The organism is Paenibacillus taichungensis (assembly GCF_050994985.1).
Taxonomy (GTDB): Bacteria; Bacillota; Bacilli; order Paenibacillales; family Paenibacillaceae; genus Paenibacillus; species Paenibacillus taichungensis.
The window spans coordinates 980,418-1,095,760 of record NZ_CP194720.1 but is presented as its reverse complement, the minus strand read 5'-3'; the positions used below and the strand labels follow the sequence as shown (position 1 = coordinate 1,095,760).

Below are 115,343 nucleotides of genomic sequence, written 5' to 3'. Positions count from 1 at the left end.
TGCGTCCACAACATCATAACGAACCGTTTCCGACAACAGTTTTTTAACTCGAAGACCGAAGAAGTCCTGTAAATCTTTACGCACTTCTTCATCCGCACGTTTCAACAGGTTCATCTGAGCATGCACTTGAAGGGCAACGCCGAATACATCGGACAATGTCAGCGGAAGATTGTGATCCAGCAAAATTTGAACGATACCTGCTGCCTGACGGCGCAGTGCGTATGGATCTTGAGATCCTGTAGGAATGATATTGATCGAGAAACAACCTACAATCGTATCCATTTTATCCGCAGCACTCACAATAGCACCAACGAGGGAAGCAGGAGATTGATCTCCGGCGAAGCGTGGCTGATAGTGTTCAAATACCGCTTTGGCTACTTCTTCTTTTTCACCAGCTTTACGGGCATAATCTTCACCCATCACACCTTGCAGCTCAGGGAATTCTCCCACCATAAGTGTTACAAGGTCGAATTTGCAGATATCTGCAGAGCGATTCACCGCTTCGGCTACATCAGCTGGTACTTGCAGCTTGCTAGCCAGACCATCCGCAATTTTGCGAATACGACGAACTTTATCTCCAACCGTTCCCAGCTCTTCCTGGAAGACGATACTTTCCAATTTCGATAATGCATCCTTGATCTCCAGCTTCTGGTCTTCCTCGTAGAAGAACTTGGCATCAGACAGACGTGCACGAAGTACCTTTTCATTTCCTTTTGCAATGACATCCAGTGAATCGCTGCCGCCGTTACGAACCGTAACGAAGTATGGCAACAATTGTCCATCATGATCAAGCACAGGGAAATAACGTTGATGCTCGCGCATCGAAGTAATCAGTACCTCTTGTGGAATATTCAAAAATGAAGATTCAAATGTTCCGAACAGCACCGTTGGTGTCTCAACCAGGAACAGAACCTCTTCCAGCAAATCTTCCTTGATGGCAATATCCCATTTTTTCTCGGCAGCCAGTGCCTGGATCTGGGATACAATCATCTGCTCACGTTCTTTGATATCCGCAATAACGTGCTCGGAACGAAGCACTTCCACATACGAAGCGGGATCCGAAATAACCGCCTCTTTTCCGAGGAAACGATGTCCACGCGTTACATTGCCAGACTTTACGCCTGCAACCTCCAACTCAATAACATCGCTGCCCAGCAGAGCGACAATCCAACGAATCGGACGTACAAATTTGAAATCATACGAAGCCCAACGCATGAATTTCGGGAACGTCATGGCATGTAGTATAGCCAGCAAACCCTGACCGATTACAGAGGACGTTTCCACGCCTTTGCTGCTCTTGGTAGCATAGATATATTCGACGCCGCTCAGTTCCTTGAATGTGAACTGATCCGGTTCAACACCCTGACTACGGGCGAATCCGAGTGCAGCTTTACTCCAGTTACCACTATCATCCAATGCTATTTTACGGGAAGGTCCTTTAACTTCTTCCTCCACGTCTTCCTGTTTCTCGGCAACATCCTTGATCAAAACAGCCAGTCGGCGCGGTGTGGCATAGGCATTCACTTCACCGTAAGCAATGCGGGATGCATCCAGCCATTTCACGACACGATCCTGCAGCTGTTCAATGGCTGCTCGCATGAAGCGTGCAGGCACTTCTTCCAGACCAATTTCAAACAACAGATCCTTAGACATGCTCAGCTCCCCCTTTCTTGATCAGCGGGAAGCCGAGCTTCTCACGCTCTTCCACATATGTTGCAGCCACTTGACGAGCCAGGTTACGGACACGAGTAATGTACCCCGTACGCTCCGTTACACTGATTGCCCCGCGCGCATCCAGCAGGTTGAACGTATGTGAACATTTCAACACATAGTCGTATGCCGGGAAAACCAGATTCTGTGCCATAGCCTTGTTCGCTTCCTCTTCATGCATGTTGAAGAGCGTAAACAACATTTTGACATCAGATACTTCAAACGTATATTTGGAGTGTTCGAATTCAGGCTGACGGAACACATCACCATATGTAATGCCGTCGACCCATTCCAGTTCAAACACATTTTCTTTTTCCTGAATGTACGAAGCAAGACGCTCCATACCATACGTAATTTCAACTGCTACCGGATTCGTCTCGATTCCACCAACTTGTTGGAAATACGTAAATTGGGTGATTTCCATACCGTCCAGCCATACTTCCCAGCCAAGACCAGCACAGCCAAGGGAAGGATTCTCCCAGTTGTCTTCAACAAACCGAATATCATGTTTGAGCGGATCAATACCCAACTGTTTCAGACTTTCCAGGTAAATCTCCTGAATATTGTCTGGAGAAGGCTTGATAATAACCTGGAATTGATGATGCTGATAGAGACGGTTTGGATTTTCTCCATAACGACCATCCGAAGGACGGCGGGACGGCTCTACATAAGCTACTTTCCAAGGCTCGGGTCCAAGCGATCGCAAAAAGGTCATCGGGTTCATCGTACCTGCCCCTTTTTCCGTATCATATGGTTGAACAATAATACAGTTGTGCTCGGCCCAGAATTGTTGCAGCGTGAGGATCATCTGCTGAAAATTCATAATCATGCTCCTTTTCGATGGTTTGTGATGAACAAGCCTAGAACGGTACAGACAATAAAAAGCCCTCGTCCTACGCCTGTTATACAGACATAGGGACGAGAGCTATTCCCGCGGTTCCACCCTACTTGGCTTAGATATAAACAGAGATCCTGTTCATTCAAGCCCACTTTTCCGTGTCATTCATGCTCCCGAGTGCCATTTCACAGACCGATTCAACCCGGCTCCCACCATCCCCGGCTCGCTCACACAAGATCAGTAAGGTCAATCGACCTCTGCTCTTGAATGTAATAAATCAAGTCTCCTACTTTCTCGTTCAATGCATGTCTCCAAAAGAGAAATTATAGTTTATAATATATAAAAATAAGTACGAAGTCAAGATATATTACTTATTTCACATGAAGACGACTCAAATCCCGTACTTTTCCATTTGATCAAGAAAAGAACGGGATTTAAGATTCAAGCCAAGCTGATGATCCATAAAGGCCCGCATGATCTTTTTAATCTCATCCCGGGTGCCTTCGCTCACCGATATATTACCAAGCCTTTGCAGATCCAGCTGTGCAAACAGACGTAAGAGTTTCAACGCCTTCGGACTCACTGACATTGCCGGAGGATCAAAGTGTTTGCAAGCACGGCACAGAACGCCTCCAAGTCTTGGACTAACAAATAATTGTTCATCCGGACGCTCGTGACCACAAGAAATGCAATCATCAAGCTGAGGTCCATACCCGGCTGCCTGTAATATTTTCATTTCATACAGGCTTGTGATCACAACCGGATCCTTCTCTTCTTTCAACGCCTGAAGACAGGCTTTCAACTGTTTGAACCAGAACGTACCTGTCTCTTCATCCTGCAACACGCGATCCAGCAGTTCACAAGCATAAGAAGCATAGGATGCCTTTATCAGATCTTCACGCAGCTCATGATAAGATTCAATAATCTCACCTGCGTTTAGTGTTCCAAGACCGGTGTTACGAAAATATACATATTGACCGTACGTAAATGGCTGCACCAGTGCAGCATGTCGGCTTTTGGGCTTTTTAGCACCGCGGACGAGTACCCCTACTTTCCCGCCGCTTTCGGTGCAAAGCGTAATGATTTTGTTTCCCTCGCCGTAGTCCATGCTGCGGATGACAATCCCTTCCACCCTGTATAGCATGCCTCGTCACCTAACCATTCCCGAATTAGCCAATTAACCTTCGGCTTCTTCATCTTCAATCACTTCCCTTGCAGGTTCCGACTCCTGTCCCACCGAGCATGCCTCGGAATACAACAAATAGGATTCCACATCCCCCGTCATCGCAAAAACCTTCCACGAAAAATCTCGCATCGGAATTTCATCCTCTCTTCGGAAATGACGTCTGCTTCTACCAGATAGGATGGAGTCTTGCAAGGTAAACTATGTGTTGCAATTACTGGATACAATTCCGACGATTAGTCGCGGCCAAAGCCAAGGTCACGCAGAACTCGATCCTGGTTTCTCCAGTCTTTCTTCACTTTAACCCACAGGTCCATGAAGATTTTGGAACCTAACAGGTTTTGAATATCCTGGCGGGCACGTTTCCCCACTTCTTTGAGCAAGGCACCCTGTTTACCGATAATGATCCCTTTTTGCGAATCACGCTCCACAAAGATGACAGCCGAAATATAAACGACGCCATTGTCCTGTACTTTCATATCCTCAATCGTTACGGCAATGGAGTGAGGCACTTCTTCGCGTGTCATTTGTAAAATCTTCTCCCGAATCAACTCGGCACAAACGAACTGCTCCGGATGGTCTGTAACCTGGTCATCTGGGTAGTACTGTGGACCTTCCGGCAAATACTTGCCGAGCTGCTCCAGCAATGTGCTTACATTGCTGCCGAGCATGGCAGAAACAGGTACGATTTCAGCGAAATTGTGCAGCTTGCGATATTCCTCAATCAGCGGAAGCAGTGCTTCCGGCTCAATTTTATCAATTTTGTTCATGACAAGAATGACAGGCGTCCGTACATTTTTCAATTGTTCGGCAATATAACGGTCACCACCGCCCATGCCTTCAGAAGCATCGATCAGGAACAGAGCAGCTTCAACTTCTCCGAGCGTGTTCAAAGCGGTCTGGTTCATGTAATCGCCCAGCTTGGATTGACGTTTGTGAATCCCTGGCGTATCCAGGAAAACGATTTGTTGTTGTTCCGATGTATATACACCATGAATCTTATTACGCGTCGTTTGTGGCTTGTCCGACATGATCGCAATTTTCTGTCCAATGACTTGGTTCATCAGTGTGGATTTACCTACATTGGGACGTCCAATAATGGCTACAAAACCGGATTTGAATGCTTGTTTTTTCATATGTTCCTCCTCAGGCGCCTAGGCCTGGAATGTATTGGTTTTTACTTTTTAGCAGAGTTCAGATCAGATGGTCCAAAAGCCCATGGCAATAATTCGGCAACTGTAGTCTCCTGCAGATCACCTTTCAAGTTACCCAGAATGACCTTCATGTCCGGATCACACAGTTCGTACATCACTTGACGACATACACCGCAAGGAGCAATCGGTCCGTCTGTATCTCCTACAATCGCCATAGCCTTGAAACTGCGTGGTTGCTTACCTCCTGCAATCGCGCTGAACATAGCTGTGCGCTCAGCACAGTTACCTGGGGTGTAAGCAGCATTCTCAATATTACAACCATGATGCACATGTCCTTCACTGTCAAGCAAAGCTGCACCTACACCAAAATGAGAATAAGGCGTATACGCTTTTGTACGTGCCTTAATTGCTTCTTGCATCAACAAACCATTATCCATAATTAATCTCTCCCTTAGGGGTGTACTATAAAGTTAACTAGTGCATTTACACTGGACACTCCGCTGCCAGAACAACCTTCCGAGCGCTGTTATCCCCAGATTTTTATGATTCACTTTTTCAAAGTGAAAATCCGGGGATAAAGGCGCACACTTCGTTTCTTCAGGTTTCTTCTGACCTCTCCGTTATCGTGTTTGCATCAAGTAACTATACAATTGTGTGTAATTTAAAAACAAAATCAGAACAAACCCAGCCAGCTCATCACCGGCTTAATGAAAACGACACACCCGATGATGACGGCGAACACCGCAGCCAGCAAAACTGCACCGGCCGCGGTGTCCTTCGCCGCTTTTGCCAGCGGATGTATATGCGGATGCGCCAGATCTACAGCAGCTTCCACAGCTGTATTCATCATCTCCGTCACAAGCACCAGAAAAACGGCTGTCAGTACAAACATCCAGTCCGTTCTGGAAATCCCGAAAAAAAAGCCGGCTGCACACATCAAAATGGCGACTCCTGTATGAACTCTTACATTCCGCTGAGTCTGCAGCCCGTATACGATTCCTTCCGCAGCATTGCGGAATACCATCCCCCAGGAGCGCCTTTTCATTATCGTGTCAACCCGGCTTGGGCAAGTACCGCTTCCTGTTTGCCCATCATTTCAGCTTCGCTGGCTTCATCCTGATGATCGTATCCAAGCAGGTGCAAGAAGCCATGAACAAACAGGAACCCGAGCTCACGTTCAAATGAATGGCCATACTCTTCACTCTGCAGAATGGTCCGTGGAACAGAAATAATAATATCCCCCAGAACATCAGGCATTTCTTCCATTTCTTCATCCTCGTCCAGTTCGTAGATGATATCCAGTTCCTCATCTACAGTCTCATTCATCGCAAAAGACAAAACATCTGTTGGACGATCAATGCCGCGATAGTCACGATTCAGCTCATGAATCTGCTCATCATCTACAAAAGTCAGGGCCACTTCCCCTTCCGCAACGCCCTCTGCTTCCCCTGCAAGGTTCAGCAGCTGCTCCAGCATTGCGATCATCGGTTCGGTGATTTCTTTATCCTGTTGTTCATTATTCCATGCAAGGTTAAGACTCATTCTTTCATACTCCTGTCTTGTCATAATTAGCGAATCAACCCGCTTCAGGCGAGGTTGGCTTCGGTTTCTTCATTTCTTCCGGATATTCAATCCTGGAGTGGAATATACCCATGACGGTTTCCTTAAGAGTCTTGGCGACAATATCCAGCTCCCGCATTGTCAGATCACAGTCGTTAAACTGATGATCGTCCAGTCGACCTTTAATAATCTTTTCGATCATGGACTCCACTTGTTCCACTGTAGGCTTCCGCAAGGAACGGACCGCAGCTTCCACACTGTCAGCAATGCCAACAATCGCCGACTCTTTGGACTGAGCCTTGGGACCCGGATAACGGAAATCATCTTCCGTGAAATCAGGTTCCACTCCTGCTTCCTCAGCCTGACGCAGTGCTTTGTGATAGAAGTAATGCAGGAAGGTTGTTCCATGATGCTGCTCAGCAATGTCCCGAATAGGCCTTGGCAGCTTATAGTCCTTCTGCATTTCCACACCATCGCGTGCGTGAGCAACGATAATGGATTTACTTAATTTTGGATCAATCGAATCATGCGGATTTTCCATATTGTTTTGATTTTCAATAAAATAAATTGGTCGCTTGGTCTTGCCGATATCATGATAATACGAGCCGACCCGGCATAACAACCCGTTGGCACCGATCGCCTCCGCGGCGGCTTCTGACAGGTTACCTACCATCACACTGTGGTGATAGGTGCCCGGTGTTTCTGTTAGCAATTTGCGCAATAGCGGGTGATTGGGATTAGACAGTTCCACCAGTTTCAGCGCAGACAAAATGCCAAATGAGGTTTCGAAAAACGGCATCAGCCCAATTACCAGTATGGCGGTCAGTACGCCTCCGGCAAACGCAAATCCAATGCCATAGAGTGTTGTCGTCCGGTTCCAGTCACTTGAGTCAATCAACGCCAGCGTGAAGACTGCGATCGATCCAAACAGACAAACCATAATGGCGCCTTTCAGGATCGTAGACCGCTGACTTGCCCGATGGGTGGCGAAGATCGCAACAAACGATACCAACACCGCGAAGAATCCAAGTTCAAAGTCAAAAATCTGACCCTGATGTGTATTCAAAATAATGCTCGATAACATGCCGATAATAATCGAGCAGACAAAGGCAAGCGATATATCCAGCAGCAATGCTATTAACATGGCTCCTACGGCAACTGGGGCAAGAAAGCCTACGTATGAGTTCTCACTGGTCTGGAGGATCGCAGTAACATGCATAACCACAATCGTAATAATAAATATGAGAACAAGCATCAGCAGCTGAGCATTGTTATATTTGAAATGCGTTCCGCTGAATTGCTGAATATACATGAGAATCGCTGCCGACAACAGACAGGACAGCATAAGCAGTCCAAGCTGAGGCCAATAGTTTACTTCGTTTTTCAGCAAATCGTTCTCGCCCAGAAGAGTGTACATCTCCGGGGTGATCATCTCACCCTTGGCAACAAGCGTATCTCCTTGCTTGATAAAGACCGTTTGAGTGTTCTCACGAGCCTGTACTTTAGCTTCTTTTGTACCCTCTTCATCGTAGAAGCGGTTCGACGTTACTACAAGACGAGCAAGCTCCTGCACAACCTCACGCTGCGTACGCTTGCTTAGGGAGCTCACACTCACCATCTCAGCCACTTTGGCACGAGCTGTTGTAGCCTCACTAATCTGGTCGGTCATTAATCTGGAGACGATATCCCGAGCAACGGCCTTCATTTCCTGAATATCATCCGAAGTCAGACGTGAAATTTTGATATATGTCTCTTCCGGGATACGGTAGCTTTGCTCCTGTACCACATTTCTGATCTCTTCCAAAAGAGTTTCGGAGTATGTACCCGCTTTCCGGTTGTTGTTAATAAAATTGGAAACAAAATCTTTTTGACGCTGCGGTATTTCATCACGATAGATGTCAATCTTGTCCTGACTGGAAATCTGATCATCCTGATTCAGTCGATCAATACGATCAAGCAGAGTCGTCATCAGATTTTCGTTCCGCATCTGCACGATCTGAAACATCGGCTGTACACGTTCAGCGGCTTCTTCTTGCGCTTTCAGCGTGGCCTTGGTATTCGGAATCTGCATGGGCGCAGCAATATTCACTTCACTTCGTGTGCCTTCCTGAATATCATACCGCTCTGGAAGCAGCTTGGAAGCAAGACTCACGTAGAAGAGAATCACCAGAAACAAAAACAGAAGATAGCGTGCCCACACGCTATACTTCCATCCTGTAGCTCTATTTTGAAAAGATTTGCCTTTTGACAGTTCCTTCGAGGTCATCGAGACAATCCCTTTCTATTCTTGATTTTCTGCGGCGTGGTTATAAGCGACGATGATTTTCTGGACGAGGGAGTGCCGTACAACGTCTTGCTCGGCAAAGTAGACAAATCCAATCTCTTCCACTTGGCCCAGTATTGCATTTGCTTCCACAAGCCCTGACTTTTTGCCGCGTGGTAAATCAATTTGTGTCACGTCACCGGTAATGACCATTTTGGAGCCAAAACCGAGACGGGTCAGAAACATTTTCATCTGCTCCGGTGTCGTATTCTGGGCTTCATCCAGGATAATAAACGAATCGTCCAGTGTACGTCCCCGCATATAGGCTAGAGGCGCAATTTCGATTAAACCTCGCTCCAGTGCCTTCGCAGTCTGCTCTTGTCCCATAACATCGTACAAGGCGTCATACAGCGGCCGTAAATAAGGATCCACTTTTTCCTGAAGATCGCCAGGCAAGAAACCAAGACTCTCTCCCGCTTCTACAGCAGGTCTTGTGAGCACGATCCGCTTGACGCTTCCTTCCTTAAGTGCTGCCACAGCCAGCACAACAGCAAGATACGTTTTACCTGTACCGGCAGGACCGATACCAAATACAACATCACGTTTTTTAATTGTAGTTACATAGTGTTTCTGTCCAATCGTTTTAACCCGGATCGGCTTACCACGGTAAGTCGTTGTAATCTCGCCTTTGAACAGATCCAGAAGCTGGTCTGCACGCAGTTCCTTTGCCAGCTCAATGGCATACTTAACGTCCCTTTCGGTTAACACGTATCCGTTACGTACCAATTGCAACAACACATCAAATAATTGTTCAAGCGATTCCACATTCTGAATGTTGCCATGGATCACAATCTCCGCTTCACGGGATGCGATCTGTGCGGGAATCTCGGATTCAATCAGTTTCAGAAAAATATCTTGGGGTCCAAAAAGAGATTGACCCTCTCCCGCACTTTGGAGGGAGATTCGTATGCTGCGTGTTTGCTCTGACAAATAGCCTCATTCTCCTTGACTATGGACTAACGGAAGTTCTTCCGCAATGCTTTCTTCCACTTCAAATAATACTTTCATATAAACTTTACCATTCTCTTTCTTCTCATGCAAAATTTTTTCGCTTAAAATTTTCGTTCCTTTGCCGTTTTTGGCGATAATATCGTTTCTTGCTCCTTCCAATCCTTTCGTTCTAGCCCATTCAATCGTATGCTGCTCCTCTTGTTCCCGAGTTTCCAAATCTTTCTCGGTCAGCCACCCCATGGGAAGTGTGAAGGATCGCCAGGTCAGCGGTTTATGATCACTTTCGGTATCAAATGTGGTAAAAGGCGTATTCCCGTATCCCCAAAGTTGTATCGCCCATTTTCCCAGCACAATGTAAAAACGTTCCTTGCTATCTCCAGTCATCGTATTATGTTTCTGCACAAGGGGGACTTCGACCTGATATTCTCGCCACACCAGTCCGCGCACTTCCCCTTTGGCTACAATGGTCTTTGTATTCTCTTCATCTCCCAATATACCGGATATTAGTACCTGCCCCTTCTTGACACGCATGTCCTTCTGCACGACAGGGCGCCCCTGCTCCGCGTAAATTTGAGTGATTACAGCGTCTGTTTTACTGATCAGATGTCTCGGGTTCAGCAGCGGTTCGCGCTTAGGCTGTGCTGACTCTACAACCTGGATGGTGATGGTTGTCCCTTCTTTGCTTACCCCAATCCAGGTTACATCTGGTAGAGCCAGCGCGAGCTGCCTGGAGAGCTTGTCCTGGCTTTGCAGCCGAAATCCCCACTGAAAGGGATAGATGCCTTCTTTCTTCGCTGCTGCGAGCACTTCATCCGTGGGAATCGTCACATTACCTTTGACTTCTACATTCCAAACCATCGATGACAACGCAAACAGAGCTGCTACAAAAAACAGCATGCCACCCAGAAAGAACTTTCTTCTTAACAAACGGGCTGCAAAAAAAGGAAATCCACTGCGGTGTGTCACCTTTACACGGCAGCCTGTCCGTTTCAGCAAAGGACGCAGCTTGAAAAAATGCGGCAGCAGAATATTCATTTCTGCCTTGCGTCCGTCGTGGGCACGCAGGTCCCATACTTCCAGTCCCTGCTCTGCCACCGTATTGATTAATGCTTCAATATCCCCCCCAGTGACCGTGATGCGGACTGCTCCGCGCAGTTTGTACAGACTGGGCTGCTTCATCCGTTCCCCTCCGCTCCATTCATATGAATATCCAGAATTGTTCCTTCAACAGCCACTTCATCCGGCAAAATATTGCGAATCATCAGTTCAGTTCCTTTGATCTCCAGCTGACCCTGAGAGAGAGCCAGAACGATGCGATCCGGTGTAAAATGAATGACACCACGATGATTCTCTATATACAATTGCTTTGTGCCGATCAGGGTTAACCGTGGCATATCGTAAAGCACGTCCTGCGGCAGATCCAGAACTTCACTGGTCCATCTGCGCAGCTTGCGGCTGATCCGGGTCATTCGAAGGTCTTCCCCCTTCCTCTACAGTTCAACTTATGCGCAGATTCCTGAAATTATGAAAACTACGGAGCGTGTTAGAAGTGAAAATAAAAAGAGGCCAGACAGAAAAAAGCCGTCGTCTGGGATTATGCTTACCAGAGACGGCTTTTCACTTATTAAAACAATATAAAGTTATAGTTTTCCTCGTGTTCCAAAAGGTTGTTTAGAGCGCGGAGAACCGAGAACTTCTGCCCACAACACACCAGTACGAATGTCTTCCCGGCGAAGCTGAGGCGATCCAGACTCGCTGGATGAAACTTCATCCCAGCTGGAATCAGACACAACAGGTGTATTTGCAGTAGAAATACGATCTAGTCGCTCACGAATCTCACGTTGTCGTTGCTCCATCACTTTCATTTGTTCTTCGAGGGAGTTTTCCATTCCACCCAGAGAACTCCGTCCTCCCAAATCGTCATTCACGGGACGAGCAGATGTCTTCGCAGGCTCCGAAAAGGGTGGGTCATAACGTTCATCGTACTGATCGTCATCATACCGTTCGTCGTACTGCTCATCATAGCGTGGATCTGAAGGACCCGATGACTGCTGCGGTGCGGTATTGCCCCGCGAGCGATCATTCCGGTCTGAATCACCACTTCCTCCAAACGTAGGCATCCCGTTATTTGGACGCTTTTTGTTCGGATCAGCCGACTTGGCTGCTTTTCCAAGGAAGGAAAAGAGCGCAAATGCGATGACCGCTACAATATACAGATTGTTAAAAATCCATTCAAATAGGCCCATATGCACTCACCGCCTATCTTCCGTTTTTGGAATCACCCTGATCGTTGGAATTCGAACCTTCACCAGGTTTTCCCAATGTATTACGCATTTGAGTATCCGCTTCAATGTTCTTCAGGTTCATGTAATCCATAACACCGATCTTACCACTACGCAGTGCTTCGGACATTGCCAAAGGTACTTGGGATTCAGACTCAACCACACGCGCTCTCATTTCCACTACGCGCGCTTTCATCTCTTGCTCTTGAGCAACGGCCATAGCGCGACGTTCTTCCGCTTTTGCCTGTGCAATACGTTTGTCGGCCTCTGCCTGCTCCGTTTGTAGGAATGCACCAATGTTTTTACCTACATCCACGTCCGCGATATCAATAGACAGAATTTCAAAAGCGGTACCTGCATCCAGACCTTTGGACAATACGGTACGGGAGATCAGATCCGGATTTTCCAGGACGTCTTTATGGGAATTCGAGGAACCGTTTGTACTTACGATACCTTCGCCGACACGGGCAATAATCGTCTCTTCACCCGCACCCCCGACGAGGCGGTCAATATTGGCACGAACCGTAACCCGCGCTCTTACCTTAACTTCAATACCATCTTTGGCTACCGCAGAAACAATCGGCGTTTCAATAACACGTGGGTTTACACTCATCTGTACAGCTTGCAATACGTCACGACCTGCAAGGTCGATCGCAGCAGCACGTTCAAATTCGAGTGGAATGTTCGCACGTTGTGCAGCAATCAGGGCGTTGACAACTCGGTCTACGTTACCACCGGCTAGGAAGTGACTCTCCAGTTGATTCATTGTCAATTGAAGTCCAGCTTTGGTTGCTTTAATCAGTGGATTTACGATCCGGCTAGGTGTTACACGTCTTAGTCTCATCGCTACCAGCGTGATAATTCCCACGCGTACGCCCGATGCAAGGGCTGAAATCCAGAGCATAACCGGGAAAAAGCTGAAGAATACGCTCAATACGATAATCGCAACTACCGCAATGAGCAAAACCGTAATCAAGGTTGGTTCCATAGTCGAAATTCCTCCATTTGCATTTTGATTTTTGTAAAAAACATGATAAAAACGTTGTGGAACTTTGCTGCTGTGCATTGATTCACACCACTCCACTAGCAGCCTCCGTAGAATGGTTATGTACATTGCCGAAGCTATAATCAACTCCGGCAACAGAGCGGGTTACACCGGTAACGCTTGTTGAACCACAATCCGGGTACCTTCCGCTTTGATCACAATAATTGGTGTATCAATCGGAATGAAATCTCCATCCGACACCACATCGACGCGTTCTCCGTTAAATATCGCTGTTCCCGAAGGACGAAGTGGAGTCAGACTGATGCCCTGCAAACCGATCAACTCTTTGCGTTCTGTTGCCGAAGAGTATCCTTGATCAGCAGAGAGCCTATCACTTAATATGAATCGATTCCATATGCCTCGATCCTTAAACAGAATAACAACGATTGCAATGACTACCAGCGCGGCTCCAAAAGCAATACCTAACGATATAAATGCATCACTTGTATCATAGGCGGCTCGCACGACACCAGCGACAAGCGCAATCGATCCCAAAATACCCAGAATACCGAAGCTTGGGATAAACATCTCCAGAATCATCATGATGAGTCCGACAGTGAATAACACCCATGTCTCCGCTCCAGCAAAACCGGCAATGTAGTTCCCTGAGAAATAAAGCACAAAGCACACGATACCAACAATACCAGGCACTCCGAACCCAGGTACAATCAACTCAATGATCACACCGGCTATTCCGAGGAATAGCAATACCGTCATGACGACAGGATTTGTGAGAAATGTGGATATGTTCTCTGCGGCTGTTCTCTGAACGGTGAACACATCATCTTGACTGTAACCAAGCCAGGCTGCAGCCTCTTCCGGCGTGTTGCTGATATGGTCCGCATAACCCACTTTCAGCGCTTCTTCAGCCGAGAGAGCAATAATTTCACCTTTTTCTTTGGTTTTATTAATCTCAGGCATTTCCACGACCATGTTAACATCCGTCATTCCGGCTGCAATTTTACCGTCACGGCCACTTTTCTCAGCCGCGCCCTGCATCTTGCTCTTCCAGAATGCAACCAACTTCGGATCATCGACATGTTTACCTGTGCTGTCCACCATCGCTGCCGCACCAATCATACTGCCTGGCGACATTACGATCTTATCTGCATTCAAAGCCAGAAAACTTCCGGCCGAAGCAGCATCTCCACGGACAAATGCAACGGTTTCAACTGGGCTTTCCTTAATTAATGTACCCAGTTCTTCTGCCGTGTCGACACGCCCTCCCGGCGTATTGATATCCAGAACGATCAGGCCAGCATTCATCTCTTCTGCTTCCTTGAACCCGCGTTCCATAAACTTGCCAAGTCCCTGCTCAATTGGTTTATCCACCGGAATAATATATACGGCGCCACTTTTCTCAGCTGCATGCGCTGACGGTGATCCAATCCAGACAGGAAGCAGCAGCGTCAGTAGCATCATGAGCATCAATGGCCCCGTAAGCTTCTTCCGGCGCTTTCCCTTCACAAATAGTCCCCCCTTTTCCATTAATGTTATACTGTCCAGCTTATGGTATTTATTACGTACAATGCAACATTTCGTTTCAAAATCTTAAAATTATATTTGAAACCGGAAGCAATTGCAACATTTTAAAACCATAATCATATATATTATCCATTTAAAAGCAATATTTGTGAATTTCCTCGAACAAATGAACGATTTCTAATCACACTTCGAATTCCTTTTGGGAACGGAGTAACGTATCAAAGATCTAAAACGGAAAAAACACCCCCTGACAAGTCAGGAGGTGTTTATTGATTTGCTTTATTGCAGAAATTGTTGAACTGCTTGATTTACCAGTTTGCCATCCGCTTTGCCTTTGACTTTCGGCATAAGGGCAGACATGACTTTCCCCATCTCGGCTTTCGAAGAAGCACCGGTTTCCTGGATGGTCTGCTGTACAATAACTTTAATTTCTTCTTCGGTAAGCTGTGCGGGAAGGTACTGACTGAGTAATTCAATTTCCGCTTTTGCATTTGCCGCGAGGTCATCACGGCCCGCTTTGTCAAATTCTTGGAGGGCATCTTTGCGCTGTTTGATTTCACGACTCAGAATATCAAGCACTTCGTTATCATCCAAATCTCTTTTCAAATCTATTTCAAGATTCTTGATCGTCGAACGAATCAACCGAATGTTGGAGAGCTTGAACTTGTCCTTACTCTTCATCGCTTGCTTCATATCTTCGTTCAATCGTTCGCTAAGATTCATGTAGTTAAAATCCTCCTAAAACTTTCTCTTACGAGCAGCCTCGGACTTTTTCTTGCGCTTTACGCTTGGCTTCTCATAATGCTTACGTTTCTTCACCTCAGCCAATACGCCATCTTTTGCGATGGAACGTTTAAAGCGACGAAGTGCAGCATCAATAGTCTCGTTTTTGCGAACTTTAGTTTCAGACACCAGTTTTCCCTCCCTCCGACCAGACCGTCCAAGAGCAATAACACGGTTCATCACCTTTCATTATAGGCGAAAGGTAATAAAGGTGTCAACCTTAACGTAATGATCATTTATTTTATGTGAACTTCAGCTTCATATTCATGCCTTTTATGCATATATGAATCAGTCCTGATTTAGAGTAACTTGGATCGTTTATTTGTGTGAGTCTGACAAACTTGTCAACACGCCAAGTCGGGTCCCACCAAGTAAATGATAATGCAGATGATGAACGGTTTGTTCTCCATCCTTACCGCAGTTATTAATCAGTCGGTAACCTGTTTCTTCCACGCCAAGACGCTTGGCCGCTTCCTGCGCAGCCAAATGAATCTCCCCAATCAACGGCAAGTCTTCCGCCGTTACTTCATTCATGGAAGAAATATGTTTCTTGGGAATAACGAGTACATGGGTCGGTGCAGCGGGCTGGATGTCATGAAAGACGATGACATGGTCATTCTCCAGTACCTTATTGGAGGGAATGCTGCCCTCTACAATTTTGCAAAATAAGCAATCCATTGTTCATACCCTCCTTTGAATTAAAAATTATGTATACCCTTCTATCATACCGGAACTGAAAACTCACGTCCAATTTAACCTGTTTTAATTCAATAATAAAAGTAACAGGAAAAACCTTTCACATCTCAGTAAAGAAGTGCAAAAATACACCGAAGATGTGAAAGGTTCGATTTTCATCTAAAAGTACTGTTTTCACCGTTTTATTAATAATAAGGCAATAGAGTTAAGGCAGTGAGGCCAATCAGAGGTAGTACCAACCTATTGAACCGTCTGCGACCATAACCATAATAAGGATACGGGTAACCATAGCCCGGGAAAAATCCCCGTGCATGCGCGGGATAAGTAACCGGCATCATATTGGGTCCCCAGTTTGCATTTGCATGGTTAACCATGGCTTCATGCCCCACGGGAACAGCCAAATAAATCATATCATCATCCACATTTTCCACAATGCCATCGTAATGGGCACCGTCATGCATCTGTATACATACATAGCGATGCATGTGTTCCTTACACAGTTTCTTCGCTTCTACTTTTTCCACGTTTAATCGCCTCCCGAATCTGTTCTGCTCTTCATCACCCTTTCATCGTATTCAGATCTGGGCGAAATGACACTGTGCATGACAAGAGTTTCAAGATAAGTGCCTATTAAAAAAAAGAAGCACCCCGTTGCAGTTTCCATACGGAAGTCTGCTGTCGCGGACGTCTAATCAGGATTTATTCCTGATCAGACGTCCGCCGGGGTGCTTACATAAGTTTGTCGGCTTAACTGTAGTATAACAACAGGATGAACCTGTATCTGTGAGCTATCTCACTCAACTCTCACAACGAGTGTATAAATGAGTCTCAAACCACCAAACCTCAATCCATCAGGAGATTCCCCTTAGGATCAAACTTTAGTAATTGGTTTATGAGGAGAGGAGATTAATCTCAATTTGTAATCATTCAATCGTATGTGTTCTGTTTCAAATCCCTATAATGTTTCCAATACTACGCGAGAGCCAGCTCCGGCTTCGCCCGCTGGAATAACTACAAGTTTGCGTGGCAAGCGTGCTCGCAGCTCCGGAACGTGACTGATAATGCCGACGGCAAGACGGTCATCATGCAGTTTTTCTAATGATGTAATGACGGTATCCAGCAATTCAGGGTCCAATGTGCCAAACCCTTCATCCAGGAAGAAGAATTGCAGCGGGTACTGACCGCGCAGCTGAATCTGGGCAGACAGAGCCAGGGCCAGTGACAACGAAGTCAGGAACGTCTCTCCGCCGGACAAGGTGGATACCGGACGTTTAACCCCACCGTTTGCATCATCACAGATGACAAAGCCCCCACCTGAATCCACCTCAAGTGAATAACGTTGTTTGGTCAGGAAGCGCAGACGCTGTGAAGCAGCCTGACTAACCTGCATCAGTTGTTCTTCTGCAATATACTCGACAAACGCATTACCTCTGAAAGCTGCTTGCAGTTTGCTAAGCATCTCACCTTGTCGGCTCACTTCTACCCGTTTGTTCTCCAACTCGGTCCAGCGAACGTGTCGCTGCTGCACATCTTCCAGATCCCGTTCTGCACGCGCCTTGGCTCTAAGAGCCGCTTCATCCTCTGCACGAGACTGCTGGAGTCGCACTGTGCATGCCAACCATTGTTCCTCGGATACAACAACTCCGCCCAGTTTTTGTTCCAGCTCACGTAATTGAGAAACAAGTTCACGATCACGCTCCCGATGCTGCTGAATTTCCGCCGCCAGCCGCTCTGCTTCTTGGGAAGGAAGGGCTGCTTCCACAACGGCATTCTCGGAGTCAAATGGCGATTGATCCAGCAATTGCTTCCAGCGTTCCTGTGCCTGCTGTAAATGCTCTGCTGCCGAGGCTGCTGCTTGTTGAGCCATGACATCCTTCTTGGCCGATTCCTGTTTTAAGGCATCCGCTTCCTTGAAACGCTGTGCTGAATCGGCAGCAATTTTCCGCAACCCATCCAGTCGAGTCTGGGCCGCAGCAATCAAATCCTCGACCCGTTGCTCACCAACCCATTGGCGCAAACGTTCTTCCTTCTCGACGAGCTGTTTGCTGTTTCCTTGCCATTCCGTTTGCCACTGAATCAGCTGTTTGTCCAAATCAACCAGCTTCTGCTGGAGGGACTGTACCAGCTGTTCCTTTTCCTCAAGGAACGTCACGCTCTTGTTCAGCCGTTCCTTGATATCTTCTGCGAGCGCGTCTCGCTCCTGCATCGCCTGGTGAAGGGCCATGGCCTGCTCTTGAGCGATGCCTGGCAGTTCCGCGGCCCAGCGGCCGTGCAATGCGGCTGCGGCGGCCTCACTCTCGGCCAACCGGCGCTCCGCCTGGGCGAGTCCGGCTTGGCCGGCCTCCTGCGCAGCAGCCGCTTCCATGCGGCGCTGCTGCGCGCCTACAGCCGCCTGCTGCAACGCGGCGGCTTCCGCTTGCAGCGGCGCTGCGGCTGCAGCCAGCGCCCGCGCGGCTTCGCGCAGTGCGGCGGCACGCTCCGCCCAGTCCGCCGGGGAGCGCCCGTGTACGGGCGAACCGGCGGGCTCCGGCTCCGCAGCCGCAGGCGCGGCCTCGGCTGTGGCCGGGGCTTCGCCGGCCGCAGCACCAAGCTGCGTCAGCAGGCTGCGACGTTCGTGCAGCTGCTGGCGCAGCCCAAAGCGCAGCTCCTGCAGCTCCGCGTGCAGGCTGCGCAGCAGTTCCAGGTCCGCATCGCCTGCAAGCGGACCTTCTCCCGGCGGCTCAGCCGGGAGCGGGTGGTGTGCGGAGCCGCACACCGGGCATGGTTCGCCGTCGCGCAGCTCGGCGCGCAAGGCGGAGGAGAGCCGATTCAGCTCCTGCTCACGCATGGTTCCGCGCAGCTGCTCCTCCGCCCTGGCCAGCAGGCTCTGTTCACGGCCTATGTCCTGCTCACAGGCAAGCAAGGCCTCAAGACCCGTTGCCGCCTGTTCAATCAGATGCTGACGCTGTTCACTCAGACGGTTCTCTTCCTGGGCAGCCAGCTTTAGCCGTTCTGCCCCCTGAACAGCCGACTGCTTATTGGCTTCCATCTCAGCCTTGTTCAGGCGCAATTGCTCCGCCGCAGTATCTAGACGATGCTTCAATTCCAGTGCAGCCTGCAGCTGTCTGCGTTCTTCGGACTTCACTTCATTCGGCTTCAGGCTTTCCTGTAATTCTTCCCGCCGTTTGCGGCCACGCTGCTGTAGTTCTTTTTCCTTCTCCAGCTGTTGTCCGATGACACTCTGTTCAGCCTGTCCTTTGTCCAAAAGCTGCTTAAGACGGGTACGATCCTCTCGTAGTCCGTCCCGTTCCCGTTGCAACTCCTTGGCCTGTTCCAGCTGTTCCAATCGAAGCAGCAGCTTGGGTTCTTCCTCAGCCATCTGTACACGTGCCTTCTCGGCCTTCTCGGCTTCCAGTACAGACAGCCGTTCATGTTCCACCGCTTGCTGGTGAGCAATGCCGGCTGCATCCTCACGCAACTTCTGCTGTGCTGCCGCGTCACGCATCGTCTGCAATGAAGGGAGGATCGCGTCTGCCGCTCCGGCCAGTTTCAGCCGTTGTTCCCCAGCTTCGATCTGTGGTGCACGTGCTTTCAGCTTTTCGTGTTCCTCCATACGAGCCTGGCGTTCATGACTTAACTCACGGACTTTGCCGAGCTGCTCGGCTTCCTTCATCGCTTCATCAAGCGTTTTGCGTGACAATTCAGACTGTTTCACAGCAGCTTGAAGAAGAAGCTCCGTTTCCGCCAACGTCTCTTTGCTCGCATTCCCAAGCCCCTGCTGCTCGGCAGCCAGTGACTGATGAACCATATCATTATCCTTCACCCGCCGACTGAGCTTGATGGCAAGCTGATCTCCATACTTCTCCAGATGAAATAAACGTTGCAGCATCTGCCGTCGTTCACTGCCTTTCAGGGACAGAAACTCAGCGAATTTACCTTGTGGAAGCACAACGGCTCGCGTAAAATCATCCATTTTCAACCCAATGACATCTTCAACGCATCGGTTCACGTCTGCCAGTTTATCAGCCAGCACCTGTTCTTCTCCGTTGACGGTCTCAATGAATTTGCTGATGGTGTTGCTCACCGAAACCTCATTGTTTCGTTTGAAACGTCGTTCCACCCGAAATCTTCTTGTGCCTTCTGCCGAGACAAGTTCAAATGTAAAAGCAACGGACAATGAATCTTCAGCGTGATTCATGATTCCCTGGGTACCGTTAACCGCACGTTCCACTTTTCCGTACATCGCCAGCGTAATCGCGTCGAGCAAAGAAGATTTCCCACTGCCTGTAGGACCAAAAATGCCGAACAGTCCCGTTTCTGTCAATACGGTAAAATCAATCTCCTGAGTCTCCCGATAACTTTGCAGACCTGCAACTTTCAATAAAATCGGCTTCAATTTCCCTCGACCTCCTCACGCATACCCGGCTCGTCCTCATCGACGAGTTCCAGGAACAGTTGAACCAGACTGTCTTCAGGTAATGCCCCACCTGTCTGACGCTGATAAAATTTGCGGAAAAGCTCATGTACGGGAAGCTCGGATCGTTGCTCCAAAAGCCCTGCGGCTGCCATCTCGGGGTACACCGGACGGATATGGATGATCCCGTCATGCGACTTACGAAGCTGCTGGATTTCTTTCAGAGACATAGCATCATCCAGCCATACTTCCATATCAATAAAAGCCTGAGGATCACGCCCTTCATCCAGCCAACGATAAACCTCAGCCAGACCGCCACGCGCCTTCCAACGCACAAGTGGACGTCCAGAGGTCAACAGCACTTCTTCCACGTTTGCGGCACCCCCTGGTGCCAGATCAACCATGGTGACGGACTTACTCTGCCCCGCTTCGGAGAAACTGTAGGCCAGTGGAGAGCCACTATACCGAATCACACCGTCCCCTTTAACTGCCTGCGCACGATGAAGATGCCCCAGTGCTGTATATTGCGCCCCTGTTGACAATGCAGAAGGGTCAACCGTATAGGCCCCTCCTACCTGAATGGGACGTTCCGAATCACTTTCCACTCCGCCCAGAACATAAATATGACTCATTGCCAAATTCACCGTATCCGGACGAAAAGAAGCAGCCAGACGCTGCATTAACATGCCAACCCGACGGCTGTATGCCTGGCGAAGCACATTCTCGTCCCCATCCGTTGTCAGCAGTTCATTCAGTCGCGCTTCAGAGGGGTATGGCAATGCAGCAATCTGCGCAGTCTCTCCAGTTCGCTTTGCATGGATCGTAACTGCTTCTGAAGTAGGCATACCTACAAGTGTAATTCCCTGTCTGTTCACAAGCGGGGTCACCGAAGCCACTCGCTCCGGCTGATCATGGTTCCCGGCAATCACCACAAGTGGTCTTCCTTGTTCTGTCAGACGCGCCGCGGCCTCATAAAAAAGCTGTTCCGCCGATGCAGGCGGATTTACAGAATCATACACGTCTCCAGCCATCAATATGGCATCTGCCTGCTGCTCATCCGCGAGTCGAACAAGCTCATCCACAAAATCCTCCTGCTCTCGCAGCCGGCTCCGTCCCTCCAGCGTTTTCCCCAGATGCCAGTCCCCTGTGTGCAAAATACGCATCGTCCTTTCAACCCCTCTCTCATGCAAAATCCGATGATACAAATTCCATCCGGCCGTTTTAAAATTTCACTTTATATTTTCACAGCAAGTCCGCCATCAAAAAAGTACAACCACTTCCGGTCGACTTTCCGACCCAGAATATCCTCAATAGCCCGGCCATACAGCTCCAGCTGAAAGCGATAGTTTTCCGTCAGTTTGTCCAGTCCACCGAGATGTTCCAACACCCGGTCTGTCTTGTAATCTAGCAAAATAAGCTCGCCATCCACCTCATACAGGCAGTCAATAATCCCCTGTACCAGCACCATTTCATTTTCTAGTGATGCCTGCATCTTACCGTCTTCCTCCAAGGTGTGAATCCCTGCATCTGGTGACAGACTTTGAAGCCATTCAGCAGGAGAATGATGTGCCGGAAGTCCATAAATAAAAGGAATCTCCCGTTTCACCCACTCCGCACGCAACAATTCTGTCCCAGGCTCTGTATTGAAGAATTCGGCCAGTTGATCAGACTCAATAACCTCTGCTTGATGGGGGAGCAAAATCTGGAGCTCAACTAACCGCAAAAGTGTCTGCTCAACGATTTGCGAATCAATGGGTGAACCATCTACAGGAAGATGCTGCATCAACGTATGATACACCGTTCCACGCTCGGCTCCAGTCAATTGTTTTTCCTCCATGAATTTGGGACGACGTAGATGCAATTTAAAGGACGATCCTCCATCCTTCACTTCACGGCCCTCATAATCCACAGAAGTCTCAGATTGTTCTTCAACTTCCTCCATCATCTGTAAAGACTGATGGTCTTGCATGGCTAGCAATGTTTTTAGTTCGGTAACCGATGTACTGGCAGCTACTTGCGTTGCTGCTTGATGAGGATACATCCATGAAAGCCGTTTATCAACTTCCCGAAGCAGCTGTAGACCCTCTTGCTCACCTATTGTAAATACAGCTTCCTCACTGATGTCTCGTAGTGTTGCATCTTGTGTATCCTCGATCATCTCTTCTTCAGTGGAGGAAGGAAACAGCTCCACAGGCTGAACTGCTTTTAGGGCAGCAATTCGATGTTTCCGCACTTCTGTCATGCCGTCTTCTTCACCAAGCGTCTGATCCACAAATATTTCCCGGGATACTTGATCAGCAGAAATGACAGAAATAGTCCAGCGTGATTCATCATTCACAAGACAGGCAGCATATGAATCAGCGCCTCCCGCAAGTTCACGCAGCAAAGCTGCGTCTGGATGTCTCATCAGGGATGGACCGATCCAGTCCAGATAACTACGTCCTGCTGCAAGCAGATAGTCAGGCAATACCCGTTCCGGACTGTCTTTAATCTGAGACCATGCCACTGCCTTTTTAACAACATCTTTCACCGTACCGACCAAAATCATTTTCTCTTTTGGGCGGGTCAAAGCCACATAGAGCACCCGCATCTCTTCGGCAAGCAGCTCAAACTGGGCGCGACGACGAATCGCCAGATTCGCCAAGGTTGGATAGGCAACCCGATTCTCACGATCAACAAACCTCGGGCCAAACCCCAGCTCCTTATGCATCAGAAACGGCGAATTCAGATCCTGCTGATTGAACATTTTGGATATGCCCCCGACAAAAACAATAGGGAATTCCAAGCCCTTACTCCGGTGAATCGTCATGATGCGTACCGCATTGTCCTGCTCACCAGAACCACTTGAAACGGTGCCAAGATCTCCCCCGTTCTCACGTAGTCTGGATACATAGGTCAGGAAGCGGAACAACCCACGATTAGCCGTTGCCTCCTCATATTGCCGAGCGCGATCATACAGAGCCTTCAAATTACTTTGACGCTGTATGCCTCCCGGTAGGCCGCCAACCCAGTCCAGATAACCCGTTTCCCGGTACATTCGCCAAATGAGTTCACTCAGGCTGCCTTGTCTGGCTTCAAGCCGCCACTGTTCCAACTGACGCATAAAGCGAATTAACTTTTGTTGCAGCTCTGTGCTGGTACCGTTGTCCCTATCCGCATCGTCGCTTATACGTCCACCCATACTTGCATCTATACCAGCATCCAGAAGCTCATCTGTATCTGCATGTACAGAGGATTCATGTGTACGTTCGATAACTTCTGCTTCGGCGGATACTGCCGACTCCCGCTGCCCCTGTTCCATTTCTGACCAGACTTCGGGCCATTGCAGCTGGATTGCAGATGAATCCGGATTCGAAACTTTCTCACCATGCTGCCCGACAACATTTAACGAACTATTGAATGCTCCTGTAGCCGATACAACAGCATCATAGAAAGACTGTCGCTTGTCCCCAAGGCGAATCTGAGCCAGTTCCTCTTCATCTAGTCCGACAATCGGCGAACGAAGCACGGAAGCAAGCGGAATATCCTGCCTTGGATTATCCACAATCTGCAGCAAGGACAACATCACTTCCACTTCCGTCGCCTGGAAATACCCTTTGCTTTGCTCCCCTCCGGCAGGAATACCCTGCTGTCTGAATTCCTCAATCATGAGTGGAGCCCACATCAGGGCAGAACGAAGCAAAATAACTATGTCTCCGTAACGCGCAGGTCGCATGGATTTGAGGGCTTTATCATAAACGTTAAGGGCTGGTTTATCCGTATCTCCAACCATTTCACGAATACGTCGAGCCATGGCCCGAGCCTCCAGCTGGGCGGTTTCGAGCTCGGCACTCTCCAGCTCGGCAGAAGGCAGAGCATCTCCATTCTCGTCCGTGCTTTCCGTCAGATCAGGTCCTCCGCCTTGACGATCAATCAGCATAAGTTCAGGTGTGTATGCCTCATCCCCAAGCGTCTCTGCCGGGAAAGTAGCCCCATAAGCGAGCTGCGCCCGTTCATCATAGGCAATCTCAGCTACCCCTTCATTCATGAGCTGCTTGAATAACATATTGACCGAGTGGACTACTTCTGCACGACTGCGGAAGTTACGCGCAAGATCAATACGTCTTCCTGCATGCAATGACTCTTTCTCTCCGTCCACTTCCATATCCGAATTCGCTGCGTATTGACGATACTTGTTCAGAAACAGACCGGGTTCAGCCAGACGAAAACGGTAAATACTCTGTTTTACATCACCAACCATGAATCGATTTCCTGGATTTTCTCTGGAAATCAGTCTGACGATATCTTCCTGCACCGTATTAGTATCCTGATATTCATCCAGCAGCACTTCATCGAAACGTGCCCGATATTCCATTGCCGCATCCGAAGGCATCGATAGCTCAGGAGTTGAATCCTCATGGCGCAAAATATGAAGACAGTAATGCTCCAGGTCACTGAAATCAACCTGACCGCGTTCCCTCTTGGCCTGTCGATATCGCTCTCCAAATGCACTGACCAGCTTGGACAATTCCTGCATTAGTGGTGCCGCCTGCTCCAGCTCCTGCCAGAAAGAAAACGCACTTCTTCCAAACAATGACCCTTTCAGATCCGTAACGGCTTTTTTCGCAGCCTCACGCAGTTCCTTGACCTGTTCTTGTAACCCCGGGTCCGTCTGGTCCTTTTTGCAAGGCTTCAGCTTGCCAAAAGATGCTGGCTGAAACACTTCAGGCAATCTTTCCCACGGCATGACCTCAACAGCTGACAGAAGCTCTTCGACCATTGCCAAATCTTCTTTTAATGTATCTGCATAAGGTTTCGGACCCTCCGGCTGCATAGATATGCTGATTCCTTGACGCAGCAGACCAGCCGCACCACTTAGGGCAAGAGCCGCATCACGCAAAATACTCTGAACCCATGCAGAATGCCCAAGTGCCTCGACACTTTCCACCTGAAAAGCAGATGCCATCTCCGCAAGCCAATGATCCGGCCAGGAATGACTGCGTGAGAAATCATACAAACGCTGCACAAGTCGATGCATGGCATCATCGTTTCGTTCCCCACTGAACCAATCCACCAATTCGCGGAATGTACTGCCTTCATCTTCTTCCCCATACTTTTCCTCAAACAACTGCTCCAACAATTCCTGCCGCATAATCTCGGCTTCATTTTCATTCAGAATCCGGAAAGCCGGGTTTAGCGGAATTTGCTGATAATAACGACGAATGACCTCCATACAGAATGAATGCAGTGTCGTAATGGATGCCCGCCCAAGTAGTGAAAGTTGTTTGCGCAAATGTTCTTCGGCAGGCTGCTCTTCAAGTGCACGTTCCAGTGCTTCCCGTATCCGCTGCTTCATCTCCGCCGCAGCAGCTTTCGTAAATGTTGCAACCAGCAAACGATCTACGCTGAATCCGCGGGAAGGGTCTGCAATCTTACGAATAATCCGTTCAACCAATACGGCCGTCTTCCCGGAACCCGCTGCAGCAGCAACCAGAATGTCTTCCCCACTCTGTGAGATGGCACTCCATTGGTCATCACTCCAGAAGCTTCCCTCCGGTTTTGGCATAATCGTCATGATGTTTCCCCTCCTTTGTCATGAGACAGCATGTCCCAGATTTGCTGTTTGCCCGGTTTAGACAACAGATTATATTCATTGCCTTCGATATTTTCATCAAATTGACAGACTGGCTTGTACGGACAGAAGGTGCATGCAACCTCCTGCTGGATACGGTAAGGTTCAATCGCCACATCCCCGTCCGTAATCCGGGTGCCAATCTCACGAATATTACTGCGAACTGAAGCAAGCAAGGTATCCCATTGTTCTGGCGTAGCTACAGCAGCGCTGCTATAAAAACTGCCATCTGCCTTAAGCGCAACCGGAATAATGGCCGAATAGCCTTTGTCCAAGGTATTGTCCATTTGAGCGATCGCATCCCGGTCCGCGAGTAACAAGCCCTTCATTTTAAACCGTTTCAGTAGTTCTTGTCCTGCCTGCTCAGAAGTCATGCCATTCGCCGATTGAAGCAACGGATTATGCACATGGAAATAGAGTGTTCCTCCAGGCATAGCCGATTCTCCAAGCCACTCCTCGGCAGCACTAAGCAGTACCTCCAGGTACGTGAGCATCTGTAATGACAAGCCATAATACACCTCATGCAACTTGAGATCGGTCTGGCTCGATTTGTAATCAATGACCCGCAGCAGCAGGCCATTCTCTCCTTCAGCCACATCCACACGGTCGATCCGACCCACGATCTCCATCACACAGCCATTTTCCAATTCAAAACGAAGGGGTGGCAGGGGTTTACCTGGCCCAAAATCAAGCTCCAACCCAATCGGTTCAAAGCTTCCCCGTCTGGACTGTTCACCCAGAATAACGGACGCCCTGCTAACGATATCCTTCAGCTTCCGGAAGATGTAACCATACCGTTTGGTACTAAGCAAAATCTCTCCCTGCAACTGTGGTGCAATCTGCTCCACGGTGTGCTCCGCTTCCTTCCGACATTCATCTGGAGACAGACTGCCCCAACTACGATTCTGCTCACGCAAACGTATGGCAAGCTGACTCAAGGCTGCATGGAACAATTGTCCAATATCAGGGGCTTGCAAGCGGTACAGCTGGCGCTCTTTCAAGCGTAGCCCGTGGGATGCAAAATGGGAGAACGCACACGCCACAAAACGCTCCATCCTGGAGACACTGGTCCTTACCTCTGTGCCATATAATCTACGGCTAGTAGCCGTACGTAGAGGTAACGCCCGATTGCGATAAAAGACCGATCCAAGCAATTGTTTCAGCTGAGGTCTGCTCGTCTCCCGAGAGACATGCCAGTTATAGATCGCCCACCACATTTCAGGAATATCTTCTCCACGGCGCCATCTGCGCAATTGTCCGATGAGATAAGAGAGGCTCTGACCAGGATGGTTAACATAAGACCAGTGTATCTCTTCAGCATCCGTAACCGGCGGCTGGGCAAGCAATGGCTGCTCATGCAGACCGAACATCTTCCGTACATGTCGTACAATTTCCGAGGGCAGTAATGTTTTCCCTTCATCATCTGCAACAGGATAACTCAGCCATAACTGCTTGCTCGCCGCTGTCAGGGCGGTATAGATCAGAAAGCGTTCATCCAGCATTTGTCTTGTTGCTCCCGGCCCAAGCCCCAGTCCTCTCTCTGTCAATAACAGCCGTTCCTGCTCAGTTAATACACCATCATCCTGAGGCACAGCAGGCAGTTCACCATCTACTGCACCCAGAATAAATACGTACTTGATACCCTGAAGACGTGTACGATCCATCGATCCAACCAACACTTGATCAAGCGCTGGAGGAACAAGTCCCAGCTTCAGTTCGGTTAATCCGGTCTCCATCAGCCCAGCAAATAGATCGATATCCAGCCGTTCGGCCCCCATCATATCAACCATCTGATCTAATAGATCTAGAACGGCACCCCACATTTGACGATGCTCTCTCGAACGTTCCGGATCACCCTGGGCTTTGGCTTCTGCAGACATCTGATCCAGCTTCCAAGGAATCTCAGCATCTTCCAGTAATCTGTAAAGCGCCGCACATTGGTCTTTAGCTGTCTTTGCCTTGCTCATTCGTTTCTCAAAAGCACCCAGTGGATCAACAATCACTGTACGGCATTTTTCCATTAAGGACAGCATCTGCTCCCGGCCCCTGCTGCGGACATCCTGATCGTTGTCTTCCAAGGACAGGCTGGGTACATACTTCCATGGCTTGCCATCTGTCCAGCGGTATCCGTGAATTCCGCAAGCTAATATATAATTTTCGAGCTGGTCCATATCTTCACGTGTAATGGAACCGCCCCGTGGAAGCAGCAGATCCGTTTTCACACAGCGAAATACATCCTCATAACGCCAGCGACGGCGAACGATATCGAGTGCTGAACGAATAAATTCCGCTAATGGATGATGTAGTTCATTTCTTCTCCGATCCAGAAAGACAGGCACGCCATAGTCCCTGAATAGGGGCTCAGCAATGTCGGCATATGTATCCAACTGACGAACAAGCACTGCCATATCTCGATAACGCGCACCTTCATCTTGCGCCAGACGACGCATCTCACGAAGTGCTCCTTCCATCTCAGTCCGGCGGTTCTCAGCGACGTACAGTCGGACACCTGCATCACGCCCCTCGCTCTTCCAGCGAACTCTGCGATCAAAGCCAGCCTCCAAATGCGCCAGTCCAGGACTGCCCTCATATCTCGGCAAAACTTCCGGTTGAAGCACGGTTGTCTCATTAAAAACACCCAGATCCTCAGCCATACCTTTGAGACGTGCATATGCACTCGCTGTGGGATGGAACAGCTCCAGTTCTGCTGGAAGTGCGCCGTGGTCGTAAGCACGATCCAACGTCAATGCAATTGTGACGGAAGAAGCTTGCAGCATCAATCTTCCAATGACACTCATTTCCTGCGGAGTAAATCCCTGAAATCCATCGATCCAGATCTGTGCATCTTGCAGCAACGTGCTCTCCGGCAACCGCTCTGTCAGTTCAGTCAACGTGTCTTCATCATCGATATATAGTTCGGTTAATTCCTTTTCATAATCACGGTATATAAGTAGCAAGTCATGCAGCTTGTCTCCCAGAATCGGTGCAGAAGAGGAAGTATTCCATGCGGAAAGTCCTTCTTCAAGTGAAGTGGGGTCAAGTTCATAACGTTTAAACTCACTGTATAAATCATTTAAGTCTCCTATAAATCCCAGCTGGCTGCCTGATGCTCCAAACAACTTCAATTCTTCCTTTCGACGCTGAAGCACTTTGTAGAGCAGCATTTTTTTGCCTTCAGCCCCAATGGGAATACGTGCAGAACCACCTGCCTCCTGCATTACCCGATAGGCCAATCGGCGAAAACCAAGCACTTCAGCACGCATGGTACCTTTAATAGCCCCTGAAGATACCAGTGACTGTTCAGTTCGAAACGAACTCTGTTCCGGGACCAGAAGAATCAGTGGTTTACCTTGTGGTTCCTTATGAAGCAGGGATGTGATTTCCCGGGTAATCAGCGCACTCTTACCGCTGCCTGCCCGGCCAATAACAAAGCGTACGGACATGTTTAATCCTCCAAACCATCACGAACAAGATTTTAATTCCCAGTATAACATATCTGACTTGGTTCGGAACATACGTTTGCCACTATCCGGCAATTACAGAAAGCTTCTCCACGAGCATAGCAAAGAGCCCACAGCTTATGAAAACAGTGGACTCTTTGCGTAAATGTATATTCGATCTTAAAATGAAATCGCGCTCAATTAATTCTTTTTGCTGCGTACTTCGAAGATGGAAAATTTCAGGTAATGACCTTCGTCTACGCCCAAAATTTGCGGGTGATCCTTACCGGCTGCTTTCCAGTCGATCAGACGCAGTACTTTGCCTGCATCTTCGGCTGCATCCGCAATAGTTTCTAGGAAGAGATCCGGACGCATGTGGTATGAACAGCTTGCCGTTACTAAATACCCACCCTCATTCACCAGCTTCATTCCTTGGAGATTGATATCCTTATATCCACGGCATGCGCCTTTGACTGCTGATTTCGTTTTGGCAAAGGCTGGTGGATCGAGGATAACCACATCAAATGTTTTACCACCGGCTGCAAGCGCTTTGGACGTATCCACTTTCTGTTCACCAGCACGTGCACGTACGTTACGCTCATCTAGGCCTTTCACCTGTTCACGCAAGTATTGGAATGCATCCGCAACGACAAATTCGACCCGATCAGTAAAACCGTTCAGCTCTACGTTGGTACGTGCACTTTCAATCGCATGTTCTGAGATATCAAGACATGTTACTTTTTTTGCTCCATATTTGCAGGCGTTCAATGTGAAGCTGCCTGTGTGGGAGAAACATTCCAGCACAGTGGCCCCATCCCAATAAGGGAACGTCACAACCTTGCCACTTTTATTCACAGGAAGCAACTGCTGCGTACCATCCTGCTCAGTCTGTTGGAGCGTAATACCACTCTTATAACCCCAACCCTTCATAAGTGGTTCAATGGCTGCACGATTCTCGCGTTGGTCGAAGAAGTACCCTGTCTTCTGACCTTCCACGATATCCACCTTAATAAGCAATCCATTCTCCGTTACCGTGACATGACGAGGGCACTCCCCGTACAATGGTCCCTTCGTCTGCTCCAAACCTTCCAGTTCACGAATGGATACATCACTGCGTTCATAGATGCCTTCCGGCTGCATCACTTCAATTAGAGCTTGTACAATCGCTTCGCGGCAACGGTCCATGCCGAGTGTGAGCAATTGAACAACAAGGATGCTGCCAAAACGGTCAACGATCAGTCCTGGCAGGAAATCAGCTTCCCCATAAACGAGACGGTATGCCTCTCCATCCTGGATAAAACGCTCCCGGTGGCGCAAGCAATCGCGGAAACGCGCTGCAAAAAACGCGGTGTCCATCTGTTCAAACTCCAAAGGTTGATACGCCACGACTCGAACTGTGATTTGAGATGCAGGATTATAGTATCCCGTCGCAAGATAGCGACCTTGGTGATTCAATACGTTGACCAGATCTCCCGGTTCGGGGTTTCCTTCAACAGAGGCAATTTCATTGTTATATATCCATGGATGTGCATGTTCAAGCCGCTTTTTGCGGCTGCGTTCCAGTGTAACTGATGGCAAGATAGATCCACTTCTTTCATAGTTAGTTGTTGAAAAGATAGGTTTGGTGCAAAGGTGACCGCTACGGGGATGGATTGGACTTTCGATAACCGTTACGTCGTTGTACAGGTGAATCTCAAATTCCACACTTGCCACTGCGATGACAGAACAACCTTCCGATCGCTGTTATCCCCAGATTTTTTTTGATATCCTTTTCAGAAGGGAAAATCCGGGGATAAAGGCGAGCGCTTCGCTTCTTCAGGTTTTTTCTGCCCTCTCCGTTATCGTGTGAATCTTTAGATCAACCCATATGACCGTAAGCGTTTCGCTTCTACAGTTCCAATTCCATCCTCCTCCGCTACGTTTGCAGAATCTCCGTATCTTTTGATTGGGGGTGCGGTATTTTGGGTGACCATTAAGGAAACTTCTCGGTCTTTCAGACGCTGTTGATTCCAGAATTCCGTTAGCCTGTCATGGTTGTCCTTATTTACTCATAGGATGAGAATAAGGATATGCACGGAAGGAATGATGTTAACTCATGTTCAGAGATGTTGTGCTGCCCCTATTGTATGGGCTTCTTATCTTTTTTGGCGGGATGAAGCTGATGGAAACAGCCTTACAGCGGATGGCCGGGCCCATGCTGGCTGGATGGCTGGGCCGGGCTACCTCTGCTCCCTGGAAAGGCATGGCTTTTAGCGCGGGCGCTACAGCCCTGCTGCAAAGCAGTACTGCCGTCACCGTACTCACCATTGGACTGGCGAACGCCAGATTAATTACCTACGGACGCACACTTGGCATTATTCTTGGCACCAACATCGGGACGTGCCTGACCACCGAGTTGGTCGGATTGCAGATTGGGCGTGTTTCCCTGCCTCTGCTTGCCTTGTCTCTGACAGGCTGGGCCGTCTTTGTTGTGCTTGGTGAACGAAATCAGTTCGCTCCTGAACGCACACGCCGGACACTGTTTACGATGCAATACAGCTTTCTCGCGTCAGCCGGATTTGCCCTCGTCATGACAGGCATTCAAGTGATGCAATCCATTGCCGTACCCCTGCGTAGTATGGGTGTATTCCAGTGGTTCCTGGATCGATCAGCAGACAGCTTGTGGTGGGGCTTTCTGGCAGGTGCCTGTCTGACGGCCCTAATTCATAGCAGCGCAGCTGTCATTAGCATGGCGATTACGCTTGCAGCCACAGGCGTACTGCCTGTGGAGATCGGCATCGCTATTGTGATCGGGTCGAACGTGGGGACCTGTATCACCGCCGTGATTGCTGCCGCTGGCGGAGCATCCGCGGGCAAATTTGTCGCAGCCTCCCATGTCGTATTAAACATAGCGGGGGCGCTGCTATTTATGCCGCTGATCGGCCAGCTGCATGCAGCTTCGGCCTGGCTATCAGCGGATAACGGGGCGCAGATTGCGCACGCCCAGACCCTTTTTAACGTCACCAGTTCACTGCTTGCCTTGCCATTCTGTTACTTGCCGATTTGGCACAAAAAACCACCGGTCTCCACCCCAGTGGCGAAGTCACCCGTGGCCTGATGCTCAAAAAGCTCTTAACAAACAGTAGCGATACGTCACGCAACAGAAAATAGCTATACGTTAATGCCTAATTTGCTTAGTGCCACACGTAAAATGTCATCGTTATTATCGTATCCACTTTGCTGCTGTCTGGACCAAGCTTCTTCCGGAGTGTACCAATCCACACCTTTGATTTCTTCAATCTGAGGCTGCAGGTCGCCGCTTTCCGCTTCAACGAGATAATAATGAACTTCCTTATCCACCGGACCAAGCTCTGCATGCTGATACGTATAGGCGATGATATCGACGGGTTCTACTATTCGGCCAACTATGCCTGTCTCTTCCAGAATCTCACGTAGTGCAGTCTGTTCCACCGTTTCTCCATCTTCCATTTTGCCCTTGGCGAGAGTCGTTTTGCCGTAGCGATCTACAATCAGTTGAATTTGAAGCTTTCCGTCTTCTCCCGTGCGGTAGACGACTCCGCCTGCCGAAATTTCTTTTCTGTTCATGTTGCTCTCCCCCATTACGGAATTGTCTTTATCTTTTTTTGGAAAAAGAAGGACCTCATCTCCACGGGTACGCTCCCCAAGGAAATGAAATCCTTGTTTCTGACGCCTCGATTACATCGCTGCGGACTTGAGATTTTCCTCCAACACTCGAACCAGCGTAGCCTGGCTTTCATTCACACCCGCCTCGGTCACTTTGACACGGCATACTTTGCCTACCATATCCATGGAACCATCAAAGACCAGCTGAATGTAATTGTCACTATAACCGTGCAGTTTACCACTGCCTTCACAGCCCTTGGCTTCACCTTCAGGAATGACATCCAGTACTTGCCCCACAAACTGTTTGGCGTATGCCAGTTGCATTTGCTCGGATAGATCAATTAGTTCATGCACGCGTGCATTTTTAACTTCCTCATCCACCTGATCCTCCATACGCGCTGCCGGTGTTCCGGTCCGCTTGGAATATGGGAATACGTGCATTTCGGAAAAACCGATTTTCTTCATCAGCTCGTAGCCGTTACGGAACATCTCATCCGTCTCACCCGGGAACCCAACAATAACGTCGGTTGTAATCGCTACATCCGGCATCGCTTCCCGAATGCGAAGCATTTTATTGTAAAACTCTTCGGTCGTATATTTACGGCGCATACGTTTCAGTACGGTATCATCACCCGCTTGCAGCGGAATGTGGAAGTGCCGCACAAGTTTGTCTGAACGTTTGATCACATCCAGCATCCGATCATCAATCTGACTGGCTTCAATCGAACTGATCCGAATACGCTCCAGGCCCTCTACCTTATCCAAGTCCCATAGCAGATCTGTCAGATCGTAATTCTCCATGTCATCCCCGTATCCACCAGTATGAATGCCTGTCAGGACAATTTCCTTGTACCCGGCGTGCACCAGTTGATGAGCCTGTTGGATGATGCTATTTGCTTCCCGGCTACGGGAAAGTCCACGTGACCACGGAATAATGCAGAACGTACAGAAGTTATTGCAGCCATCCTGAATTTTCAGAAATGCACGGGTACGATCGGCAAAATCCGGTACGTCCATCTCTTCAAATACCCGCGTTTTCATGATATTGCGCACAGCATTGACGGGCTGACGAGATTCCTGAATTTCATTGACATATGGCAAGATTTTGTCCCGATCCTGTGTACCGATAACAAGATCCACACCAGGGATGTCCAGAATCTCTGCCGGAGAAGTTTGCGCATAACAGCCTGTAACGGCTACAATCGCATCCGGGTTGCGCCGAATGGCACGACGGATAATCTGGCGGCTTTTTTTGTCGCCGGTATTGGTTACTGTACAAGTATTAATCAAGTATACATCCGCTGTCTGTTCGTCAAAGTCTACCTGATCGTATCCTTCGTTTTTGAACAATTGCCAAATCGCCTCTGTATCATAAAAATTAACTTTGCAGCCTAAGGTGTAAAACGCCACGGATGGCATAATTACATTCCCCCCATTTCTCCGGATTCATATAAGACGCAAGTTAGCGCCGCCATTCCAGCTGTCTCGGCCCGCAAGATGCGTTTGCCCAGTCCAACGGATACAGCACCCGCCTGATCGGCTTCAATCGTTTCCCTCTCCGAGAATCCGCCCTCAGGTCCAACAACGATCAACACTTCTGCACTCGCACCAGGTGCAAGCTGCTCCACAAACGGCTTCAAAGCGTCTCTTAACTGCTTGCCATTTTCCTTTTCATAACAATAACATACCAGACTGTAGCCCTCAAAAGAAGATAGCAGCCCTTTCCAGGAAAGTGGCTGCTCGACGGATGGAATGCGGTTCCGATGGCTTTGTTCAGCGGCTTCCTTCGCGATTTTCCGCCACCGCTCCAACCGTTTGCCTTCTTTCTTGGCATCATATTGCACAATCGTACGCTCAGACAGGAAAGGAACAAAGGAAACCGCTCCGATCTCTGTACATCTTTGAATGACCGTCTCCATCTTATCGCCTTTTGGCAAGCTTTGAGCCACGGTTACACGTATACGCGCTTCATGGTCCATTTCGAGAGATTCCACAATATTCGCTGTTACTTGCTGGGCTTCGATGCTTTCAATCTGCACCAAAGCTTCTTTGGAGTTTCCGTCACTGACAATCAGTTTATCTCCAGGTTTACCACGCATCACTTTGCCGATATGGCGTGCATCATCACCCGTGATGACCACGGAATGTTCATTAAACTGTTCTGCAGATACAAAATAACGCTGCATTAGTCTGTCCACCCATTCTATCCTGTTATGACTGGAATTCACCCCGCTGATGGCCGGCGTGAATCCAATCGCCACAGATGATCATACAACTTTTATGTCCTTCTGACCAGTATTTCAGTCCCATACACTATACGTTTCTAACGATATAAACCGATGATTAGCCTTGCCAGATCCAGATACATATTCTGGGCAAATTGATATAAAGGTTGAATCGTCGCATTTTGCAATGGAGGAATAACAAGGATCAACAGGAAAATAAATATGGACCATTGCTCTACCCCTTGTAGTTTGCGGCTGATTGAAGGCGGCAGAATATCCTCCAGAATTCGATATCCGTCCAATGGAGGTAACGGAATAAGATTAAAGAGAAAAAGGAAAAAGTTCGTCAGGTTAAATATGGAGAAAAACATGGAGATTGCCGTAAGCAACCGTTCATTCTCAATGCCACCCAATGCCCCCGAACCAACCAGGGATGCATAGATGATCGTACCGATGATCGCGAGCAGCAAGTTACTCACAGGCCCTGCTACAGATACAATGACACCCATTAATCTCGGTTTGTCAAAGTTGGCCCGATTCACTGGAACAGGGCGTGCCCAACCAAAACCAGCAATAAGGAGCAGTAGCACACCAAACAAGTCAAAATGTACAACTGGATTCAGTGTAACCCTGCCCAGCAGCTTGGCTGTTGGATCGCCGAATTTGTTGGCAAAATAGGCATGAGAGAATTCATGCACCGTAAAAGCAATCAGAATCGCCAACAGGAAAAACGGCAGTTGATCCAGCGGATAACGAAAGAACGAGTTTAAGTCCATCGGTTACCTCTTTCTGGCCACAAACGCGACCCAGTCCTCATCGCGGTGCACCGAACTTATTTCGAAGCCGGAAGCAACGAGCGCATCATGGACAAGCTGCTCTTTATTTTTCCAGATGCCTGAAGTAATATAAACGCCGCCAGACTCAAGCGCATGATAGACATCATCCACAAACAGCATAATAATCTCAGCCAAAATGTTGGCAACGATAACTTTCACCGGAAGCTTCACGCCCAGCGCAGGGTCCTGACTGCCCAGAACAGACAGCAGATCACTCTCTTTCACCGTAATTTGTTGTCCCAGCCCATTCAGTTCCACATTTTCCTTGGCACTTGCTACCGCAACCGGATCAAGGTCCAGCGCGAGCACATGTTTTGCTCCGAGATGGACAGCTCCAATAGCCAAGATGCCAGAGCCTGTACCCACGTCAATGACTTCCTCGCCACCCTGAATGACCGATTCCAGTGTACGCAGACAAAGCGAAGTGGTTGGATGTGTTCCTGTACCAAACGCCATGCCTGGATCAAGCTCAATAATTTTCTCATTTGGGCTTTCCGGTGTATACTCTTCCCATGTCGGTTTAATGGTTAGACGTTCCGAGACACGTACTGGCTTGAAATATTGTTTCCAGGCGTTCGCCCAGTCATTTTCATCCACTGTTCGAGTCTCAAAACGAACCTCCCCCGTTTGGATATCGAATTCGGAAAGTTGCTCAATGCGTGGACTTACTTCAGATTGCAATGCATCCATGTCCGTACCTTCGGAAAAGTATCCTTTAATGACCGCAAAGCCTTCAGGAATATCATTCAATGGAAACTCGTACAACTCGCCATACGTTGTATCCCGCTTTTTATTTAAAGTACCGGACTCTTCAATTGAGACCCCTCCAGCACCCGCTTCATGTAAAAAATTCGAAATCATCTCCACAGCTTCTTCTGTGGTATGTATTGTTAGTTCATGCCATAACATACTTCGTTTTTCCTCCTCATTTTTCAAACATCCCAACCATTGTACTACACAAGCGAGCAGGAGTACAAAACCGCAGCAGTAAAAGAAACAACAAAAACAGGATACCCGCAGCCTGACTGCTCGAATACCCTGTTTTAATTATGACTACACTCGATTAACTTGTTAGCAAAAGCGTCCACCATTCTGGGTAATCATCTCTGCAGCTTGCGGGAGAGAGTCACTGGATACGGATACTGTCAGCAAGATTTCTTGCTTGGGCCTGCCTTCAGAGCCAGCTTCCGGATCGTCATACACTTGTCCACCCGACAATACTTCGGTCTCGTCGCTAATAAGGGAAAGTACATTCAGCTCACCACTGAATCCCCCAATCACGGCCATGGTTGAGTTAACTGTGCTCTCAGCCGCTCCCCGATCCACTGAAGACGATGTGTCATTCAGACTCTCGATACTCAATTGGTTCGGGTGCAGCAATTCCAGAGCTCTGCGTGCAGATTCAGCCTCGGACCAGCTTGTAAACACTGCTTCGATAATCACTGCAGAGCGACCTTCAGTCATGAATCTCCCGACCCTGACGACGATCGGCCGCTTCACTGCGGCGCAAAGCCTCTATATCTTCATGATCCGCAGCTTCGGCACTGAATTCCACATCCTCATTTTTGGCGGACTGCATTCTCTTCATCTTTTCCGTTTTCGTCAAAATCTTGCCTGGACGTTCATGTTCTGCCATCGTTATGCTCCTCCTTCAAAATAGGTATCTATATAAAATGAACTAATACTTGTTACACTGTACCACTCCGACTGTAGTACCATCCTCCGATCGCTGTTATCCCCAGATTTCTTCATCTCCCTTCTTAAAGGGAGAAATCCGGTGATAGCGTATGCTTCCGAAGTAGCTTTCTTGCGAATGCTTTCAGGCGAACGCTTCACTTCTTCAGATTGGTTCTACACTCTCCGTTAAAGTGTAATGCTCTGTCCATCTTATATAGATTTGGTGAAACTAAATCATACCGCCGGCTTGTTCGATAATGGATAGGGCACGGTGATGTACTGCCTCGTCAACAACAACGGTCAGTAGTACATCTCTGCCTGTCGGACCCTCTTGTCCGCCATCGCTCATACCGCTCGCAGAAGGATCTGCTGCCGCCATGATTCCCGCGCTGGCATTTGTGCCTAGAGCACCTGGTACCCAGGAAGAAAAGCTGCCTGATACGCCTGGTGTATAAGATGCTCCGCTTGGCCCGACACCCGCATAACGACTGAATCGATTGATAGACAGGTCTTCCACTCGTAATGCCTCCAGTTTTTTGGCTGCCCCTTCCGCTTGCTCCGGGCTATGGAAATAAGCCAAAATATTTTTTTCGGTCATCCGGTTCACCTGCTTCCCTAGTTTCGGCACATCAGTAAACCACTGAATGCTCATGTCTGGTATCTTTCCGCAAGCGCGCCCATATTATGCAAAAAAGGACACCCTGCGGAAAAACCGCTGTGGTGTCCTTTTTTTAAATTAATGATTAAGACTCAGTCTCCACGGAAAGCTCGTTTCACCCGGTCAAAGAAGGATTGCTCGTGCTCATGAGTTTGTTCTCCATCCAGCGCAGCAATTTGGCGAAGCAGGTCTTTCTGCTCGTCATTCAGCTTGCTAGGCGTAACGACAACGACTTTCACATGCTGATCCCCTTGCCCCATGCCGCGCAGGCGTGGTACGCCTTTGCCTTTGAGACGGAAATACGTTCCTGTCTGTGTACCGGCAGGTACTTTTAGCTTCACTTTCTCAGACAGCGTTGGAATTTCAATCTCATCTCCCAATGCGGCCTGAGCAAAGGTAAGCGGAATTTCGCAATAGATATCATCGCCTTCACGCTCGAAGAAATCATGTGATTTCACACGGATGACAATATACAGATCTCCTGCTGGTCCTCCGCGCAGACCACCTTCACCTTCACCAGTCATACGCAATTGAGCGCCGTCATCTACACCCGCTGGAATGCGAACATGAATTTTGCGTTGTTTGCGCACTTTACCGCTGCCGCTGCATGTTGTACATTTTTCCTTGATAATTTGTCCAGAACCATTACAGTTCGAACAAGCACGACGGTTGACCATACGGCCAAACGGTGTATTTTGAACCACTTCCTGTTGACCACTACCTTGGCAGACGGAACAGGTTTCTGGTTTAGTTCCTGGTTTCGCACCTGAGCCATGACAAGTATCACAGCCTTCGGTACGAGGAATGGTAATGTCAGTTTCCTTACCGAATACCGCTTCCTTGAACTCAATCGTCATGGTGTATTGCAGATCGTTCCCCCGTTGCGGAGCATTTGGATCACGTCGTCCACCGCCGCCGCCACCAAAGAACATATCGAAGATGTCGCCAAAGCCGCCGCCGCCAAAATCGCCACCGCCGCCGAATCCGCCCTGATTTGGATCAATATGACCGTATTGATCATACTGTGCCCGCTTCTGACCGTCACTGACTACATCATAAGCTTCTTTAACTTCCTTAAACTTGGCTTCCGCGTCAGCAGCCTTGTTTACGTCAGGGTGATACTGACGGGCAAGCTTGCGGTATGCCTTTTTGATTTCCTCGTCGCTGGCATTTTTGCCGACGCCGAGTACCTCATAATAATCACGTTTTTCAGCCACTCTTCCACCCCCATATCATTCACCATATCGCACATCGTGACAAAAGGAAAGCCAAAGCACGGGAGCCCCGGCTATGACTTTCCCTTCGATCCGAACGTCACCGATGATTAATTCACAAGAAATCGTGAATTAGTTTTGTTTTTTATCTTCATCTACAACTTCGTAATCAGCGTCTACAACGTTGTCACGTTTTGCAGAACCCTGTTGCTCGTCAGCACCTTGAGCTGCTTGCTCTTGAGCCTGTGCTTGCTCATACAGTTTCACAGACAGTTGTTGAACGATCTCTGTCAGTTCTTCTGTAGCGGCTTTGATGTCTTCCAGATTGTCGGAAGCCAGAACACCTTGCAGTTTTTCTTTTGCAGCATTCGCTTTTTCAACTTCACCTGCGTCAGCTTTTTCGCCAAGATCTTTGATCGTTTTGTCAACAGAGTAGATCAGTTGATCTGCGCTGTTTTTCGCTTCAACGAGTTCTTTGCGTTTTTTATCTTCTTCAGCATGCAACTCAGCATCTTTCATCATTTGCTCAACTTCAGCATCGCTCAAACCGCTGGAAGAAGTGATGGTGATTTTTTGAGTTTTATTTGTACCTTTGTCTGTTGCAGATACGTTAACGATACCGTTGGCATCAATATCGAAGCTAACTTCGATTTGTGGAACGCCACGTGGAGCTGGAGGGATATCTCCCAGCATGAAGCGACCGAGGGATTTGTTACCCGCTGCCATCTCACGCTCCCCTTGCAGAACATGAATCTCAACGCTTGGTTGGTTGTCTGCATAAGTGGAGAACACTTGGGATTTGCTTGTAGGAATCGTTGTGTTGCGCTCGATCATTTTAGTGAATACGCCACCCGCAGTTTCAATACCCAGGGACAATGGAGTTACGTCAAGCAATACAACGTCTTTCACGTCACCTGTCAGTACGCCCGCTTGTACAGCAGCACCCAAAGCTACAACTTCATCCGGGTTAACACCTTTGTGAGGGTCTTTACCTGTCAGTTTTTTGATTGCTTCCTGTACTGCAGGAATACGTGTGGAACCACCAACCAAGACGATTTTGTCGATATCGTTAGCTGTCATTCCAGCATCGCTCAGTGCACGACGAGTTGGTTCAAGCGTACGCTCAACCAGACCAGCAGAGATTTCTTCGAATTTCGCACGGCTAAGGTTCAACTCCAAATGTTGAGGAACGCCATCAGCCACAGTAATAAACGGCAGGGAAATAGTTGTAGTCAATACGCCGGAAAGTTCTTTTTTCGCTTTTTCCGCTGCATCTTTCAAACGTTGAACCGCTGCTTTATCTTTACTCAAGTCAATGCCTTGATCTTTTTTGAACTCACTTACGAGATAATCAATGATTACTTGGTCGAAGTCATCGCCACCCAGTTGGTTATCACCACTAGTTGCTTTAACTTCGAAGAAGCCGTCACCCAGTTCAAGGATGGATACGTCGAATGTACCGCCACCCAAGTCATATACGAGAATCGTTTGATCTTCGGATTTCTCCATACCGTATGCCAAAGCTGCTGCTGTTGGCTCGTTGACGATACGCAGAACTTCCAGACCTGCGATTTTACCTGCATCCTTTGTTGCTTGACGCTGGCTGTCATTGAAGTAGGCTGGTACTGTGATAACCGCTTGAGTTACCGTTTGACCCAGATAAGCTTCAGCATCGGATTTCAGTTTTTGCAAGATGATTGCAGAGATCTCTTGTGGAGAGTAATCTTTGCTATCGATTGTTTCTTTGTGGGATGTACCCATATGACGTTTGATTGAGATGATCGTACGATCCGGATTTGTGATCGCTTGACGTTTAGCCGTTTCACCGACAACGCGTTCTCCATCTTTTTTGAAACCCACTACGGATGGGGTTGTACGTGCGCCTTCCGGATTTGGAATAACGACAGCCTCGCCGCCTTCCATAACCGCTACGCATGAGTTTGTTGTTCCTAAGTCAATACCGATTACTTTGCTCATCGGAAAATTTCCTCCCTCGACAATTTAAATGGATCAGATTGATCCTTATTTGTATTTGTTGTTCCTAATCGTGCTCTATGTGTGTACTAACCTTTATATTAAACTTCGGTGGCATCGTACAATCAAGAGTGAACTCAATTCATTCTGTAATAGAAATTATGAGCTAACTTTGACCATAGCCGGACGAAGTACTTTATCCTTCAGCATATAGCCTTTTTGGACTTCCTCTACAACGGTACCTTCTTCATACTCGTCGCTCTCCACTGACATAATCGCCTGGTGGAATTCAGGGTTAAACGGTTGTCCTACCGTATCCATTGACGTCAGACCTTCATTGTTCAGCACAGTCTCCAGCTGACGGAAGATCATTTCGATGCCTTTGGAGAAGGATTCGACTTCAGTACCTTCCGGTACAGTAGCCATGGCACGCTCGAAGTTATCAATGACCGGCACCAGTTCGGTGACCAGCTTCATCGAAGCGTATTTCGCCAGTTCTTCTTTTTCCTTTTGTGTACGACGACGGAAGTTATCAAAATCAGCTTGCGCACGGACAAAACGCTGTTGATGTTCCTCAGCTTCCGCCTTCAAACGTGCGATCTCATCTTGCTCCTGATCTGTCATCTCTTCCGCCTGTGCTTCTGCAGCTCCGGCTTCGTTGACAGGCTCCTGTTCCGCTGCTGTAGTTGCTTGTTGTTCCTGTTCTTCTGCTGCGAATGATTGCTCCTCTTTCAAGATGTTCACCTCCTTATAAGAATGAAATGCTTCATTCCCTTATTTGAAGCGATGCGTTAGCATGGCCGTCAAATCACGGGATAATGTATTTAAAATATGAATGACACGTGCGTAATCCATTCGCGTAGGTCCCAAAATTCCGATGGATCCCAAAGCCTCTCCATCCAATGAATAGGATGCCGTTATCAGGCTGCAATTGGCGAAGGCTTCATGATCATTCTCGGTACCTATTCGCACCTGAATACCAGATCCACCCTGCACGGGCATCATCAATTTCATGAGTGTTGGTGTCTCATCCAGCAGGTCAAGAATATCTTTTACCTTTTCAATATCTTTAAACTCTGGCTGGGTCAACATATTGGTGGCACCACTAAGGAACAGACGATTGTCATGCTCGTTGTCAAAGGCACTGTTCAGCACCTGCATGACTTCCTCATAACGTGTAATATGCCGTTCCATCTCTTGCCCAAGCTCGGTGTAGAGACGAGACTTTAATTTGTAAATTGGCACGCCAACCAGCTTGCTGTTTAATAAACGAACTACATTCTCCATCTCCGCTACCGAAATTTCGGGTGGAATCTGAACTGTCTTGTTCTCCACCTGACCCGTGTTCGTTACGATAATGGCTACAGCCTCGTTTTCATTAAGCGGAAGCAGTTGAAAATGACGAAGTGACGTGTGAAAAACTTCCGGTCCGAGCAGGATCGAAGTATAATTCGTCATATGTGACAAAATGACTGAGGCATGCTGAATAACTTGTTCCATCACGTTCAGCTTTTCTGCGAAAAATGACTTCAGGTCGTCCAGCTCTTGTGGCTCCACCTGATTCCAGGGAACCAAATGATCGACATAATATCGATAGCCTTTGTGTGAAGGTATGCGTCCTGCCGATGTATGCGGCTGTTCCAGAAAGCCCATATCTTCAAGGTCCGCCATTTCATTACGGATCGTCGCCGGACTGTATCCAACATCTCCCCTTTTGGAAATGCTCCGGGACCCTACGGGCTCAGCTGAACGGATATAGTCATCCACTATAGCGTTCAGAATCATTCGTTGACGCTCTGTTAACATGGTGAGTATTCCCTCCTTCTGACTGTACTGTCCCATGTCGTTAGCACTCCGGTTAGATGAGTGCTAAGCGGTAATACAAAAATACCAAAATGACGTGAGCATTGTCAAGTCAGTTTGATGAGTACGCTCATCTATTTATAGTATAGACCAATGTCTCCAAGACATAACAACTTTACTGTACAGCTCATGAATTAAAAAGAACCGCAGGTGAGATAGAGTATACTCGGCTCAATCCATACGGTTCATTCATTTATCAGGCTGAAATATTCAACTCTTTCAATACAGCAATCTCATCACAGCAATCTTGTTTGCTGCAATGAACACAGTCGGTCCATACTTTTTCCGGGAAAATCTCCTTATTCACCACGGCAAAACCGTTTTTGAGAAAAAAGGACACTTCATACGTCAATGCCATGACTTTGGGAATTTGCTGCTTCTCCGCTTCCTCTACCAGTCGGTCCAGCAATAGTGAGCCAATGCCCATGCCTTTGTGACCTTCGGAGATACCGAGCGATCTGACTTCCACCAGATCATTTCCCAGACGGCAGAGAGATCCACAGCCTACAACCTGACCATTCACTTCTGCTACAACAAAGTGCTCCAGCTGCCGTTGCAGTACTTCCCGTGAACGCGGAAGCATGATCCCACGCTCTGCATAGCCCTTAATCATTTCAAATAATGGTTCAACATCTTCCGGTACGGCTTTTCTGCATATGGCCGACATCCAGCTCTCCTCCTATAAGAAGCTTTCCAGAGGAAAGCCGACTTCGTAGTTGTATAAATTACACGCTCTGTAAAATCAATATGAATAAATATACAACAGAGCGTATAGAATTTCAAGCTACGAATTCAGCGATATAGACCCGATAAACTCGGCAAAAACGTCATTTCCGAACAGGATGCCCTGCTCACTAAGCCGGAAGCCGTCTGGCGTCTTCTCCAGCAGTCCTGCATTCAGCATTTTACCCAAAGGCTTCGCAAACACTTCCTCCATAGGCTCCCCGAACTGATCGCTAAACCGCGAGGATGAAGCACCTTCGAGCATTCTCAACCCAACCATCAGATAATCTTCCATTGCCTCGGCGCGACTGATCTCAAAATGATCGAGACGCGGCAGACCTCCTTTGGAAGCTTCAACATACGGGTTTATACCTTTTATATTCATATGGCGTTCGCGGCCTACATATCCATGCGCACCTGCACCGAGACCGTAATAATCCTCATTGCGCCAGTACGTGATATTGTGACGGCTCTCGAAGCCGGGTTTGGCAAAGTTACTGATCTCGTATTGTCCGTAACCTGCTTCTTTCATACGCTTCATTAATAGAAGATACATTTGCAGCTCGTCGTCTTCATGAGGAAGCGGTAACTGGTTCTTCTGATACAACGTATGGAAAAGAGTATTCTCTTCCACCTTCAGACTGTAAATGGAGTAATGCGGCAAATCCAGCTCCAGCGCTTTATCGATACTCTCGTTCAACATCTCGACGGTCTGGTTTGGCAAACCAAACATCAGGTCAATGGACAAGTTATGCAATCCAGCTGCTCGGGCATTTTCTAAACTGCGGTATACATCATCTGTATTATGAATCCGGCCAATACCTGTCAACAGATCATTTTGAAAAGCCTGTACTCCAAAGCTGACGCGGTTTACTCCGCCTTCTTTCATAACCGCAAGCTTTTCCGCGTCCGTCGTACCCGGGTTAGCTTCCATTGAAAACTCAATATCATCTGCCCAGTTCGGGAAATAGGTCTTAACGGACTTCAGGAATACGGCCATTTCATCCGGTTTCAGTGCAGTCGGCGTGCCGCCGCCCACAAATATGGTTTTGATTTCTCCTGGCGGATTTGCTTTAACCGTATGTTCCATCTCCCGTTCCAGCGCTTCAAGGTACTGCATAACAGGCTGGTCCTTCAATACATAGGAGTTAAAATCGCAGTAAAAACATTTATTTGTGCAAAAGGGAATGTGAAGATACACCGCTTGGGGTGCACCTGTTTTCCGGCTGTGTGCTGCCAATGTCATGGCAAGTCCCCCTCTATTTGAAAAAAGGAAAGCCATCCGGCTTCCCTTTCAGCTTGGTTTATTGGTTATTAATCATCAATTTTCAGCACCGCCATGAATGCTTCCTGCGGCACCTCTACGTTACCAACCTGTTTCATCCGCTTCTTACCTTCCTTCTGCTTCTCGAGCAGTTTCCGTTTCCGCGAGATGTCACCGCCATAACACTTGGCAAGTACGTTTTTACGCATTGCTTTTACCGTTTCACGAGCTACAACTTTGGTACCTACAGATGCCTGAATTGGCACCTCGAACATTTGCCGTGGAATCAGCTCGCGCAGCTTCTCACAAATAATGCGTCCGCGGTTATACGCACGGTCACGGTGAACGATGAAGGACAAGGCATCGACTTGCTCACCATTGAGCAAGATATCCATTTTTGCCAGATTAGACTGACGATAACCGGACAGCTCGTAGTCGAAGGATGCATATCCTTTGGTGCTTGATTTCAACTGATCGAAGAAGTCATATACAATCTCGGACAACGGGATCTCATACGTAATGGTAACCCGAGTTGTGTCCAAATATTCCATATTCACATATTCACCGCGTTTATTCTGACAAAGCTCCATAATGGTACCTACATAATCATTGGGTACGATAATCGAAGCTTTAACATACGGTTCTTCAACGTAATCAATTCTTCCCACCTCAGGATAGTTGGATGGGTTGTCAATCTGCATAACTTCACCATTGGTCAACGTCACGTGGTAAATTACGCTTGGTGCAGTCGTTATCAATGGAATGTTGAACTCACGTTCAATCCGCTCCTGGATAACATCCATGTGAAGCAGTCCAAGGAATCCGCAACGGAATCCAAAACCGAGTGCACTGGAAGTCTCCGGCTCAAAGCTGAGCGATGCATCGTTCAACTGCAATTTCTCCAACGCTTCGCGCAGGTCAACATAATCTGATGTTTCAATCGGATAGAGACCGCAGTATACCATTGGATTAATTTTGCGGTAACCCGGCAAAGGTTCAGGTGTTGGATTTTTGGCATCTGTCACCGTATCCCCGACTTGTGTATCACCCACATGCCGGATACCTGCAACGATAAATCCAACATCACCTACGTTCAGCTCGTCCACGATAGTCATGCGAGGTTTGAACGCTCCAACTTCAATGACTTCAAACGTCTTGCCTGTTGCCATCATTTTGATTTTGGAACCTGATTTGATTTTGCCGTCTACAACACGTACGTAAACAATTACGCCTTTGTATGGGTCATAGTGAGAGTCAAAAATCAGCGCTTTCAAAGGTTGGTCAGGATCACCTTGTGGAGCAGGAACACTTTGCACTACTTGCTCCAGAATCTCTTTGATACCGATACCCGCTTTGGCTGAAGCCAAAACTGCATTGCTTGTATCCAATCCAATGACATCTTCCACTTCCTGTTTAACCCGATCCGGATCAGCACTTGGAAGGTCAATCTTGTTAATTACCGGTAAAATTTCAAGATCATTATCTAATGCCAGGTACACGTTAGCCAGCGTCTGGGCTTCAATACCCTGAGCCGCATCCACAACCAGCAAAGCACCTTCACATGCAGCAAGGCTGCGTGATACTTCATATGTGAAGTCTACGTGTCCAGGCGTATCAATCAGATTCAACAGATACTCTTCGCCGTCATCGGCTTTGTAAGTTAGCGCTACCGCCTGCAGCTTGATCGTAATTCCACGTTCGCGTTCAAGTTCCATTTGGTCCAATACTTGTTCTTGCATTTCACGTGTAGTTAGCGCACCTGTGTACTCCAAGATCCGGTCCGCAAGTGTTGATTTGCCGTGATCTATATGTGCAATAATTGAAAAGTTACGAATTTTACGTTGTCTTGCCCGAATGTCAGTCATTCCTTACCCCCAGAAACAGCCTAGTGTCAATCACTTCATTATAACAGTTGATGCAGGGTGCATCAATCCCGCGTTGCCTCAACTTTATAATTATCGTCACAATTGCGAACTTCCAAGGGTATATTTTGCCTATATTTCATAGCCTTTTATTCAGCGACTCCGCTAAATAAGGATACAACCCACTTCATTCCGTTATGGGACAGATTTTGAAGAAGACCTGCTGTTTTGTCAGCCAGTACGTCGACCGGCGCTTTGCTCTGCTCTGCGCCAAGCACCTGACTCGGTGACAGAACAGGTACTGCTGGAGGTTCTTTAACCTCCTGTTGTACGGACGTGGTCGGAACAGACTCGGCAACCGGTGTCACCGGCTCCGTTTTCACCACTGCAGGGTTGCTAGTCGAATCATCACCCCTATTAAAGCTGCTGCCTGCCAGCTGCATTCCAAACAGAACACCCAGCAACATCAATACACAGATGGAAAACAATCTTTTACCGAATCTGGACACATTCCTCGCCTCCTGTTATATCTTCGATTCTTCTATTCTTCCATATCAGGACTACTAGCCACCTTTTGACGTCTTATCCGCACTCGCTTTGTCCACTTTCTGATCATCCCAGTACACCTCTGCGATCATGTCGGCCAGTACTTTGGATGTCCGCTCCAGTTCAGCAGCTGTATTGTCGATGCCGCCAATCTCAATCAATATGCTGTTGGGAGAAAGGGTCTGGTTATATTCACCATTGTTGGCCCCGCCGCCGTCCTTACCCCAGACGCCCCGAGATACCCCTGGGTATTTCGCTTCCAGTTTCTTATGAATTTTGGCCGCAAAGGCTTCATTCTGCTGCCAGTTTGGATTTTCATGTCCTATAATAAAATATACTTTGGCGTAACCCAGATTATTAATGGTTGTCGTTGTTTTGTTATGACGCTGAGAGTCACGGTGGATATCGATGAGATACGTAAGATCGTCATTTTGAGCAAGTGCAGCTTTCACCGTCTGACGGGAGTATTTATAGGAATAATTCCAGTTATAATCCTTAACCTTGGTTGGATAATCTTCTTGCGCATGTTCCACCCCAATCCCCAGCTTCTCCAAACTGTCGGACAAGTAGGTTCCCACTTGAAAAACATTACCAGTCGATTTACCAGAGGAAGGATTGTCACTCTTCGTGCCCAAGAGAGGATTGTATCCTTCACGTGGATGGGAATGGTAAACAAGAATCGCTTTTTTTCCTGTCGTTGGTTTGCTCGGTTCATCTTTACCACCATTCTTCGGTGGGGGATCACCCTTTACTTCACCATCACCCGGATCCTGCGGATCGGATGGATCGGGATTATCCTGACCTGGTGGGATATGCTGCTCGCCACCTGATTTCCCTCCGCCTGCCGAAGCCGTATCAATTAGTCCAGGACCCGGCTGATAATCTTCTGGAGCTTCAGCTTTTTCATTTCCCGAGCCTGGTCGCAGCAGTACGGGTTGATTGGAACCCATGCCCGGCATTTCTCTAGCGATCAGGCTTTTGGGGTCTTGCGGATTAACATTCGTCAGCAGTTGGAATACAAACGAAGTCAGATTTTCACCAGAAAATGCAGATGCTTGTTCTTTCTGAGTTAGATGTGGCATTTCCATGCCAAGCATGTCCACAAAAAAGCTACTTGAAACAGCTCCCGCAAACCCTTTCATAGAAGAAACAGGTGAGCTATTCAAACGCTTCTCTGCCATGCCCCCCAGACCGAGTACAACAAAAAACAAAGCAGATATGATCATAAGCAACAATAACGTACGGCCCATAGCCAGCACGTGCAAACATCTCTTTTTCCATTTACCAATATTCCAGGCCAATATTTTGTTCATTGCTTCTGTCTCCTTCCCTGCTGGACAATGCTTATACTTCAACTCTATGAGCCTGCCAGATTTGATAGAACAGGAAAAAGAAGATTGCATACAAAAAAAGAAAGTCCGATAGATTCGGACCTTCTTCACAGGAGTCTCAAGCATTTTAAATCTCAAAATGTTAATTAATGGGTGTAGGCAGCTACATTCTCAGCATTTACCGCATCATGGAGCGCGGCATTCAGACCTGTTGCAATAATATTGGCAATATCTTCGACAAATTCATCGATTTCTTTGGGGGTAACGATCAGATCATGACCTAGTGGCTCCAGTACCTCTTTTACCAAACTGAGACGGTCATTTTCGCCGATATCGTCCAGCATGCCCATAATCTGTTTCGTTTGATCAGTCTCTTGCCGGAAATGAGTACGCATCATTTCGATGACGTTATTCACGATGGTCGATGCATAACATACGGTTGGTACACCGATGGCAATGCATGGAACACCCAATATTTCACGTGTCAGTCCACGTCGTTTGTTCCCTATTCCTGAGCCAGGATGAATGCCGATGTCTGCCACTTGAATCGTTGTATTAACACGTTCGAGGGAGCGTGAAGCCAGTGCATCAATCGCAATGATTGCATCCGGTTTCGTTCGATCCACGATCGCTTGTACGATGTCACTGGATTCTATACCCGTTGTACCCAGCACACCTGGCGCAATAGCACTGACTTCCCGATAACCGGGTGCAACCTGATCTGGAACCAGCTCAAAATACTGGCGGGTAACCATCAGATTCTCCACTACCAGCGGTCCAAGTGAGTCAGGCGTGACGTTCAGGTTACCCAAACCTACGATCAGCACCTTAGACGTCTTGTTAATTCCCGCTTTGGCCAAAAAATCTTCCATCTCTCGCGTGAATTCTGCCGCAACCCGCTCCTGAAGATCGGTATCTCCGTTACGAAGCGATGGAACCTCCAAAGTGACATAGTGCCCCTTTACACGCCCAATTGCTGTAGCGGCTGCATCATCAAGCACATCAATACGTGTGATTTTAATACCGTCTTTCTCATCCACATCCTCCCGCAGCCCGGGAATCGTCTGTTTCTGCCCCCCCTGAGCCATCTCCTTGGAGTCAATTGCCAAGTCGGTACGAACTGCATAATTTTGCAAATCCAGTGTCATCTGTCCCTGCCTCCCTTACCGCATTTGAGCATATTGTGTGGGAAAATGGTGTGCTTTATGCAGCACTGTCGAACATCATAGGAAAATCTGTTGCAATTTGCATGCCAGCGTGCTAGAATATTTTAAGTTGTGAAACGTTTGTATTCATGCAAATGCCTTACAGGAGGTGAATGTAATGCCAAACATCAAATCCGCTGTTAAACGCGTAAAAACGAGCGACAAGCGCCGCGCACTCAACGCTTCCCAGAAATCTGCACTCCGTACAGCTGTTAAAGCTGCTGATGCTGCTCTGGTAAGTAACGAAGTTGATACTGCAAAAGCTGCGATTCAAGCTGCTTCCAAAAAGCTGGACAAGGCTGTAACTAAAGGTCTGGTTCATAAAAATGCTGCAGCCCGCAAAAAGTCTCGCTTGGCGAAAAAACTGAACGCTCTTTCCGCACAAGCGTAAGAAGCGTTACTTATACGATCTAATGGAAAAATCCTGAACAGCACGAGCTTTCAGGATTTTTTAGTATCTGATTCTATAAGCACTCTATTGAAACGGAGCGGCCTTTATTCCGATGATCTCACCATCAACGGAATAAAGGCCGCTTTGTGTTACCGTTATATCTAAGTTTAAGCTCCGAGCCTTAACAAGAAAAGCTCCAGTCCGAGCACTTTATCCACTGCCCCGGTCTTCATCTGATAATCCAGTTCACTGAGGTGACTCAAAATCAGCCTCAAACGTTCTGCCTGAAACTTGCGAGCCTGTTCACCAGCAATTTTAACAGCATACGGATGCAGACCAAGCTGGCTGGCAATTTGCTGTTGGGAGTAACTCTGCTGCCCTAACTCTTTTACCTGAATCATAATTCGAAATTGACGGGCAATCAAGGCAGCAATTTTGATCGGTTCTTCACGCTGCTTCAACAACTCATAAAAAAGACCCAAAGCTTTCTCCAGCCTCAAGTTAGCAAGCTCCTCCACCAAAGCGAACACATTCTGCTCGGTACTTCGAGCCACCAGTGATTCGATATCCGCGCGCTTGATCGTGCCTCCGTTACCAGCGAACAAACATAACTTGTCCACTTCCGCAGATAACGTCTGAAGGCCTGTTCCTGCATAGCTCACAAGCGTGTCAGCCGCTCCAGCCTCAAAAGATACATCCCGCTGCTTCGCCAGCTTTACAATCCAACCCAGCAACTCCTCCCCACTTAGTGGAGCAAATGCAAGGACAACAGCTTGTTTCTTCGCTGCCTTCACTAATTTTTTACGTTCGTCCAGTTTATCCCCTTGAGCCAGAAACACAATCGTACTATAATCTGCCGGATTGTCCATATATGTAAGCAGTCGATCAATCTGGTGATCAATTTTGGAATCCTTGCCTGCTGTAAACAAATTAGCATCGCGAACGATAATGAGTTTACGTGGAACAAGAAAAGGAACCGTCTCCGCTTCTTCAATGACAACCTCCACAGGTGTCTCAGAGAGATCATATGGAATGATCGCAAATTCTCGGTGCTCTTCTTCAATCACCTGTTGTTTTAACATATCCGTAAATTGCTGTATCTGATACTTCTCCGTTCCGTACAGCACATATACCGGAGCCGTTTCTCCATTACGTATTGCCTTTGTCGCACTCTTTACATCCATCACGGTGCCCCCTTATCCCTCTTATCCTACCAGAAAACGTGACAGACAACAAAGGGGCCTTACACCCGGTTAACGGATGAAGGCCCCCTGTCCTACATCTATATAAACGCGGACACCAACAATTCTAGAAAAAGCTGGTGCGCGGTCATACGACGTCAGTTATGCCAACTGAGATAGGACGTTGTTGTTACTTTCAATATATTCTTGATACAACAGAAAAGTTCGGCAAGTCTTGAGGCCAAACGTATAATTTACAGCCTATTTGGCAGAGGTTCCGCTTGAGGCAGTGGACACGTTAAACGATTTTTTCACTGTTGTTCCATCTTGATCTGTTTCGTAATTAAATACAGCGCTATCCTGAGACCAGCTCGCAGATTTTAGTGTACCCTCCACATTACGTTGCTCAACCAGATTTAGCACATCCGAGTCAGCGGCAGGTTTAGAGTAAATGCTGATCTGATCGCCGAGCAGCATGACCAGATAGGAGCCATCGGGTGATTTCCATTCTTTTGGAGTCGTGGTGGCAAGTGCACCTGAATCGGTGGCAGCCAATCCTTTATTTCCACCCGCTGCATCCATACCTGTCTCGGAATCAGGACTACTCGTCAGGCCCTCTGTCGGCTCTTCTACCTTAACATCAGGCATATCCTGAGAAGTAGTGAATGATTGTGCATCCCCATTTTCAGGCTCTGTTGCTCCGCTCTCAGTAGAACCTGCCGAAGGTCCAGTACTAGCTCCTGAATCCTGACTTTTTTGCTGATCAACACTCTTGGTACTGTCAGCAGGATTAGAACTGGACGGGGCGTTTTTCGTTGCATCACTCTTGTTCAATTCTGACCCTGTATCCGGCTGTTTAGGAGTTTGTTCTTCCTTCAATTCAGGTTCCTGCACCTTCTCTGAACTGTCTTCTTTAGGACCAATCTCTTGAGCTTGTTTATCTTCAGCGGATGGCTGACTTTCCGAACTATCAACCCAGACACTGTTATCGCTCTGTAAAGAGGAGGAAGAATCTTCATTGTTAATCTCTCTGCTCAGTGGATTTTGATCCTCATTCCCGCCTTCTTGAGTACTTCCAGTGCTCATCATCACTTCCGCATTCTCAATCTTCTCTGGTTGATACCCAAAAATGGTAACGCCCAGTACAACTGCTGCTGCTGCTGCACCCATGGACATACGGCCTGCCATGGAATTCAACCATTTTTGCTTCGGTTTTCGCTCACTTGAACGCTGTAAATTCTCAAACGCAGCAGGGACAGGACTCATTTCCTGTATGGTACTGCTTTGTTCCCTCTTTGCTTCGTCGATTGCATCCAGTTGCGGCATAATGGCATCAACCAGACTGAATCTCGGGGTTACCTGCGGCAAATCTTCCAGTTCTCTGGAGAGAGCTCTGAGCAAACTAAAGTTTTCAGCGCACTCCGGACATTGGGCCACATGCTGTAGCATCTGCGCAGTTTCCGCCTCGCCCAGATCATGATCCAGATACCGGTGCATCCATTCCACCACCTCTTCGCATTTCATCCTGTCACACCACCTTTCTGATACTCCTGTAGTAGATTCTGTAATTGCTGTCTGGCTCTAAATAAATAAGATTTAACCGTATTCAACGGAAGATCGAGGCAATCCGCAATTTCGTTATAGGATAAGTCCTGCAAATATCTTAGAACAATAACGGTACGATGATGCTCAGGCAACTTGTTAATAGCATCCTGAATATCCTTTGCCACATATGTGGACATCACTTCGAATTCCACATCCTGATTGTCCTGAAAAACCATATCATGCTCGTCAATGGAGACGGAGGGCTTGGTTCTTCTGAATTTATCAATACAGATATTCGTGACGATGCGCTGAACCCATGTCTTAAACTGGGCCTTTTCCTCATATGAATTAATCTTGGTGTAAATTCGGATCAACGCTTCCTGAGCAGCATCCAAAGCGTCTTGTTCATTATTTAGAATGTAATATGCGGTCCGATAAACATGCTGTTCAATGTCCCGCAATAGGGTAATTAGAGCGTCGCGATCGCCCGATTGAGCGGCTCTGATGAGTTCCGGCTCTACCACAAAGGATCCCCCTCTCCCTGCAACCTTACAGACGTGACCATCAATAAAATTGTTGCAAAGTTAAGTATTTTTTTTAGATATCATAAAGTAAAACTTCAGAGATACCGCGTCCTGATATCGCAAGAAAAACTTCCACTAAACGCGTTCTGTTCCCCTGGGTACGTAGATAGACGTTTTTCTTATATTGCCATAACAAAATAACGGCTTATGTATTCGGGCCGCTGAAATCTTCTCTTAGAATAACAGAAATTGCATAACGAGTCATCAAGCCAGCTCAAAAGTCATTCCAGTACTTACACGACTCAATTTAATGACAATGGCATACATTATAGCTAACCACACTTATAGCATTGAAAATAAAAAAATTCAAATTTCGTACAAATTTAAGCTCATTTTAATGTAATTTTCATGAAAACAGTGTATTGTAAATTTACATTCATAACACGAGGTGATGAGCATGCCAGCTCTTGCAAAAATTCAAGCGTTAAAAGAACAAATGCCCAAAGAATATCAAAGCATATCCCATTTTGTGGAACATGCGTTGCAATCTATCGATACCCTGGTTGAAGAACATCGGAAATACACCGCTGCACAGGCATTATACGGCGATAAAATCGTCGGATCGGAAGAACGCTTGTACAGAGAAACCGTGCTTGATGTTCGCGCACAGCTCTTGCTTACGCTTGAGAAAACTGTAGAAGATCTGTTGCACAAAGGTGACAAACATTGGAGTAAACACTTTAAAGATGGCGTTGAATAATTCATTGTTATAAGTCATTCCAAAATGAGCCCGCTTTCCGGCATTCTCCCCGAGGAGTATCCGGAAAGCGGGCTTTTGGTATCATTCTTTGAGCATATGAAGTGCTTCATACATAAAATTAATAAATGACAATTAGTTTCCCACCAACAAAACCTAATGCACGTATACCTGCCGAGCTACTATATACCCACACTTCAATCTTACCCTTTGAACTCATCTCCTGGGTTATGCTTGTTGGATCTCCCCATGCCAAACGAGCCTGTGTTGTAGTCATTCCCAAGTCCACTTCCCCAGCGATAATCTTATTCCACGTGGATTGGGACCATTTATATTTCTGATAAGGATCATATGCAAAGAATTGATTGGGATCTGACAGCATTCCCGTCACCTTAGATGCAGTCCCCCCTGCATAAGCAACAATCGTTTTTCCTTTTGCATTACGGAACTCAACAGAGTAGCTCTTATCTCCAGAGTCAGACTTCTCAATCTTAATATCTGTTATGGTCACTTTGCTGAAACGTCTTCCAAGATCCGTATAATCATTAATCCAATAAGACTTACCAATCAATCGACTAAGGCTGCCCAGTTCTTTTTTCTTGATCAGGGCAAGTGTATCCTTCGATTCAACAACGATTGATGACTTTCCAACTAGAACTTTTGCCTGCTTAAACTCTGCATCCCATTGTACTTGAATATCCGCCGTCTGACTTAACAGATGCGCAGGAAATACCGTTTGCCCTCCGATGGTTTGCACTTTCCCTTTCATTTTGATCTCCTTGTTGTTAAAGTGTGCAATTGCACTCCCTTTTTGCAACGTAATTTTTTCATTTCCGAATTGAATTTCAAAAGATGAACCTTTAACATCAACTTTGGCTCCCAGTGTCTTAAAAACGGACTGCACTGGTAAATATACAATTCCGTCCAACAATGTAGCACCTGTCAGCTTCTGCTGTGATTCAACGTTCAGTTGAAGGCTCGAAATCAAATCACCTATCTTCAAAGTTACTTGGGTTGTACCCATACCGCTTACCTTTAGTTTGCCTTCTCCTTGAATTTGTGCAACTTGAGGTTGCTCTATTATAATTTCTTCTGGCAAAGGTATACGCTTGATTTTGAACCCGTTGCTATAGCTCTCCTGAACAGTAAGTGTAATCTCATCTCCAATAACGGCTTCTTTGGAAGATGCAGCCAACGTTACTTTATTTAAAGAAGGAGCTACTAGAGGGGTTATTTTCCCACTGTCATAAACGACCCAAGAACCGTCTTGTAACTGTGCATATAATTCATCCAGATCATACGAATGCACAAGTCGATTTACATTAGTTAATCCTGGCAAATGTTCTGACTTATATTTGGAGGTTCGATCATAACTCCATACAGTTCCATCATTCTTCACCGTGAGTAGCTTATGTGTACTTCCCCACCAGATCATGGATTGCACGTCACTTGCAATAGTCACCTGTTCGTCCTCGTACATGACACTTACAATAACTACAGAGCCATCGTTCTTCAATACCGCTGCATAAGCGCTGTTCAATGCGATAGCTTTACCATCAGGTACATAGCCTGCTTTGCGCACTTTTTTTCCATAGTCGGCGTAATACACGTCTCCAGACGAGGATAATGCACTATAAACATATCCCTCATATGGACCAACATCAATGATGGATTCCAGACCTTTAATCTGTTCCCCTTTAGTATGAAGTGTTCCATCTTGAAGAAGAACCAAACCATGCCCATATACCTTCACTATTCCATTGTATTGATAAACATCTGGCTTATACGCATTGTCCTTATCCCAGCGATATACTTGTCCATTAGCAGTCCATCCAAAGACTGAGTGGGTATCAGATTTTGAGATACCCATCAAATTTCGACTTTGCGTCCATACTCCACTGGTAGTGCCTTTAGACCAAATTGTTCCATTATCAAGCAAATAATCATTACGATCGAGCACTGAAGAGATTGAGCCATTGGAACCGGATGCTGCAGTCACATGGGACTGACTAGTTATCAAGCCGATCGCTAGAAGTCCGATCCACAGTGCTATTGTCCTTTTGATCCATTTAACTCTAAACTTCTGTGTTGCATTGCTGTTGCATTGTGTGAATTCTACAAGTCCCATTTTTGTTGATCCCCTTCTTATTATGTAGTTGCTACTATCACCAGGTATCTCTCTAGCTCCCCTCAAAGCTGAGCCTAACTATTATTCGGTAAAAATAACCATTATCCTGCACTATAAAAGAATTCATTATGAGCTGTTTGGAACCAACTTATAACGCACATCAATCTCTCCATCTTTGATTCTCATCTGAATTTCCCCCATTCGATCAGTTCGATAGATCTCTGTACCCGAATCAACAAGACGTTCAAGCACACCAGGATTGGGATGTCCATATGTATTGTTGGCCCCAGCAGATATCACGGATGCGGATGCATTCCAATACTGTAACCAAGCTTCCGTTGATGATGTTTTGCTACCGTGGTGTGCAACTTTTAATACATCTATGGTGACAGGAACCTCCTTATGATTCTCCCCCGAGTGACGTGTGAACATCTCCTGAACAGTACCATCTGCTAATGCAGCATCTGCATCGTACTGTCCAAACGAGGCTGCAAGCGATCCATCCTGAATCATAAAGAGCAGATCCTGCTCGGCTGCAGCATCCATGTCACCCGTGAACAATAAGGAGGCGCCTGCCATCTCCAGCAAAAAGACAACCGAATCATGATTCTGATGTTCTGAGACAGGCAATCTTTCTCCTGTATCCTTCGCTTTCTCCAGATCCGGATATATAAAATGTAGTCTGGTCTCCCCATCTGGAGCGTAGGACATCCCTTGGCGAATGGCATATAACGGTATCTGCTTGTCTATAGCGGTATCCAGCAATTTCTCAAAATTGGCTGTACCACTGGTTGTCCCATTAAACATGAACCGTTCCACCGGGATCTGTTCGAGCACAGCCTGTAATCCTCCAGCATGATCCTGATCGGCATGGGTTACGATTACGGCGTCCAGCCGATGAATGCCCCGCTTTTTTAATAAAGGAACGACCACCTTGGCCCCTACTTCGTATGGATCACGCCTTGTTTTCCAGGATTGTTCAGACTTCCCGAACTGTACTGTACCTCCACCATCGACCAATATATGTTTACCTTCAGGTGTTGTAATAAGTGTACTGTCCCCTTGTCCTATATCCAAAAACTGCACCACTCCGGTCCCCGCAGGTTGCGGTGTCTGGTACGCCCACCATAATCCCACCACAAAGCTGAGAGCTAGCAGCGCACACATCCATTTGTGGAAGACGTTCATCCGTTCACCAGAATAAAAACCCGCCCCTCGCGCAGCAAATGCACTTGTATACTCCGGCCAGGCAATACTTGCACTTAATGTTGTCATCGAACCAGGACTAGCCTCACGTCCACCTTTGTTTAAACCTTGTGATGATACATTAGACAATCCAGACAGCCCCAGAGCCGCTTTAGGCGCCCCCCCAACATATCGGCGATTCAGTGGAGCCGTATCCTCTTCTGTGCCCTGAACTGCAGGTTGGTCACCTCGGCCGCGATGAAGGACCCTCAAAAGTGCATAGAGAACGGCATAATATGCTGCAATCCACAGTAGCGATGGGGTAGCCCAGATCAGCACAAAACCAGGCAAGCTGTTCATCCACTCCACACTTACAAAGGTCAATTTGTTCAGCATAATAGCAATCCACGCCAATGGTTTGGCTAGAGGCATCCAAATAAACGATAAAATCAGGGCAACCGTTCCAAGAGGAAGTACAATAGCACTGATCAAAGATACAAGCAGGAAGTTAGCGACAAATGAAAGCAGTGAAAACTGGTTGAAATACAGAATCGTGACCGGAAACGAAATGAGCTGTGCTGTTACCGTCACAGAAGCTGTTGCTGCAAGGCCCTTGGGCCAACTGCTAAATATCCGATTAATCAGTGGCATGTAAATCATCAGTCCAGCTGTTACCAGAAAAGATAGCTGAAAGCTCACGCTTAATAAAAAATACGGGTTCCACCACATCATCAACAACGCTGCTGCACTGATCATCTGCAATCCATCCCTCGCAAGCCCGCGCCGCGCCATATACAAACCAATCATGGACATGATACCCGCACGAATGACCGATGGCGAACCGCCAGACAACAGTACATATGCAGGTATTAGCAGTAACACAATGGTGAGCGAGGTTTCTCGGGTTAACCTAAGCCAAGATAAAAGGAGCAGCAGCGATGTCACATACACCGCGACATGTGTTCCGGAGATCGCCAATATATGAGTTAAACCAAGCTGTGAAAACTGTCCATATGTATCCGGATCGATATCATTAGCCATCCCGATAATCAGACCTTTCATATAGCCCGCATGAGGTTCGGGAAATATCCGTTCTACCGCTGCGCCAAGCTTATGCCTAACGATGTCATTCCACCGAAGGATGTTGAGTTTCCCCAGCCCTTCAGGCGGAACGGTGGTTACTGAACTGGCCCCCTTCACTTTAAACAACCAATGGATCTGAAGAGTCCTTAAGTAATTTCGATAGTCAAACCCACCAAAATTTCTGGCTTCGCCGGGAAGCGTAAGCGCACCCGTCAACGTGATCGAATCTCCTCGCTTCCACCCCGCTGCTACTTGCTGTTCTTCTTCCTCAGCCAGGCGAACTTGGACCATTAGACGTTCTCTCAAGTTAGACGCATTTCCCGCTTCCGACACAACTGCTGTTGATGCATCGGATAGTGAAAGCATCGACGTGACCTGCATTTCAAAATCGGCCCGATCCCCATCTATGCGTACATCCGACATAAGGGTTCCTTCGAATGTAGCTGCATAACCGTCTAAATCCTCCGCAGCCGTATGTGTGATATCGGGCAGACTGCTCCAATTCCGCGCATCATTCCATTCCCAGTGCACAGCACCGCCAACGAGTGCTCCGATCAGCAACAAGATGGACCAACCTCGTATATCAATCCATCGTAGTAAAAGAGGCAGACAAACGAATGCCCCGATCAATCCCACGATCAAGGACCAACCCGATAATGCACATGCCATCCCGCTACCGCATAACCAGCAGACGGTAAATACCAGTAAAGGTCTGCCTTTCATTTTCTTCCCCTCCTTTGTGTCACCCGTATGAACGCAGAAAAACCCCCGGCAGCTGATACAGCAACCGGAGGTTCTTCCCCGCAAATTTGAATATTATTTTGGTTCTAATCACTTACCGTCATCATCGTCTCACGTGGAGGCTGGTAATTACCCAGCTGACGAAACGTAATGCCTTTTTGCTTCATCATGTTGGTAACCTTGCCTGTATCCTTGGGATATGGGCGATGAAACACGATTTCTGTAATACCGCTATTCGCGAGCATATTGGAGCAAGTCCAGCAAGGTTCATCCGTGACATATACAGAAGAGCCTTCGCGGTCAATTCGATCGGTGAACAAAAGCAAATTCTGCTCCGCATGAATGGTACGAATGCAACGTTGCTTTTTAACCATTTCCTCCTGACCGTCGGTTACCACCAGCTCGTATTCTTCCGAGATCATGCATCCTGCTTCAGAGCAGTCCGGAACCCCCATGGGCGCACCGTTATAGGCTGTTCCAAGCAGTTTCTTCCCCTGCACAAGTACGGCGCCAACATGGCGGCGTGAACAGCGGGAACGGGTAGAGACCATATATGCGATGTCCATAAAATACGTATCCCAGTCTTTGCGTACGTCTGCTGTGCTCATAACCGTTTCCCTCCCCATCTGATGAAAGTTGAACCCATACCTCTTTCTTATGTCATTTCCAATTCAACTTATATCCTAATATTTAATATTGCGCGATTACCTGATCTGCACATAAGGAGCCATTTTCTCCAGCATCTTCATTCCGATTCCTTTCACTTTGGTCAGATCGCTGACTTTGGTAAAAGGACCATGCGAATTACGATAATCAATAATGGCTTGCGCCTTTTTCTCCCCAATTCCAGGAAGGTCCATAAGCTTCGCTGCCGGAGCTGTATTGACATCAATTTTACCATTGTCGACAGCTTCATTGCTCACCATTGCTTGGTTATTGTCTGTTGAAACAACCGCTGCCTCGGATTTCGTTTGTGTCCCATCAGTAGGAGTATCCGTTTGCTTAACTGCAACTGTCTGATCCACTGCAACTGTCTGATCAACCACTTTCCCTGCTGTGGCATCAACCAGATTAGTCTCTACAGGGGCCTCTGTTGTTAACGGTCTCTGTTCTGCATCGGAAGCTTTCGTTTGTTCCTGAACCAAAGTAGCCGACTGTACAGCAGGGGTTTCCTGCTCTATCGTCGGCTTCTCGGTGGCGAGCTGCATAGGTTCCCAGCCAGAAGGCGGCTGTTCACTTTTGCCCGACCATAATATTAGTATACATCCGACCACCGCAGCAGCAATGGTCATCCCCTTGTTCCATCTCATCTCTTCCACACCTCTCCCTGGATTCAAAATAAATCTATTCTGAACACGGGCGGTGCTTCCGAACCGTTGGACTTGCCTGGTAAACCAAGCTGTACTATTTTCATGTCATGTGAAGCAGGTCTTGACGCATACACTAGAGGGAAAGAACTGCGCCATTACCGTAAAGCATGAAAGGAGGCCTGAACAATGAAGGTTGGATTTATCGGAACCGGCAGCATGGGCAGCCTGCTGATCTATGCCTTGATTCAATCCGGTGCACTTGAGCCACGGCAGATCGCCGCCAGCAATAGAACCCCTTCCAAAGTACGGCAGTTATCCCTCCGTTACCCCGGTCTGCATGAATCACAGAGCAACCGGGAAACCGTCATCCGCAGCAATATCATCTTTTTGTGCGTGAAGCCACTTGAATTCAAACATGTCATTGACGACATCCTGCCTGTCGTGAATCCCAATCATATAATCGTCTCGATCACCAGTCCCGTGCAGCTGCGCCATCTGGAATCTTCACTTCCTTGCAAAGTCTCCAAAGTTATCCCCAGCGTTACGCACCAGGTCGGCAGCGGAGCGTCCCTGTGTATTCACGGTGAGCGAATGACTACCGAAGACCGCGCTGTGCTGGAAGGGCTGCTCAGTCATATCGGCAGACCCTATCAAGTGGATGAAGCCTGTACCCGGATCACATCCGACTTCTCCAGCTGCGGACCTGCATTCATATCGTTCTTTCTGGAGCAATGGATCGAGAGTGCCGTCAAGCTTACAGGCATCAAACGAGCCGACGCCTGCGCTCTTGCCGGCGAGATGCTCCTGGGAACAGGCAAGCTGCTCACCGAAGGAGGATACACCCCGCAAGAACTTCAGGCTCGCGTGGCTGTACCTGGCGGCATCACCGCACAGGCACTTGCCCTGCTAAAGGTAAGTCTGAATGGTGTTTTTGACAGTCTGATCCAGACGACTCACGACAAATATGATGAAGATTTGTTGAAGCTGGATGAACTATTCAAAACCGGTGAGATTAACCGGCAACAATATTAACGAGTTTGCCTGGAACGGCAATGACCTTGCGAATGGTCTTGCCTTCCAGTGCCTGCTTCACAGGTGCCAGTTCCATTGTAAAGTCCTGCATGCCCTGTGCGTCCAGATCCTTCGCGATCGTAGCACGGGTTACAATTTTGCCATTCACTTGAACAACAATCTCCACTTCGGCATCTACCGTCATGGACTCATCATACTCAGGCCAAGCTACATAAGAGATTCCACCATCATGACCGAGACGGCTCCACAGCTCCTCTGCCATATGCGGTGCCAGCGGTGATAACAGCTGTACAAAGTTCTCCATGGCTTCACGCGGCAGCGTATCTGCTTTGTATGCATCGTTGATGAAGATCATCAGCTGGCTGATCGCTGTGTTGAAACGCAGATGTTCCAGATCCTCTGTAACCTTTTTGATTGTCTTGTGTGCAGTGCGCTTGAACTCATCGGTTCCACCATCGGCTGTGATCTTTTCATGGATTGCACCTGTATCTTCGTTGATGAACAGACGCCATACACGTGACAGGAAGCGATGCATGCCCTCAACCCCGTTAGCGTTCCACGGTTTTGTAGCCTCCAGAGGCCCCATGAACATTTCATACAGACGCAATGTATCTGCACCGAATTCATTAACGATCTCATCCGGGTTAATAACATTACCACGGGATTTACTCATCTTCTCATTGTTGGTTCCCAGGATCATGCCTTGGTTGACCAGTTTGTGGAACGGCTCTTTGGTATGCACCACACCCAGATCATACAGCACTTTATGCCAGAAACGAGCGTACAGCAAGTGAAGCACTGCGTGCTCTGCTCCCCCGATGTACAGATCAACCGGCAGCCACTGCTGCTGTTTCTCTTGAGAGATCAATTCCTTGTCATTGTGCGGATCGATAAAGCGCAGGTAATACCAGCAGCTACCGGCCCATTGTGGCATTGTGTTCGTCTCGCGACGTGCTTTCATTCCCGTTTCCGGATCTACGGTGTTAACCCATTCCGTAACATTCGCCAGTGGTGACTCTCCAGTGCCCGAAGGTTTGATCTGGTCAATATCCGGCAGCAGCAAAGGCAATTGATCTTCCGGCACCGTCTTCATCGTTCCGTCTTCCAGATGCAGAATCGGGATTGGCTCACCCCAGTAACGCTGACGGCTGAACAGCCAATCGCGCAGACGATAGGTGACCTTGCCTTGTCCCTTACCGTTCTCTTCCAACCAGGCGATCATCTTCGCAATCGCTTCTTCGTTGTTCAATCCGTTCAGGAAATCGGAGTTCACATGCGGTCCGTCTCCGGAATACGCTTCTTGTGTCACGTCGCCACCCTGTACAACCTCGATGATGTCCAGACCAAACTGTTTCGCAAACTCCCAGTCACGAGCGTCATGTCCCGGAACGGCCATGATCGCCCCTGTGCCGTATCCAGCCAGAACATAATCGGCGATCCAGATTGGCACCTTCGCTCCATTTACCGGATTGATTGCATAAGTTCCTGTGAACACACCCGTTTTGTCTTTAGCCAAATCGGTACGTTCCAGATCGCTTTTGCGAGCAGCCTGTTCCTGATATGACTTGATTGCTTCACGCTGTTCAGCAGTTGTAATGACTTCCACCAGCTCATGCTCAGGTGCCAATACAGCATAACTTGCGCCAAACAAAGTATCTGCACGTGTCGTAAACACTTTGATGACTTCTTCATGACCCTCAATGGCAAAAGTAACTTCCGCCCCGGTCGATTTGCCGATCCAGTTGCGCTGCATATCCTTGATACTTTCCGACCAGTCCAGCTCTTCCAGGTCTTCCAGCAAACGCTCTGCATATTCCGTAATTCTCAATACCCATTGGCGCATCGGTTTACGAACGACCGGATGTCCACCACGCTCACTCTTGCCATCGATAACTTCTTCGTTCGCCAGTACTGTACCCAAAGCTTCGCACCAGTTCACAGGCACTTCATCTACATAAGCCAGGCCTTTATTGTACAACTGGATGAAGATCCATTGCGTCCATTTGTAATAGTCAGGGTCTGTTGTACTGATCTCACGATCCCAGTCATATGAGAAACCCAGTGATTTGATCTGGCGACGGAAATTGTCAATATTGCGGAATGTAATATCCCGTGGATGCTCACCAGTATCCAATGCATGCTGCTCAGCAGGCAGGCCGAAAGCGTCCCAACCCATTGGATGCAATACATTGAAGCCGCGCATACGTTTGAAACGGGATACGATATCCGTTGCCGTGTATCCTTCCGGGTGACCTACGTGCAGGCCTGAGCCGGATGGATATGGAAACATATCCAGGGCATAGAACTTCGGTTTAGCCGGGTCCTCACCCGTTTTAAACGTTTTGTTGTCATCCCAGTATTGCTGCCAACTTTTCTCCATGTCTTGTGGCTTATAGCCGTGTTTCGGCTGTTGATTCTCACTCATCTATTGTTCCTCCTCTGGTTATTCGCTTTTATTGCAACAAAAAAACCTCAGCATCCCGTAGCGTTTGCAGCGCTAGGGACGAGAGGTTGAATTCCCGTGGTACCACCCTAGTTAGCGGACGATCGTGCTTCGTCATCCACTCCCTTTGGACCTGTAACGGCGGTTAACCGATGCGGATTTCCATTCCTGAACCGGAGTGTTAATGAGTCGGTTGCAAGATGGTGTAATCACCGCATTTCTCCAAGGCGAGTTCGTGAAATACTGTCAACCGACTTGCACCAACCGCCGGCTCTCTGTCATGTACAGGACTCACTACTGATCCTTATCATCGAAATATGTATACGATATGATCGGAAACATTATATAAAAAAACAGCATTAAAGTCAATATTACACTGTCTGTTGAGTATAAGCAATGCCATGCATCAGTATACACATTAAGACGACTGGAATCGCTTGATTCCTTCTTCTAGGTTATCAATCGACCACTTAATGTGTTCCTTGTTATCGTATTGACGATATGGACACTCGATTCTCAGCGCCAGATCAAAGTACAGATCATATAAACTTCTTCTTTTTCGTTCACTGTCTGTTGTAACTGCTCTACCATAGCCTTTGAGGAATCCCGGTGTATTATTAAAATGACTGAAGTAGTGCTCCATCAGAGGATCTGCCCAAAGGGAACGTTCGAAATCGATAATGGCCGTGATCTGCCCCGCCTCCACAAATACATTCCCATCCCATAAATCCCAATGCACAAGCACAGGCTCTTTGACATCCTCCAGCACATCCGATTTTTCTTGAATCAAACGCTCCAGTTCCTCATAACGAATCGAAAATTCCACACCCGCTGCTTTGCTATCTCCCAGCATATCATCCATTAAGCAAAGGAAAGCTTCTCTCCACGTCGTATAATGCGGTTTCTTTGAGGAAAAGTAACCAAACTTCTCTCCTTTAATTTCATTGATTCGACGATTGTGGGCACCCAGCTGCTGCTCTATGGATTCCTGCTCTTCTGCACTGTACTGATCTTTGACTTTGTTATACGGCGTTCCTGGCATGTATTCCATAATAAAATATTCTGCCGGAACCAGGGTGAGCGATGGATCGTAGGCCAATACCCGGGGAACGGGTACATCCTGAAGTTCTGCCACAAGTCGTAGTGCCTCAACCTCAGCAACCATAACTTGCTGTTCACAGCGCATCAGCTTAATGCCATTAGAAGGAGCAATTTTGAGTACAACCTTCTGTCCGTCTTTCTTGGTGATAAAGTAAGCGTGGTTTGCCCAGCCGTCGATCATCTCTTTGTATTCTTGGATACCTGTGTTAAAGTGCTGCTGCACAATTCTGTCTAATTGTTCGGAAGTCAGCCTTGTTTTGTATGTACTTTCCATTCTACACCCCACCCGGAATTAAATTTTCAGGATTCTACTAATTAGAAAACGTTTTCCATCCAACTATTATGGCTTCCTTTAACCCTACTGGCAATAACTTTTATTACATATAAAAAAACATTCTTATAGACAAAGAACTGCCCTTATACATCATAAGGACAGTTCTTTATCATACTCCTATTTCACGGCTACATAGAATAGACGCTGTGCGCCTTCTCCCGCCTCTTTCCACTCAAAATCAGCATAAACACGTACATCTCTGAAGCCGGCCTTCGTGAGCTCCAGCTTCATCCAGTCAGGATCATACGCGCGCTGAACATGAACCTCTTCAAACCGTTGGTACATATCCTTGCCGCTCTCAGCCACACGTGAAAATATACTTAGATGATGCTCAATCTCACACCGATCTTGATCCATATCACAGGTCCAAATATACGATACGGAGCGTTCGTCCAACACAAATGGTTGCTCTTCTTCGTATCGAATAAGGGTATTCGGATGATGTACATCGAACAGGAATGTGCCCTCCGGCTTTAGCATCTCGTAAGTACGCTGAAAGGTACGAACGACATCCTCTTTTTCAAGCAGATAATTCACGCAATCACAGAACGATATCACCGAGTCCACAGGCTCCGGAACTCTCCAGTCCCGCATATCCTGCTGCACCCAGCGGACACTGCCTTCCCGATATAAGCGGTGGCCTTGAGGTGTGGCCTCCATTTTACTGCGCGCAACAGACAACATGTCCGCCGACAGGTCAATACCTGTAACTTCAAAGCCAGAGTTCACTAGTGGGATCGTAATTGAGCCGGTTCCACAGCCCAGTTCAGCCACACTTTTCGGCATGCCATGCCGTTCCCAAGCCGTTCTCGCAAACCTTATCCAGTCCGGATAAGGCATATCCTCCATTAATTCATCGTACACATAGGCAAATTTCCGGTAAGACATGTCAGGCACCGCACTTTCAATTTCATTTTCGAATCTCTTTTGAACAAAAGAAAAAGCAGGGGCGTCCGGAGTTCACCCAGCCTTGCCCTGCCTTTACTTGTGGATTCAAGCGCATACTTGATCCATGATACCTGTTTGTCTACTTGTCCTCGTTCTGATCCTGAGGTACAGACTCTGTCAGATAGGTCCAGTTTTCCTTTTGAGTTACCAGACCGTCCTTCATCAGTTTACCCAAGGCCCGTTTGAAAGCGGATTTACTAATACCAAAGCGCTGCTTGATGATGTCCGGCGGGGTTGCATCCGAATACGGCATGCCGCCCGTAGGGCGTTCTTTCATGAAAGCAAGCAGTTTGTCTGCATCTTCGTTGCGACCAACCTCTTTGAGAGGAGACATTGCCAGATTGACACGTCCATCTTCACGGACCATAGTTACCCGGCAGTTTACCTTTTCACCCAGACGCAGCATCCGGTTACGCTCCGAGGAATGGATCATGCCAATGGCTCCAAATCCCAGCACTCCACCTTCAACAAGTACAAACGTACCCATCTGAAGTGTCTTGTACACCGTAGCTTCAACCCATTGATTAACCCATGAGGTTGGCGCATGGAAAGACAATGGTGCAAGCTCACGTTCTCCGGCCAATTTCGCACGCAAACGTCCCTGCTTGTCATGTTCCATAATAACAAAGACTTCATCGCCCACCTGGGGACGCAGCTCTTCCAATTCAGACAGCTCACGAATCGGGAGCAGCAATTGCCGCCCAAGCCCCATCTCGAGGAAACAGCCGAGGCGTGGGTGAATATCAGCCACAACCAGACGTGCCATTTCGCCAAGAGTGAGATATGGTTTTTTCATGGTTGCCGCAAGGCGATCTTCCGTATCAAAGAACAGAAAGACCTCCAGCGTTTCTCCAATTTTCACGTCCCGTGTGAGCTCCGTATAGTGAAGCAGTACATCTTCCGATCCTGTCGTCAAAAAGTAGCCAAATGGAGACACTTCACGTGAAACCGGCAAGTTGACGACTGTTCCTGCGATCAAACTCATACCGTTTCCACCACTTTGGCATCAGACCACAGTCGTTCAATGTTGTAATACTCACGCTCGTCGCGGTGGAAGATATGAACAACCACATCACCCATATCCATCAATACCCAACGTGCCGAATCCATACCTTCGATGCCTTTGATATTCACGCCGGCAGCATGCGCCTGTTTACGAATCTCTGTTGCAATCGCCTGTACCTGAGTATCGGAATTCCCGTGACAGATAACAAAATAGTCCGCTACCAGCGAGATACCAATCAGATCCAGTGCTACAATGTTGGATGCTTTTTTATCGTCAGCGGCCGCAACCGCCATATTCATAAGTTCTTTCGATGATACTGTCATGAACCAACCTCCATAATCTAATCTATAAATGTGCAATCAAATCATTTCGCGACAACATGGTCAAAGGATAAATAACACGGCGCTGCGAGATCAATAAGCTGATTGTCGAGTCGAAACCGGCAATTAAACCTTCTTCCAGACTGTGCTCAGCCTGTTCGCGAATATGATTTACTCCCGGGAAATCTCTTCCCGGTTCAATATAATCCGCAAGACATACCACTTTATCCAGCAGGCTCATGCCCACTCGACCCGAGGTATGCCAACGAATAGCATTAATAATTTCGGCATCATCGATGCCGTAGTCACGTTCAGCAACAAAAGCACCCACTTCGGAATGCCAGAGTTGCTTGTCATGCTGCAAAAGTTCTTCGTTCAAACCATTATCACGGATGACCGCTTCCATCTCAGATACGGGCCAATACTTGGCCACATCATGCAAGATTGCTGCCAGATCCGCTTTTACAGGATCAGCACCATATTTTTCAGCCAATAACACTGCCGACTCCATGACACCCAGCGTATGCTTCCAACGCTTCTCCGGCATTTGACCGGAAACTGCGCGGATCAGTTCGTCACGGCTTAGTCCCATATAAACCGCTCCTTACAATGTATTGGTGCACCTCATCAGGAATCATGAAACGTACCGAATGACCTTTGGCAAGACGTCTGCGTACGGCTGTCGATGATATGTCCACTAGGGGCATCTCAGCCAACAATACCCGATCCTGCAACGCGTCCGGCAGGTCATCCAGATGTAACTGGAATCCCGGTCTTCCCACACCGATGAAGGTTAAACGTTCGGCGAGCTCTTCGATCTGCTCCCATTTGGGAAGATAGTTCACCATATCCGCTCCAACAATGAAGTAAAATTCATGCTGCGGATAGCGACGCCAAAGCTCCTTCATGGTATCAATGGTATAGGACACACCGCCAAGTTCCATCTCGATACCCAGCACCTCATATTGCTGCACACCTTTCACAGCCGCTTCCGTCATATCGAGACGTTGCTGTCCCGAAGCTCCGGCGCCGCGTTTGTGAGGTGGAACATGGGAAGGCATGAACCAGATCTCATCCAGTGCATGCGAATCCCTTGCCGCTTCAGCTGCCAGGAGGTGTCCCATGTGGATCGGATCAAACGTACCACCCATGATACCGATCTTCACCCGCGTCACACTCCCTTATCTAGGTAGTTCGATTTGTTTGTTATCGCGCGATTCTTTGTACAGGATGATTGTGTTACCGATGACTTGTACAAGCTCACTACCCGTTTCACGGGCAACTTCTTCGGCCATCTCTTTTCTGTCCTCGTCATTGTTGTTGAGCACTTGCACTTTCATCAATTCGCGCTTCTCAATCGCATCTTCGATGTGACGGAACAGGTGCTCATTCGTTCCCCCTTTGCCGATTTGAAATACAGGGGTCAGATGATGTGCCTGTGAACGCAAAAAGCGCTTTTGTTTACCGTTTAACATGAATACTCCATACTCCTTATGGTGAGCAAGCCTCAGCAACAGCACAATGACTGTCGGGGCCTGACCGTTCAATTATATTTTTACAATATTAAAAACTGTCTAACACAGCTCGCCGCATCGTCTCCACGGGCGCCGGGATGCCGAGCCAGTGCTCGAATGCTACCGCACCCTGGTATATAAACATACCAAGACCACCATGCACAGTACATCCACGCTGCCTTGACTCGCGAAGCAGGCGTGTTTCCAGCGGATTGTAGATAAGGTCGCTTACTGCTGCACCTGCTCGAATGAGTGCAGGGTCAACAGGCACGTCATCTACATGCGGATGCATGCCTGCGGCTGTCGTGTTAATCACGATATCTGCCGAAGCCAGTACCGCAGCAGCCTCTTCCATTCCACTACCCGTGATGTCGCCCAGTCCATGAGCCCGCAGATCGGAAGCAAGGGCTACGGCTCTGTCGGCAGTACGGTTAAGAATACTAATCTGTTCAGGCTTTTCCAAAGCAAGGGCGTATATCACACCTCTCGCTGCTCCGCCAGCCCCCAGTACAGCGATACGTTTGCCTGCGAGTTCAGGAACAGCTTCTTCCTTCAAGGAACGCACATAACCGATGCCATCCGTATTATACCCGGTCAGCTTGCCTTCTTCATTAACAATGGTGTTCACCGCGCCAATCAGGCGTGCACTTTCATCAATGACATCAAGATACTGCATGACCTGTTCTTTGTGCGGAATGGTTACATTCACACCACGATACCCCAGCGCCACAATGCCTCGAATGGCTGATTCCAGCTGCTCGGGACGAACATGCAGTGGCATATACATTCCATTCACTCCTGCAGCCTGCAGAGCCGCATTATGCATGGCAGGCGATTTGGAATGTGCAATAGGATCACCCATGACGCCAAGCAGGACAGGTAGTGAAGGATTTGTTTTTTTCTGTTCCGACATACTTCCGCCTCCGATCTGATGAAAATGCTACTGTGATTACATTAGATCAAGGATGGGCGGATCAATACACGAATACCTTTTGGAGCATGAACAGCTACAAGGGCCCCATTCTCACCGTTAACCTTAATCCAGCCCAGTCCGGAAATGAATACATCCGACTGACTACCACGTTTGATTCGAAACTCATGTCTGGTCCATTCAGGCATATCTGCTGCATCTTCACGTGTTGGTGGAGACAGCAACTCACCCAGATGGTCACGATACAAGTCGTCTGCACGTTCCAACTTCGTCCGGTGAATATCAAGCGCAGTGCTGATAAAACAAGTGAAGGACTGACGATCTCCTTCTACAAAGTCAAAACGAGCCATACCGCCAAAGAACAGCGTCTGACCAGAATTCAATTGGTAAACGGCCGGTTTAAGCGGTTTTTCCGGCATAATGGCAGCCAGATCCTTACGGGATACAATCTCACTGAAACGCCAAGGGTATACAATTCCCGGTGTATCAATAATAGCTTTTCCATCGTCCAGTGGAATATTAACCATATCCAGCGTCGTCCCTGGATAGCGGGATGTTGTGAGTTCCTGCTCGAGATCACTGTAGTCACGAATCAGACGGTTAATCAGTGTGGATTTACCCACATTAGTACCACCAACCACGTATACGTCACGATCTCCGCGATACGTCCCAACAAGCTCAAGCAGTCGGTCGAAGCCCTGATTTTGCTTCGCACTGCACAGAACGACATCTACCGTACGCAAACCTTGTTCTTTGGCCTGTTTCTGCACCCAATTGCGGACCTTGTTCCAGTTGGTTACTTTTGGTAGCAAGTCCGTTTTGTTTACGGCAAGCAATACCGGATTGTTGCCTACAAAACGCTGCAAACCAGAGATGATACTGCCATCAAAGTCAAACAAATCAACGATATGGATGACAAGTGCATCCTTATCCCCGATTTTGCTCAGCAGGGCCAGGAACTCGTCCTGATCCACTGTAACGGATGATGACTCATTGTAATTTTTGATACGGAAACAACGCTGGCAAATGACGGGTTCACGATCCAACGCTTTTTCGGGGATAAATCCTGGTAATTCCGGGTTTTCCGTTTGCAGATGCACTCCGCATCCGCTGCACCTTACGGCAATATTGCCGTTATGCGGTTCTGTCATTTCTTCTTTTCCTCCTCAAGCCATAAGCCTTTCTTGCGCAAACTCGTTAGAGCAATCCGTTCCACGCGCCGATTGAAGCGGGTCATGAAGCCTTCATCTCCGATGGAGATTGGCAACACCAGAACCGTATAAAGTCCCAGTCGATTACCTCCAAAGACATCTGTAAGCATCTGATCGCCTACGACAATCGTTTTTTCAGGAGTTAACTCCATCATTTTCATTGCTCTACGAAACGGAACATTCGATGGTTTGCGTGCACTATGCACAAACTGGATATCCAGTGGCGTCGCAAACAGGGATACACGATTCAAATTGTTATTGGACACAATCATGAGCTGGAAACCAGCCTCTTTGACACGTGCGAACCACTCGATCAGTTCGGGCGTGGCGTCAGGAGCTTTGGCCCCAACGAGTGTATTGTCCAGATCAGTTATAATTCCACGGTAGCCTTGAGCGTATAGCTCTTCCAGATTAATGTCAAAAACCGTGTCTACACGCAGCTTGGGCATTAACATTTCAAACAAAGAAGTCACCTCAGTTTCATACGACACACTATATCACAAATCCGTCTTTCCTGAAAATGCATACAGCGCCTGATGGCATAGGAAAAAAGGAAAAACGGGACGGGCGACATTACGCCCGTTCCGCTTTAAGTTCCTTACGCAGCTTCGAAGCGGTCTGATAGACGGCCTTCCAGTCGTCCGCAGTTACAGACGCTGGACTATAGCGAGTCTGTTCAAACTTCGCTAGAAGTTCATGCAATGTCGCTGCTGCAGCTGGTTTCGCTTGGCTCCAGCGAGTTACCGATTCACGAAGTGTCTCGTCGCCGCTCCGATTTAACCCTTTGCGCTTCACATATCGAATCCAGCGTTCAGTCTCTGCCACTACCTTTTGTTCAGGCGTTAGCGGTCCACCTGTCCGCAGACGAAGCACGAAGAATCGAAGCGAGAGGCGATTTCGCCAGAACATATAAGCCACCCACAATACGATGATGGCTCCCGCAGCCCAGATTACAAAAGTCGGGATGCTGGATGAAGCCTGTTCAGGCGCAGGAGTCTGCTCTTCCTCTTTTACCGGTTCCTCTTCAGGTTGTTCTTCAGGCTCATCTACAGGCTGTACATCTGGTTGTTCCGTGAGCAGCGGCATGTCAAAGCCTGGCGTCGCTTCAACCGGAATCCAGCCATACTCGCCAAAATAAACTTCAGCCCAAGAATGTGCATCTGCATTCGTTACAGTATAAGTCGTCTCGATCTCGGCCCCAGGTTGGCGAGGGGCCTGCATATCTGAATTCAGCGACAGCTGTCCAGGTGCGTATCCTTTCACCCAACGAGCAGGAATCCCTTCAGAGCGCGCCATCATAACCAGCGCAGTCGAGAAATAATCACAATACCCTTCACGAATGTCAAATAAAAATCCTTCTACAAAATCACTGCTTACTTTTCGGGATAAATCCGGATTGTTTGTGTAATCAAAATTTTGTTGTAAATAGTTTTGCAGTAATGCCACTTTTTCATACGGCGTACTTGCTGATGCTGTAATTTCAGCGGCCAGGTCCGTCACCCGATCAGGGAATCTGGATGGCAGCTGCAGATACATATCGTCTGCCGGGTTGCTCGTATACAGATCATCAAAAGATTTGGTACGGAGTTCATCTTCCACAATAACTGGCGCTTCGGATACAATCGTATACGTCTTCGGATATTGCGGTTGCTGACGGTCTGTTACGACATGAAGTTCTGCCTGCTCCGGATTCCATAACATCCGGTCCGAATTCGCTTCACCATTGACAGATGTGACTTCCGAGATGGAATAGGCTCCAAAGAGGATCGGATACACGTTATCATTCAACATCGTCACTTTCTGAGTGACTTGCTTGGTGGTTACATTTCCGGGTTCATCATTCTCCAGAGCTTGTCCCGCTTCAACATCCTCTGTCGCACCTCGTCCGCGATCATCCCAACCTGTTCCCGTATACTCTGCCCGCGTCTCACCGCGCCAGTAACTGCGCTCATTGGTAGTGACGGACATGACAGGTGTATAGTCGAAGTTGAATCCTCCGCCAAGCTGGTTGTCTTCTCTGCTGTATCCTGACTCGGTAGCTGTCGGAATGTCCAGTGTTCCGTTGCCTGTCTGACTCCCCGAACTTCCGGTGTAGTTACGCCACGCGGTATAAGGATCAGTAAGGGTAGGAGGGACTTCCGGCATATTCACACTGGCTACGATAATCAGAGAGAATATGATTGCAATGTTCGCCAGAATTTTATAGGGATGTCGGATAATTCGCTTCCACCCTTGTGGATATTGCAGTTGGAAATTACGGAAGTGCTGACATACCAGCCATCCCATTCCTGCAAACATAACCCAGGCGATTTCAATCCAGAGTGGAAACTGGGTAAAAGAGTCCAGAATTCCCATCGAGATAATGTTAATGCCCAGAAAAACGAGAATTCGGCGCGTTGTAGTCACCAGACGTAGGGCAGCTTCAAGCATCACCCACGCGCACAGGGAGAACCAGATGTAAGGTGTCAGGTGCAGCACAAATTGCTCTGTACGCTCCATTAACGTGCCGTAAGGTATATAAACCGTGTAATCAATTAATGTCTTATGCAAAATATATACAAGGACAATCGCCTTGATTATGGTTCGAATCATTATTTTGAAAGGCAGAATAACTTCCAGAATACTGACCGCAGCGAGCGTCCACAGTACCAATGAAGTGGTCTCGGTATACCAGGATTCCTGTGTAAATGATATCCACTGCATGCCAATCAGGAAAATCCAGAGCAACGAAGCTGCATGATACCAGGATCTTCTCCCCAATGTCAGCTCTTGGCCTTTAGTACTCATACACTACCTCCCCCCATAACCGTTGGAAGCTCCTGCAAATGGGAAACGGTAAAGGATCTTGTGCCTCTTCCACGAAGCATCGCATTCCACTCGGAACTCCGGCGGGAATCAGTAGGTTCAATCAGAATATGACAAGGAGTCATCCCCCGTGTGTCAGCCCATCTGAGCAGTTCGAGAACTTTTTCATCTTTCTGGGGAGATATCACTACAAAATACGCGCCTTGAGGAAACTGACGTGACATCTTCTCGACACCTGGCAGCAGCCGATTCTCCTGGCCGTTATATTGGATATCTACCAGATGATGAATCATCTTCTGCCGTTCCATCGGACTTTCGCTGGGAGCAAAAAATGATGTCTTCTCCGACAGTGTCAGCAGCCCCATACCCATTCGTTCTCTTGTACCATATTCCAGCAGCGAAGCAGCCGTGGACACAGCCAGTTCAAAGGCCTCACCATGTTCATAGCTGCCTGACAGCGCATCCAGCACCAGAATCGTTTTCGGTACTGACTCATGTTCAAATTCCTTGGACTTCCACGTTCCCGTCTTAGCCGTTGCATTCCAGTGAATGCGGGAAAGGCGATCCCCATAAACGTAGTCACGCACGCCGTTAATCTGGGTCGTTTCCCTGCGTGAGCGAGTCAAGGCTGTCTGTGGACCAGATAACCGTGATTTGCGGTCATACAGCTGCCAGTACGGTATAAATACCGTCCGCGGCAGCACCCGGAATTCGCCTTTAGCTTTGAACGTTCCCCGATGCTCGATCAGACCAAAGATATCCTCGCTGGCACATTCCGTTTCGGAAAAGACATACTTTCCTCGCTCCAGCGGTGGGGTCTGAAATGACAATTCACCATACCCTCGCATGCTGGGAATGAGGCTTTCTTTGAAAGACCAGGATTCGCCGTTATGCCGATGCAACATTTCGCGCACAACCACATATGGAAGGGGTAAAAATCCCGGGATGTTCAGACTTAACTTTACCTGTACCTGATCACCCGCATGCAGCAGCTCTTCATGATCCTGACCAGAAGAGAGCTTGCGCACGCCATGAGTACGCCGTACACCGCTAAAACCAGCAATTGCAAGGTAAATACACAGTAGAGTCACCATCGACAGCAACATCAGGGAGGTCTTCCCTCCCTGGAATAAAACATAAGCCAAACAGCACATCCACACCGCCGCGATGCTCCATACGCGGGGGTGGCGTATTCCCCTTCTGAATGTACTCAAAAGCGGCTTCATCAATTATTGCCCCATGGAGACGGGCACTCGAACCTGCTGAAGTACGGAAGTTAATACAGCCTCAGAGCTCATGCTGTCCAGTCTCGATTCGGGACGCAGCACAATCCGATGGGAGATGACGTAAGGTGCCATCGTTTTCACGTCATCCGGAAGCACGTAGTCACGTTCCTGCAAAAAGGCAAAAGCCTTCACGGCCATCATAAATGAAATGGCTGCCCGCGGGCTTGCGCCCAGCAATACGGATGGGTGGGAGCGAGTTTTGCGAACGACATCAAGCAGATAATCCATGACCGGATCACCGATGAATACTTCCTTGATTTCCTGTTGAATGGCTGATATCTGATCCATATGGGTTACGGATTCAAGCCGATCAACAGGCTGACCCGACTGATGCTGCTTCAGCAGCGTTTTCTCGATATCCTTGTCGGGATAACCCAGACTTATTTTCAACATAAACCGGTCCAGCTGTGCTTCCGGCAATGTGTATGTTCCTTCGAAATCAATTGGATTCTGGGTTGCACAGAGCATAAATGGATGAGGCAGATCATACGTATCGCCATCTACCGTCACACTGCGCTCTTCCATGACTTCCAGCAATGCGGACTGCGTTTTCGTAGTTGCCCGGTTAATTTCGTCTGCCAGCAAAATATTGGTCATGACCGGACCCGGACGGAAGTAAAAACGCTCATCACGTGGATGGAAAACGGATACCCCCGTGATGTCACTTGGTAAAATATCAGGATTACATTGAATGCGGCGGTACTCTCCGCGCATGGATTTCGATAACGCTTTAACCAACTGCGTCTTGCCTGTTCCTGGTACGTCTTCAATCAGAACGTGTCCGCCTGCAAGCAAAGCTGTGAGCAAAAGTTGAATTTCAAAGGATTTCCCCATTATGCATGATTCCAGATTAGAACGAACTGCTGATATGATTTGGATCGACTCTTTGCGCACAGGCATGTGGTCTAACCTCCTAAAAAAGCATATAGATTTCCTTTTATTGTACATGATCCAAGGGCGCGCGTACACTCGAAGGAACTCATAATTTGTTTCCAGGCGTCAGATTCACCGCAGTTATCGCATGATTACGACAAAAAGAGGCTCGGATAGAAGTTATCCGAAGCCTCTGCTGATTTCATATATAATGGCTAGCTCTGCCATGCTCTATTACCCTTTGGGCCGAACCACCAATGCCGCGAGAAAAGAAAAGATTATCGCTGAGGAAATACCCGCCGCGGTCAAATCGAATATCCCCGTAATGACACCGATCCATCCCTCTTTCTCCAGTTCCGTCAATGCCCCGTGCACGAGGGAGTTACCAAAACTGGTAATGGGGATGGAAGCGCCTGCCCCTGCAAATTTGACGAGTGGATCATACAGCCCAAACGCATCCGCAACCGCACCAGCGACAACAAGTGTACTCATCGTATGTGCTGGAGTCAGTTTGACACCATCCATTAGAAGTTGTCCCACGACACATATCAATCCGCCAACAATAAATGCCCATAAAAACTGCATCCTTTATCCCTCCTTTTCTATGGCTACGGCATGCGCAATACAAGGAATGCTCTCGCCCTGCTGATATGAAAGTGGAGACAACAATGCACCGGTAGCGACCACCAATACCTTATTGAGTTCACCCTTTTGCATCCGGTTCAAAATATGACCGTAAGTTACGGTCGCTGAACATCCGCAGCCGCTTCCTCCAGCCACAACCTGAGGCTGCTTTTCCAGGTTATATATCATCAGGCCACAATCATTGAAGACCGTTTGTTCCATTGGAACACCTTCTTTATGCAGAAGCTCTTTAACGATGGGCAGTCCAACCGAAGCAAGATCACCCGTAACGATCAGATCATAATAACCCGGTTCCAAACCTGTATCCCGGAAATGCGAAACAATGGTATCTGCTGCCGCTGGAGCCATCGCAGCTCCCATGTTAAAGGGATCTTTGATGCCCATATCCATAATTCGGCCAATTGTCGCTTTGGTAACTACCGGGCCTTCACCAGTACGTGAGACTACACCACAGCCAGAACCCGTGACCGTATACTGCGCATATGGCGGCTTCTGTGAACCGTACTCTGTCGGATAGCGAAATTGCTTTTCCACCGTACAGTTGTGACTCACCGTACCTGCCAGTACATAATCACCTGCACCCGAATCCACAATGAGTGAGGCTAAAGCCAACGTTTCCATAGAAGTTGAACAAGCACCAAATACCCCCAGATAAGGTACACCCAGCTTACGGGCCGAAAAGGAACTACTGATAATCTGGTTCATCAGATCCCCGCCAACAAAGAACTGCAGCTCTTCCTTCGTGATATTCGCATTGATTAATGCCATTTGAGAAGCCTGTTCGAGAAGCTTGCGTTCTGCCTTTTCCCAAGTCTTCTCCCCAATCTCCAAATTGTCATATACATAATCGAAATCAGATACTAAAGGCCCTTGGCCTTCATCTGGCCCAACAACTGCCGATTTGCCAATAATCCGTGGACGGTTCTCAAATTGCCAGGTTTGTTGGCCCAAGCGTTTCATAAATGTCCACCTCCAAAACCGAGAATGGCGTATACGATTCCCACGATAAAGGCAGCAACAACACCAAACACAATGACCGAGCCTGCAAGTTTAAACATGTTGGCACCAACTCCAAGCACCAGTCCCTCGGCACGATGCTCCAGTGCTGCAGAGCACATCGAGTTGGCAAATCCCGTGACAGGTACAGCCGTCCCTGCACCCGCCCATTGCGCCATTTTATCGTAGACACCGAGACAGGTCAGGATGACTGAAATGAGGATCATGACCGCAACGGTTGGACTTGCAGCTTCCTTTGATGTCATGTCAAACCCCGCCATAAACGCTTCCTGGATAGCCTGTCCAATGACGCAAATCAATCCGCCAACGAGGAATGCCTTAATACAGTTCGCCCAGATTGGACGGGCAGGCTCATGTTTTTTGGCGACTTTTTTATATTCCTGTTCACTGATGGACAGGGATGATGATGATTTTTTACTACTACCCTTAGTTTGAGCTGGCAAGATACAGAACCTCCCTTGTAATGAAAATGAGTCAACAGATGTGACTGCATGTACTGTGTGTAATCCTGTATTCATTGTTTGTTAAGGTTGGGAAAGTTATGTATCCGGCGAAAGACAGCATTTGTTTCCAGCACGATAAAGCAGCTGAATCAGATGAGTCGCTCAGCACCGGATCAGAGGTCTGGAGAAATTTATAAATAAAGCAGAATGATTACGAGCAAAATAAAGAGGACGATACAAAGCATGGTTTCATTGCCTTCATCGGGCGGCTCCATCTATTGTCCCAGCTCCTTCCTGTTGTCAGGCAAGTGAAATTATTAGCATATTAAATACCCTCATGGAAAAAGGTTAAGCAAAATGGTTCCTCACTCTATGCTTATTCAATGTTGCTGCTTGTCGACTGTGTTTGGTGCGGATTTCATGACCCGATGAATCATCAAACGAGCAAGTATTTATGCCTGAGATACGTGACATAACCATGGACAATTACTTGCGCAAGGTTCATACTGTAGTGTGACCAGTGGTTAAATAAACGTTCTTCTCTTTTGAAGGACAACAGTCCGGCAGCCGTTCTGCTGAGACCTGATCTACATACAAGCAGAGGAGTTGTCGACACATGAATCAAAAAACGTTGGAAATGTTTCGGACATTAACGGAATTCCCTTCCGTTTCAGGATTTGAACGCGAGCTTCGCGGATGGATGAAAGAACAAATGTCTCCTTATACGGATGAATTTGTCCAGGATCGCCTGGGTAGCCTTTTTGGTGTATTGCGAGGAGAAGCGTCTGGACCCAAAGTCATGGTTGCAGGTCACTTCGACGAAGTTGGCTTCATGACCACAGGCATTACGGAAACAGGCATGATCAAATTCCGCCCCCTCGGTGGATGGTGGAGTCAGGCTGTATTGTCCCAACGTCTGGAACTCATCACTCCGGATCGCCGGATTACAGGGGTTGTCGGTTCGACACCTACTCATCTTCTCGATGAATCCCAGCGCAATAAACCGGTAGATCTTAACCATATGTACTTGGATATCGGTGCTGATAACCGTGCAGAAGCAGAGTCTTGGGGCATTCACCCAGGCATGCAGATTGTGCCGATCTGTGAGTTCACACCGATGGCTAATCCGAAGAAAATTATGGCAAAAGCATGGGATAACCGTTACGGTGTAGGCCTTGCACTTGAGCTGATTGAAGCATTGCATAAAGAAAAATTACCAAACACTCTCTATTGCGGTGCAACAGTCCAAGAAGAATTGGGGCTACGCGGTGCACGCACGGCTGCCAATCTGATTGAGCCGGATATTTTCTTCGCACTGGACTGCAGTGCCGCGAATGATATGACAGGAGACAAACAATCATTTGGACATATTGGACAAGGTGCTTTACTGCGTATCTTCGATCCGGGCATGTTCACCCATCGCGGTATTGTTGAATATGTTCAGGACACAGCATCATCCAATCAAATTAAAATGCAATATTTCATCTCTCCTGGCGGTACGGATGCCGGAGCGGTACATTTGAGCGGTATCGGTGTGCCTTCCACGGTAATTGGCATCTGCGCCCGCTACATTCATACTTCTTCTTCCATTATTCATACGGATGACTATGATGCAGCAAAAGAATTGCTCGTGAAACTGGTGAAGGGTCTGGATCAGACAACACTAAACACAATTATCGGAAACGCGTAAGGATCGATTCAAGGGAGGATCTTGAATTACATAAGCTTCATGGCTTCCCTCTTTTAGATTAAAACCTCAAGAGATGTTCTGCTTCAGCAGGACGTCTCTTTTTTTGCTGCAACTAGTTTAATAGCTAGAACATATATAGAAAAGATTCATACGATATAACAACGGTAGAAGAACTAAACATCAAGTAGCGGGGGACCTATTATGGCAATGAGAAGGAATGGAAAATCAAATAAAGGTTCCACCAAAACAAATGCTGCCAACACCCTTCTCAATGGCAACCTTAAAGGAAAGAACCTGGAAATTATCGTCGCAGCCTTGCTGGTGAGCGGGAAATTAAGAGTGGATGCTGTTACTTTGTTTCGAGAGGCCACATTGGTTGTTGAATTGGTTGGACAGTATAAAACACTAAAAAGTATTACACCATCGAACACCGACAAACTCGTCCAATTTCTAGACGAAATGGGCGACGTGACACTGGATGATGTTATTCGGGCTTTTCAACAAAGGATAAATTCCTAGATAGGATGAAATGAGGTTGGGATGATGTCTGACTTTGACGGAATTGGCTTCGCCGAACTGATAATTGTAGTTATCCTTGTAATGTTGTTTGTATTTGGTTCAACAGATATTGAAGGTTTGTCGAGTACACCCACAACCACATGATCTGACCATCTCCAAATTGAATACAGCCATGGATATGAACCAAAGAAATACCAGTCCTATTGCAGGACTGGTATTTTTGAGATATCACAGAAATAAAGGAGAGAATGCAATCCAGGCCACAATAAGAGCCAGCACAATGCACACATTTTCCACAACGGCCCCTTGCTTCGTGCCCGTACTCATGAGATTAATCCTTATACGCCACTTGAGTGGTGGCAATGGACGAATGCCGCGATTCGTCAACGAATCTGCCAATAGATGCATGACATAGGCTGTACCTCCGGCTACCCAGATCTCTGGCCCCTGCAAATGAGTTGTACTGTAGAGCAACCCAGTCCATACGGCGGTTCCATATAATGTGTGTGTCAATCCCCTGTGGGTTAACGTGGTACAGAGCATTAACAGACTGCCAGCAATTAGATTCCATGGTGCGAATGCATGCCCATAAAATACAAGTCCCAATCCGATTGCAAACATCAACACTTTGCGCAGGGAACGCGACGGCAGGAATGATACCATCGCAATCAAAATGGCGAGCAGCAGATTCCATGGTTTCGCCTGAACATAGAAGTACACAAATACAGCGACAGGCAGCAGGATTGTCTGTAATAGCCTAATGAGGCTGTTCGGCAATGCTTTGGATACCAATAGCGAATTCGGCTCATCAATGTCTGGCAGCAGCGAACCGATCAGAGCCACGGTAACCGCCGGTGCAGTCACAGGCATACCGGCTAACTGCAGAACAGAGAGGGATACAGTGGTCCCGATAATCAGGTGGGATCTTCCCATCATGGTGCAAAAACTTCCTTTCGAAGAAATAGGGAACATAAACCGTCCACTCCAGATTTTACAACGAAAACTATATAAGAACAATAGTTCGCATTTCTCATTTCAATTATAATCTTTCTCCATCGAATACTCCTGCGCACCTTTACTGTAGATATTCTGAATAAGCCTGTTTCATTATGAAGCTTCTATCATTATTAGTGAAATTAATCACATATAATGTCAACATTGAACGGTATGATTTAAATATAATCCACTAAAAATGCTGGTAACGTAAAGTATCCACTAAAGGAGGCATACAACCATGAACGGAAATAAAGAAAAACTGGTTATCATCGGTAATGGTATGGCAGGCATAAGTACAGTTGAACAAATTTTGAAATTGAGTTCCCGGTTCGACATTACCGTCTTTGGCACAGAGCCCTATCCCAATTACAATCGGATAATGCTGTCCTATGTGCTGGAAGGCAGCAAAACAATTGATGATATTGTGCTTAATGATCTGCATTGGTATGAAGATTACGGTATCACCCTCCATACGGGTACAACCATAACACGCATTGAGTCAGAAACACGTGAAGTCGTAACTGCGGAAGGCTTACGTTTCCCTTACGATAAAGTCATCATCGCAACCGGCTCCAGCTCTTTCATTCTTCCTGTACCGGGTCATGACAAACAAGGGGTCGTTGGGTTCAGGGATATAGCGGATTGTAACGTCATGCTGGAAGCAGCGAAACAATATAAAAAAGCGGCTGTCATTGGAGGAGGTCTTCTCGGCCTCGAAGCTGCCAAAGGCTTGGTCCAGCTCGGCATGGAAGTTACAGTCGTGCATCTGATGCAGGATCTGATGGAACGCCAGCTTGACCCTCAGGCATCTGCGATGTTAAAAACCGAACTTGAGCGACAGGGCATTCGGTTCAAGATGGGCGCACAAACCGCAGAGCTTCTCGGTGGCGAACGGGTAGAAGGTATTCGTTTTGCAGACGATTCCGTGCTGAACACTGATTTTGTTGTCATGGCAGTAGGCATCAAACCCAATACGGGTGTAGCCCGGGAAAGTGGCCTGGAAGTTAACCGAGGCATTGTAGTGGATGACTATATGCAGACGTCACTAAATAACGTGTATTCCGTCGGAGAATGTACCGAACATCGCGGTGTATGCTACGGCCTCGTTGCCCCACTGTTTGAACAGGGCATGATTCTGGCCAAACATATATGCGGTGTTGATACAGCTCCCTATGAAGGTTCTGTGGTATCCACGAAATTGAAAATTTCGGGCGTAGACGTCTTTTCCACCGGTGAATTTATCGACAGTCCCGAACATACGATCATTTCACATAAAGACGACTGGAAACGCACCTACAAAAAAATTCTGCTTCGGGATAATATCATGGTTGGCGCTGTACTCTTTGGTGATATTACGGATTCTGCCGAATTACAGAAATTGATTAAACAACAGGCTGAGATGACAGATGAACTGTATGCTTCACTGATGGGTACAGGTTGCGGTGGGCACAAAAAAGCCACATCCGTGGAAACCATGGCAGAAGACGAAATTGTCTGTGGATGTAACGGAGTAACCAAAGGAACCATTGTCGATGCCATTACGAATGAGGGATTGACCAGCGTAGACGAAATCAAAGCCTGTACGGGTGCAACCCGCTCCTGCGGCGGCTGTAAACCGGTTGTTGAACAGATTTTGCAATATGTGCTTGGAGACAACTTTACAGCGGGTGCCAAACAGGGAATCTGCGCTTGCACCTCCCTCAGCCGGGATGAGATCGTAGCGGAGATTAGACAAAAAGGAATGCAGACGACCAAAGAGGTCATGCATGTTCTGGGTTGGAATCAACCCGAAGGGTGTTCCAAATGCCGCCCGGCCATTAACTATTACCTTGGCATGATTGCACCAGATACCCATGTGGATGAAAAGGAATCCCGTTTTGTCAACGAACGTATGAACGCCAATATTCAAAAAGATGGCACGTATACGGTGGTACCGCGCATGTATGGCGGCGTCACAACGCCGGAAGACTTGAAACGCATTGCCGACATTTCGGTCAAATACGATGTAAAAGCCGTCAAAGTGACTGGAGGTCAGCGGCTGGACCTGATAGGAGTCAAAAAAGAAGATCTGCCCAAAGTCTGGGCTGAATTGGATATGCCTTCAGGCTACGCATACGCCAAATCGCTGCGTACAGTCAAAACATGTGTCGGCTCACAATTTTGCCGCTTCGGCACGCAGGATTCCATGGCGATGGGTGCTCTGCTAGAACGCAAGTTCGAACGTCTCGATCTACCTGCCAAGTTCAAATATGCCGTAAACGGTTGCCCTCGTAACTGTGCAGAGTCGTGTACAAAAGATATCGGAATCGTGGGCAATGACGGCGGCTGGGAAATATTTATTGGAGGCAATGGCGGCATCAAGGCCAGACTGGCTGACTCTCTGTGCAAGGTGAAGACCGATGAAGAACTAGTTGAGCTTTGTGGAGCGATCATGCAGCATTATCGGGAGACAGCCAACTACCTGGAGCGGACTTCCGAATGGGTGGAACGTGTTGGGTTGGAGCAGATTCGGGCCGTTGTTGTCGAAGACGTAAAAGAGCGTAAGGCGCTTATGGAACGAATTGAATTCGCTCTTGAGCAAGTGGAAGATCCTTGGAAAAAAGCACTGCGTAACGAGGAAGGCCAGAACAAACTTTTCCATGGCATAGAAGTTTCTGCTCGACCGTAGTCCTCTGTCTCTGCCATTATGATATATATTGACCCTGTAACGTGAACCTGATAATGAAGGAGATGTTCATATGACAACACAGCAATCTGCCATCTACTATCCTGCCGGAGAGATCGAAGAATTTCTGCCGCAGATAGGTAGAGTGGTTGAGATCAAAGACCATGAACTAGCTGTATTTCGCACCTCAGATGGCACCATCTTTGCTGCAGAAAATAGAAATCCTCATCCCAAGGGTGGACCGCTGGCGGAAGGGATTGTCTCCGGGTATTATCTGTACGATCCACTGTATGATTGGAAAATTGATCTGAACACTGGTCTTGTGCAGGCCCCCGATCAGGGACAAGTGCAGATGTATCCCGTGAAGGTCGAGAACGGGCAGGTCTGGGTCGCTTTATAGCAATAAGATTTTCACTGTCAACGACAGATGCACCAAAATGGGGGAAATCGTCATGTATACATCAAATGTTGAAGGAATTATTGAAGCAGCGGTTAAAAAACGAGATCAAATGAACGCAAGCCTGCCACGTTACATGGTTGCCGCTTTGATGGCTGGCGCATATGTAGGCCTTGGCATCATTCTGATATTCAGTATCGGTGCCCCACTGCTTGCTGCTCAGTCCCCACTGCAGATGATGCTGATGGGCATGTCTTTTGGACTTGCCCTCACACTCGTCATCTTTGCTGGATCGGAGCTGTTTACTGGTAACAATATGTTCTTTACAATGAGCACACTAGCTGGTCGGACTACTATTCGGGATACTCTCAAAAACTGGGGACTCGTCTTCCTTGGCAATCTGATCGGTGCCGTTCTGCTCAGTCTGCTTATTGTGGGCAGCGGTCTCTTCAAGACGGCGACACCGGAACATCTGCTTTTTGTCGTTTCTGCCAAAAAGATGGCTGCTCCCGTTAGCGAACTTTTCTTCCGAGGCATTCTCTGTAACTGGCTGGTCTGTCTGGCGATCTGGATGGCGGCCCGTTCAAAAGAAGATATTGCCAAACTCGTCCTCATCTGGTGGTGTCTGTACGCCTTTATTGCGAGTGGATATGAACACAGCGTCGCCAATATGACTTTGCTCTCCTTGTCCTGGTTGTTGCCAAACCACCCGGAAACAATTACTCTGGCAGGCTGGATTCATAACATGATTCCGGTCACGCTCGGTAATATTATCGGCGGTGCGCTGTTTGTAGGTATGGCGTACTGGTTTGTTTCGCCCGTGAGGAAGAAAGGCTAGCCCAATTCCCATCTTCTCAACAAAAGCCATCACGTTCTCTCATTCTACAATCGGGAGGACATGATGGTTTTTTGCTATTTAGCGATTCGACTTCTACTTTACCTTCGACTGTATCAGGGTTAATCTGTAGTTGACATAATCAAGTTATAATTAGTGCATACTTATAACTAAAAAGGATGATTGCACACATGGGAATTCATACGTACTTTAGATCACTCAACGATCTCGAACGCATTATTCGTACCCCGGGAAAATTCAAGTTCGAGGAACACAGCGTATCCGCCCACTCCTGGAAAGTCGTGCAGTATGCCAAAACACTCGCCGATATTGAGGAACAGCATGGGGTGGCCATCGATTGGAAGAAGCTTTATGAGATCACCAGCAGTCATGATTATGGCGAAATTTTCATCGGTGATATCAAAACGCCGGTTAAACATTATTCACTGGAGCTTCGTTCGATGCTACAGCAGGTAGAAGAAGGCATGGTTGAGCATTTTATTAACGAAAATATTCCTGAAGAGTTCCAGCCGATTTTCCGTAGACAGCTGCGTGAAGGCAAAGACAATTCTGTCGAAGGACTTATTCTGGAAGTGGCCGACAAAATGGATCAGGTGTACGAAGCGTTTGCTGAACTGCAGCGTGGCAATACAGAAAAGGAATTTATCGTGATGTACCGATATGCCCTAATCAAAATCAAAAATATTGATCTCCACTGTGTACAATATTTCCTCGAACATATTCTCCCTGACATCATTGAGGAAGGTAACCGGTCGCCATTTGATATCCGTCAAATCACGGAAGATGCTTTGTCACAATAATCAGCTCCAGTCATCGTGGTTCTTCAAGAGCCATGGACAGGGCTTTTTTTCGTTATTGTAACCTTTGGCGATACTCGCTGGGATACAGTCCTGCTTTGATATCCATATCTTCAAAGGCCACAAATAGGCGTTTTGCTTCGATGATTCGAAGCCCAGTCATGTATTTGAGCGGGGTTTCACCCGTCCCCTTGTTTAAAAACACTTCCCTAGGTAATCCACACTTGGCTACTTCAAAATCTCTCATTGACATTGAGTTCATTTGTAACTATTATAGTTACAACGGTGGTGATCATCCATGAAACAAATCAGCAGTCGCTTTTCCATTGCGGTTCATACGCTGTCCCTGGTCGCTGTTGTGCCCAATGAGTGCACGGGAGATTTTATCGCCAAAAGTGTGAATACCAATCCCGTCATTATTCGACGCATTATGTCCAAGCTGAAACAGGCCGGCCTGATTGAGGTCAGACCCGGTGTTGGCGGTGCTTCTTTGTTAAAGGACCCCGCGGACATTACCCTTTTGGATATATATCGTGCACTTGAGGTTGTGGAGGATGGCGAGTTGTTTAACTTCCACAAGCATCCGAACCCTAATTGTCCGGTTGGCAGCATGATCGAACAAACCTTGCGCGCCGAACTTATTGAGGCTCAGCTAGCTATGGAGCAGCGTTTGAAACGTGTAACGATACAACAGATGATGGATCAGGTTCACGTCTCTGAATAAAAAAAGCTCATTACGAGCTTTTTTTAAACCTTTCGTTGTAATCACACCTGTTATAACACATACGATTACATCCATTCATGTAGATTGACATTTCACATTAGTGTCGACACAAACCATACCTTATAGGAGGAAAATACAATGAAAATTTTAGTTACTGGAGCAACAGGTCACTTGGGTTCACTGGTCGTAGAAGCACTGTTACAAACGGTATCTACTGGGGATTTGGCTGTAAGTGTACGCAACCCAGAGAAAGCGGAAGCATTGCGCGCTCAAGATGTGGACGTTCGTCACGGTGATTTCGATCAGCCGGAAACGCTGGAAAAAGCATTTGCAGGGGTGGATCGGCTGCTGCTGATCTCTACAGACGGTGACAATGAAACGCGTATTCGCCAACATCAAGCTGCCGTGCACGCTGCCAAGAAAACAGGCGTTGGATTCATCGCTTATACCAGCGTTGTGAATGCGGAGAAAAACACCCTTTCACTGGCTGAAGTACATCGTGCCACAGAACAGGCTATCCGCGAATCCGGCATTCCTTATTCCTTCCTGCGCAACAACTGGTACCTGGAAAATGAAGCAGGCAGCGTTCAAGCAGCTACCCAAGGCGCACCTTGGGTGCATGCAACTAATGCCAGCCAAGTCGGCTGGGCTACTCGCAGTGATTATGCGCATGCTGCCGCTGCAGTACTTATAGGTGAGGGACATGAGAATTCAGTATATGAGTTGTCTGGTAAACTTCGTACTCAAGCTGAGCTCGCCGCTATTGTTGGGGAAGTACTTGGACAGGACATCAACGTGCAAAATGTGGACGATGCCGCGTATGCGGACATCATGAAGGGTGCAGGATTGCCTGACTTTGTAGTCTCCATGCTCGTTGATATGCAAAGTGCCATCCGTGAAGGCGCACTGGCTGTAGAGAGCGATACACTGGAGACATTGCTTGGCCGTCCGACTCAACCATTGAGTGAGGGTGTTAAAGCGATTTTGGGCAAGTAAGTTTAAATAGAAGAGAATAGAATGGATATCAAAAAGGGACACACCAACGAATGTTGGATGTGTCCCTTTTGGTGTTATAAAACAATCTTTAAAACGATATAGCAGTTAATCGGATAACTGTACATTGAACCGGTCCGATTGCGACTTGAATTCTCGATTTAGATATCGGTAATCTCCATCAACGTTACATCGATCATTGCTCGATATATCGTGCCGGAATGTGATCGGCCAGCCAAATATTTTCGTTTCCATGATAGAAGAAAATACCTTCTTTGGCCGCTTGAGCCGCGTTAATTTTCAGTATTATTGGCTGGTCATCACGTCTTCGTCCCACCTGATTGGCGGTATCCATATCTGCGGATAGATGAACATACTGCCTCTGCCGAGGCTGCAAACCTTGCTCCATAATGGAAGCAACCGACCGCAGTGGCGTGCCATGATAGAGTATCTCCGGTGGATCGGCAGGTGTTTTGGATATCTTTTGCGGAGTCGAATGACCATATAATGCCCGGATGCGGCCAGAACAGATTTCATGTCTCTTTTTCTCAGAAGCTTGAATCATCTGCTCCAGATCCGCTTCCGTGACGTCTTTCCACTGTGGACTTTCATGTAAAGCCACCAGCAATTGCGGAATCTCCACCCAGCCCTCTTCGTTCAGCTCCAGCTCGTACTCCCAAGGGGCGTGACGCAAGGCGTATGAGAGCTCTTTACTTAACTTCATCAGATCCATTGCGATCATCTCCCAATTAAGTTAACAATTCATTAGACAAATACTGTCTGTACCACTACATGAAAGGGTGAACGCTCTGCTTCTTCAGGTTCTATCCGGTTGTACTGCCGCCAAAATCTCCTGAATGTTGCGGGCGAGTCCCTCATCATCTTCCTGATTAAACTGGCGGTGTCCATCGATGCCACGATGAATAATCGTGTTCATTACGGGGTGCACCTCACGGTCTGAAGCCACCCGGATCAGATCATCGGCAAAATCCACCGCCTGCTGCTCACTATAGTTAAACGGTTTAATCAGCATACGGATGCTCAATGCATGAGCCTGGGGCTCCGCGAGTTGATCCCGATGGGTTATGCCATATACAGCGCCAAATCCAAAAGCAGCAATCACCTGACGCTCCAGCTCTGTTGTCTGTTCCAAAGGCGTGCCGATCAGTTCACATATTTTGTCCACCATCTGCTCCAACTCTGAAGCCGCCGCAGCCAAAATTACGTCATTAATATCGTCAGCATTGATAAATTCAGTCATATTGTATTTCTCCATTTCTGCTCCGTATTTGATCCATTCTCTTAGACTTTATGAGAACATTGTATCGGAGATAGGGTGTTCCTTTCAAATCACCCATATGTCGTCGACACTTCTCTTACTCTCCTATTACCCTTAAATAAGTAGAGTCGCTTGGGATTTAAAACGATTTTTTGCGAGCCTGAGCGCCTTATCCTTTTCACCATGATTCATATAGTACTGGAACAATATCTCTTCATAACGTTCGGCAAGATATTGGGAACCAAGTTCACGATAATAAGGAAGAATTCGCTCTTCTATCATTTCATAATACGCTTGCTCCTGCCCTTGTAAAATGACAGACTGGAGTTCCAATTCCATATAACTTGCGTCTGCAACAAGTTTAGAGTTGTGCAAGGCTTTTAGAGACATGTCCAATAGCTTGTTTGCAGGAATGAGATTACCCAGTCTATTCGATTCTATGTAATTATTGAGTACCATCAGGTATAACGGTTGTTTCTCCGGTATAATATCAAGCGCTAGTCTATACCAGTAGACAGCATCCTCATATTGGTTTCGCCGATTATATTCATAACCCAGATTGTTCAGCAGCTTGGCTTTTCGGTCGGTAAGCCCACAATCATCACAAATCCGAATGAGATTCTCATATCTGCGTTTTGTCTCAGGAAAATCATGATACTCACGAGAATTTAGCTGAACTAGCATAATGGTTTCGGTATCAATAATCCGCACCATATTAAGAGTTTTCCGAAAATGCTGGATAGCTTTCTCAGCGTAATAGTAAGACGTAATATTTGAATATATCGAGTGATATGCCAGAGACAAATGATAAAAGTACTCATGATTCGTATATTTGGATTGATTTATTGAAGTTAGTGTCTGGATTGATTTGGTATAGTGCCCTGTCAGGAAATAGTAAATCCCCATCACGTGGTGATAAAAATAATGCTCATACGAATGCTCCGATTCATCCGGAATCTCCATCTCGGCGATAAGTCTTTCTGCTTCATCGATATCATTCATAAACAAGTAAAATCGGATCTGCAGCAAGTCATAAGATAAACGCAAGTCAGGTATACCTTTTAACGGTTCTTCTTCCAACTTGTCTTTGAGACGAATAGCTTCAGCTGTTCTCTGCATAATAATGGCCTCTTGCCATGAATCCAGGACATTGTTCATCTGATGATATCTTGTTACTTCCCTTGCCATATCAATGTACAATCGCTCACAGAGCATATCCATGATTTCCTGTGAATACTCTGTCATTCCCCGCTCAATTTTGCTCAGATGTGTGACTGAACAGATTCCTTTCACCAGTTCTCCTTGAGTTCGTCTATGTTTCTCCCGGTAAAATTTAATAATCTTCCCTTCAATCATCACTACACCTCTTTTTATCCATCGTATTATCCCTAATTATAGGGATCGAATATGGACTCTACCAGTTATATATTGGAGTCTGGCGTACTTGGGAAGAGAATTTCAGGATAGAAAGACAAGGTCCATTGATAACAAAATAAGAGGCTCCCCCAAAGCTGGAGGAACCCCTTATACTTGTATATCTTATTTGAGCAACGACAATAAATTGTGAACTGTTTGGGCCGTTTCGGCACGAGTAGCACTATTTTTGGGTTTAAATCCCCCTCCAGTTGAACCTTTCATTACACCGAGCTCGGAAGCTTTAACGACAGCTTCTTTTGCCCAAGATGCAATGTTTGCTTCATCCGTATAACCGGCTTTAGCCAACTTGGTATGGTTTGATTGGGTTTGGTATTCGTATGCTCTCATCATGAGCACTGCCATCTCTTCACGAGAAATGGTTTGGGTCGGAGCAAACTTATCATTCGCTATTCCCTGTACCAAACCTGCTTGATATGCAGCAGCCACGCTATCTGCGTACCAGGCATCCTTACCCACATCACCGAATGGCAATTCGTTATCTTTCGCCTCTAAGCCCAGGGTTCTTACGATTAATACTGAGAATTCGGCACGAGTCGTTTGACCTTGTGGATCAAACGCAGTCTCTGTTTTACCCGTCAGCACATGTTTCGCCGAAAGAGACTTGATTGCTTCACTTGCCCAATGCGTTGAAGCCACGTCCACGAACGATTTATCGTAAACCCATGGTGCATACGTGCCCATATGAGACACGTTGGAAGTGACGGTACCTTGCTGGGTATTTACAACCCCACCGGCATAGTCCCAATTATTATTAGTTGATTTTTCATTGTACATTCCAATGAGATTACCATTAAGATCACTATTGTAAAAGAGTGTCAGCGTAATATCTTCCGGGAGTGTGGACAAGGATAATTTCTCACTCGAAACCTGAAGGTACAGTTCGAATTCGTAAGCCGTACCTGCAAGTGTCCACGTAAGACCTTGTTTCGTTTCTGGTGCTTGTACATCTTGTTTCTTCACATCCAAAATGATCTTGCCACCAGCAGCACCAGGACCTCCTTTTGTTTGCAGTTCTTTCAATACGCTAGATGGAATGGTGAGTGATAGTACACCTTGCTGAGATAGTGTGAGTGTATTCGTACCTAACAAATCCCCCGCATTGACAGGCAGCTCAATCTTCTTACCCACTGTAATATCCACTTTTGCGGTCCCGTTTGTCACAGCATTCAAATCTTTTTTCGTTATGACCTGATTTTGATTAGTTTCTGGTTGTGGCGTTGGCACAGGCGCAGGAACAGGTGTAGGGGATTGGGATATCGAAGATCCACCGCCATTTCCCGAACCGCCACCGTTATTACCAGAACCACCACTGTTCATTTCTTGAATTTTATTGAGGAAGTAACCCAGGTCTTTGTCACCAATTTGCAAAACAGGCTCCTTGGTAGAATAGTTAGCGGTCATTCCAAAGTTATTCGTAATATAATTGACTTCCGTGTCTCCTACATAACCATCCTGGTCGATATCAGCGATTTCATCCGAAGTATGATAATGTTTCGTTACAAGCTCCATGTCATAGATATCGATGGCTCCATCCCCATTAATATCTCCTGCATACGTAAAGTCAGACGAATTCAGTTGATTGATGCCATAATATTCGCCATTAATCGTCTTGCTCAGAACCACTGCGAGCCTGGAAGGTAAATGACCGCGAACACGTGTGTAGATGGTCGTCGTTTCACCTGTTGCCGGAATGCCATCGATGAGGAACTCACCCTGTCGTTGTATAGTCCCCTCATATCTCTCCCCGGAAGCCGTTTCTGCATAAACTTCAATGCCCATCTTCGAGTAGTCGTTTGCAAAATCCAAATACTCTCCATTGACCATAAAAGCTTCGGGACGTACATAACCATATGTTCTTGAAGATTTGGAGATCACTTCATAGCTGTCTGTGTTAAACGCGGTTAATGTCAACTTCTCTTCGTTCTCTTTCATGCCAACCGTCGTGTATTTCACTTCAAGCAATGGTACGTCACTTTTCTTAAAATAGAATTCATCCTTGGGTACATCAAAGACAACCTGGAACAAATCAAGATCCCCTGTGATTCCTTCAAAGGACCCACCTGAGATGGATGCCTCAAAGCTGAGTTCTCTTTGGTCCACTACAGGATCACTGAATTTCACCTCAGCACCTGTCTCATCCAGTAATGCCTGCAGCTCAGACGTTGGCTCAATCCGGTTAAATTGTTTATAGTCATACATCGATTCCAGGGTAAACGAAATACCGTTTAACTTCTCCACATTGTTTAATTGAATAGTCTGGGTAATCGTATCTCCTTTACGCACTTCGTCTTTGTCATATGTGCTGGTCACATAAGGTTTGCCTTCAGAAATAAACCCATAGCGATGGTCCTTAACGGCATTTGCCGCTGTACCCACATCCATTCCAAAGAGTCGAAGTTCGTAACCATTGTCATATTCTTCTTTGGTAATACCAAATGATATGTTTCCTTCTTTGGAAACAGGCAAATCACCGGAATAGAAGGGACTGCCATTCTCGTAGAAAATGACACGGTTGGAAGATTGATCATAATCCGTGATCCCATTATCAACAAAGGTTTGGACTGTTGAATCGATAGCTGTGCCATCATACCAGACGCCCTGTCCACCTTCCCTTTCCGTCAGCATACTATCATTGAGTTCGTATACACCAGGCTCTATACCCAAATCAATCTCGGGGGCTGTATTGTCCACAACTACCAATCTTTCGTATGAATACTGCTTGGAGTCCGAATCGGTCCCGATGAATTCAAGTGTGTAGCTGCCTTCAGGGACAAATCGTGCAACGTTGGAGATCTCCCCGTTTTCAATCGGAAATGCATAACCTCTAAACACATTCAGGATCAGATATCCCACTCCCGGTAGCAGGGACTGCGAATTCAAGGTACCTACAAACCCGATTTCCTCGCCGGTTTCGCGATCCTTCAGCAATACATCTACAGAATCAATGGGACTGCCCAAAAGAATGGCACTCAGTGTCATCCGGTTCAGAAACTGATGGAATGGGGTATCGTTTGTAACGGATGGTGGAATCATCTCTACCGAAGTAATGCCCTTTTCGCTAATGCGGATGGAGAATGGGATCTGAATATGATCCGCCGCATTTTCCGTATCCAGATATACATATCCTTCATAACGGCCGCTCGGCGTGTCCTGTGATATATCCACTGAGACGGTCATCTCCTCCGTACTGCCGCCATTTACAGTAATCGATTCAGGAAGATGAACATTTAAGTTCATATCGTTTAACAGCTTCATGGAAGTGTTATACGTCTTGGCAAGGTCCCCTTTATTCTCTACCTTAACTGTCCGGCTGTCAGATACGATTCCCTGGCCGTCTTCTTCCAAATATGCACTATCAAATACGATGGAACCTGTAATTTCATCAATCAGGATGGATTCGTCATTGGAGAAGTGAATCGTTTTATCCTGAACTTTGGCAAATATAGATGTGTGGACTGCCCGGTAAGGATCTACTCGGCCTGCCCCTACTTCATACACGGAATAATTCCCGTTCAGATCGACAGCTGTATTCATTAGAGCAGTCTTTACATCAAAAGGTGTATATTCTTCATGTGCCTGGAGCAAAAGTGCAGCAATACCCGCCATATGCGGGGTTGCCATGGAAGTACCCGAAATTCTTGCATAGGCAATGTTATAATTCTCACCCGTATGATCATTCACAAATACAGGATAGGTCGAAAAAACAGCTACGCCCGGAGCTACAATATCGGGTTTAATATCATCATTCACGGAAGCTGGACCTCGGGAACTGAAATCGGCCAGTTTATTTCCTTCCGTAACGGTTTGGCCTGCTGCGCCAAAGGTTACCGTCACGCCGTTCAACTCTTTTAGTTTTTCTCCAAGCTCTCTCATCATTTGGAACGTAGGAATATACCCGTTCATTTCACCCAAATAATTTGGGATTGTTCCTTCAACATTATTATAAATAATTGCTGCTGCCGCCCCTGCTTTTCTTGCGTTGACGATCTTGGCATCGAGTGCAATTTCCCCCCGAGAGATAAGGGCCACTTTGCCTTGTACATCAATACCTTCAAAATCAAAAGCATTACCAAGCCCTGCATAAACAAGTTCGTAGGTTTTGCCTTCAAGGGTGGTCAGATTATCAGTAAAGTCTTTACCAAACAGAGGTAACTCCTCAGTATAAGTTGCAGCAGGTGCTTCTTTCGTTGGCGCTTCTTCTCCTACTGCTGGTACTTCTTCTTCTAATGCAGGTGTATCTTCTGCTGGTGGTGCTTCTTCATCTGTTGCTGGTATCTCTTCTTCTGTTGGTGGAGCTTCTTCATCTGCTAAAGAAGGTTCTTCTGCTGTTGGTCGAGCTTCTTCATCCACTACAGGAGTTTCTTCTTCCTCTGCGGATGCCTCATCTTCTACTACAGGTGTTTCTTCTTGCTCCTCTACAGATGTTTCCTCACCCTCAAAAGATGCTTCTTCTTCCATTACAGGTGTTTCCTCTGTCTCTCCCGCACCTGAATTGCTATACACATCCAAAGTCACAGTAGCCGTAGGAATAGTTAACGGAACATCGGAAGCACCAATCGTAATGGCCAGTGCGCTCGCTCCTGGTGTACCTAACGTACCTTCATTGGGTCCATCATTACCTGCGGCAACCATACTCACCACGCCTTGCAGCATCGCATTATTCAGTGCAATCGAAGAAGGATCCAGCGGATCATTCGTAGCAGCCCCTAACGATAGATTGATAACATCAAGTTCATCTTCAATGGCTTTGTCTATTCCGGCAATAATGCCACTCATGTCACCACTTCCACCAGGGCCAAGTACACGATACACATATAAGTCTACATCTGGAGCAACACCTTTTACAGCATACCCCACGTCATTTTTGGCTTGGCCAGCGATGGTTCCCGATACGTGTGTTCCATGGGAAGTATAATAAGCTTCTGCTAATACACCTTGCTCCTTATAGCCCGAATTTTCCCAATCTTCATAGGTCGTCTCCATCGGGTCAGCATCATTATCGATAAAGTCCCAACCTTTAACTGTAGCCGGATCCACTTGTTTTGGATCTTCACCCGCATGAGCACGATACCCTTTATACGCTCCGGTTAGATCCGGATGATTATAATCAATCCCTGTATCCAATACACCGACCTTGATTCCTTTCCCTGTAATGCCCTCTTCATGAAGTTTGTCGATGCCAAGATAAGGTACACTATCAGCCATTCGAGGTTGCATTCCACCTCCCGTGGCAAATTCACTTTGTGTGTCTGTCTCTGGTAGATCAAGAGCCACTTCCTGATCAGCCCACACTTTTTTTACTACACCAGATTTCATCAAATCCTCTACGGCTATGCCAGGGATGGTTAGAGCAACACCATTTAGTGCGGTTTCATACTCCTGAGTGATTTGGATCGAAGCAGCATCATAAGATAGATCTCTCTTTTGTTGCAAAGACTTCATGTATTGCTTGAATTGCTGATGATTTTGTTTCACTTTACTTGTCGCCGTAAGCTCGGACATCTTCTCATTGTTCAAAGCAGCCCGTTTCAAGGCGACCACAGCGGGTTCACTTTTGAATTGGACAATCACATTTACCAAATCTGAACTTTTAGTATTCACCTTGGCGTCAATAACTTCTCCATCCATCACTTGAAGCTGGTTTAGAGCTTGTCTTTCCTCCTTCGTTAGAGATTGCAGAATGGACTTAGCGCTTTCACTCGGCTGGAGAGCGCCATAGGCAGGCGCTGCATAAGCAGGCATGGAAAACATAGAAGACAACAAGACTCCTGTTGCTATAAAACCGGATAACAATCGGGCTGATTTACGTTTCATTTCATACCTCCTGCGGTTTCCTATTAGATTAGGATTATCGTATTCCGCAGCGTATGGAATGTAAATTGGGGTAATTGAGTATGTTAATAGATTGAAATGTTCTGATAATCTTCGAAAAAATTTACATATAAATAGACCGAATTATCTAATTTACATACTTTATTTTACAAATCCAGGATTCCGCTCTTTTATTTAAAGAAAACTTTGCGAAACAAGTATCTTTAGACCTAAAATCACTTTCGAAAATGGATAGTTTTTTCAGAAGGAAATTACTTTTTATGCTAATTTCTTATTACATTCAATACAAAACTTCTGAAAAAAAGCGCAAAAAAGCTCACATCATCCTTCTAAACAGAACGAGATATGTGAGCTTTTATGACCTCCCGAAAATTATTCTTATAATATCCCTTTCCCCTAAGTTACTCAGTTATTCTTTCGTAATACGTTTAAGGGTGAGGTTAACTAATTCTTTACTTGTTATACTGTCATAACTAGATAGTATATTACCTTTGCATCTCCTTAATGACATTATTCAACCGCATTAATGATCAGTAAGAAAGCGAAGAAAACAAAAAACAGGTCAATCATGGTGGTATCTGACCATAATTAACCTGTTTGATGTAACGGAATAGTGATATTTAGGTTATAAAATTAAAGTGTTGTATTGTACGATCTTGTATTAGTATTGTAAGTTGTTTAATAATCCGAATAAACCCATAAATTAATCAACATGTCCATTGTCAAGTGCATCCAAGGCTTCATCACTTATATCAAGTGGTTCCCTTTTAACTCGATTTGCAAGCGAAAGAAAATCAGTAGCACAAGCAACATTCAAATAACCTGCCCTTATAAAGAAATGGCCACCTCTTTCATATAGTTTTATTGCTGGCTCAAACAAATCTTTATTATCAATAGCAATTTGATTTCCTTCATCAATGAGTGCGTTTAACTCTAAATAACTGGTAACAATTTCTCTAACATAACTACTGTCAATCTCCTTTAGTATCTGTAATTCATCAACACTTACTTGTGACTTAGTTATCGAATTTGAAATGATAATAAAAGGATACCTACAAGGGCCAGGATAAATTTGAAAAAATTTTGATGCTCTTCTTAAGTATTCTTTACTCAAATGAACATGTGATCTTGCTTCCTTGTTTCCAATACAACTCCAATCTATTGCAGAAATACGCTTAATTGCCTGATTAAAATATTCCATCAATTATTTCGCTCCATCTTCTGTATTTTTATTGCCCAAGAACATTTTTCGAATAATATTCATATGCTCCAGGGAGTTCTCCACACTCTCGAAAAATTCCAGCGACTTCTGCAGGTCACGATGGACTTTTTCACGCGCCCACTTCTCACGGAAGTAACTCGGAATCTGCTCATAAGCAAGACTAATCTCCTTGTTCTGTTGTTCCAACTTCTTAAAGAAATCGGTCACCGAAGTCGATGTAGTCAGCTCTTTGGCGGCCGTCAGCATTTTACCAAGCATCGTCCATTTTGCTTCGTTCTCCTGCTGTTGGAGCTCGGTAAATCCGTTCGTAAATCGGTCCAGCAAATTCAGAGCCGAAAGCTTGAAGGAGCCTATCTTCGGCACGCTTGCGATCAGACCCGTGGCAACGGCAGCAATACCTACGCCGATGGCTGTCTGAGCAGCAATCCCCCCTAGCGCTCCCAGGATCGGAATCATAGCAGTGATGGCCAGCGCTGCTCCTGCCAAGGATCCATCCTTCGGATTCGTCGTCGATGCCTGCGTCACTCCAGCAGCCTCTGCGGCTGCTGCGGCCTGAGCCGCTTCGTACTCCTCAATCGGCATCAGCGGTGGCTCTGGCTCTGGTGGCAGATCCGCCACATGAACAGGCGCTTTGTTGCTGCCCTCCTGTTGCAGCAGGCCAGCTCGCACATTGGCCTCCTCGTCCAGAATGAAGCTGCCACCTCCACCAAGCAGCCATTAGTTATTTCGACACGCAAAAAGCTCTCTCCAACTCATAATTCAAATGGGAAAGAGCTTTTGAATATTAATCAAATGTTTGAATCATTTAATGTTGGGTTCGTTGGATATGGTTGTGCTATACGATTTAATTAGCCTGGTATCAAATTGCAACATCTTGGTATCCTACATCAGCTATTTCTTCATTTAATAAACGCACCCCTAAACCATTCTCTGAATCCCATGTACAACTAAAAAGAACTCCAATGTCACGTTCTTCATTAATGTCTCCATACGGAACAACAATCCCCTCTAAAGTAATCATCTTCATCAGTTGAGCTGTTGTTTCAACTTATGGATAATTCTCATTAAACGCAACATCATAACCCAATTCAATCCTTTTTTGTCTGTAATAATCTAAAATAGGTTGTAATAAGTTATACTGCACTTGTTTCCAATCTTGTATTAATGATTGATATGCCGTATATTGTTTTTCATCAAATCTTCCATCTTCATCGCCATCAATCATCAATGTAATTTCAAGTTCTTCTCCGAATAATTGAAACATAGTCTTCCTAGTCCAACCATAGTTATATTCGAGCACTCCAAAAACAGGATCATTTTTTATCATTGTGTAATCTCCTCTTTATCGTTTATTAGAAAATCCCCCAGGTTCAAACGCTCCTGCATTTATTTCTCCCACACCTCCAAGATGCCCAAAAGTACTATTTATCTTTGTTGGTACTAGCTGCATTGTTTTAACATCATTTAATTCGTGCCATGTTAGTTTATTTTTATCTCGATAAATCTTTATATCTTTAGCAGCAATTTTGCCAGAATCCATACCAAATTGACGTGCTATTTCAGGAGAATTATTAAGTTGTTCAGCTAACCTTTGATCTGATTGAGCAAAATTAGCTCTTTTCATTGCTCCTCCGTATGTGCCTTTTCCACCTAACATATACTCAATTTGCACTTCTTCTTTAGCTACTGGTGAAAGATCAGGGATCAGACAAATGAAAAAGCCAATTTCGACTTATAATTCAAGTTGAAATTAGCTTTTCTGCATCCGTCATTTTCTAAAGATTAAACTTCATACAAACTATCTATAAAACTATCGAAAGAATCGGATATAAGAAACATATTGCTCCTCTTTTCAGTTGGTTCTATATCATGAAGGAAAATATATATTTTCCCGACATACTCTCCACTAGTTCCCAGACAAATTTGATTTCCTCCAGAATCATCGCCTATGGATATAAATTCATCAGGAATTTCACCATATAATGAGTCAAACACACTCGATAACTCATCGTATGATTCATCGATATCTAGCCCATACAATGTGTTGAGCGCAGTCTCCCCTTCATCATCTGAGATTTTAAAAACATTTGGCCTTACATTGCCACCGTTGTACTCAAGTAAAAAGTCACGATATTGAACCGGAAACACGATATGATGTTTTGCTTCAAATTCCTCAATATTTTTCAAATTAATCTTTTCATTTGTGTTATAAATAATTGCCATGTTTATTCTCCCTTATAATCATTTTTGCCATTAACTGTAGACTGACCACCAATATGCCTAAAATCCCTATGGATATCCTTCTGCACAAGAACCATTGTCTTTCCATCTTCATGATGATGCCAAGTGTACCCTTTTGGAGGTTGATTTAGCTCAGGAACTGGTGGATCAGAATCCTTATTTAGTCCCGCTTCTAAGTTGGCCTTCTTGAAGTCCGCCTGAGGGTTTTTAGGAGTAGTAACTTCTATTGTTACTGGTTTAATAGTAGGATGATAATACTCTGAAAAGTCGGGGTAGCCATCTGGATAACTCACAGACTGCCCTTTCTTATTAGTATATGTCCAAGTTCCATTCTTATCTATTGAGATGTAACCACCCTTATTATACCATTTTTGTGGAACAGGTGAATTCATCGGTTTAGTTTCCATTATTTCTTTACTAAAATCCGACAGTTCTAACTTCTTACCTTTCCCCGTTCCCTCAGTACCTTCCAGTTTATCCTTCGGTTTATTTGTATTCTCCTGCGATTTCTCCGGTTCGGATGATTTAGGCGGTTTAGTATCGGCTTGCGGTTTAACGTCGTCCTTGTTCTTAGATGGAGATGGCTTCCACGTATTCACTTCATTTGGCGTTTCATTTTTTTCTGGTTTCGTCTTTGGTGTCGTGCTTGGTTTCGACGTTGTCGTTGAATTTCCTTCATTCTTTTTCGAAGAAGATGAACTACCCGAACTTGTTTTCGACTTCGGCGGGTTCTCTACAGGCTTAGAGGTTGATCCTCCCCCACTGTTTGCTGTCTTTCCATTCCCCGAAGCCGTCTCACCTGTTTTGTTCGTCTTATTATTGCTCCAATGACTTCCTCCACCCGACACGATTCGCATCTTCTGACTTTCTTCCCAATACTTTTTCACAAAGCTCTTCACTTTGGGCACTATGGGCGAAGACGGGCTCGTGCTCACTTTGGGCGGCGTTATTCCACTTGCCTGCGGGATAGACCGGACCGGGCCTACAAGACCACCTGCCGAACCTCTCTTGTTCTTAAAATTAACTTGATTATCCTGACCTTGTAGCGTCGCATAATATTGATCGTATTCACCCCATAGTTCAGCAAAGGCTTGTTCGCTCATGGGAGCCTTGAGCCTCCAGGACAGATACTGCATTTCATCTAGGCTTAGCCCTTGAGCCTTCCAATAGTCATAACTTCCCAGTTCCTCTACCGTGATATGAGGCCTGCCAATATCGAAGGTGATATTCGCAAAATGGGGACCTACAAAAAGAATATTGTATTCCTCCGGGTTTTTCATCACTTTGTTGAAATAATCCAGCGAACTTTTCAGGTCCTGATCCGCCTGTTGTTTCGTCCACTTCTCCCGAATATAACCTGGAATTTCATAATATGTGGCACTAATTTCCTGATGCTGCTGATGCAACTTCTTGATCAGATCGAGAGGCGAAGTCGCTGTAGTTAACACTTTAGCGGCCGTCAGCATTTTACCAAGCATCGCCCATTTCGCTTCGTTCTCCTGCTGTTGCATTTCAGCAAAACCATTCATGAGTCGTTCCAGCAAATTCAGCCCTGAAGGGTTGAAGGAGCCTATCTTCGGTACACTCGCGATGAGACCCGTGGCCACGGCGGCGATACCAGCACCGACGGCGGTTTGAGCAGCAATACCTCCTAGCGCTCCCATGATCGGAATCATAGCAGTGATGGCCAATGCAGCTCCAACCAAGGATCCATCCTTCGGGTTCGTCGTCGAGGCCTGGGTTAATGCGGCTGCCTCTGCAGCAGCAGCCTGAGCCGCTTCGTACTCCTCAATCGGCATCAGCGGTGGCTCTGGCTCTGGTGGCAGATCCGCCACATGAACAGGCGCTTTGTTGCTGCCTTCCTGTTGCAGCAGGCCAGCTCGCACGTTGGCCTCCCCGTCCAGAATGAAGCTGCCACCTCCACCAAACAGCCATATCGCTTCCGGCGCAGTGGCCTCGATCTTTCCGGCTGCAAGCAGGATGTTGCTACCCTGAATCGACAGATGTCCCGGACTATCCAATAGTACACCCTGCTCATTCAAGGTAATCGTTACCCCGGATCCGGCTTGCAGCGTAACCTCCTCAGGCGACATGCCGATAGAGCTTCCGGCAGGATGGCCCCAGACTTTATGATCCGTCCACTCGTTAGCAGAACGTTTGCCCTCCGAGATGGAATGACGAATGTATGCGCCGGACTCCAGGCTACTTGGAAAATATAATTCCACATGATCCCCGATCTCCGGCATCATGTATAATCCGCTATGTCCTTCCGCAGCATATGCTGGTGTGACCGGATAGGGAGATGCAGCCCCTTGCGCCATCGGGCCCTCGTCCATGGGTAGTTTGATTTGAACATGGTCATGAATCACGCGGACCACCTCACCATATAACGACAAGCCAATCAGGTCCGATAGGTCGCATCTAGGTACGCGAATGTGATCCTCGGGTACCATACGATAGATCGTCATGAGCAGCCCGGATTCCAGGCGTGAATTGGCATACACCACGGTTAGCTCCGTGCCATCCGGCAGTTCAACTTTGTCTCCAAGTGCATAGGTGTGTGCACTTTCCATCGTATACTGCAATACGCCTTGCGTGACCTTGGGACCCTGAATGATATATCGATCTTCCGTTCCGGAGCCACGCCAGTCAATTCCACCCAATTCTTTACGAACCTGATAAGGCTGGTTTTCCGGCCACTTCCACATCTTTCCTGCGGGCAAACCGATAAACAGCTTGGGTGATGCCGCCGTGATTTCGGGGACCAACACCGTACCGAATCGCGAGGCAAGCCGGCGCAGGAACATCCAATCAGTCTCTTTATATTGTAAAACAAGTCCACTCAATAGGGTATTTCCTGTAACCTGATCCATGACATCCGAATAGCGGTATGAATTCATAATGAATTGAATTAGTTCCTTGAACGACCACCCTCTGTTTTGAAAGGCTCGTTCCTGAATCCGGATATCCATTTGATACGAGTTGGACAAGGCTTCAAGCTCGAATCGATAGATCCCTCCCGACAATTGAACCTTGAGCGAGGTCATGACGCCATGGAACAGTCTTCTCACCGATCTGCCAGTTTCATCGACTTGCCTGAGCACGATTGATTCACCATCAGCCTGAACCTGAAGAATTCCAGGTCCATCCTCTTCTGGAAGAATGCCGCTGACATAGAGTTTCGCATGCTCGTTCACCTGGCGGGTAATTTGTACGCCCTCCAGCCACTGTGCACGATAAGGCCAATATAAGCGAAGTTGTTCATATCCGATATGGTCCGGTTTCTTCTGCGTGATTTCACTCATCGTCAAAAGTCCAACTGCTGACCGTCATCCTCGATGACGATATCTCCACCATACATACACTTGTGCGTACAGTGACTAAGCAGCGCAGCCTTCCCTTCCACTTTGGTATCTCCCTTCCCGTGAAGCCAGGGCATGGTCAGCACGGGAACGCAAGGCGCTTTCTTAACCCCATAGATATCAACCATCGTACTTGCCGCTACTGCTGGATTTAGTGGATTGGAACAGTTACCGAACGACCCAATATGGATGCCCGGAACATAATCCTCAACGGTCATCTTCGCTTTCCCCTTGATATATACGCCATGACTGAACGGGATTTTCAATCGTGTACGCTGTGTCCCGCAATTACATTTCAGGATTGCTCCTGCAACGACATAACCTTTGGAGGCTTCTCCAGCTGTATGAATCTGGGCAGCTTGTTCTTGACTTTGTGCCATCGTAACCTCTCCTTTCTAATTGGTTTGCTCCAACTCCAACGGAATGAATTGCACTCCCGTGACATCTCGCCGCAGCATGCTCTCAGCCAATGCTAGATTGACAATGATTACGGTTTCGCGCATCTCCATCAATTGGAACAGAGGTACCTCAGGGAATTCTTGCTTTAGCACAATCCGCTCCAGACTTCCATCCATTCGCCTACAAGTATGGGGAGATAATACGTTTGCCAGCGCAGGGGGGTGAATGGCCCAATATGTCTCCTGGGTCATTCGCTCCTTGTCCGTTAATACGGTGGCCCTTCGCTTGAGATGGGGACAATACAATATAAGTGTTTCAAGCAATTGATCTGAAACCAATGGGACAGGCTGTTCCAAATAATCCGTATAATCCACATGGAATCCACTTCGCACATAAAGGTTAATCGCGGTATGCTCACTGCCCGAATCATGAAAAGCCTGATTCCAGACCCTGCGTTGCAGTTCTCCGACAGGCTCTGTCTCTACGCGGTGTATCCATCTGGGGTCAGCCATTAGACGAAAGTATCGGATAACCCTCGCCTCCTCTCGGCATCGTCAAAAATTGCCCCCTCCACATCAGCACCCTCCCATAACGTATCAGTCAGATTGGCTCCACGGAATATGGCTCCACGGAGGTGTGCCCCTCGGAAGTCAGCACCTGAAAGGTTTGAATTTTCGAAGTTAAGCGCATCGTACTCTGGCCCCTGAAGGAGTCCTTCCGGATGTCCCGTCTCCCCGATTACCTCCTTGAAAACAGCTCTTTCCAGAGAACAACCGCTGAAATCTGCCCCATATAGAATGCTTCCGGTGAAATCGGTGTTCTCCAGACTACAATTGCGCCAACGTGTCCCTATCAAGACACAGCGTTGAAAATCGGTAGAATGCATATCGATACGATCAAAACGGCTGTAACGAAAATCCAGATCGCTGCATTCCATTTTGCTCATATCCAGTCCCTGAAAGTGCGCATACATGACCTCCAGACCATCACTTTCTTCCAATGCTTCACCAATCTCCTCAATGCTCCTATTCCTTCGATCAAGACGAAACACGCACTCGCTGGCATCCAAGTATTCTCCCGCACGTACTTCGAATATCTGTTCCAGTTCCATAAGAGAGTTCCACTCAAAGTCCTCCAGCGCGCGACAGCTACGGCGTATGAAATGCACAATATAACGATTCACCAATGCCGCTTCCTGTAGCATGATTCGGTCCAGTTCTACCGCTGTAACGGTTCCTTGATAGCGAGGAAGTTCTTCTCTTAGTCTATTGAGCATCCGTTCAAGACACTCATAGGCCCAATGGAACGAATAGAACGAACGGATGGGTGCACGATCCAGCAACCATGAAGCATCGCATGCTTCGACCAGAACATTCATAGCTCCTCCAAGAAGTTCAGTTCGCAGCATAGAATATTGAATATAAGCGATCCGTCCTTTCGCTCCACGCTTTTGCACATCGCTGACTTCCTGAATCATAAACCTGAAATGACTCAAGAACTCGGCTGTCAATTCCGCATGCCTTGTATGCAGCGTATGCTGCAAATCATCCATAAGCTTGTCCCGCGCAGGTTTCACCTGATGGGTATAAAAATGTATTACAGATTCCTTGCGAACCATCGGAACTTCCCCCTCCTGCCCTTTCTGTCATACCATGCTAGTTGGCTTTCACTTCCGATCCACTCATTTTTGCCTGTCCATCCAATTTGAACGTTCCTCCTCCACCTTCGAGCAACAATTGCGAATCAGCAGATAATGTTATTTTCTTCCCGGCTTTGAGCGAGATATTACCCCCAGCAGACATCCGAACCTGCTGGCTTCCGATGATCTGGATGCCCTCGTCCCCGCTGAGCCGAATGAACACCTCGCCCTCTTTACTGCTAATGGAAATGGAATCTGGTGTCAGTCTGATTTCCTTTCCATAGGGCGTTCGGAAAATTTTATGGTCCGGTTTGTTCAATTGATTCGTTCCGGTTATCTGGTTATCCAGACGAGGTGCTCCTGTCGCGTAGGCCTCTTCTTCATTTTGCGTTGGAAAATAGACAGCGACTGGATCCCCCACTTCAGGCATGACATACCAACCTGTCTGCCCCTCTGCAATGTAAGGCGACTGATACAGCAGCCACAACGCTTCCTCTTCCTCCTGTTGTTCATCACAGTCCAGTTGCACTCTGACATGACCGCCATGTACTGAAAGGATACGACCAAGCAATGAGCTTCCAGCAATTAATGGATTGTAATATGTCTTTTGTCGCAGTCCTCTATGAAGGCTAAGTACATATTGGTGTTTCACGATCCCTCCCACAAGCTCGGTATATGCCTCAGTCACATATAGGCTCCTGCCCCGGAAGGTAATATGGTGTCCAAGCTCCATGACCTGGTCTGTCTCGATTTCGTATATAATGAAGTCCGATTCATTGACCTTTAACGTATCGTTTTCTGTAAAGTACATGAATGGCGTCATATTTTTGCGGATTGTATAGCGTGTATTGTCTAGGTCAATTGAATTTCCGTGCTCAAAGACGCCAAAATAAAATTTTGGGCTATCAAACTGGGCAGCAGGCATCAAGCTAGTGTGAAAGCGAGAAGCAAGTCTCCTGAGAAATGCCCAATCCGTTTCTTGATATTGCACAGCAACCTTAGCGATCTTGGCCCCGCCTGTTCCCTCATCAATTACATCAAGTCCCGGATAATGCTGATCCAGTTCCTTTAGCAAATCGGGCAACGTCATTTTGACATTTTGAAACGTTCGCGTTCGTTTTGTAATATCCATCCGGTATGTATGCGAGATAGCCTCCACTTGGAGCGTATATACACCTCTCACAACCTGCACTTCAACAGATAACGGAATGCCTTTGAACAACGGACTTTTGTTTCCATCCTCATCTTTTTGCCATACTTCAATGGAAGTATCACGGTCCGTTACATCGACATAGCGATCTTTCCATTCTTCGGACACCATACCCTTAAACACGAGCCGAGTGTGCTCATTCATCTTTTTGCGGATCGTAAGTTCTTGCAAATGCAGCAGTTCATATGGTTCAATAAGCAGATTCTCATAAGTCAGACTCATGTTCCCCATCTCCTATCAGTCTCAAAGGATCGCAAGTGAGTTCAGAATCATCTCGCTAGGCTCCTGCCAATCCCTTTTTTCTTCATCTGTGCAATTAAATCCGTATACAAGAACGGACTGGTCCAAAATCGTAAAACCGATATGGTTGTAAATCTGATTATTCAACCCCTGTACGGAAAACTGACAATAGCCCATGACATGTCCCATTTCTGTAGTACGAACGCCGTGTTTGTCCCATTGTCTGACAGGCTGCGTTCCGCGAACGACATTCGCCATCGTTTCGGTAAAGGAAGTCAGTTCCGCTTCCGAAATTCGATGCTCCAACCTGTTGAACGTAAAATTGACCGTGCCCGAGTCGTTCGTGTAGATCCATTCCGGCCGATGAGACGAAGGATACTTTATGCTCGCTTCCTTCTCTGAAATTAAACGCAACGAACGGGGAAGGGATATGCTTACCCTACTGTCGTACAACTCAGTGCGTTTTAGAAACACATTCTCCTTTCCAATACGGAGCCTCGCTGGTAGCTCTGCTGAATCAACAGCCTGGGATTTATATGCCAATCTAACCGCCTCTTCTACTTCACCATTCTGATCATCCACTTCATTTCCACGTTGGCTATATAATATTGGAATCACTTTGCGATCAAGATATTCCATATGAAGAACACACTTCCTTTCCTTTTGATGAATCAATCTACAATCATTCGATGCGGTCCGCCCACCGGCATACCCGAACGTCCCGCTCCCCGAGCTGCATTCGCCAATATACGATCCAGATATCGATGAATCTGCGCATTATCGTATTCTCTGTACTCCAGCGCCAATCGACTGGCAATGTGATGCAAAATGACGCTGCGCGCAACCGTTCCTTCATTAAGACACATCATGGCGAAGACCAGATCCTGGGGATCAGAGGTGCCCGTTCGAAGCAATCTCTCGGCATAATCCTTCATGACAACAGGGGATAAGGTGCTTGCCCCCTCGGCTGCATAAGGGACATGAATGACATGCAGTGTGTTGAACTCCGTTGCCAAGTCAGCAAAGGTCTGGTAGTCCCGCCGCAGCCGGGCCCCTTCCTTCAGCTTGAATCGAGCGAGCTCCAACTCTCCAGATGTGCATGTTGTCTCTTCATCCAGAAGCAGTTCCGAATGGCTTATCGTCATGTCACTCACGGTCTCCTCCGCAGTAAACCGAAGCTTCAGCACATTGACCCGGCCCGTAGCTCGGTATGCCAGTTCCATAGGCTCTGTCAGCATGTAAAGCCTTCCTTTATGCAGCACCATCCCAGGAGCAACAATCAGCTTGTCCGGAAACACTTCCACCTCTGCACCTGCAAGAATGCCATCTGCATAACCGCGATAGTACAGTTCGATGTAGTCTCTGGGGAAATCGCGTAGCCCCTCCAACATGGATGTTTTCAGGATTCTTCCCTTGTTAAAATGCGGATACGAATATGTGAACATGAGCGGTGTCCCTCCTTTCTGCTCTCGGTCCTCACTTCATTCCGTCAAAGAAGTCGAGTTCCGACAAGTCTGTTTCAAATGGAAGCAGCTTCTGCGGCCCCAGATACAATCGTTCATTCCTGCGCGCAACCGGCAATACATGAAACCCCCAATGACGGTCATCCGGAAAAACAAAAAACTTCGTTTCTCCATTCACGATGGAGTCCGTATCATCCTGCGGGATTTTATCTCCGTACTGATCCCGGATGTCTTCGTAGAGCACCTCTTTATAGGCATCCGGACGGTTGGCATAGACGAATTTCTGTCTCAGTTGACCATCACTTCCGCTAAGGTACAACTCCACTTCTGCCGTCTCGAATGGACGGGAAATGCTGCCCGGAATGCCGTCACTCCGATCCAGACTGCTGATCAGCATTTTTTCACGTCCATTATGCGTGTAGGCACTTACGGTATACGGAATTACTGCGGCATCATGCGTGATGTCGGCTTGAACGCTTCCTGTTTTGCGGGCACTCAGATAACGAATCGCCCCTCGAAGGCAGGCAAGTTTAAGATCAGGTACACGTCCTTCCGCAGGTTTTTGCCGAAACTCAATGCTTCTGCCTGGAACGAACTCTTTCAGTGCTTCCCGAAATACATCAATGCGACAGGACTGACCTGTCAACTTGATAATCGAATATTGGCTCATCCGCCCTTGCCGATAGAAATCATCCAAAAACTTGCGAACCACCTCATAGATATCAGCCTTAATCAGCTGGGTAATCTCCTTGATATTAAAAACCACATCAGGGAACTCATATTCATCTTTCAGTTCACCACTACGTTCCACGGACAGAAACCAACGTTCCATGGTCGTGATCTGCAGGTCACTATCCCCATCGTCCTCCATCTCCGAGTGGAATCGGTTACGCAAGATGCCGGTTTTGCGGAAAAATTGCTGCTTCATCTCTTCTGCGATTTCCCACAGAAAGTAGAAGTTGCCTCTCACCCGAAGATACTCATCTCGTGAACGATTCTCTCGACGCGCAAACGCAGTCGGGATGATATGTTCTGCCTCTTCATAGCGTTGTTCCAGCTTCTGATAGACGGATTTCACACCTTCTTCGTCCACCTGGCGGAACACGTCCGCACCGGGTGCCTCGATCAGGCTATCGATATCCGTCACCTGATGTCGTCCGCTATAGTAGTCGGCGAATATGATCTTCATGAACTGCATAATACGATAGGTAATGTTGTGACCTCCGAAGTTCGTGTCCCCATTTTCGTATGTAGTATGGATATCCAGCTTGTAAGCCATATGTCCGTCCTCGATCGTAAATGCACAAGATGACAGGTCAGTTGTTCCACCGCCACAATCAATCACGAGCGCATGATACGTCTGCCCTTCCATGAAAGCACCGCGTTCCATCCCGTCAGCAAGGGTGTTATAGAGTACAGCCATTCCCTCATCCAGCGCATACGTCTGCTCAATCCGATAATCCGGAAGCATCTCTCCGAACATCTGCAAAAATTGTGCTTTCATCTTCACGGGACTGGTAAAATGCACATGGCGAAACTTACACTTGAACTGATGCTCTGCCGTTCGGATGATGTAATTCATGTACGCACGCAGCAGATCCATACGAGAAACCATGGCCGCATTGCCATGAACATCGACGATCTCTTCCATTTTGTTGTAATTGTTTACCCAGCGCTTCATGCTGCGGAAGACACTCGCCCGGCTGCTGTACCCTCCCCGACGCATGCTTCGCAACGCTTCATAGCCGAACTCGTAACGAATGTTCGCTGGATCTGAGCACTCCGCGACACCGATGGCCGTAGGCAGAACCTCGATCCAGTCCGTGTCTTTGTATGTAGGATCGGGAAAAGCCACATAGTTAATGGCATCCATACGAACCCGCCCATTCAGTAAATCCTGGCTGCTTGGTGCCTGAATATAACCATTATGCAAATAGGCGCCTGCCGTCGTGTTGGAGGTGCCAAAGTCAATTGCAAGTACAGCGTCTGTCGGTTCGAGTTCCCGGATGTCCAGATCGGCCAGTGGAATTTGAGTATATTGAATATGAACCGGAGGAAGAGGCCTGCTAGAGTAATAGGTCTGATATAGATATTCCGAATCGCGTTTACGGAAAAAGAGAAGATTGTACTGTCTGTTTCCCGATCGTTTCCAGGTCGCTCCACTTCCTGCAGTCAAATAAAAGGTTCCGGATATGGACTCGTCCTTAACCAGATTAAAGATGCCACACAGCTCCATACTCTCATTGACCAAAAGTACGTTGGACTCGGTTAAACCACCCGGTGCCGTGACTACGTACTGATCCAGCTTGTCCACTTTCAATCCTTCGTACAGAATCAGCCGCGCGGGCACACTAATACCTCCATCACTGCTCATAGGAGCCGTCATATGACGAGAAATGGCCTTTTGTATGCGCTCGAATCCGCCTTCCAAAGACTGATCGATCCACAATACATCGTCCGCTCCCAAAAATTTCAGAATAATCCGAATCAGTTCTTCACGCTCCGTGCGGGGCCCCAATCCCTCAACCAGTCGCTCCTTGTAACAAATATTCCGTAATTGAAATGTGGTCATGTCCATCAACTCTTCGCGTGTATAACGCATGGTTCCTCTGGCCCGTTCCCTGCCCGTGGCATCGGGATACAATCGGTATGAATAGCCGTTCATCTATACTTCCTCCTTACAACTGCTGATGCTGCTTAATATAGGGCAATACCGTCCTGTATCATCGTATAGTCCACATCCAGAATGCCAAAATGATGCCCCCAGTATATTTCCGTGTCAAAACGAACCGGCAGGAAGAGTTCAAGAATCAATTCCAGCTTCTCCTTCGCTTCCGTCCGTTCTACCTGACCAATATATAAGAGCAATTCATCCTTCTCCTCACAATTGGCATAAAGGGTTGAACGCGGGAACATCCGGACAAGAGTATCCCTCAGCAGATGAACGGCCTCTCCCGTATCGTACAGACGGAGCATATTGCAGGCGATCACTTCCTGCTCCTCCCGTCCGAACAACTCCAGTCGCCGCCGTATCCGTTTCCCGTATACACCCGAATGCATATCATTCAAAATGAAGCGAATGTAATACTCCCTTTTATTCATCCCCTGCATCAAATCCATATCCGCCAGAAAATGAATGACCAAATCAAAGAGCGTCTCCCGCAATTCCACCTGCTCTTCGTTATTGATATCGAACAAATCCCTGAAAATATCAAAAAAACGATAATATGGATTGACTTCAATCGTACGTTCCACGTCTGAAGCATTCAGGTTCGTATGACTTAATTCCATGTATGGCGAATATACACGTGCAGGAACAAAAGTTACGTCTCTCAGATCAGTTCCATTACGCTTGGCGCGAATAATCAGATCCCATATATAATTCATGTTGAGCTCACATCCATTCCCCTTCGCAGCGATATTCAGGGAAAGCCAACTGGATCTCGGATACCAGAAAGCTCAGCAAATCATCCAGAAAAATAGCCTGCTCTGGCTGAATTCCGTGTTTGCTGAACCTCAAAATCATTCGATGTTTATCTGCCTCAACACGGACATGATCGCTAACAAATCCATTAAGCGGGTACGTGATGCCCAGGGTAGGCCCAGGTGCCACCACTTTCACATCTTCCAGTTCCAATCCCTCCGCTGCCTGGAAAGCATGAACCATGCGGGCAATCTCCCCTTTGGATCGTACAGAGCGTCCTTCCTGACGCGCATATTTACCGGCAAACCCTTCCCGTTTGTTGTTGGAAAACAGCGGAAAGTCCATCCTCCCAATGCGGGTTGCGACGGGACCGGCTATTTTCAACACCGTCCATGAATCGGATTTCTCCAGCGGAGATACGATGGTGATATCTTCTTCCGATCTTTTGATATATCGAATATGCGATTCGTCTCCATCCACCAGATACCCGTGCTCAGTCCCTGTTTTGCGGAGCGGTAACACATGTTCATAATTGATGCGGTCCGAAGCCGGGACAGGGAATCCACCTGTTTTCATATCAAGCTGCTGAATATTCCAAAGGGGAATCATGTTCGTTCTTTTATATGACTCAAACTCCTCCAAATGGATTGAAAGTTCTTTGACCACATGCTGTTTGTCCCATGCATCTCCATCGTCAGAACCCACTAGAACACAATCAACGAATTTGAACACATAGGGTGCATTAATCGATTTCCATGGTAGGCTGTTTTTACGAAAGACCCGGTACAGTTCTTCAATTTTGGAGATATACGCTGTACTTGATTTCAACCGAACCGTTATGGCATGTCTGCCTTCACTCGTTACAATCTCCCCGCGGAATGTCCGATTACTTTTCAGCAGGGATTGGAGCTCCTGTTGCCCACATTCCATGTAGAACGTGAATAAATTCATCTCTTCCTTACGTGCCAGCGCATCTGAAGCCTCGCTCAAATAAACAGTCTGCGGTGCAACATCCTCCGGAAGAATCGGATACAGAAATTCATGAATGGGGTCCAAATCTTCCCGCGGACATAATGTGACATATACATCGTGGCGTTCCTCCAGCGGTACCACCTCGTCAAACACACGTTGCTCGATCTGTTTGTTTAGCGTCTCCTGATACTCGACCAAATTAAGAAAAACGCCTGTTATGAGGTCTTTGAGCATGCGACGTTGTTCCAGATCCTCCATCTTGTTTAGACGGTCACGAATAATATCTTTCATCACGAATCTCCTCCTTCCGTTGCTTCCTGTTCATTCGCTTCAGCCTCGGTGGTGTCGGTGCTTCCTTTAGCCTTTGAGGCGGAATTAATGCTAGCATTGCTTGTCGTTTTCCCTGAAGAAGACCCGGACCCAGAAGCATCCACAGTTCCACTTCCGACCGAAGAGGCATTACCCGCAGAAGAAGTACTTCCCACTGAATTGCTTGCGCTCATTCCTCCCGCATTCCCGGTCCAGTCCGAATTCAAACCAGACGTATCTGTTGTTCCTAACCCTGCCGCATCCTGAGTAAGATCAACCGCCGGTACAGGTGGATTCAGTTTCTCATCCAGCTTATTTATTTTCCGCTCCATAGCCAGCACCCGTTCCAACATATCGATCTCCTGATAAATTTCCTGTGCCGAAGCATAGGCATCCATTGCGCCACTATAATCTCCGGCTTCATTGAAGCGGTCACCCTTCTGTTCCAGCGTATCGGCCTGAAGTTGTCTGGATTGGCGCTTGATATCCGCTCGTTTGGTTTCGGCCGTCTCCAGTTTGGTGGCAACTTCCTTCAGCGCTTCCTTATATGCTGTTTCCGTAGCCGCTGTTCTGGCCCTTTTATACAAAATGATCGCTCCACTGTAGTCTCCGTTCTGGAGTTTCAGATCTCCCTCAGTGATCCAGTCTTGTACTTGCTGAAAGGTGGTCATCTGTTCCAAACGTTCCTGAATGACTTCACGGTTGAACATATTGTAGGACTCAGACAATTCCAGTGCTTTGGTGTAACTAGCGGTTGCTTTGGGAATATCCCCTTCTTTCAGATGAGCCTCGCCGTCAACCAATGTCTGAGCAGCAGCCATCTTCGAAGTCAGCAACTTTTTGTGCACAGGGTCCTTTACTTTGATCGAATTGTTGCGAGCAAGACTGTAATCTGAGACGGCCTTGGCGTACTCCTGTTCCTTCACGTACTGGTCAGCGTTCTGTTCGTATTGCAGCATATCTACGACCAGCTCGGCTTTTTTGGCTGCGCTTTTCACCGCGTAGAATATGCCGGCTCCGCCAAAAATCAGGAGCATAATCAACATGATGGCAATCCGTTTAATCCACTTCTTACGGTTCTTGGGTTCTTCATGAAAAATCTTGTTCACATAGATGGCTGCCGCACTATAATTCTCGATTCGTGAACGTTGCTTGCTGAGCATCACTTCTTCCAACGTGTCGGCCAGCGCCTGCGGGTCATTGGCACCTTCCACCGCATCAATCATCTCGGCATCCTGCACACCTTCCCATAATCCAGGGGTGCATAGAACAAGCACATCACCATCGGCAAGCTTGACCTTATCGGATACATACGGTTTGATCATGCCAGGTTTGCCCGCGTATTCATTCAGATTGCCGCGTTCATCATGCTGATCCACACGATCCTCTGCAATCTGGCCTTCCGCTGCCAGTTGGGCAGCTACACTATGATCCTTGCTTTTTAGTGCAAGCCTATTTCCCCGGAAA

Annotated in this window: 97 protein-coding genes, 2 pseudogenes and 1 other annotated feature (2 of these 100 cut by a window edge); of the genes and pseudogenes, 12 read left to right on the top strand and 87 right to left on the bottom strand. The window is 47.2% G+C overall.

The window, feature by feature from the left end:
- The 24 genes from glyS to ACR1R9_RS04865 all read right to left on the bottom strand — a co-directional run.
- Positions 1 to 1,653, bottom strand: the 5' portion of a protein-coding gene (gene glyS, locus ACR1R9_RS04980; protein ID WP_433921587.1) for a glycine--tRNA ligase subunit beta. It extends 423 nt beyond the left edge of the window; the window shows 1,653 of its 2,076 coding nt (coding positions 1–1,653); it begins with the start codon at positions 1,651 to 1,653; the stop codon falls past the left edge of the window.
- Positions 1,646 to 2,533 carry a glycine--tRNA ligase subunit alpha gene (gene glyQ, locus ACR1R9_RS04975; RefSeq protein WP_024628463.1) on the bottom strand — a complete coding sequence of 296 codons (888 nt, stop codon included), beginning with the start codon at positions 2,531 to 2,533 and terminating at the stop codon, positions 1,646 to 1,648. Before glyQ ends, glyS begins: the two co-directional genes overlap by 8 nt.
- Before the next feature lie 406 nt (positions 2,534 to 2,939).
- The gene (recO, locus tag ACR1R9_RS04970; protein ID WP_063567024.1) at positions 2,940 to 3,692 is read right to left on the bottom strand and encodes a DNA repair protein RecO; all 753 of its coding nucleotides are present in this window, start codon (positions 3,690 to 3,692) and stop codon (positions 2,940 to 2,942) included.
- Positions 3,693 to 3,725: 33 nt separating this feature from the next.
- Positions 3,726 to 3,863, bottom strand: coding sequence for a YqzL family protein (locus ACR1R9_RS04965; RefSeq protein WP_433921588.1), 138 nt, complete (start codon positions 3,861 to 3,863; stop codon positions 3,726 to 3,728).
- Between the two features lie 104 nt (positions 3,864 to 3,967).
- Positions 3,968 to 4,867: a GTPase Era gene (gene era, locus ACR1R9_RS04960; protein WP_076288094.1), complete on the bottom strand. Its 900-nt coding sequence runs from the start codon at positions 4,865 to 4,867 to the stop codon at positions 3,968 to 3,970.
- A 41-nt stretch (positions 4,868 to 4,908) separates the two neighbouring features.
- Positions 4,909 to 5,322 carry a cytidine deaminase gene (locus ACR1R9_RS04955; RefSeq protein ID WP_076288093.1) on the bottom strand — a complete coding sequence of 138 codons (414 nt, stop codon included), beginning with the start codon at positions 5,320 to 5,322 and terminating at the stop codon, positions 4,909 to 4,911.
- A gap of 236 nt (positions 5,323 to 5,558) precedes the next feature.
- Positions 5,559 to 5,930: a diacylglycerol kinase family protein gene (locus ACR1R9_RS04950; RefSeq protein WP_433921589.1), complete on the bottom strand. Its 372-nt coding sequence runs from the start codon at positions 5,928 to 5,930 to the stop codon at positions 5,559 to 5,561.
- Positions 5,930 to 6,427: an rRNA maturation RNase YbeY gene (gene ybeY / locus ACR1R9_RS04945; protein WP_128102898.1), complete on the bottom strand. Its 498-nt coding sequence runs from the start codon at positions 6,425 to 6,427 to the stop codon at positions 5,930 to 5,932. Before ybeY ends, ACR1R9_RS04950 begins: the two co-directional genes overlap by 1 nt.
- Positions 6,428 to 6,461: 34 nt before the next feature.
- The gene (locus ACR1R9_RS04940; RefSeq protein ID WP_433921590.1) at positions 6,462 to 8,711 is read right to left on the bottom strand and encodes an HD family phosphohydrolase; all 2,250 of its coding nucleotides are present in this window, start codon (positions 8,709 to 8,711) and stop codon (positions 6,462 to 6,464) included.
- Positions 8,712 to 8,726: 15 nt separating this feature from the next.
- A complete protein-coding gene (locus ACR1R9_RS04935; RefSeq protein ID WP_076288091.1) occupies positions 8,727 to 9,698 on the bottom strand; it encodes a PhoH family protein in 972 nt (323 codons plus the stop codon).
- A 6-nt stretch (positions 9,699 to 9,704) separates the two neighbouring features.
- Entirely contained in the window at positions 9,705 to 10,898 is a 1,194-nt protein-coding gene (yqfD, locus tag ACR1R9_RS04930; RefSeq protein WP_433921591.1) for a sporulation protein YqfD, read from the bottom strand.
- Positions 10,895 to 11,188 carry a sporulation protein YqfC gene (gene yqfC / locus ACR1R9_RS04925; RefSeq protein ID WP_024628472.1) on the bottom strand — a complete coding sequence of 98 codons (294 nt, stop codon included), beginning with the start codon at positions 11,186 to 11,188 and terminating at the stop codon, positions 10,895 to 10,897. Before yqfC ends, yqfD begins: the two co-directional genes overlap by 4 nt.
- A 171-nt stretch (positions 11,189 to 11,359) precedes the next feature.
- Positions 11,360 to 11,965, bottom strand: a complete 606-nt coding sequence (locus ACR1R9_RS04920; RefSeq protein ID WP_433921592.1) for a hypothetical protein — start codon at positions 11,963 to 11,965, stop codon at positions 11,360 to 11,362.
- A 13-nt stretch (positions 11,966 to 11,978) separates the two neighbouring features.
- A complete protein-coding gene (floA, locus tag ACR1R9_RS04915) occupies positions 11,979 to 12,989 on the bottom strand; it encodes a flotillin-like protein FloA (protein WP_076288088.1) in 1,011 nt (336 codons plus the stop codon).
- A 162-nt stretch (positions 12,990 to 13,151) separates the two neighbouring features.
- Complete coding sequence (locus ACR1R9_RS04910; RefSeq protein WP_099858506.1) at positions 13,152 to 14,474, bottom strand: NfeD family protein; 1,323 nt, start codon at positions 14,472 to 14,474, stop codon at positions 13,152 to 13,154.
- Between the two features lie 336 nt (positions 14,475 to 14,810).
- A complete protein-coding gene (locus tag ACR1R9_RS04905) occupies positions 14,811 to 15,254 on the bottom strand; it encodes a GatB/YqeY domain-containing protein (RefSeq protein ID WP_024628476.1) in 444 nt (147 codons plus the stop codon).
- Between the two features lie 15 nt (positions 15,255 to 15,269).
- Complete coding sequence (gene rpsU, locus ACR1R9_RS04900) at positions 15,270 to 15,443, bottom strand: 30S ribosomal protein S21 (RefSeq protein ID WP_005547957.1); 174 nt, start codon at positions 15,441 to 15,443, stop codon at positions 15,270 to 15,272.
- Between the two features lie 189 nt (positions 15,444 to 15,632).
- Positions 15,633 to 15,992: a histidine triad nucleotide-binding protein gene (locus tag ACR1R9_RS04895; RefSeq protein WP_076288086.1), complete on the bottom strand. Its 360-nt coding sequence runs from the start codon at positions 15,990 to 15,992 to the stop codon at positions 15,633 to 15,635.
- Between the two features lie 203 nt (positions 15,993 to 16,195).
- Positions 16,196 to 16,534: a hypothetical protein gene (locus ACR1R9_RS04890; protein WP_076288085.1), complete on the bottom strand. Its 339-nt coding sequence runs from the start codon at positions 16,532 to 16,534 to the stop codon at positions 16,196 to 16,198.
- A 431-nt stretch (positions 16,535 to 16,965) separates the two neighbouring features.
- Positions 16,966 to 20,385, bottom strand: coding sequence for an AAA family ATPase (locus ACR1R9_RS04885; protein ID WP_433921593.1), 3,420 nt, complete (start codon positions 20,383 to 20,385; stop codon positions 16,966 to 16,968).
- On the bottom strand, positions 20,382 to 21,566 hold the full coding sequence (locus ACR1R9_RS04880; protein ID WP_175383174.1) for an exonuclease SbcCD subunit D: 1,185 nt from the start codon (positions 21,564 to 21,566) through the stop codon (positions 20,382 to 20,384). Before ACR1R9_RS04880 ends, ACR1R9_RS04885 begins: the two co-directional genes overlap by 4 nt.
- A gap of 71 nt (positions 21,567 to 21,637) precedes the next feature.
- The gene (gene addA, locus ACR1R9_RS04875) at positions 21,638 to 25,957 is read right to left on the bottom strand and encodes a helicase-exonuclease AddAB subunit AddA (RefSeq protein ID WP_433921594.1); all 4,320 of its coding nucleotides are present in this window, start codon (positions 25,955 to 25,957) and stop codon (positions 21,638 to 21,640) included.
- The gene (addB, locus tag ACR1R9_RS04870) at positions 25,954 to 29,457 is read right to left on the bottom strand and encodes a helicase-exonuclease AddAB subunit AddB (protein ID WP_433921595.1); all 3,504 of its coding nucleotides are present in this window, start codon (positions 29,455 to 29,457) and stop codon (positions 25,954 to 25,956) included. The genes addA and addB overlap by 4 nt, the downstream gene beginning before the upstream one ends.
- 198 nt (positions 29,458 to 29,655) lie before the next feature.
- Entirely contained in the window at positions 29,656 to 31,032 is a 1,377-nt protein-coding gene (locus ACR1R9_RS04865; protein ID WP_433921596.1) for a class I SAM-dependent rRNA methyltransferase, read from the bottom strand.
- A 517-nt stretch (positions 31,033 to 31,549) separates the two neighbouring features.
- Between ACR1R9_RS04865 and ACR1R9_RS04860 the strand changes: the two genes are divergently transcribed.
- Positions 31,550 to 32,551 carry a Na/Pi cotransporter family protein gene (locus ACR1R9_RS04860; RefSeq protein ID WP_076288079.1) on the top strand — a complete coding sequence of 334 codons (1,002 nt, stop codon included), beginning with the start codon at positions 31,550 to 31,552 and terminating at the stop codon, positions 32,549 to 32,551.
- Positions 32,552 to 32,604: 53 nt separating this feature from the next.
- Here ACR1R9_RS04860 and ACR1R9_RS04855 read toward each other — a convergent pair whose 3' ends face one another.
- From ACR1R9_RS04855 to gpr, 18 genes are all read right to left on the bottom strand, one after another.
- Positions 32,605 to 33,039 carry an NUDIX hydrolase gene (locus tag ACR1R9_RS04855; RefSeq protein WP_433921597.1) on the bottom strand — a complete coding sequence of 145 codons (435 nt, stop codon included), beginning with the start codon at positions 33,037 to 33,039 and terminating at the stop codon, positions 32,605 to 32,607.
- 111 nt (positions 33,040 to 33,150) lie between these two features.
- Entirely contained in the window at positions 33,151 to 34,497 is a 1,347-nt protein-coding gene (gene mtaB / locus ACR1R9_RS04850; RefSeq protein WP_433921598.1) for a tRNA (N(6)-L-threonylcarbamoyladenosine(37)-C(2))-methylthiotransferase MtaB, read from the bottom strand.
- A gap of 2 nt (positions 34,498 to 34,499) precedes the next feature.
- Entirely contained in the window at positions 34,500 to 35,264 is a 765-nt protein-coding gene (locus ACR1R9_RS04845) for a 16S rRNA (uracil(1498)-N(3))-methyltransferase (protein ID WP_099858447.1), read from the bottom strand.
- Between the two features lie 137 nt (positions 35,265 to 35,401).
- A complete protein-coding gene (locus ACR1R9_RS04840) occupies positions 35,402 to 36,079 on the bottom strand; it encodes a site-2 protease family protein (RefSeq protein WP_076288076.1) in 678 nt (225 codons plus the stop codon).
- Between the two features lie 3 nt (positions 36,080 to 36,082).
- Positions 36,083 to 37,048 carry a 50S ribosomal protein L11 methyltransferase gene (gene prmA, locus ACR1R9_RS04835; protein ID WP_076288075.1) on the bottom strand — a complete coding sequence of 322 codons (966 nt, stop codon included), beginning with the start codon at positions 37,046 to 37,048 and terminating at the stop codon, positions 36,083 to 36,085.
- A 162-nt stretch (positions 37,049 to 37,210) separates the two neighbouring features.
- A complete protein-coding gene (locus ACR1R9_RS04830; protein ID WP_433921599.1) occupies positions 37,211 to 37,603 on the bottom strand; it encodes a hypothetical protein in 393 nt (130 codons plus the stop codon).
- Complete coding sequence (locus ACR1R9_RS04825) at positions 37,596 to 37,775, bottom strand: YfhD family protein (RefSeq protein ID WP_024628492.1); 180 nt, start codon at positions 37,773 to 37,775, stop codon at positions 37,596 to 37,598. Before ACR1R9_RS04825 ends, ACR1R9_RS04830 begins: the two co-directional genes overlap by 8 nt.
- Before the next feature lie 270 nt (positions 37,776 to 38,045).
- The gene (locus ACR1R9_RS04820; protein WP_063567301.1) at positions 38,046 to 38,414 is read right to left on the bottom strand and encodes a hypothetical protein; all 369 of its coding nucleotides are present in this window, start codon (positions 38,412 to 38,414) and stop codon (positions 38,046 to 38,048) included.
- Positions 38,415 to 38,566: 152 nt separating this feature from the next.
- A complete protein-coding gene (gene dnaJ / locus ACR1R9_RS04815; protein ID WP_099858444.1) occupies positions 38,567 to 39,691 on the bottom strand; it encodes a molecular chaperone DnaJ in 1,125 nt (374 codons plus the stop codon).
- A gap of 129 nt (positions 39,692 to 39,820) precedes the next feature.
- Positions 39,821 to 41,665 carry a molecular chaperone DnaK gene (dnaK, locus tag ACR1R9_RS04810; RefSeq protein WP_076288072.1) on the bottom strand — a complete coding sequence of 615 codons (1,845 nt, stop codon included), beginning with the start codon at positions 41,663 to 41,665 and terminating at the stop codon, positions 39,821 to 39,823.
- A gap of 156 nt (positions 41,666 to 41,821) precedes the next feature.
- Positions 41,822 to 42,397, bottom strand: a complete 576-nt coding sequence (grpE, locus tag ACR1R9_RS04805; RefSeq protein WP_076288071.1) for a nucleotide exchange factor GrpE — start codon at positions 42,395 to 42,397, stop codon at positions 41,822 to 41,824.
- 39 nt (positions 42,398 to 42,436) lie between these two features.
- Positions 42,437 to 43,468, bottom strand: coding sequence for a heat-inducible transcriptional repressor HrcA (gene hrcA / locus ACR1R9_RS04800; RefSeq protein ID WP_076288070.1), 1,032 nt, complete (start codon positions 43,466 to 43,468; stop codon positions 42,437 to 42,439).
- Positions 43,469 to 43,721: 253 nt separating this feature from the next.
- Positions 43,722 to 44,192, bottom strand: a complete 471-nt coding sequence (locus tag ACR1R9_RS04795; RefSeq protein WP_063567287.1) for an N-acetyltransferase — start codon at positions 44,190 to 44,192, stop codon at positions 43,722 to 43,724.
- A gap of 117 nt (positions 44,193 to 44,309) precedes the next feature.
- Positions 44,310 to 45,494: a radical SAM family heme chaperone HemW gene (gene hemW / locus ACR1R9_RS04790; protein WP_024628499.1), complete on the bottom strand. Its 1,185-nt coding sequence runs from the start codon at positions 45,492 to 45,494 to the stop codon at positions 44,310 to 44,312.
- Positions 45,495 to 45,562: 68 nt separating this feature from the next.
- Entirely contained in the window at positions 45,563 to 47,377 is a 1,815-nt protein-coding gene (gene lepA / locus ACR1R9_RS04785; protein WP_076288069.1) for a translation elongation factor 4, read from the bottom strand.
- A gap of 146 nt (positions 47,378 to 47,523) precedes the next feature.
- Positions 47,524 to 47,883, bottom strand: a complete 360-nt coding sequence (locus ACR1R9_RS04780; protein WP_433921600.1) for a DUF3679 domain-containing protein — start codon at positions 47,881 to 47,883, stop codon at positions 47,524 to 47,526.
- A gap of 54 nt (positions 47,884 to 47,937) precedes the next feature.
- A complete protein-coding gene (locus ACR1R9_RS04775) occupies positions 47,938 to 49,233 on the bottom strand; it encodes a stage II sporulation protein P (RefSeq protein WP_099858441.1) in 1,296 nt (431 codons plus the stop codon).
- A 164-nt stretch (positions 49,234 to 49,397) separates the two neighbouring features.
- Positions 49,398 to 50,399, bottom strand: a complete 1,002-nt coding sequence (gene gpr / locus ACR1R9_RS04770; protein ID WP_063567283.1) for a GPR endopeptidase — start codon at positions 50,397 to 50,399, stop codon at positions 49,398 to 49,400.
- Between the two features lie 175 nt (positions 50,400 to 50,574).
- On the opposite strand from gpr, the gene rpsT reads away from it, so the two are divergent.
- Entirely contained in the window at positions 50,575 to 50,847 is a 273-nt protein-coding gene (gene rpsT, locus ACR1R9_RS04765) for a 30S ribosomal protein S20 (RefSeq protein WP_024628504.1), read from the top strand.
- A 167-nt stretch (positions 50,848 to 51,014) separates the two neighbouring features.
- Here rpsT and holA read toward each other — a convergent pair whose 3' ends face one another.
- The 3 genes from holA to ACR1R9_RS04750 form a co-directional block, all read right to left on the bottom strand.
- Entirely contained in the window at positions 51,015 to 52,031 is a 1,017-nt protein-coding gene (gene holA / locus ACR1R9_RS04760) for a DNA polymerase III subunit delta (protein ID WP_076288065.1), read from the bottom strand.
- 258 nt (positions 52,032 to 52,289) lie between these two features.
- Entirely contained in the window at positions 52,290 to 53,552 is a 1,263-nt protein-coding gene (locus tag ACR1R9_RS04755) for a zf-HC2 domain-containing protein (RefSeq protein ID WP_433921601.1), read from the bottom strand.
- A complete protein-coding gene (locus ACR1R9_RS04750; RefSeq protein WP_024628507.1) occupies positions 53,549 to 54,097 on the bottom strand; it encodes an RNA polymerase sigma factor in 549 nt (182 codons plus the stop codon). Before ACR1R9_RS04750 ends, ACR1R9_RS04755 begins: the two co-directional genes overlap by 4 nt.
- A gap of 457 nt (positions 54,098 to 54,554) precedes the next feature.
- On the opposite strand from ACR1R9_RS04750, the gene ACR1R9_RS04745 reads away from it, so the two are divergent.
- The gene (locus ACR1R9_RS04745) at positions 54,555 to 54,857 is read left to right on the top strand and encodes a hypothetical protein (RefSeq protein ID WP_053781298.1); all 303 of its coding nucleotides are present in this window, start codon (positions 54,555 to 54,557) and stop codon (positions 54,855 to 54,857) included.
- A gap of 118 nt (positions 54,858 to 54,975) precedes the next feature.
- Here the strand turns inward: ACR1R9_RS04745 and ACR1R9_RS04740 are convergent, their stop codons facing one another.
- From ACR1R9_RS04740 to ACR1R9_RS04725, 4 genes are all read right to left on the bottom strand, one after another.
- Positions 54,976 to 56,982 (bottom strand): copper amine oxidase N-terminal domain-containing protein, encoded by a 2,007-nt coding sequence (locus ACR1R9_RS04740; RefSeq protein WP_310853754.1) that lies wholly within the window; start codon positions 56,980 to 56,982, stop codon positions 54,976 to 54,978.
- A gap of 126 nt (positions 56,983 to 57,108) precedes the next feature.
- Positions 57,109 to 59,973 (bottom strand): ComEC/Rec2 family competence protein, encoded by a 2,865-nt coding sequence (locus ACR1R9_RS04735; RefSeq protein WP_433921602.1) that lies wholly within the window; start codon positions 59,971 to 59,973, stop codon positions 57,109 to 57,111.
- Between the two features lie 104 nt (positions 59,974 to 60,077).
- Positions 60,078 to 60,599, bottom strand: coding sequence for a deoxycytidylate deaminase (locus ACR1R9_RS04730; protein ID WP_076288061.1), 522 nt, complete (start codon positions 60,597 to 60,599; stop codon positions 60,078 to 60,080).
- Between the two features lie 96 nt (positions 60,600 to 60,695).
- Positions 60,696 to 61,301 carry a ComEA family DNA-binding protein gene (locus tag ACR1R9_RS04725; RefSeq protein ID WP_076288060.1) on the bottom strand — a complete coding sequence of 202 codons (606 nt, stop codon included), beginning with the start codon at positions 61,299 to 61,301 and terminating at the stop codon, positions 60,696 to 60,698.
- A gap of 186 nt (positions 61,302 to 61,487) precedes the next feature.
- On the opposite strand from ACR1R9_RS04725, the gene comER reads away from it, so the two are divergent.
- Entirely contained in the window at positions 61,488 to 62,333 is an 846-nt protein-coding gene (comER, locus tag ACR1R9_RS04720) for a late competence protein ComER (RefSeq protein ID WP_064636343.1), read from the top strand.
- Here comER and leuS read toward each other — a convergent pair.
- The 17 genes from leuS to spoVAC all read right to left on the bottom strand — a co-directional run bounded on the left by leuS (position 62,314) and on the right by spoVAC (position 79,210).
- Complete coding sequence (leuS, locus tag ACR1R9_RS04715) at positions 62,314 to 64,758, bottom strand: leucine--tRNA ligase (RefSeq protein ID WP_310853757.1); 2,445 nt, start codon at positions 64,756 to 64,758, stop codon at positions 62,314 to 62,316. The genes comER and leuS overlap by 20 nt on opposite strands.
- A gap of 71 nt (positions 64,759 to 64,829) precedes the next feature.
- Positions 64,830 to 65,096 (bottom strand) — a binding site (T-box leader).
- 98 nt (positions 65,097 to 65,194) lie between these two features.
- Positions 65,195 to 66,151, bottom strand: a complete 957-nt coding sequence (locus ACR1R9_RS04710) for a phosphotransferase family protein (protein WP_433921603.1) — start codon at positions 66,149 to 66,151, stop codon at positions 65,195 to 65,197.
- A gap of 177 nt (positions 66,152 to 66,328) precedes the next feature.
- A complete protein-coding gene (locus tag ACR1R9_RS04705) occupies positions 66,329 to 67,099 on the bottom strand; it encodes a class I SAM-dependent DNA methyltransferase (protein ID WP_076288056.1) in 771 nt (256 codons plus the stop codon).
- 139 nt (positions 67,100 to 67,238) lie between these two features.
- Entirely contained in the window at positions 67,239 to 68,144 is a 906-nt protein-coding gene (locus ACR1R9_RS04700) for a CvfB family protein (protein WP_063567272.1), read from the bottom strand.
- Positions 68,141 to 68,488, bottom strand: a complete 348-nt coding sequence (rsfS, locus tag ACR1R9_RS04695) for a ribosome silencing factor (protein ID WP_072734522.1) — start codon at positions 68,486 to 68,488, stop codon at positions 68,141 to 68,143. The genes ACR1R9_RS04700 and rsfS overlap by 4 nt, the downstream gene beginning before the upstream one ends.
- A 22-nt stretch (positions 68,489 to 68,510) precedes the next feature.
- Positions 68,511 to 69,077, bottom strand: coding sequence for a bis(5'-nucleosyl)-tetraphosphatase (symmetrical) YqeK (yqeK, locus tag ACR1R9_RS04690; RefSeq protein WP_076288054.1), 567 nt, complete (start codon positions 69,075 to 69,077; stop codon positions 68,511 to 68,513).
- Positions 69,061 to 69,651 (bottom strand): nicotinate-nucleotide adenylyltransferase, encoded by a 591-nt coding sequence (locus ACR1R9_RS04685; RefSeq protein WP_072734524.1) that lies wholly within the window; start codon positions 69,649 to 69,651, stop codon positions 69,061 to 69,063. Before ACR1R9_RS04685 ends, yqeK begins: the two co-directional genes overlap by 17 nt.
- 15 nt (positions 69,652 to 69,666) lie before the next feature.
- Positions 69,667 to 69,960, bottom strand: a complete 294-nt coding sequence (gene yhbY / locus ACR1R9_RS04680; RefSeq protein WP_063567269.1) for a ribosome assembly RNA-binding protein YhbY — start codon at positions 69,958 to 69,960, stop codon at positions 69,667 to 69,669.
- A gap of 88 nt (positions 69,961 to 70,048) precedes the next feature.
- Positions 70,049 to 70,912, bottom strand: a complete 864-nt coding sequence (aroE, locus tag ACR1R9_RS04675; protein ID WP_076288053.1) for a shikimate dehydrogenase — start codon at positions 70,910 to 70,912, stop codon at positions 70,049 to 70,051.
- A 41-nt stretch (positions 70,913 to 70,953) separates the two neighbouring features.
- Positions 70,954 to 72,081, bottom strand: a complete 1,128-nt coding sequence (gene yqeH / locus ACR1R9_RS04670; RefSeq protein ID WP_024628522.1) for a ribosome biogenesis GTPase YqeH — start codon at positions 72,079 to 72,081, stop codon at positions 70,954 to 70,956.
- Positions 72,078 to 72,605 (bottom strand): YqeG family HAD IIIA-type phosphatase, encoded by a 528-nt coding sequence (locus ACR1R9_RS04665; RefSeq protein ID WP_076288052.1) that lies wholly within the window; start codon positions 72,603 to 72,605, stop codon positions 72,078 to 72,080. Before ACR1R9_RS04665 ends, yqeH begins: the two co-directional genes overlap by 4 nt.
- A gap of 109 nt (positions 72,606 to 72,714) precedes the next feature.
- Complete coding sequence (locus ACR1R9_RS04660; protein ID WP_433921604.1) at positions 72,715 to 74,928, bottom strand: transglutaminase TgpA family protein; 2,214 nt, start codon at positions 74,926 to 74,928, stop codon at positions 72,715 to 72,717.
- Entirely contained in the window at positions 74,925 to 76,172 is a 1,248-nt protein-coding gene (locus ACR1R9_RS04655; RefSeq protein ID WP_099858434.1) for a DUF58 domain-containing protein, read from the bottom strand. The genes ACR1R9_RS04660 and ACR1R9_RS04655 overlap by 4 nt, the downstream gene beginning before the upstream one ends.
- A gap of 3 nt (positions 76,173 to 76,175) precedes the next feature.
- A complete protein-coding gene (locus ACR1R9_RS04650; RefSeq protein ID WP_076288050.1) occupies positions 76,176 to 77,132 on the bottom strand; it encodes an AAA family ATPase in 957 nt (318 codons plus the stop codon).
- A 207-nt stretch (positions 77,133 to 77,339) separates the two neighbouring features.
- A complete protein-coding gene (gene spoVAE, locus ACR1R9_RS04645) occupies positions 77,340 to 77,690 on the bottom strand; it encodes a stage V sporulation protein AE (protein ID WP_053781314.1) in 351 nt (116 codons plus the stop codon).
- A gap of 3 nt (positions 77,691 to 77,693) precedes the next feature.
- On the bottom strand, positions 77,694 to 78,710 hold the full coding sequence (spoVAD, locus tag ACR1R9_RS04640; protein ID WP_076288049.1) for a stage V sporulation protein AD: 1,017 nt from the start codon (positions 78,708 to 78,710) through the stop codon (positions 77,694 to 77,696).
- Positions 78,707 to 79,210, bottom strand: a complete 504-nt coding sequence (gene spoVAC / locus ACR1R9_RS04635; protein ID WP_076288048.1) for a stage V sporulation protein AC — start codon at positions 79,208 to 79,210, stop codon at positions 78,707 to 78,709. The genes spoVAD and spoVAC overlap by 4 nt, the downstream gene beginning before the upstream one ends.
- A 616-nt stretch (positions 79,211 to 79,826) precedes the next feature.
- Between spoVAC and ACR1R9_RS04630 the strand changes: the two genes are divergently transcribed.
- Together ACR1R9_RS04630 and ACR1R9_RS04625 are read left to right on the top strand one after the other, a co-directional pair.
- Entirely contained in the window at positions 79,827 to 80,900 is a 1,074-nt protein-coding gene (locus tag ACR1R9_RS04630; RefSeq protein ID WP_099858432.1) for a M42 family metallopeptidase, read from the top strand.
- A gap of 201 nt (positions 80,901 to 81,101) precedes the next feature.
- Positions 81,102 to 81,419 (top strand): hypothetical protein, encoded by a 318-nt coding sequence (locus ACR1R9_RS04625; RefSeq protein WP_433921605.1) that lies wholly within the window; start codon positions 81,102 to 81,104, stop codon positions 81,417 to 81,419.
- 228 nt (positions 81,420 to 81,647) lie between these two features.
- Here ACR1R9_RS04625 and ACR1R9_RS04620 read toward each other — a convergent pair whose 3' ends face one another.
- Positions 81,648 to 82,355: a metal-dependent hydrolase gene (locus ACR1R9_RS04620; RefSeq protein WP_076288045.1), complete on the bottom strand. Its 708-nt coding sequence runs from the start codon at positions 82,353 to 82,355 to the stop codon at positions 81,648 to 81,650.
- 298 nt (positions 82,356 to 82,653) lie between these two features.
- On the opposite strand from ACR1R9_RS04620, the gene nirB reads away from it, so the two are divergent.
- From nirB to ACR1R9_RS04590, 6 genes are all read left to right on the top strand, one after another.
- Entirely contained in the window at positions 82,654 to 85,083 is a 2,430-nt protein-coding gene (gene nirB, locus ACR1R9_RS04615) for a nitrite reductase large subunit NirB (RefSeq protein ID WP_433921607.1), read from the top strand.
- Positions 85,084 to 85,153: 70 nt separating this feature from the next.
- Positions 85,154 to 85,480, top strand: a complete 327-nt coding sequence (gene nirD, locus ACR1R9_RS04610; protein WP_076288043.1) for a nitrite reductase small subunit NirD — start codon at positions 85,154 to 85,156, stop codon at positions 85,478 to 85,480.
- Positions 85,481 to 85,532: 52 nt separating this feature from the next.
- Positions 85,533 to 86,315: a formate/nitrite transporter family protein gene (locus tag ACR1R9_RS04605; protein ID WP_433921608.1), complete on the top strand. Its 783-nt coding sequence runs from the start codon at positions 85,533 to 85,535 to the stop codon at positions 86,313 to 86,315.
- Positions 86,316 to 86,503: 188 nt separating this feature from the next.
- Positions 86,504 to 87,133 (top strand): YfbR-like 5'-deoxynucleotidase, encoded by a 630-nt coding sequence (locus tag ACR1R9_RS04600; protein ID WP_076288042.1) that lies wholly within the window; start codon positions 86,504 to 86,506, stop codon positions 87,131 to 87,133.
- A gap of 295 nt (positions 87,134 to 87,428) precedes the next feature.
- On the top strand, positions 87,429 to 87,854 hold the full coding sequence (locus ACR1R9_RS04595; protein ID WP_063567255.1) for an Rrf2 family transcriptional regulator: 426 nt from the start codon (positions 87,429 to 87,431) through the stop codon (positions 87,852 to 87,854).
- A 138-nt stretch (positions 87,855 to 87,992) separates the two neighbouring features.
- Positions 87,993 to 88,850: an SDR family oxidoreductase gene (locus ACR1R9_RS04590; protein WP_433921610.1), complete on the top strand. Its 858-nt coding sequence runs from the start codon at positions 87,993 to 87,995 to the stop codon at positions 88,848 to 88,850.
- Between the two features lie 193 nt (positions 88,851 to 89,043).
- Here ACR1R9_RS04590 and ACR1R9_RS04585 read toward each other — a convergent pair whose 3' ends face one another.
- The 20 genes and pseudogenes from ACR1R9_RS04585 to ACR1R9_RS04490 all read right to left on the bottom strand — a co-directional run.
- Positions 89,044 to 89,580 carry an RNA 2'-phosphotransferase gene (locus tag ACR1R9_RS04585; RefSeq protein WP_433921611.1) on the bottom strand — a complete coding sequence of 179 codons (537 nt, stop codon included), beginning with the start codon at positions 89,578 to 89,580 and terminating at the stop codon, positions 89,044 to 89,046.
- 84 nt (positions 89,581 to 89,664) lie between these two features.
- Entirely contained in the window at positions 89,665 to 90,108 is a 444-nt protein-coding gene (imm48, locus tag ACR1R9_RS04580; RefSeq protein ID WP_433921612.1) for an Imm48 family immunity protein, read from the bottom strand.
- 132 nt (positions 90,109 to 90,240) lie between these two features.
- Complete coding sequence (locus ACR1R9_RS04575; protein WP_090953518.1) at positions 90,241 to 91,482, bottom strand: helix-turn-helix domain-containing protein; 1,242 nt, start codon at positions 91,480 to 91,482, stop codon at positions 90,241 to 90,243.
- A 183-nt stretch (positions 91,483 to 91,665) separates the two neighbouring features.
- Entirely contained in the window at positions 91,666 to 97,377 is a 5,712-nt protein-coding gene (locus tag ACR1R9_RS04570) for a S8 family serine peptidase (RefSeq protein WP_433921613.1), read from the bottom strand.
- A gap of 721 nt (positions 97,378 to 98,098) precedes the next feature.
- The gene (locus tag ACR1R9_RS04565) at positions 98,099 to 98,596 is read right to left on the bottom strand and encodes a hypothetical protein (protein ID WP_433921614.1); all 498 of its coding nucleotides are present in this window, start codon (positions 98,594 to 98,596) and stop codon (positions 98,099 to 98,101) included.
- A 3-nt stretch (positions 98,597 to 98,599) separates the two neighbouring features.
- The gene (locus ACR1R9_RS04560) at positions 98,600 to 99,286 is read right to left on the bottom strand and encodes a hypothetical protein (RefSeq protein ID WP_433921615.1); all 687 of its coding nucleotides are present in this window, start codon (positions 99,284 to 99,286) and stop codon (positions 98,600 to 98,602) included.
- A gap of 190 nt (positions 99,287 to 99,476) precedes the next feature.
- A pseudogene (locus ACR1R9_RS04555) lies at positions 99,477 to 99,944 on the bottom strand (DUF6985 domain-containing protein).
- Between the two features lie 15 nt (positions 99,945 to 99,959).
- Positions 99,960 to 100,322, bottom strand: a pseudogene (locus ACR1R9_RS04550) (HNH endonuclease); the annotation flags it as partial.
- Between the two features lie 77 nt (positions 100,323 to 100,399).
- Positions 100,400 to 100,840 carry an SMI1/KNR4 family protein gene (locus ACR1R9_RS04545; RefSeq protein ID WP_109998807.1) on the bottom strand — a complete coding sequence of 147 codons (441 nt, stop codon included), beginning with the start codon at positions 100,838 to 100,840 and terminating at the stop codon, positions 100,400 to 100,402.
- A 2-nt stretch (positions 100,841 to 100,842) separates the two neighbouring features.
- Positions 100,843 to 104,163, bottom strand: coding sequence for an HNH endonuclease (locus tag ACR1R9_RS04540; RefSeq protein WP_433921616.1), 3,321 nt, complete (start codon positions 104,161 to 104,163; stop codon positions 100,843 to 100,845).
- Positions 104,164 to 104,165: 2 nt separating this feature from the next.
- Positions 104,166 to 104,600, bottom strand: coding sequence for a DUF4280 domain-containing protein (locus ACR1R9_RS04535; RefSeq protein WP_076288035.1), 435 nt, complete (start codon positions 104,598 to 104,600; stop codon positions 104,166 to 104,168).
- Positions 104,601 to 104,615: 15 nt separating this feature from the next.
- Positions 104,616 to 105,131 carry a hypothetical protein gene (locus ACR1R9_RS04530; protein WP_083678790.1) on the bottom strand — a complete coding sequence of 172 codons (516 nt, stop codon included), beginning with the start codon at positions 105,129 to 105,131 and terminating at the stop codon, positions 104,616 to 104,618.
- Positions 105,131 to 106,237 carry a pentapeptide repeat-containing protein gene (locus ACR1R9_RS04525; RefSeq protein WP_433921617.1) on the bottom strand — a complete coding sequence of 369 codons (1,107 nt, stop codon included), beginning with the start codon at positions 106,235 to 106,237 and terminating at the stop codon, positions 105,131 to 105,133. The genes ACR1R9_RS04530 and ACR1R9_RS04525 overlap by 1 nt, the downstream gene beginning before the upstream one ends.
- 37 nt (positions 106,238 to 106,274) lie before the next feature.
- On the bottom strand, positions 106,275 to 107,690 hold the full coding sequence (locus ACR1R9_RS04520; RefSeq protein ID WP_076288032.1) for a phage baseplate assembly protein V: 1,416 nt from the start codon (positions 107,688 to 107,690) through the stop codon (positions 106,275 to 106,277).
- A 21-nt stretch (positions 107,691 to 107,711) separates the two neighbouring features.
- Complete coding sequence (locus tag ACR1R9_RS04515) at positions 107,712 to 108,347, bottom strand: hypothetical protein (protein ID WP_076288031.1); 636 nt, start codon at positions 108,345 to 108,347, stop codon at positions 107,712 to 107,714.
- Positions 108,348 to 108,379: 32 nt separating this feature from the next.
- Positions 108,380 to 109,153, bottom strand: a complete 774-nt coding sequence (locus ACR1R9_RS04510) for a DNA and RNA helicase (RefSeq protein WP_433921618.1) — start codon at positions 109,151 to 109,153, stop codon at positions 108,380 to 108,382.
- Between the two features lie 31 nt (positions 109,154 to 109,184).
- The gene (locus tag ACR1R9_RS04505; protein ID WP_433921619.1) at positions 109,185 to 111,836 is read right to left on the bottom strand and encodes a molecular chaperone; all 2,652 of its coding nucleotides are present in this window, start codon (positions 111,834 to 111,836) and stop codon (positions 109,185 to 109,187) included.
- 32 nt (positions 111,837 to 111,868) lie between these two features.
- The gene (locus ACR1R9_RS04500) at positions 111,869 to 112,558 is read right to left on the bottom strand and encodes a hypothetical protein (RefSeq protein ID WP_063567935.1); all 690 of its coding nucleotides are present in this window, start codon (positions 112,556 to 112,558) and stop codon (positions 111,869 to 111,871) included.
- A gap of 7 nt (positions 112,559 to 112,565) precedes the next feature.
- A complete protein-coding gene (locus ACR1R9_RS04495; RefSeq protein WP_433921620.1) occupies positions 112,566 to 113,858 on the bottom strand; it encodes a normocyte-binding protein in 1,293 nt (430 codons plus the stop codon).
- On the bottom strand, positions 113,858 to 115,343 hold the 3' portion of the coding sequence (locus tag ACR1R9_RS04490; protein WP_433921621.1) for a serine/threonine protein phosphatase. It continues 359 nt past the right edge of the window; 1,486 of the gene's 1,845 nt are visible here — the last part of the coding sequence; its start codon lies beyond the right edge, outside the window; the stop codon is at positions 113,858 to 113,860. The genes ACR1R9_RS04495 and ACR1R9_RS04490 overlap by 1 nt, the downstream gene beginning before the upstream one ends.

Excerpts from the sequence above, each read along its gene's own strand:
- ACR1R9_RS04855 (WP_433921597.1), bottom strand. The coding sequence starts at position 33,039 with ATGAACAGAAAAGAAATTTCGGCAGGCGGAGTCGTCTACCGCACGGGA.
- ACR1R9_RS04725 (WP_076288060.1), bottom strand. The coding sequence starts at position 61,301 with ATGAGATGGAACAAGGGGATGACCATTGCTGCTGCGGTGGTCGGATGT.
- recO (WP_063567024.1), bottom strand. The coding sequence starts at position 3,692 with ATGCTATACAGGGTGGAAGGGATTGTCATCCGCAGCATGGACTACGGC.
- ACR1R9_RS04500 (WP_063567935.1), bottom strand. The coding sequence starts at position 112,558 with ATGAATTATATATGGGATCTGATTATTCGCGCCAAGCGTAATGGAACT.
- nirB (WP_433921607.1), top strand. The coding sequence starts at position 82,654 with ATGAACGGAAATAAAGAAAAACTGGTTATCATCGGTAATGGTATGGCA.
- ACR1R9_RS04510 (WP_433921618.1), bottom strand. The coding sequence starts at position 109,153 with ATGTTCACATATTCGTATCCGCATTTTAACAAGGGAAGAATCCTGAAA.
- era (WP_076288094.1), bottom strand. The coding sequence starts at position 4,867 with ATGAAAAAACAAGCATTCAAATCCGGTTTTGTAGCCATTATTGGACGT.
- ACR1R9_RS04590 (WP_433921610.1), top strand. The coding sequence starts at position 87,993 with ATGAAAATTTTAGTTACTGGAGCAACAGGTCACTTGGGTTCACTGGTC.
- lepA (WP_076288069.1), bottom strand. The coding sequence starts at position 47,377 with ATGACTGACATTCGGGCAAGACAACGTAAAATTCGTAACTTTTCAATT.
- yqfC (WP_024628472.1), bottom strand. The coding sequence starts at position 11,188 with ATGACCCGGATCAGCCGCAAGCTGCGCAGATGGACCAGTGAAGTTCTG.
- ACR1R9_RS04515 (WP_076288031.1), bottom strand. The coding sequence starts at position 108,347 with ATGGAATATCTTGATCGCAAAGTGATTCCAATATTATATAGCCAACGT.
- ACR1R9_RS04565 (WP_433921614.1), bottom strand. The coding sequence starts at position 98,596 with ATGGAATATTTTAATCAGGCAATTAAGCGTATTTCTGCAATAGATTGG.
- rsfS (WP_072734522.1), bottom strand. The coding sequence starts at position 68,488 with ATGACAGTATCATCGAAAGAACTTATGAATATGGCGGTTGCGGCCGCT.
- ACR1R9_RS04755 (WP_433921601.1), bottom strand. The coding sequence starts at position 53,552 with ATGAAATGCGAAGAGGTGGTGGAATGGATGCACCGGTATCTGGATCAT.
- rpsT (WP_024628504.1), top strand. The coding sequence starts at position 50,575 with ATGCCAAACATCAAATCCGCTGTTAAACGCGTAAAAACGAGCGACAAG.
- ACR1R9_RS04840 (WP_076288076.1), bottom strand. The coding sequence starts at position 36,079 with ATGGACTTAAACTCGTTCTTTCGTTATCCGCTGGATCAACTGCCGTTT.
- spoVAD (WP_076288049.1), bottom strand. The coding sequence starts at position 78,710 with ATGAAACGCTTGGGCCAACAAACCTGGCAATTTGAGAACCGTCCACGG.
- ACR1R9_RS04575 (WP_090953518.1), bottom strand. The coding sequence starts at position 91,482 with ATGATTGAAGGGAAGATTATTAAATTTTACCGGGAGAAACATAGACGA.
- ACR1R9_RS04710 (WP_433921603.1), bottom strand. The coding sequence starts at position 66,151 with ATGGAAAGTACATACAAAACAAGGCTGACTTCCGAACAATTAGACAGA.
- hrcA (WP_076288070.1), bottom strand. The coding sequence starts at position 43,468 with ATGTTAACAGAGCGTCAACGAATGATTCTGAACGCTATAGTGGATGAC.
- ACR1R9_RS04520 (WP_076288032.1), bottom strand. The coding sequence starts at position 107,690 with ATGAGTCTGACTTATGAGAATCTGCTTATTGAACCATATGAACTGCTG.
- nirD (WP_076288043.1), top strand. The coding sequence starts at position 85,154 with ATGACAACACAGCAATCTGCCATCTACTATCCTGCCGGAGAGATCGAA.
- ACR1R9_RS04600 (WP_076288042.1), top strand. The coding sequence starts at position 86,504 with ATGGGAATTCATACGTACTTTAGATCACTCAACGATCTCGAACGCATT.
- ACR1R9_RS04620 (WP_076288045.1), bottom strand. The coding sequence starts at position 82,355 with ATGATGGGAAGATCCCACCTGATTATCGGGACCACTGTATCCCTCTCT.
- ACR1R9_RS04505 (WP_433921619.1), bottom strand. The coding sequence starts at position 111,836 with ATGAACGGCTATTCATACCGATTGTATCCCGATGCCACGGGCAGGGAA.
- addA (WP_433921594.1), bottom strand. The coding sequence starts at position 25,957 with ATGACGATTATGCCAAAACCGGAGGGAAGCTTCTGGAGTGATGACCAA.
- ACR1R9_RS04530 (WP_083678790.1), bottom strand. The coding sequence starts at position 105,131 with ATGGCTGACCCCAGATGGATACACCGCGTAGAGACAGAGCCTGTCGGA.
- ACR1R9_RS04605 (WP_433921608.1), top strand. The coding sequence starts at position 85,533 with ATGTATACATCAAATGTTGAAGGAATTATTGAAGCAGCGGTTAAAAAA.
- spoVAE (WP_053781314.1), bottom strand. The coding sequence starts at position 77,690 with ATGCAGTTTTTATGGGCATTTATTGTTGGCGGATTGATATGTGTCGTG.
- ACR1R9_RS04860 (WP_076288079.1), top strand. The coding sequence starts at position 31,550 with ATGTTCAGAGATGTTGTGCTGCCCCTATTGTATGGGCTTCTTATCTTT.
- ACR1R9_RS04625 (WP_433921605.1), top strand. The coding sequence starts at position 81,102 with ATGGCAATGAGAAGGAATGGAAAATCAAATAAAGGTTCCACCAAAACA.
- ACR1R9_RS04705 (WP_076288056.1), bottom strand. The coding sequence starts at position 67,099 with ATGTCTTACCGGAAATTTGCCTATGTGTACGATGAATTAATGGAGGAT.
- addB (WP_433921595.1), bottom strand. The coding sequence starts at position 29,457 with ATGTCCGTACGCTTTGTTATTGGCCGGGCAGGCAGCGGTAAGAGTGCG.
- ACR1R9_RS04940 (WP_433921590.1), bottom strand. The coding sequence starts at position 8,711 with ATGACCTCGAAGGAACTGTCAAAAGGCAAATCTTTTCAAAATAGAGCT.
- ACR1R9_RS04825 (WP_024628492.1), bottom strand. The coding sequence starts at position 37,775 with ATGGCAGAACATGAACGTCCAGGCAAGATTTTGACGAAAACGGAAAAG.
- leuS (WP_310853757.1), bottom strand. The coding sequence starts at position 64,758 with ATGAGTGAGAATCAACAGCCGAAACACGGCTATAAGCCACAAGACATG.
- ACR1R9_RS04730 (WP_076288061.1), bottom strand. The coding sequence starts at position 60,599 with ATGAGCACAGCAGACGTACGCAAAGACTGGGATACGTATTTTATGGAC.
- ACR1R9_RS04595 (WP_063567255.1), top strand. The coding sequence starts at position 87,429 with ATGAAACAAATCAGCAGTCGCTTTTCCATTGCGGTTCATACGCTGTCC.
- yqeH (WP_024628522.1), bottom strand. The coding sequence starts at position 72,081 with ATGACAGAACCGCATAACGGCAATATTGCCGTAAGGTGCAGCGGATGC.
- ACR1R9_RS04535 (WP_076288035.1), bottom strand. The coding sequence starts at position 104,600 with ATGGCACAAAGTCAAGAACAAGCTGCCCAGATTCATACAGCTGGAGAA.
- ACR1R9_RS04895 (WP_076288086.1), bottom strand. The coding sequence starts at position 15,992 with ATGGATTGCTTATTTTGCAAAATTGTAGAGGGCAGCATTCCCTCCAAT.
- yqeK (WP_076288054.1), bottom strand. The coding sequence starts at position 69,077 with ATGGGACTAAGCCGTGACGAACTGATCCGCGCAGTTTCCGGTCAAATG.
- glyQ (WP_024628463.1), bottom strand. The coding sequence starts at position 2,533 with ATGAATTTTCAGCAGATGATCCTCACGCTGCAACAATTCTGGGCCGAG.
- ACR1R9_RS04525 (WP_433921617.1), bottom strand. The coding sequence starts at position 106,237 with ATGGTTCGCAAGGAATCTGTAATACATTTTTATACCCATCAGGTGAAA.
- ACR1R9_RS04740 (WP_310853754.1), bottom strand. The coding sequence starts at position 56,982 with ATGGGACTTGTAGAATTCACACAATGCAACAGCAATGCAACACAGAAG.
- ACR1R9_RS04795 (WP_063567287.1), bottom strand. The coding sequence starts at position 44,192 with ATGTCGGCCATATGCAGAAAAGCCGTACCGGAAGATGTTGAACCATTA.
- ACR1R9_RS04570 (WP_433921613.1), bottom strand. The coding sequence starts at position 97,377 with ATGAAACGTAAATCAGCCCGATTGTTATCCGGTTTTATAGCAACAGGA.
- yhbY (WP_063567269.1), bottom strand. The coding sequence starts at position 69,960 with ATGTTAAACGGTAAACAAAAGCGCTTTTTGCGTTCACAGGCACATCAT.
- ACR1R9_RS04950 (WP_433921589.1), bottom strand. The coding sequence starts at position 5,930 with ATGAAAAGGCGCTCCTGGGGGATGGTATTCCGCAATGCTGCGGAAGGA.
- yqfD (WP_433921591.1), bottom strand. The coding sequence starts at position 10,898 with ATGAAGCAGCCCAGTCTGTACAAACTGCGCGGAGCAGTCCGCATCACG.
- ACR1R9_RS04700 (WP_063567272.1), bottom strand. The coding sequence starts at position 68,144 with ATGAGTTTGATCGCAGGAACAGTCGTCAACTTGCCGGTTTCACGTGAA.
- ACR1R9_RS04775 (WP_099858441.1), bottom strand. The coding sequence starts at position 49,233 with ATGAACAAAATATTGGCCTGGAATATTGGTAAATGGAAAAAGAGATGT.
- gpr (WP_063567283.1), bottom strand. The coding sequence starts at position 50,399 with ATGACACTGGATTTGCAAAATTATGCAGTTCGTACCGACTTGGCAATT.
- floA (WP_076288088.1), bottom strand. The coding sequence starts at position 12,989 with ATGGAACCAACCTTGATTACGGTTTTGCTCATTGCGGTAGTTGCGATT.
- ACR1R9_RS04955 (WP_076288093.1), bottom strand. The coding sequence starts at position 5,322 with ATGGATAATGGTTTGTTGATGCAAGAAGCAATTAAGGCACGTACAAAA.
- dnaK (WP_076288072.1), bottom strand. The coding sequence starts at position 41,665 with ATGAGCAAAGTAATCGGTATTGACTTAGGAACAACAAACTCATGCGTA.
- ACR1R9_RS04495 (WP_433921620.1), bottom strand. The coding sequence starts at position 113,858 with ATGAAAGATATTATTCGTGACCGTCTAAACAAGATGGAGGATCTGGAA.
- aroE (WP_076288053.1), bottom strand. The coding sequence starts at position 70,912 with ATGTCGGAACAGAAAAAAACAAATCCTTCACTACCTGTCCTGCTTGGC.
- hemW (WP_024628499.1), bottom strand. The coding sequence starts at position 45,494 with ATGACATTGGCAGCACACAGCCGGAAAACAGGTGCACCCCAAGCGGTG.
- ACR1R9_RS04965 (WP_433921588.1), bottom strand. The coding sequence starts at position 3,863 with ATGCGAGATTTTTCGTGGAAGGTTTTTGCGATGACGGGGGATGTGGAA.
- prmA (WP_076288075.1), bottom strand. The coding sequence starts at position 37,048 with ATGTTATGGCATGAACTAACAATACATACCACAGAAGAAGCTGTGGAG.
- ACR1R9_RS04830 (WP_433921599.1), bottom strand. The coding sequence starts at position 37,603 with ATGACTGAAGGTCGCTCTGCAGTGATTATCGAAGCAGTGTTTACAAGC.
- ACR1R9_RS04660 (WP_433921604.1), bottom strand. The coding sequence starts at position 74,928 with ATGAGTACTAAAGGCCAAGAGCTGACATTGGGGAGAAGATCCTGGTAT.
- ACR1R9_RS04745 (WP_053781298.1), top strand. The coding sequence starts at position 54,555 with ATGCCAGCTCTTGCAAAAATTCAAGCGTTAAAAGAACAAATGCCCAAA.
- ACR1R9_RS04880 (WP_175383174.1), bottom strand. The coding sequence starts at position 21,566 with ATGCGTATTTTGCACACAGGGGACTGGCATCTGGGGAAAACGCTGGAG.
- ACR1R9_RS04905 (WP_024628476.1), bottom strand. The coding sequence starts at position 15,254 with ATGAATCTTAGCGAACGATTGAACGAAGATATGAAGCAAGCGATGAAG.
- holA (WP_076288065.1), bottom strand. The coding sequence starts at position 52,031 with ATGGATGTAAAGAGTGCGACAAAGGCAATACGTAATGGAGAAACGGCT.
- ACR1R9_RS04845 (WP_099858447.1), bottom strand. The coding sequence starts at position 35,264 with ATGCAGCGTTATTTTGTATCTGCAGAACAGTTTAATGAACATTCCGTG.
- ACR1R9_RS04920 (WP_433921592.1), bottom strand. The coding sequence starts at position 11,965 with ATGGGCCTATTTGAATGGATTTTTAACAATCTGTATATTGTAGCGGTC.
- ACR1R9_RS04545 (WP_109998807.1), bottom strand. The coding sequence starts at position 100,840 with ATGGCAATTATTTATAACACAAATGAAAAGATTAATTTGAAAAATATT.
- ACR1R9_RS04655 (WP_099858434.1), bottom strand. The coding sequence starts at position 76,172 with ATGAAGCCGCTTTTGAGTACATTCAGAAGGGGAATACGCCACCCCCGC.
- ybeY (WP_128102898.1), bottom strand. The coding sequence starts at position 6,427 with ATGAGTCTTAACCTTGCATGGAATAATGAACAACAGGATAAAGAAATC.
- ACR1R9_RS04585 (WP_433921611.1), bottom strand. The coding sequence starts at position 89,580 with ATGGATCTGATGAAGTTAAGTAAAGAGCTCTCATACGCCTTGCGTCAC.
- comER (WP_064636343.1), top strand. The coding sequence starts at position 61,488 with ATGAAGGTTGGATTTATCGGAACCGGCAGCATGGGCAGCCTGCTGATC.
- ACR1R9_RS04630 (WP_099858432.1), top strand. The coding sequence starts at position 79,827 with ATGAATCAAAAAACGTTGGAAATGTTTCGGACATTAACGGAATTCCCT.
- mtaB (WP_433921598.1), bottom strand. The coding sequence starts at position 34,497 with ATGCCATCCGTGGCGTTTTACACCTTAGGCTGCAAAGTTAATTTTTAT.
- ACR1R9_RS04540 (WP_433921616.1), bottom strand. The coding sequence starts at position 104,163 with ATGAGTGAAATCACGCAGAAGAAACCGGACCATATCGGATATGAACAA.
- imm48 (WP_433921612.1), bottom strand. The coding sequence starts at position 90,108 with ATGACTGAATTTATCAATGCTGACGATATTAATGACGTAATTTTGGCT.
- ACR1R9_RS04910 (WP_099858506.1), bottom strand. The coding sequence starts at position 14,474 with ATGCTCATGATGCTACTGACGCTGCTGCTTCCTGTCTGGATTGGATCA.
- ACR1R9_RS04650 (WP_076288050.1), bottom strand. The coding sequence starts at position 77,132 with ATGCCTGTGCGCAAAGAGTCGATCCAAATCATATCAGCAGTTCGTTCT.
- ACR1R9_RS04735 (WP_433921602.1), bottom strand. The coding sequence starts at position 59,973 with ATGAAAGGCAGACCTTTACTGGTATTTACCGTCTGCTGGTTATGCGGT.
- ACR1R9_RS04820 (WP_063567301.1), bottom strand. The coding sequence starts at position 38,414 with ATGACCGAAAAAAATATTTTGGCTTATTTCCATAGCCCGGAGCAAGCG.